The 82,031-nt window shown below is 54.6% G+C and carries 72 protein-coding genes and 1 riboswitch (1 of these 73 only partly in view); of the genes, 15 read left to right on the plus strand and 57 right to left on the minus strand.

From position 1 onward, the window contains the following. The 11 genes from NLX71_RS12185 to NLX71_RS12235 all read right to left on the minus strand — a co-directional run. Positions 1 to 162, minus strand: partial view of a non-ribosomal peptide synthetase gene (locus tag NLX71_RS12185; protein WP_254363909.1) — the start only. 3,057 nt of this gene lie to the left of the window's left edge; the window shows 162 of its 3,219 coding nt (coding positions 1–162); the start codon lies at positions 160 to 162; the stop codon falls past the left edge of the window. Positions 163 to 189: 27 nt separating this feature from the next. Continuing rightward, the gene (locus tag NLX71_RS12190; RefSeq protein ID WP_254363910.1) at positions 190 to 1,350 is read right to left on the minus strand and encodes an acyl-CoA dehydrogenase family protein; all 1,161 of its coding nucleotides are present in this window, start codon (positions 1,348 to 1,350) and stop codon (positions 190 to 192) included. A gap of 4 nt (positions 1,351 to 1,354) precedes the next feature. After that, positions 1,355 to 3,130 carry an asparagine synthase (glutamine-hydrolyzing) gene (asnB, locus tag NLX71_RS12195; protein WP_254363911.1) on the minus strand — a complete coding sequence of 592 codons (1,776 nt, stop codon included), beginning with the start codon at positions 3,128 to 3,130 and terminating at the stop codon, positions 1,355 to 1,357. A 40-nt stretch (positions 3,131 to 3,170) separates the two neighbouring features. Then, the gene (locus tag NLX71_RS12200) at positions 3,171 to 4,997 is read right to left on the minus strand and encodes a KamA family radical SAM protein (RefSeq protein WP_254363912.1); all 1,827 of its coding nucleotides are present in this window, start codon (positions 4,995 to 4,997) and stop codon (positions 3,171 to 3,173) included. 36 nt (positions 4,998 to 5,033) lie between these two features. Then, on the minus strand, positions 5,034 to 6,035 hold the full coding sequence (locus NLX71_RS12205) for an adenine nucleotide alpha hydrolase family protein (RefSeq protein ID WP_254363913.1): 1,002 nt from the start codon (positions 6,033 to 6,035) through the stop codon (positions 5,034 to 5,036). A gap of 21 nt (positions 6,036 to 6,056) precedes the next feature. After that, positions 6,057 to 7,595, minus strand: coding sequence for a class I adenylate-forming enzyme family protein (locus tag NLX71_RS12210; protein WP_254363914.1), 1,539 nt, complete (start codon positions 7,593 to 7,595; stop codon positions 6,057 to 6,059). Between the two features lie 10 nt (positions 7,596 to 7,605). Continuing rightward, positions 7,606 to 7,839, minus strand: coding sequence for a phosphopantetheine-binding protein (locus NLX71_RS12215; RefSeq protein WP_010494739.1), 234 nt, complete (start codon positions 7,837 to 7,839; stop codon positions 7,606 to 7,608). A 58-nt stretch (positions 7,840 to 7,897) separates the two neighbouring features. Continuing rightward, positions 7,898 to 9,175, minus strand: coding sequence for an FAD-binding protein (locus NLX71_RS12220; protein WP_254363915.1), 1,278 nt, complete (start codon positions 9,173 to 9,175; stop codon positions 7,898 to 7,900). Continuing rightward, positions 9,172 to 9,990 carry an electron transfer flavoprotein subunit beta/FixA family protein gene (locus NLX71_RS12225; protein WP_254363916.1) on the minus strand — a complete coding sequence of 273 codons (819 nt, stop codon included), beginning with the start codon at positions 9,988 to 9,990 and terminating at the stop codon, positions 9,172 to 9,174. Before NLX71_RS12225 ends, NLX71_RS12220 begins: the two co-directional genes overlap by 4 nt. A gap of 187 nt (positions 9,991 to 10,177) precedes the next feature. Continuing rightward, positions 10,178 to 10,732, minus strand: coding sequence for a ferritin family protein (locus tag NLX71_RS12230; RefSeq protein WP_254363917.1), 555 nt, complete (start codon positions 10,730 to 10,732; stop codon positions 10,178 to 10,180). Positions 10,733 to 10,882: 150 nt separating this feature from the next. After that, positions 10,883 to 11,470: a hypothetical protein gene (locus NLX71_RS12235; protein ID WP_254363918.1), complete on the minus strand. Its 588-nt coding sequence runs from the start codon at positions 11,468 to 11,470 to the stop codon at positions 10,883 to 10,885. 201 nt (positions 11,471 to 11,671) lie between these two features. Here NLX71_RS12235 and NLX71_RS12240 point away from each other — a divergent pair, with 201 nt between their 5' ends. Both NLX71_RS12240 and NLX71_RS12245 read left to right on the plus strand, forming a co-directional pair. After that, positions 11,672 to 11,878 carry a hypothetical protein gene (locus NLX71_RS12240; protein WP_254363919.1) on the plus strand — a complete coding sequence of 69 codons (207 nt, stop codon included), beginning with the start codon at positions 11,672 to 11,674 and terminating at the stop codon, positions 11,876 to 11,878. 59 nt (positions 11,879 to 11,937) lie between these two features. Beyond that, complete coding sequence (locus NLX71_RS12245) at positions 11,938 to 12,246, plus strand: hypothetical protein (protein ID WP_254363920.1); 309 nt, start codon at positions 11,938 to 11,940, stop codon at positions 12,244 to 12,246. Positions 12,247 to 12,322: 76 nt separating this feature from the next. On the opposite strand, the gene NLX71_RS12250 is transcribed toward NLX71_RS12245, so the two are convergent. The 11 genes from NLX71_RS12250 to NLX71_RS12300 all read right to left on the minus strand — a co-directional run bounded on the left by NLX71_RS12250 (position 12,323) and on the right by NLX71_RS12300 (position 23,629). Then, positions 12,323 to 13,141 (minus strand): thioesterase domain-containing protein, encoded by an 819-nt coding sequence (locus tag NLX71_RS12250; RefSeq protein WP_254363921.1) that lies wholly within the window; start codon positions 13,139 to 13,141, stop codon positions 12,323 to 12,325. 501 nt (positions 13,142 to 13,642) lie between these two features. Then, a complete protein-coding gene (locus NLX71_RS12255; protein ID WP_254363922.1) occupies positions 13,643 to 14,665 on the minus strand; it encodes a cytochrome c class I in 1,023 nt (340 codons plus the stop codon). Next, positions 14,662 to 15,981 carry a c-type cytochrome gene (locus NLX71_RS12260; RefSeq protein WP_254363923.1) on the minus strand — a complete coding sequence of 440 codons (1,320 nt, stop codon included), beginning with the start codon at positions 15,979 to 15,981 and terminating at the stop codon, positions 14,662 to 14,664. Before NLX71_RS12260 ends, NLX71_RS12255 begins: the two co-directional genes overlap by 4 nt. A gap of 138 nt (positions 15,982 to 16,119) precedes the next feature. Beyond that, positions 16,120 to 16,458, minus strand: coding sequence for a DUF6262 family protein (locus NLX71_RS12265; protein ID WP_254363924.1), 339 nt, complete (start codon positions 16,456 to 16,458; stop codon positions 16,120 to 16,122). Between the two features lie 131 nt (positions 16,459 to 16,589). Then, positions 16,590 to 17,465 carry a sensor histidine kinase gene (locus tag NLX71_RS12270; RefSeq protein ID WP_254363925.1) on the minus strand — a complete coding sequence of 292 codons (876 nt, stop codon included), beginning with the start codon at positions 17,463 to 17,465 and terminating at the stop codon, positions 16,590 to 16,592. 171 nt (positions 17,466 to 17,636) lie between these two features. Beyond that, positions 17,637 to 18,728, minus strand: a complete 1,092-nt coding sequence (locus NLX71_RS12275; protein WP_254363926.1) for a methyltransferase domain-containing protein — start codon at positions 18,726 to 18,728, stop codon at positions 17,637 to 17,639. Positions 18,729 to 18,749: 21 nt separating this feature from the next. Continuing rightward, positions 18,750 to 19,757 carry an ABC transporter substrate-binding protein gene (locus NLX71_RS12280; RefSeq protein ID WP_254363927.1) on the minus strand — a complete coding sequence of 336 codons (1,008 nt, stop codon included), beginning with the start codon at positions 19,755 to 19,757 and terminating at the stop codon, positions 18,750 to 18,752. Beyond that, entirely contained in the window at positions 19,754 to 20,563 is an 810-nt protein-coding gene (locus tag NLX71_RS12285; protein WP_254363928.1) for an ABC transporter ATP-binding protein, read from the minus strand. The genes NLX71_RS12280 and NLX71_RS12285 overlap by 4 nt, the downstream gene beginning before the upstream one ends. Before the next feature lie 19 nt (positions 20,564 to 20,582). Then, a complete protein-coding gene (locus NLX71_RS12290; RefSeq protein WP_254363929.1) occupies positions 20,583 to 21,665 on the minus strand; it encodes a FecCD family ABC transporter permease in 1,083 nt (360 codons plus the stop codon). Between the two features lie 161 nt (positions 21,666 to 21,826). Then, positions 21,827 to 22,029: riboswitch (cobalamin riboswitch) on the minus strand. 315 nt (positions 22,030 to 22,344) lie between these two features. Further along, the gene (locus tag NLX71_RS12295) at positions 22,345 to 23,133 is read right to left on the minus strand and encodes a cytochrome c oxidase assembly protein (RefSeq protein WP_254363930.1); all 789 of its coding nucleotides are present in this window, start codon (positions 23,131 to 23,133) and stop codon (positions 22,345 to 22,347) included. Continuing rightward, complete coding sequence (locus NLX71_RS12300; protein ID WP_254363931.1) at positions 23,123 to 23,629, minus strand: DUF2243 domain-containing protein; 507 nt, start codon at positions 23,627 to 23,629, stop codon at positions 23,123 to 23,125. The genes NLX71_RS12295 and NLX71_RS12300 overlap by 11 nt, the downstream gene beginning before the upstream one ends. A 708-nt stretch (positions 23,630 to 24,337) precedes the next feature. Between NLX71_RS12300 and NLX71_RS12305 the strand changes: the two genes are divergently transcribed. Beyond that, positions 24,338 to 24,841: a fascin domain-containing protein gene (locus NLX71_RS12305; RefSeq protein ID WP_254363932.1), complete on the plus strand. Its 504-nt coding sequence runs from the start codon at positions 24,338 to 24,340 to the stop codon at positions 24,839 to 24,841. Positions 24,842 to 24,963: 122 nt separating this feature from the next. Here NLX71_RS12305 and NLX71_RS12310 read toward each other — a convergent pair whose 3' ends face one another. After that, positions 24,964 to 26,079 carry an FtsW/RodA/SpoVE family cell cycle protein gene (locus NLX71_RS12310; protein ID WP_254363933.1) on the minus strand — a complete coding sequence of 372 codons (1,116 nt, stop codon included), beginning with the start codon at positions 26,077 to 26,079 and terminating at the stop codon, positions 24,964 to 24,966. A gap of 252 nt (positions 26,080 to 26,331) precedes the next feature. Between NLX71_RS12310 and NLX71_RS12315 the strand changes: the two genes are divergently transcribed. Further along, positions 26,332 to 28,047 carry an alkaline phosphatase gene (locus tag NLX71_RS12315; RefSeq protein WP_254363934.1) on the plus strand — a complete coding sequence of 572 codons (1,716 nt, stop codon included), beginning with the start codon at positions 26,332 to 26,334 and terminating at the stop codon, positions 28,045 to 28,047. Between the two features lie 29 nt (positions 28,048 to 28,076). Here the strand turns inward: NLX71_RS12315 and NLX71_RS12320 are convergent, their stop codons facing one another. Further along, entirely contained in the window at positions 28,077 to 28,862 is a 786-nt protein-coding gene (locus NLX71_RS12320) for a DUF817 domain-containing protein (protein ID WP_254363935.1), read from the minus strand. A 251-nt stretch (positions 28,863 to 29,113) separates the two neighbouring features. Here NLX71_RS12320 and NLX71_RS12325 point away from each other — a divergent pair, with 251 nt between their 5' ends. From NLX71_RS12325 to NLX71_RS12335, 3 genes are all read left to right on the plus strand, one after another. Continuing rightward, positions 29,114 to 29,524 (plus strand): VOC family protein, encoded by a 411-nt coding sequence (locus NLX71_RS12325; RefSeq protein WP_254363936.1) that lies wholly within the window; start codon positions 29,114 to 29,116, stop codon positions 29,522 to 29,524. Positions 29,525 to 29,812: 288 nt separating this feature from the next. Further along, complete coding sequence (locus tag NLX71_RS12330; protein ID WP_254363937.1) at positions 29,813 to 30,100, plus strand: hypothetical protein; 288 nt, start codon at positions 29,813 to 29,815, stop codon at positions 30,098 to 30,100. Between the two features lie 147 nt (positions 30,101 to 30,247). Next, positions 30,248 to 30,535 (plus strand): hypothetical protein, encoded by a 288-nt coding sequence (locus tag NLX71_RS12335; RefSeq protein WP_254363938.1) that lies wholly within the window; start codon positions 30,248 to 30,250, stop codon positions 30,533 to 30,535. A 112-nt stretch (positions 30,536 to 30,647) separates the two neighbouring features. On the opposite strand, the gene NLX71_RS12340 is transcribed toward NLX71_RS12335, so the two are convergent. Then, positions 30,648 to 30,878, minus strand: a complete 231-nt coding sequence (locus NLX71_RS12340; RefSeq protein WP_254363939.1) for a hypothetical protein — start codon at positions 30,876 to 30,878, stop codon at positions 30,648 to 30,650. 22 nt (positions 30,879 to 30,900) lie between these two features. Continuing rightward, the gene (locus tag NLX71_RS12345; RefSeq protein WP_254363940.1) at positions 30,901 to 31,710 is read right to left on the minus strand and encodes an alpha/beta fold hydrolase; all 810 of its coding nucleotides are present in this window, start codon (positions 31,708 to 31,710) and stop codon (positions 30,901 to 30,903) included. 335 nt (positions 31,711 to 32,045) lie between these two features. Here NLX71_RS12345 and NLX71_RS12350 point away from each other — a divergent pair, with 335 nt between their 5' ends. Beyond that, positions 32,046 to 33,563, plus strand: coding sequence for a M36 family metallopeptidase (locus NLX71_RS12350; protein ID WP_254363941.1), 1,518 nt, complete (start codon positions 32,046 to 32,048; stop codon positions 33,561 to 33,563). Between the two features lie 223 nt (positions 33,564 to 33,786). On the opposite strand, the gene NLX71_RS12355 is transcribed toward NLX71_RS12350, so the two are convergent. The 3 genes from NLX71_RS12355 to NLX71_RS12365 form a co-directional block, all read right to left on the minus strand. Then, positions 33,787 to 36,657 (minus strand): endo-beta-N-acetylglucosaminidase, encoded by a 2,871-nt coding sequence (locus NLX71_RS12355; protein ID WP_254363942.1) that lies wholly within the window; start codon positions 36,655 to 36,657, stop codon positions 33,787 to 33,789. Between the two features lie 360 nt (positions 36,658 to 37,017). Next, positions 37,018 to 40,323 carry a DEAD/DEAH box helicase gene (locus NLX71_RS12360; RefSeq protein WP_254363943.1) on the minus strand — a complete coding sequence of 1,102 codons (3,306 nt, stop codon included), beginning with the start codon at positions 40,321 to 40,323 and terminating at the stop codon, positions 37,018 to 37,020. Positions 40,324 to 40,347: 24 nt separating this feature from the next. After that, complete coding sequence (locus NLX71_RS12365) at positions 40,348 to 41,034, minus strand: serine/threonine-protein kinase (protein WP_254363944.1); 687 nt, start codon at positions 41,032 to 41,034, stop codon at positions 40,348 to 40,350. A 430-nt stretch (positions 41,035 to 41,464) separates the two neighbouring features. Between NLX71_RS12365 and NLX71_RS12370 the strand changes: the two genes are divergently transcribed. After that, on the plus strand, positions 41,465 to 41,707 hold the full coding sequence (locus NLX71_RS12370; protein ID WP_254363945.1) for a hypothetical protein: 243 nt from the start codon (positions 41,465 to 41,467) through the stop codon (positions 41,705 to 41,707). Between the two features lie 304 nt (positions 41,708 to 42,011). On the opposite strand, the gene NLX71_RS12375 is transcribed toward NLX71_RS12370, so the two are convergent. From NLX71_RS12375 to NLX71_RS12400, 6 genes are all read right to left on the minus strand, one after another. Continuing rightward, positions 42,012 to 42,458, minus strand: a complete 447-nt coding sequence (locus NLX71_RS12375; protein WP_254363946.1) for a DUF6376 family protein — start codon at positions 42,456 to 42,458, stop codon at positions 42,012 to 42,014. Between the two features lie 179 nt (positions 42,459 to 42,637). Continuing rightward, the gene (locus NLX71_RS12380) at positions 42,638 to 42,784 is read right to left on the minus strand and encodes a hypothetical protein (RefSeq protein WP_254363947.1); all 147 of its coding nucleotides are present in this window, start codon (positions 42,782 to 42,784) and stop codon (positions 42,638 to 42,640) included. Positions 42,785 to 42,790: 6 nt separating this feature from the next. After that, a complete protein-coding gene (locus tag NLX71_RS12385; protein ID WP_254363948.1) occupies positions 42,791 to 43,018 on the minus strand; it encodes a hypothetical protein in 228 nt (75 codons plus the stop codon). A gap of 14 nt (positions 43,019 to 43,032) precedes the next feature. Further along, positions 43,033 to 44,196 (minus strand): bis-aminopropyl spermidine synthase family protein, encoded by a 1,164-nt coding sequence (locus NLX71_RS12390; protein ID WP_254363949.1) that lies wholly within the window; start codon positions 44,194 to 44,196, stop codon positions 43,033 to 43,035. A gap of 4 nt (positions 44,197 to 44,200) precedes the next feature. Further along, positions 44,201 to 46,186 (minus strand): endonuclease MutS2, encoded by a 1,986-nt coding sequence (locus NLX71_RS12395; RefSeq protein ID WP_254363950.1) that lies wholly within the window; start codon positions 46,184 to 46,186, stop codon positions 44,201 to 44,203. 437 nt (positions 46,187 to 46,623) lie between these two features. After that, positions 46,624 to 48,339 carry an ABC transporter ATP-binding protein gene (locus tag NLX71_RS12400; RefSeq protein WP_254363951.1) on the minus strand — a complete coding sequence of 572 codons (1,716 nt, stop codon included), beginning with the start codon at positions 48,337 to 48,339 and terminating at the stop codon, positions 46,624 to 46,626. Positions 48,340 to 48,619: 280 nt separating this feature from the next. Between NLX71_RS12400 and NLX71_RS12405 the strand changes: the two genes are divergently transcribed. Then, complete coding sequence (locus NLX71_RS12405) at positions 48,620 to 49,603, plus strand: ABC transporter substrate-binding protein (protein ID WP_254363952.1); 984 nt, start codon at positions 48,620 to 48,622, stop codon at positions 49,601 to 49,603. Positions 49,604 to 49,726: 123 nt separating this feature from the next. Next, positions 49,727 to 51,388, plus strand: a complete 1,662-nt coding sequence (locus NLX71_RS12410) for an ABC transporter substrate-binding protein (protein WP_254363953.1) — start codon at positions 49,727 to 49,729, stop codon at positions 51,386 to 51,388. 208 nt (positions 51,389 to 51,596) lie between these two features. Here NLX71_RS12410 and NLX71_RS12415 read toward each other — a convergent pair whose 3' ends face one another. The 13 genes from NLX71_RS12415 to NLX71_RS12475 all read right to left on the minus strand — a co-directional run bounded on the left by NLX71_RS12415 (position 51,597) and on the right by NLX71_RS12475 (position 67,043). Beyond that, positions 51,597 to 52,562: a helix-turn-helix transcriptional regulator gene (locus tag NLX71_RS12415; protein ID WP_254363954.1), complete on the minus strand. Its 966-nt coding sequence runs from the start codon at positions 52,560 to 52,562 to the stop codon at positions 51,597 to 51,599. A 187-nt stretch (positions 52,563 to 52,749) separates the two neighbouring features. Beyond that, positions 52,750 to 53,148 carry an IS200/IS605 family transposase gene (gene tnpA / locus NLX71_RS12420; protein ID WP_254363955.1) on the minus strand — a complete coding sequence of 133 codons (399 nt, stop codon included), beginning with the start codon at positions 53,146 to 53,148 and terminating at the stop codon, positions 52,750 to 52,752. An 88-nt stretch (positions 53,149 to 53,236) separates the two neighbouring features. Then, positions 53,237 to 54,973 (minus strand): ABC transporter ATP-binding protein, encoded by a 1,737-nt coding sequence (locus tag NLX71_RS12425; RefSeq protein ID WP_254363956.1) that lies wholly within the window; start codon positions 54,971 to 54,973, stop codon positions 53,237 to 53,239. Then, entirely contained in the window at positions 54,970 to 56,775 is a 1,806-nt protein-coding gene (locus NLX71_RS12430; protein ID WP_254363957.1) for an ABC transporter ATP-binding protein, read from the minus strand. Before NLX71_RS12430 ends, NLX71_RS12425 begins: the two co-directional genes overlap by 4 nt. Positions 56,776 to 56,969: 194 nt before the next feature. Beyond that, positions 56,970 to 58,130, minus strand: coding sequence for a cation:proton antiporter (locus NLX71_RS12435; RefSeq protein WP_254363958.1), 1,161 nt, complete (start codon positions 58,128 to 58,130; stop codon positions 56,970 to 56,972). Positions 58,131 to 58,392: 262 nt separating this feature from the next. Beyond that, a complete protein-coding gene (locus NLX71_RS12440; protein ID WP_254363959.1) occupies positions 58,393 to 59,295 on the minus strand; it encodes a Gfo/Idh/MocA family protein in 903 nt (300 codons plus the stop codon). A gap of 4 nt (positions 59,296 to 59,299) precedes the next feature. Beyond that, complete coding sequence (locus NLX71_RS12445; RefSeq protein WP_254363960.1) at positions 59,300 to 60,184, minus strand: sugar phosphate isomerase/epimerase family protein; 885 nt, start codon at positions 60,182 to 60,184, stop codon at positions 59,300 to 59,302. A 15-nt stretch (positions 60,185 to 60,199) separates the two neighbouring features. Then, entirely contained in the window at positions 60,200 to 61,258 is a 1,059-nt protein-coding gene (locus tag NLX71_RS12450; protein ID WP_254363961.1) for a Gfo/Idh/MocA family protein, read from the minus strand. A gap of 39 nt (positions 61,259 to 61,297) precedes the next feature. Continuing rightward, positions 61,298 to 62,167 carry a sugar phosphate isomerase/epimerase family protein gene (locus NLX71_RS12455; RefSeq protein WP_254363962.1) on the minus strand — a complete coding sequence of 290 codons (870 nt, stop codon included), beginning with the start codon at positions 62,165 to 62,167 and terminating at the stop codon, positions 61,298 to 61,300. Between the two features lie 48 nt (positions 62,168 to 62,215). Beyond that, positions 62,216 to 63,565 carry a hypothetical protein gene (locus NLX71_RS12460; RefSeq protein WP_254363963.1) on the minus strand — a complete coding sequence of 450 codons (1,350 nt, stop codon included), beginning with the start codon at positions 63,563 to 63,565 and terminating at the stop codon, positions 62,216 to 62,218. Positions 63,566 to 63,672: 107 nt separating this feature from the next. Then, the gene (locus tag NLX71_RS12465) at positions 63,673 to 64,875 is read right to left on the minus strand and encodes a M20 metallopeptidase family protein (RefSeq protein ID WP_254363964.1); all 1,203 of its coding nucleotides are present in this window, start codon (positions 64,873 to 64,875) and stop codon (positions 63,673 to 63,675) included. Positions 64,876 to 64,955: 80 nt separating this feature from the next. Further along, entirely contained in the window at positions 64,956 to 66,023 is a 1,068-nt protein-coding gene (locus NLX71_RS12470; RefSeq protein WP_254363965.1) for a dihydrodipicolinate synthase family protein, read from the minus strand. 3 nt (positions 66,024 to 66,026) lie between these two features. Then, positions 66,027 to 67,043 carry an NAD-dependent epimerase/dehydratase family protein gene (locus tag NLX71_RS12475; protein WP_254363966.1) on the minus strand — a complete coding sequence of 339 codons (1,017 nt, stop codon included), beginning with the start codon at positions 67,041 to 67,043 and terminating at the stop codon, positions 66,027 to 66,029. A 227-nt stretch (positions 67,044 to 67,270) separates the two neighbouring features. Here NLX71_RS12475 and NLX71_RS12480 point away from each other — a divergent pair, with 227 nt between their 5' ends. Next, the gene (locus NLX71_RS12480; RefSeq protein ID WP_254363967.1) at positions 67,271 to 67,912 is read left to right on the plus strand and encodes a hypothetical protein; all 642 of its coding nucleotides are present in this window, start codon (positions 67,271 to 67,273) and stop codon (positions 67,910 to 67,912) included. On the opposite strand, the gene NLX71_RS12485 is transcribed toward NLX71_RS12480, so the two are convergent. The 3 genes from NLX71_RS12485 to NLX71_RS12500 form a co-directional block, all read right to left on the minus strand. Continuing rightward, positions 67,859 to 68,251, minus strand: coding sequence for a hypothetical protein (locus NLX71_RS12485; RefSeq protein ID WP_254363968.1), 393 nt, complete (start codon positions 68,249 to 68,251; stop codon positions 67,859 to 67,861). The genes NLX71_RS12480 and NLX71_RS12485 overlap by 54 nt on opposite strands. A 206-nt stretch (positions 68,252 to 68,457) precedes the next feature. Continuing rightward, positions 68,458 to 69,330, minus strand: a complete 873-nt coding sequence (locus NLX71_RS12490; RefSeq protein ID WP_254363969.1) for an MBL fold metallo-hydrolase — start codon at positions 69,328 to 69,330, stop codon at positions 68,458 to 68,460. A gap of 283 nt (positions 69,331 to 69,613) precedes the next feature. Continuing rightward, positions 69,614 to 70,933, minus strand: coding sequence for a Na+/H+ antiporter NhaC family protein (locus NLX71_RS12500; RefSeq protein WP_254363970.1), 1,320 nt, complete (start codon positions 70,931 to 70,933; stop codon positions 69,614 to 69,616). Between the two features lie 160 nt (positions 70,934 to 71,093). On the opposite strand from NLX71_RS12500, the gene NLX71_RS12505 reads away from it, so the two are divergent. Then, positions 71,094 to 72,326 carry a PucR family transcriptional regulator gene (locus NLX71_RS12505; RefSeq protein ID WP_254363971.1) on the plus strand — a complete coding sequence of 411 codons (1,233 nt, stop codon included), beginning with the start codon at positions 71,094 to 71,096 and terminating at the stop codon, positions 72,324 to 72,326. Between the two features lie 19 nt (positions 72,327 to 72,345). Here NLX71_RS12505 and NLX71_RS12510 read toward each other — a convergent pair whose 3' ends face one another. After that, entirely contained in the window at positions 72,346 to 73,758 is a 1,413-nt protein-coding gene (locus tag NLX71_RS12510) for an amino acid permease (protein WP_375377915.1), read from the minus strand. Between the two features lie 312 nt (positions 73,759 to 74,070). On the opposite strand from NLX71_RS12510, the gene ald reads away from it, so the two are divergent. Both ald and alr read left to right on the plus strand, forming a co-directional pair. After that, a complete protein-coding gene (ald, locus tag NLX71_RS12515) occupies positions 74,071 to 75,201 on the plus strand; it encodes an alanine dehydrogenase (protein WP_254363972.1) in 1,131 nt (376 codons plus the stop codon). Between the two features lie 73 nt (positions 75,202 to 75,274). Next, positions 75,275 to 76,519, plus strand: a complete 1,245-nt coding sequence (alr, locus tag NLX71_RS12520) for an alanine racemase (protein WP_254363973.1) — start codon at positions 75,275 to 75,277, stop codon at positions 76,517 to 76,519. Positions 76,520 to 76,616: 97 nt separating this feature from the next. Here alr and NLX71_RS12525 read toward each other — a convergent pair whose 3' ends face one another. From NLX71_RS12525 to NLX71_RS12545, 5 genes are all read right to left on the minus strand, one after another. Next, the gene (locus tag NLX71_RS12525; protein WP_254363974.1) at positions 76,617 to 77,825 is read right to left on the minus strand and encodes an MFS transporter; all 1,209 of its coding nucleotides are present in this window, start codon (positions 77,823 to 77,825) and stop codon (positions 76,617 to 76,619) included. Between the two features lie 18 nt (positions 77,826 to 77,843). Then, complete coding sequence (locus NLX71_RS12530; protein WP_254363975.1) at positions 77,844 to 79,013, minus strand: iron-containing alcohol dehydrogenase; 1,170 nt, start codon at positions 79,011 to 79,013, stop codon at positions 77,844 to 77,846. 197 nt (positions 79,014 to 79,210) lie between these two features. Continuing rightward, positions 79,211 to 79,666, minus strand: a complete 456-nt coding sequence (locus NLX71_RS12535) for a hypothetical protein (protein ID WP_254363976.1) — start codon at positions 79,664 to 79,666, stop codon at positions 79,211 to 79,213. 117 nt (positions 79,667 to 79,783) lie between these two features. Further along, a complete protein-coding gene (locus NLX71_RS12540; RefSeq protein ID WP_254363977.1) occupies positions 79,784 to 81,319 on the minus strand; it encodes a flotillin lipid rafts scaffold protein FloT in 1,536 nt (511 codons plus the stop codon). Positions 81,320 to 81,343: 24 nt separating this feature from the next. After that, complete coding sequence (locus tag NLX71_RS12545) at positions 81,344 to 81,877, minus strand: NfeD family membrane protein (protein ID WP_254363978.1); 534 nt, start codon at positions 81,875 to 81,877, stop codon at positions 81,344 to 81,346. Positions 81,878 to 82,031: the final 154 nt, after the last annotated feature.

Here is an 82,031-nt window from a genome sequence, read left to right on the forward strand (position 1 = left end):
GTGCCCCGTCACGCGCTTGCAGGAAATTTTGTTCCACAGCGTGCTGCCCGGCAGCAGCTCGGAGAGGTACAGCACCCGCTCCTGCTGGAAGGAAAGCGGATAGCTCGGCTGCTCGCTTTGACGCGAAATCGCCGGGTACTTGCGTTTTGCCCGTTTCGTCATGAGATTCATCCTTTCGTCCTGATTTCCTTAAGAGCTTCGGCTTCCTCGCTTAACGAGTTCGTCCGCAATGATCAACCGCTGAATTTCTGACGTTCCGTCTCCGATCTCCGTCAGCTTCGCATCCCGGAAAAATCGCTCCAGCGGCAGGTCTCTGGAATAGCCGTATCCGCCGAACAGTTGGATCGCGTCCTTCGTCACTTGGGTTGCCACCTCCGAGGCGAACAGCTTGGCCTCCGACGCCTCCTTCGCGTATTTCTCCCCGCTGTCCTTCATCCGGGCCGCTTTTTTTAGCAGCAGATCGGCGGCGTTGATATTCATCTCCATATTCGCCAGCATATTTTTCACCGACTGAAAATGGTAAAGATATTGATCGAACTGCTTTCTTTGCTTGACGTAGCCGATACAGTGCTGCTTGGCCTCCTCCGCGATGCCGACGGCAATCGCCGCCATCCCCAGCCGGGCGCTAACAAGCGTCTGGTGCAGGATGTCCAGACCGAAATTTTTTCGCCCAATGAGGCTGGTCTTCGGAACCTTGACGCCGTCCAGAATCAGCTCGCCCGTATCGGAGCTTCGCATCCCGAGCTTCCGCTCTTTTTTGCCGGACGTGGACAGGCCCTGCATTCCTTTTTCCAGCAAAAATACGCTGATGCCGAGCAGCTTCTTCTCGGGCGCCGTCTTGGCGGGCACGATGAAGTAGTCCGCATAGTTGCCGTTCGTCACAAAAATTTTCGCGCCGTCGAGCACATAATGATCGTCCGCTTCGACCGCCTTCGTCTGCATCGACGACATATCCGATCCACTGCCCGGCTCCGTCAGCGCGAAGGCGCCGATTTTGTCCCCGGAAAGCATGGGCTGCAAGTAGCTCGCTTTCTGCTCCTCCGTGCCGAAGGCGCTGACCGGGTTGCAGGTTAAGCTGGTGTGCGCGACGACGGTCATCGCGGTGGAGGCGCACGCCTTGGCCAGCTCCTTCACGAAGCCGGTATACGTCGCATAGTCCAGATCCAGGCCTCCGTACTCCTTCGGATACGGAATGCCCAGCAGGCCGAGGCGTCCCATTTCCTGAATATTTTCCAGCGGAAATTGCTCGCGCTCATCCGTTTCGCTTGCGATAGGCCGGACCTTTCGCTTAATGAAGGCCTCGGCCGTATCAAAAACCGCCTTCCGCACTTCCCCGTATTCCAGTTCCATATCCTCACACTCCAAACGTTTTGTGCCAGCATTCCAGCGCGATCAAAGCGTGCGACGTTCTGAAAATCGCCAGATTGTCCATATGCTCATACCCGTTCTTTTTGTTGAAAAAATCATTGGCCGCCCGTTTGTCGAAGTAAGCGGAAATTTTGGAATTGCCCGATTGAATCAGCTCATTGGCGATGTTTTTCTGGACGACGACCGATTTCGGATCGACCGGGAACGGGAACGGCCGTTTCTTCCGCTCGACGATCTCCTTCGGCAGCAGCTCTCTGGCGATTTCTTTCAGGATGATTTTCTCCTTGTCGTCCTTGAGCTTGTAGGCCGATGGAATATTCGCCACATAGTCGACGATACGGTAGTCGAGAAAAGGAACCCGCGCCTCGATGCCCCAAGCCATACTCGTTTTGTCCTGCCTCTCCAGCATTTCCAGCAAATACAGCTTGATGAACAAGTACAGCACTTTGTTAAGCTCGTCGTCGGTCTCGAACCGGGAAGTCATGTCGCGCAACGCCGAGGACACGTTTTCCTTGAACCGGGTTTGTCTGGCAACGTCGGGATTCAACAAGCCGGACACCTCTTGGAGATACGGCGCCCACGGAAATTCCGTCAGCTCGCTTGCGGGCTTTTGATTCAGGAAGAAGAAATATCCGCCGAACAGCTCATCCGACCCTTCGCCCGACAGGACGACGGTGACGTCGCTTTTTAATCTTTGATACAGCAGATACACGGAAGGGGTCGTCAGATCGACCGGCTTTTCCACGTGCCAGGTCGTCTTTTCCAGCATGTCGTGGTAGTCCTCCGGCCGGAAAATAAATTCCTTATGGTCGGTTTGCAAGGCGTCCGCCATCAGCCGGGCGTAGATCGTATCCGAGTTGGCCCCCGCAACCTCGCTGTTCTTGCCGTACTCCATCGAAAAAGTTTTCAGCCGGTGGGACGCATGCCCCGCAGCGAGGGCGGTAATTAAGCTGGAGTCCAGCCCTCCGCTGAGCAGGGAGCCGAACGGTACGTCGCTCATCAGCCGCATGCGCACCGACTCTTGAAGAAGCGCGAGCGTATGCTCTTTGTACTCGCCGAACGTCTGAGGCTCTTCCGCCGACTGCCGCAAAACGATATCCCAGTACGGAATAAGCCGCTTCGTCTTGTTGCGGAACAGCAGCGTATGGCCCGGCGGAACGGACTGAATATGCTTGAACATCGTGTGTTCGTTCAAAAGCGCGGTGCAGAACAAATACTCCGGAATGGCCGCCGGCTCCGCTTCCGCCCGGATATCCGGGTGCTGCAGGATCGCTTTGACCTCCGACGCGAACAACAGCGCTTGATCGGATAAGCTGTAGTAGAGCGGCTTGACCCCCAGCCGGTCGCGGGCCAGAAAGAGCGTCTCCGTCTTCTCATCCCAGATCGCAAAAGCAAACATGCCGTTGAACCTGCTCACACAGTCCGGGCCGTACTCCTCATAGCTGTGCACGATGACCTCGGTGTCGCAATCCGTCACGAAGCGGTGGCCTTTGTTCTCCAGATCGCGCTTCAGCTCGCGGAAATTGTAAATCTCGCCGTTGTAGGTGACCCAGACGGTATGATCCTCGTTCGTCATCGGCTGCTTGCCGTTCTGAAGATCGATGATCGACAGCCGCCGGTGCCCGAGCCCGATAAACGTATCGACGAACACGCCCTGGCCGTCCGGACCGCGATGCGCCAGCGCCTCGTTCATCCGGTTCAACACCGCTTCCGAGACGGGCGATTCCTTCCCATAGTGGTACGCTCCGCAAATGCCGCACATTGGGGTTCCCTCCTTTCGGTTCCGTGTGGCGGATCAGAAGTCAAAAATAATACCAGATCGTCTTGTAATCGTCCGGATTTTCCCCCAAGGCTTCCAATCGGCGCAGGAAATCGTATATCGGCGTATCCTTGTACACGTACGTATTGACCGGGGCCATATATTTTTCCCAAGGATAAAATTCGTAAATCCGGCTCCCGTCGTTCAAAATCATAATGATCTCATGGTCCTGCCAAGCGTTCAGCTCGTTCTTCCCAAGGGTAGGCACGTTAAACACCGGTTTGTCGGTCCGCACCAGCCCCGGCATTAACCGCGCCTCCTCCTTCTGCTCCTGAAGCAGCCGGGCTACGGGCACCTTGAAGTCCGCCGTCTCCTCTTTTCCCTTCAGATTGAACAAATAGTAGGGCGAAATGCCGATCCCCTTCAGCGATTCCCGCAAAAAGCACGTCTCGAACTTCCGGCAGTTTTGCATAGTGAACACCTGCTGGTTATACACGTCGATGCCAATCGTCTTGATGTTCCGCATCGCGTCCGCCATTTCTTGCGAAATCTCATACGGATGCTGCACATGAGTGACCAGCGTAATCGTCTGCTCCGGAGGCCGGTGATACGTTCGCAGGATCGACAGCAGTTCCTCGTCGAAGCGCATGGGAGCCGTGACAAGCGTCCGCGTGCCGATGCGGATGCGCTTGATGTGCTTCATGTCCGTAAGCGTCTGCAAAATGGACGCGAGCTTGTCGTTGCTAACGGCCAGCGGGTCCCCGCCTGTAATCAGCACCTCGCTAATGCCCGGGTTCGCCCGGAACCACTCGTACGCTTCCGCCAAATTATGAATCGCCGGATCGGCTTTGCCGCAGGAATCCTCCGCCAGCTCCCAGTTTCTTTGGCAGTAGATGCAAATTTGCGGACACCATAGGTATGGCTTGACAATCGCGATCTGCGAATATCTTCGGGTCACAAAGTCGGTAGGTGAAGTGTCCATCTCGTGCATGAAATCCAGCTCTTCCTTCGGGAGCAGCCTGGCTTCCAGCATTTTGTCCAGATAGATCCGGTTCGGAATGACCTGCGCCCGCAGACTCCGGTCGTGCCGATGCCGGTCCTCCTTAGGATCGGGGTCCATCATAGACAGGTAAAACGGTGTGATCTCGCAAGGAATCCCCTGCGCCATCGCCGCATCAATGCACGATTTCTCTTCGGCGGTCAGCTCGATGATTTCGCCGATTTTGCTGGCATCGCGGAAGCGGTGCTTGAACTGCCAGCGGTAATTCGCCCAGTCCTGCTCCGTGGCTCCCAATGCCTGCAAAATCCGCTGCCGATGCTCCTGCCTGCGCCGGACAACCTCGTCGTCCAGCCCGCTTCTATAACCGTTCTTGCGGATAAAACCGGCATACTGGTCCGCTTTGACGTTGAGCAGCTCCGACCGGACGACGGCCGCTTCGCGCCCTTCCAGATGCATGAAAGCGGGAACCTCGCGCTTGCAAATGCCCGATTTCGAATAAATTCCCGAAAGACCGATCACCCCCTTGAACAAGTGCTTCATTTCCATGAGAAACGCATCCGTCACCTCGGGCCACTCCTGCCGCCGCCAATGCTCGGCAGCCAGCTTCCATAAGGTATCCAGGCAGCTGTGCTTCGTTTTGTGCTCGTTGGTTTCCGAAATAATGCTTTTGAATACCGTGATGCAGTCGCGGGTATTTTTCTTTTCCAGCGGATGCAGCGGGCAGTCGGCTCGCCGCACCTTGTCCTCGCATTCGTTCAAGTAGCCGAACATCCGGCTGCGGGCGTCGCCTAACGTCTCGCTGTCGACGAGCAATCGCAAAATATCCGGATTGGCGTCCAGCAGCTCGGAAATTTTCTCATGAGTAGCCATAAGCAGCCTCCGCCCCATAACGTGAATTGGCCACGCTTAGCTCAGCAATTGCTCCTCCACCTGCTCGGCGAGCCGCAGCGCTTTTTCCTCCGGGTCTTCCACGCGCTTCAACGCCTCTTCCCGGGTAATGATGCCCTGCCGCACCAGCAAGCTCATTTCAAAATCGTACGGATGAAAACGATGAACCTGCTTGTGCTTGACGATCCCGAGCGAATTCAACCGGCAATTCGTCGAATTCGGATCGACATCCTCCGGCTTGGTCCATCCAAGCTCCCGGATCGTACGGTAAATTTCGTCCTCCTGGTACCCGATAATCGGGAAAGCGTTGATCGTATAAGGAAAGGGGTTCGTTTTGTACTCGTCCTTATCCAGCATGAGATACGTATACACGTCGTCCCCCACGCGCTCCGCGAGCGGCTTGAACAAATGTTTCCGCAGCTCGTACGGAATTTTGTTGTCCTGAAACAGGATTTCGTTCTCGGATTGGATCAACTGCCCCGGGCTGTTGCCCAGCATGACCATCGGAATTCCTTTTTCGATCGCGATCCGCAAACACATGTTCGTCACGATGCGGATGCACGAGATGCAGATACCGCTGCCGAACTGCGTCAGATGGGTCGGGTAAACCTCGGGCGCGGAGCTCTGCAAAAAAATTTGCTTCATCAGGTCGTACCGGGGCCGGACAATCGTATGATCCACATTCAAGCGGTTCAACACCTTGCGCATGTTTACAAACGAAGCTTCCGACATGAAGCCGTTATCGAGCGTCACAGCCAGCATGCGAAGCCCGTACTTTTCCTTGAGCGTATGAATCAGGAACGTGCTGTCCTTCCCTCCGCTGTAGGCGACCAGCGCATCGTACTTCCGGTTCTGCGCCTTGCATTCGCGGATGATTTCATCCAGCTTCGCCTGAAGCTTGGGGAGCGACGGAACGGGCTGTTTCCCGCTCTGCTTGCTGCAAAAGGAGCAGACGCCTTCGGAATCGAACGAGATTCCGGGGTAGGTTTCGGGCATCACGCATAAGGTGCACCGTTTCACGGTTGGGTTCCCCTTTCTGAATTAGCTTAATTCGGACCGGTTGATTTTGAGATTGGCGGTCTTGGGTAGCGGCTCGCGAAAATGAACGGTGTCGGGAATCATGTAATAGGGCAGAACCGATTTGCAGTAGCGGATGACCTCCTTCTCCGTCAGCGCGAGCCCCGGTTCCGTGACGACCAGCGCCTTCAAGCTGCTGCCTTTGTCCGGATCATGCCTGCCGATGACCGCAGCCTCGATCACGCCGGGCATCTGGCACAAGCGCTCCTCCACTTCCTCCGGACTGAACCGGAAGCCTTGCGATTTCAGCATCTTGTCTTTGCGTCCGACAAAATACAGGTAGCCATCCTCGTCGAGCTTTCCGAGATCGCCGGTATGCAGCGCTCCGCCCCGGAACATTTCATTCGTCTTCGACGGATCGTTCCAATAGCCCGGAGACACGAACGCGCCCCGGTGCACGATTTCGCCGGTTTCGCCCGGACCGCACAAGCGGCCGTCCTCGTCTTCGACGGTAATGTCCACGCCAGGTAAAGGCTTGCCCACCGACGGGATTTTGCGTTCGAACTCTTCGGGAAGCAGGCAGGTAGAACGAAACGCCTCCGTCATGCCGTACATCATATAAAATTTCGTCTGCGTCAGCAGGGCCTTTAATTTCATTAGCTCATCATGGGGAAAAGGTTCGCCGATCATCGAGATGTATCTGAGGTGAGGGTAGTGGTGCTTCGCCAATGGAGAGTGTTTTTGGAGGAGCATCCTCCAAAGCGACGGTACGCCGTGGAAGCCGGTAATCTGCTCGCGAAGCATCGTTTCCACGATATCATGAGGGAAAAGGGATTCTTGCAAAACCAAGGTTCCGCCTACATACAGCGATGTGAACAATTGACTGAGCGCCCCGTCGAACGAAAACGGGGTCACGCTGATCAGCCGGTCGGTGCGCCGGTTTTCCAAAACCTGCGCGGAAGTGATCGTCGCCTCGCTAAAAATACGGTGCGTCACCACAATGCCCTTCGGCTTTCCGGTAGAGCCGGAGGTGTACAGGATCGCCGCCGGATCGTCGGCTTGCACGGCTTCCGTCTGAAGGCTGCCCGCAAAATCCGCATACGCGCACTGTAAAATGTCTTCCAGCGCATAATCATGTTCATTTTCCAGCCGGTCTATGTGCTGCGCCTGCGCCTGAGATAATCTAACGATCAATTCGATGCTGCTTTCTTTCAAATCAGCTTGATTCAGAATGCTAATCTTGCTTTCATGAACGAACAGCGCCCGCATCCAGCAGTTCGCGACGATATGACGCAGCTGCTCGCTTTTGACATGGGGATTGATATGAACGAACAGCGCCCCCATCTTCATCGCCGCCAAGATGACGATAATTTCTTCGAGGCATTTGGCCGAAAAAATGCCTAACCGATCGCCTTTGCGAATGCCTTGAGAGAGCAAAAATTGCGCGAGCTTGGTCGAAGCCTCGTCGGCTTCACGAAAGGTCAACCGCCTGTGCTTCTCGATAAACGCTTCCTTCTGCGGATCGTCTGCCGCAGCCTTGGACAACATGTTGGGAATCAGCATACGGCTACCTTCATGCCCTTAACCGTTCGACCAGCGACACGACACCGTTCATCGTTCCGAGGCTTTCCATGTTCACGTCATCCTCGGAAATGCTCACCCGAAACGTTTCTTCCAGAAAAGAAATCAGATCCAGCACATCCAGCGAGGTCAGCAAGCCTGCTTCGAACAGATTCAGCGAAGGATCGGTTACTGGCTCGTGGGTCAGCTCGCGAATATAATCAGAAATTTGTTCTCGTACCGTCATCGGTCTGCGCCTCCCGCACTTTTCCATTTTCCATAAAGGTACAATCAGCTCTGCTTGGTTATATCATTGCTTGCTGCTTCTCCGCTTTCAACGTCTCCATAAATGCCGGGATCACTTCCAACAGATCGCCTACGATCCCATAAGTGGCGAGATCGAAAATTGGCGCATTCGGATCGGAATTGACCGCGATGATCGTTTCCGCCTCCTCCATCCCCACCGTATGCTGGAGCGCCCCGGAAATCCCGCAGGCAAAATAGACGCGGGGCTTCACAATACTTCCGGTTTGGCCGATCTGATGGGAAGGGTGAATCCAGCCCAGATCAACAGCGGCCCGGGTAGCTCCCACGCTGGCCCCTATCGCTTCGGCGAATTCGTAGATGAGCGGCAGATTTTCCGCCTTCTTGATCCCCCTCCCTACCGCGACAATCGTATCGGCCTGCAACAGATTGGCGGGGTCTGCTCTCCCCTTCACGATTTCCAAAATTTCAAGCACCGTCTTGGACACCCGAATCTGCGAGCTCATATCCCTCACGATGCCGTTAGGGGTGCTTACTTTCGCCGCCGGCCGGAATACGTGCTCCTTGATCGTCGCCATTTGCGGTCTTTGGTGCGGAATGACGATTTTTGCGACGATGCTTCCGCCGTAAGCGGGTCTCGTGACAACCAGGTGGCCCGTTTCCTTGTCAAGCGACAAGCTGATACAGTCGGCGCACAATCCGGTATTCAGCCGTGCGGCGACTCTCGGGAAGATCGATCGGCCGCGCCGAGTGCCGCTTCCGAGCACGATGTCCGGCTTCATCTCGGCCAGCAGCTCGCTCATGCAGCGGGCTTCCGCGTCCTCCGCGTAGGGCTGAAGATTCGGGCTGTCGACCAGCCATACCTCATCCACGCCGAGCTCCAGCAGCTCGCCGGTTAAATGGCCGATCTCGCTGCCGAGGAGTACAGCCGATACGGGCAGCCCGGTTCCTTCGACCAAGTGCCTCGCGGCTCCGATCACCTCCGGCACCGAAGGAACAAGCGCTCCGTCGGCATGCTCCGCATAGATGCAAATGCCGCTAAACGACGACGCTTCGTTACTCTTATCGATACTCTTAACATCCGATTCGTCGGGGATGGACCAGTCGACCATGGAATCCCCGGGCATAAAGTTATCCGGCAAGGAATCGTCGACGATCGCATCCGCCGGGCATACCGGCACGCAGGAGCCGCAAACGACGCACCGGGCTTGGTCGACATTCGCCTGGCCTTCCAGCAAACTCAAAGCTTCAAATGGACAAAGCTGCACACAGGTTCCGCATCCGATGCAATTCGATTGGAGAATGCGAATTTGGCTCATGTGAAAACTCCCGTTCCTTTGTCGTCGCAGGCCCCGATTTTGGACAAAATGCGGGCCGCGCATTGCCGGTTGTCCGCATAGCGGACGATTTCCCCGTTGGCCTTCCTCTCCTTTCCGGCTGGGTGGCAGACGCCGACGACCCGGGTAGGCGATCCACTTAGACCGATCCGTCCCGGCTCTATCCCCAAATCGTCCGGACCCCAAACCGTGATTTGCGCCGTCTTTGCCTTCATGAGGCCCATAACTGAAGGTATCCGCGGCTGATTGATATGCTTGCGGATGCACAACAGCGCGGGCAAGGGCAGCTTGATCGTAATTTCGCGATCCTCCAGCTCCCGTTTGACCACCATTTCCCGGTCGTCATGCGCGGAGCAGATTTCGCTTACGTTCGCCACATGAACGATGCCGAGCTGCTCCGCCAAGCTCGGGCCGACTTGGCCGGTCTCCCCGTCAAGCGACTGTTCGCCGGTCAGTACAAGCTGAAAGCCGTCTAGCTTGCGAATGCCTGCCGCCAGCGTATACGAAGTGGCCAACGTATCCGCCCCGGCAAAATCCCGTCCCGACAGCAGTACGATCCGATCGACGCCCAAGGCGGCGATTTCGCGAAGCTGCTCTTGGCATTTGTCCGGGCCCATCGACAGACACGTCACGCTGCCTCCGTACCGGTCCTTCCATTTCAGCGCTTCTTCCACGGCAAAATAATCGTTCGCATTGTTGACCAACCGGCTCGCTTCCCGGCTTGAATCGCCCGTTTCTTTACTTTCGTCCGCCATATCGTGCAGCATCACTTGTTTGACGCAGACTACAATGTTCACCGAAAGCCTCCTTCCCGCACACTTCAATTATCTGGGCCCTTGATACATATTATATATACATTGGGTAATTATGGTAGTGACGAACTTCACAAACTTTGTTAACATTTTGTAAACGCCATAACCATATAAAAAAAGAGACTGTCGCCCCGACGACAATCCCCTTGGTTTGTGTTGACTTTCATGATCGCTAAGCTTCTTCTCTTTTCACTTTTCGGCTCAAGTCCAGATTCAAAATATAGTTGTACTTGTCCGCATGCTTTAATTCATCTGTGAGAATTTCAAACACCATGTCACGATAGTAGCGGTTAGGCATGCCCGCCCGGATGATGCGGTATTTCTCCATTGCGCTCAATTCCCCGAAAAACGCCCGCTTCACCCCGTCTATGAACGACCGGGGCTTCTCAAAAGATACATTCTGCGGTGTTTCGATCACTTGGCCGGTCAAGTCCCGATAGATCGTTCGAAACATTTTGTTGTGCTTGCGTTCGTCGTCCCGAATGCTGGCGATGATGTTCTTTTCTTCTTGTGACGGGGCAACGGAAATTAAGTAGTCATAGAACAACTCGTCTTCCCGCTCGCCTTGGACAGCCTGTTTAATCAGTGGAAGCGCTTCTTGGAGGGTCTTATAGGTAGGCGGTTGGGTGTGGTAGCCCGTGCCGTGAGCATGAGACATCCGTCCAACAGCTGCAACGGGGTATGTGTAGCTTCGCGAAGGATAAGCATAATAAACCGATGGATACACGAGATAACCTCCGTGAAGAAAGAATGAAATCTGTGTTAGTGTATGTTGGCCTTCGCGGAAAAGCAACTTGTCATCTCTAAGGATCGCCCAGACCATTGAATCCTGTTCGTTGTCAGTGAAACTCCTTTTGTTTTTTGCCGCCGCTGGGTCTCAGTCGCGCGCTTCGCTTCCCTCTTCATTGTCCCAATTCATAATTCGGAGCAGCACCTGATCCTGATCGTGAAACCCGTAACCTACGAAAAACGGGGAGGCCATTTTCAAAACGGAAAAATGCTTCTCCCGGATCAGCCGGTCAATCACTTTCCAGAAGACAATGGACAGATTGCCTTCCAAATAATCCTGCATTTCCGTATATCCCTTCGGATAATCGTCGCTTTCTGCAAATTCCCTCCAGCCCTCAAAGTTGACTTGCGTGTAGCCCTGGTATTGAAAGTCGCCAGTATTATTGGTGAATGGCAATAAATTGGCGTTGGCCATGTACGAATGTGCAGATAACCAACTCATTTTCTTGATAGCTTTAGCAGTTTCGTTATACGCATACTCGGCAGAACGTTTCGCCTCCATAACCGAGTTCTCTGTCGTGTCAAAGCATAGAAGCACGTAGCCATAGTACGGCTCGGAATCAAAGGCGAAATAACAGATTTCTTCGTCTGCATGCTCAGCCGAAAATTGTTCTATGGCGGAAACGCTCTCCTGGTAAAGCCTTTCCTCTACTTCTTTCCAATCCGGTTCGTTCATGGGGTATCCGACTCCTTTTATGTTGTACTGGCACGGTTTGTCGCGGCCCGTTGCGTTTCGAACCTTCATTATAGAACATATGTTTCCAATCTTTCAAATTCACGGAAAAACGCTGTTCGCTGCAAGGAGTTTGTTCTGCCTAGTGCAACATAGGTTGATATGGTATGATCGGCAGGGATGAATCCATAAGAGAGTGGAGAAATGCTGGCCTCTGCATTCCGGAATGCCTATTTATCGGGCAGTGAATTCGATACGAAAGAAATACGGAGGTTTGAAGCGATTGCTTGTCTTCGGTGGCTGCTGCTCCATAGAATCGCCGATCTCCCCAGAACCGGGACGACGATCGAACGAGTGAATGACATCGTCGTCGGAAATAAATACTTGAATACGACGCTTATGTTGGTTTAACGATCGAGGCTGGTTGTTTGGAAGGAACCTTAGAAATTGAACGAAACGGGAGGATTTCAATGAGTAAACGTTATCGGATTACAAGAGAATTTAAGGAAAATGGAGCTTCGGTGCAAGGCATCTCGTTGGAAGAGTGCAAACGGTATTTTTCATCCAAACCCGACTTTGCTTATACCTCGGTGTTTACGGTGACAGGGGCTACCACCATGTCCATCGAGGGAGATTTTTTCATGTGGAGCTGCGGCGATAGCAAGATCCCTTTCCGGCATTACCAAGGGGATATTTACGTATCCGGCTCCAACGAAGCGGTAATCCCCAAAATGATGGAGATTGCAGGCGAATTGGGCGCGGACGTGCTGGAAGGGTAATCTGGCGGAAAACGATGCAGTCAAAAAAATCGCCCTCTTGTTTTCGCCAAAAAGGCTGAAACAAGAGGGCTTTCCATTAGCGTACGGAGTCCGCCGCGAGCGTTCCCCCCCGAAGGATGTCTTGCAAGACGAGCCGGATCGCATGGACATTATGCTCAATATTGGCCGGTTCAAAAATGTCAAGGTGACCGCCGGCCAGTTCGTAATCTACAGCCTGCTCCGTCGTTGCTTCCTTCCAATCCGCGGCTCTGGCGTTTTTCATTTCCGCAACGAAGGCGTGCAGATTAGCCCCCACCGTTCCTTCGTTGACCAGTTGAACGCTATAGGTGGCATAAGCCAAAATTTTCGTTCTGGCCTTTTCCCGGTCGGCCCGGTTTGCCAAAAAAGACGCATCCCGTTCGGCGACGATTCGGAGCATGTCATCGACTCCTCGTTCCAGCTCTTCGTCGGAAAGCTTTTTCATCGTCCTGTCCCGTCTGTCGGCATCGATCAGCAAAATATCCGATACCGCATATCCCCTGCGCTCCATCGCTTTGGCGACCTCGTGGGCCAAACTCCCGCCCAGCGAGTAGCCTAACAGCACATAAGGCGCTGCGCGCTGAACGCTCACAATCGCATCGACGTACCGGTTTAGCATCTCCTCGTAATCGCGCCAGCCTTCGATGAAATCGAACGCATAGACGACATATTGCGCTTCCAGCATTCTGGCCATTTCGGCATACACGAGACCGTAGCCTGCCGAAGGAGGGAAGCAGAAAACGTTCATTCGTCCCCGCTCGTTCAGCTTCATCGGCCCGTCACCCTCATTCTGGACAAGCCAGGAAGAGAGCAGCTCCGCCATTTCTTCAATCGTCGGGGAGGCCATGACGGCACGCAGAGACAGCGCTGCCCCCATGGCGACGTTGCGTCAGAGGCATCCAACCGAGGTAGCTGTCCTGCTCGTCCATGCGCCCCCCCCCGATGCGCCATCGCGAATATTGTGGACCATGACCTGGAAATAATAAGGCGATACGCTTCATGCCTAACCCCCTCCGAGCACCGACATATCAATATAATGGATGACGTTTGCACTGAAACGTTAACAAAATGGTATGATGAGAGATTTACAAATGGAAACAAATTAGGAAATGCGGTATGAGAAATCACGGAAGCCGAGGAGTAAGTTTTGGAGAATTCATGCTTTCAAATCAAAATCCAGTAAAAGGAATTATGACTCTATACATGAAATTATTAAATATATTACTTATTTTAATGCAGAGATGTCAATCCAATTAATTACAAATTAAGAATTAACTCATATTCAATTGAACTATATGGGTATCGACCTTATTGGCAGCCAGCTGCAAAGGAGCAGCGCAACGGAAAAAAGGCCGCCTCACGGCAGCCTTTCCCGGACTTACTTTTGCACGGTGCGCGGCGATTCCTCCATATACGGCTGCAAGTAAATCTCCCTCACCTCGTGCCGGACCCAGCTCATCAGCGTCAGCACGATCAGCAGCAAGCTAACGGTGGCGACGAACAGCCTGCGCCCGTCCTGCCTGACCAAGCGGATCAGCAGCCAGCACAAGCCGATAGCGAGCAGCACCGTGGACGCGAGCAGCGCGGTATGGAACGCAGACCCGCCCATAAACGCAAGGCGGACGCGACCGTCCATGCTAAACAGCAGCAGCGGTCCTGCAAGCAGCTGAAGCAGCGTGAAGCCCGCCGCCATCGTTTTGCCGTAGCGCTTGGCCGCCTCCGTGACCGGTCCGGCGCCGTTCCGCTCGGTGCGTCTCGCCCATCCGTACAGGAACAGGCCGAGCATCGTAAAGCTCGCCGCCATAAAGTGAAGGTAGCGCTGCCAGATGGTCGGATACGCGAACAGCGAGCGCCAGAAGCCGCGCTCCGGGTCCCACAGCTCGGGATGAAGCATCGAGGTCACGTTCGTGATGAACAGCAGCGGTACGAACAGCAGGATCAGCGTACCTAACAGGCCGAAGCTAAGGTGCAGCGCCTTGCGCTTCTGCCAGCGCTCCCATGTAAATTTATAGACGTACAGCGCCAGAAACGCGACGGTCAGCAGCGGGATGAGCATCAGCCACATTTTGCCGATCAGAATCGTCGACGGATAAAAAAACTGGGTGTAAATGGTGCTGATGATCAGCAGCGGCGCAATGCCGAGCACGACGGCGATGCTTTTGACAATCGATACGTGCGTCGCCATATGCTGCGCGAGGCGGTCCGAAACCGCGTCCTTGCGAACAATTCCTTTCAGCTCGTTGTACACCGCAGACACGGAACCGGCCACCAGAATATTGACGAAAATGATATGTAGAATAAATCCGACGACCATTAACACTTCGAAAAAAGGCAGGTCGCCCGGAATGGCCAGTCCCAGATCGTTGGGCACCGGCGATTTGGCGGTCAAATAGGCGTTCACTTTGCACCGTTCCTCTCCGAAACCATCTTGTGAATATAGGCGGCCAGCGCCTTAACCTCCTCATCTGTTCCCGCAAACGGCGGCATAACGGGGCGGACATTGTGCATCTGAGGGATGAAGGCCGCGAGCGCTTCCTCGCTCCAGCCCTTGGCCCTTTCCGTCATGACCCGGCTGCGCCGGGGGCCGTCGATGCTGTGACAGGCGATGCACTGCATGCGGAACATCTCTTTCCCGGCCTGGAGCTTGTTCTCCTCCGTCACCTCACGGACCGGAGAAAGCTTCGCTTGCGCCAGCGCGCCCTCCTTTTGAAACCGCTCGACATCCGTTTTCAGCACGCCGTTGGCGTACATATAATTGTAAATGACATACGGCTTGCGAATATTTTCCCGGATGATCTCGAATTCGGTAATCAGCAGCAGCGAGAAGGCCGCCGTGAATACGGTGAGCGCAACCGGATACTTCGTTCGGCCGTCCATCAGCATCACGCCGAGCACGAACATAAGCAGCAGTCCGAGCACGTTGATAAAAGCGAACGTGAAGTCGCTCATACCCGACGCCCAGACGACCAGCGTTTGCGCTTGATCGGGCAGCGTCTTTAAGTACCACCACCCGGACACGAGCATCAGCGGCACGGAAACGACGAGCCATCTGCCGTACAGCTTCAAGACGATGTGGCGGTCAAGCGCGTCTTTCACAAACCATCGGTTCAGCGGCGTCAATACCGCAACCCCCAGCGTGATGGCGGCGAAGGTGCGGAACAGCGTCGAAGGCACCCAAGTCGTATTCAGAAACGCGCTCCAGAACGACAACGTCTCAACCCAGTTGCCCGGATTGATCTGGGCGGCCAAAATGCCGGTAATGATCACCAGCGTGAACCAGGACATGATGCACAAGGCAAGGCCGGTCCACAAGTGCAGCTTTTTCTTCTCTCCCTTCCAGCGGTCCCATGTGTAAAAATACGTCAGCAGCAAGACGACTTCCGATACGAACACCAGCCATTCCGTAAACCAGGCCCAATGAAAAATACGCAGCAGCGAGCCGATCGCATTGGGCAGTATAACGGTCGTCGTGAACCAAATGCCTACTCCCGTCATCGCTCCCGCCGTCGTCGTGATGATCAGAACCCACTTGCTCAGCCATCTGGCGTAGGCCTCCAGCCTTTCGTTACCTCTCTTGAAAGCCACATACTCAATGGATACCATAAGAATGGACCCGCCGATGGCTACGGCATGATTGATCATGACGTGCAGCACCGCCATCATGCCAATCAGGTTGCCGTTGCCGACCCAACCGAAATCGATTGTCGGAAATTCCACCTTCCCACACTCCCTTTCCATAAAAAAAATAATCCTTGCCGCAAGCGACAAGAATTATTGTATAGAAATCGTTTTCGTTCAAAATGACTCCCTAGGGCTAATATATTGATAAAAAAATGAACAAACACGCTATTTACTTTAAACAATTATCGATATCTTCGACTTTCTCAGAATTTCTTGCAATCTACGTACTTCTTTTCGCAAATTGTTGTTCTCTTCCTCCAACTGGTGCGTAAGCCTGCATGTCCCGTCCGTTTCCGTCGGCTCTGGCCTGCGCAGCCGCTCGATTTTGTCGCGAAGCTCAGGATGGGTATACAGAAACGGCTTGGACACGCCAGCCTCGATCGATACGGTATTGAAATTAATCTTCAGCTTTTCCTTCCTCAACCGTTCAATAGCCGATACGGCCTTGCGGTACGCTTCAACCGTCTTTTGCTCGCTGAATTTTTTAATCCCTTCAACATTTCTACGCTGCATAAGGCTGCCTCCCTGCATTCTGTTCTTTTCGCAAAACCTCGTCTTTATTATAACGAATGATAAAAGGCGAAAAATGACCCCTTTGAGTCAATTTTCCGCCTTTTTTATGAACAAACGATGGATGACCGTCGTCATCGTCCTTCTGCCCGGCTTACTCCCTTAGGCTCGAATACTGCGTCATCCGGCTTGTTCACGGTCAGTACGGTGTGCCCGTTCTCTCTGCCGAGAGCGAACGTCCAGCCCATCTTGGCTGCGCGGTCTTGGATGATTTTCAAGCCGTAGCCGTTCTTCTTGGACAACGGATCGGATACGAAGCCTTGGCCGTCGTCCGTAATCTTGCACCCCCAGCCGGTACCCGGTTCGATGGCGTCCTTGCCTTGTATCCAGACATTTGACGCCGCCGCATGCTTGAAGACGTTGATCAACGCCTCGCGAAGCGTGGCGTACAGCTCCACCTTTTCTTTCACGGTCATCCGCTCCTCGGACAGCTCCCATTCCAAATGCACGGCTATGCCGGTATCTCTCCTATAATCCGCGATCAGATGCTGGATGGATTCCATCCACGGCTGCGCTTGCGGCACGACCGGATACCGCAAGCCGTCGATCGCCTGACGGACATAGTCGTTCACTTCGTGCACGGTTTTCCGCAGGCTTTGATACAGCTCTCCCATTGGAGCCGCATGGCTTTGCTCCATTCGGTCCACGCGGACGGATAATAGAAATAACGATTGGGCGATGCCGTCATGAAGCTCCGAAGCTACTTTCTCCCGCTCCTCCAAAGCCGCCTTCGCCGCCCGCTCCCGCTGCAGCTGCTCCTGCAATTGCTCCATCAGCGCGAACAGCTTCCGAAGCAGCGTCATCGTGACGAGATAAACCAGCAAAGGCGCCAGCCAATTACCCAAATCCATTGAAATGTAAGGAAGCAAAAACGCATGCCGGACATACTCCCATATCCCAATTGTTAGCGTAGGAATGATCAAAATCAAGCTTTTCAAATGTTTATACAATGACGAAAATCCTCCCGGATATGAACTCGGCGCAACCACGCCCCTTCATCTAAACATAATTAAGCATGCGTGCCTATGACTCGCCGGAGCTATCTTTTCGAACGAAAAACGTCTGCAAAAAAAATAATCCCTGCCGCCTTCGACAAGGATTATGGTATAGATACAGCCCGATCAGCGCTTCTTCGCCAGAATCGTGAAGGACGCAGCCGCCGCGTGCGCGTTCATTCCGGCGTCCGTTCCGACCGGAAAGCTTCCTGCGCGCCACGCTTCCGGCCTATAGGGCAGCGTCGTCGTGCCGAGACGTCCTTCGGACTCCAGCGTCTCCAAGGTTTCGTTCGGCTTCAGATCGGACACGACCCGGTCAAGCTCGCTCGGAAGCACGGTGCTCCACGGCTTGCTGCCGCCTTCGTTTTCCACGAGACCGACCGCCTCGAAGCCCTCCGACTCCAGCAGCAGCACGAGCTCCTTCGGCGTCATCAGGGCCAATTCCCGCTCCACCCGGTATCTGGGCTGCTCCAAGCCTTGCACGAACGTTTCGTAGGTGGCGGTCAACCGATAGATTTGACGCCGCAGCGACGATTCCCCTTCCACGTGCTTGTAGACGATTTTGTCCTTCGGCAGCACCTTGCGCTGCACCGTCTTCCAGCTTGCTTGCGCAGGCGGCAGCAGCAGCTCCACGGCAAGCAGCCCTTGGGGAACCAGATGGTTCCGGATGTTCCCAAGCACGGTCCGGTGCTCGCTCATCCGGGTCACATGCTGGATAATCCCCTCGGGGCATAGCACATGCGTGAACGTCTCCGCAAGCTCCAGCTCCAGCAAGTCCTGCTCCACCAGCTTCAACGAGTCCGCACGGTCCTTAAGCACGCGTTGACGCTTCGTTTCCGCGAGCTTCAGCATGTCTGGACTCCGGTCCACGCCGCATACCCGAATACCGTGCTGCGCCAGCTCGACCGCGATTCGGCCGGTGCCGGCGCCAAGCTCCAGCACGCTGGGCGGCTCGGAGAAAGCGGCGGCGGTGCCCATGATCCAGTCGCGGGCAAAGACGATGCCGGCTTTCCCGGCGAACTGGTCGTACAGCTCCGCTTCCAGCCCCGCATACGGCGCGTTGGCCCGCGGCTCGTGCCGCACGCCCTGGAGGCCGCACCGCGAACAGACCGTTCCGGCCAAGGCCCCGATCGCCACGCCCGCAGGCACGCCGTTGCGGCAATCGCCGAACCACTCGTCATAAATATAATGGCAAATTGAACATTCTGTTGTGGTCAACGCCGCTCCTCCAGACGCATTTTAGTTAAATTTCTCGGGATAAAAACCCTTCGCCATTTTTTCCAAAGCGGTCATGTTTCTTACCCCTTCGAACACATCGGAAAGCGGCATGATGACGAACTTGTTGTTCTTGATGGCCGTTACGTTCGCCAAGGCCGGGAGGCTCTGCAAAAACTTAATCTTCTCCGCAGCCGACGGCTTGTCGTAGTCGAAAATCAGAATAACCTCCGGGTCGCGCTTGACGACTTCCTCCCAGCTAACCTTCGCCCAGCCCTTTTCGACATCATCGAATATATTTTTGCCGCCCGCAAGCTGGATCAATTGCGTCGACAACGACTTGCCCGCCGTGTAGGCCGTGTCCTGCCCGCTGTCAAAAGCAAATACCCGCAGCGGCTTCTCAGGCTGACCGACCTTCGCTTGAATCTCCTTCACTTTCGCTTTCATCGACTCAATCAGCGCGTCGGATTTGGCCTGCACGTTGAAGATTCGCCCGATATTCGAGATATCCTCGTACACGTCCTCCAGCGTGCCGAACGGCACATACGTCCCTTTGGCCACATAGGCCTCGATTCCTTTTTCCTTCAACGCTTCGACGGTGCCGACGGCTTTTTCGGCAAAAGCGGTTTTGCGGCCGTAAACGAAATCCGGCTCTGCGCCCAGCAGTACCTCCTGCGAAGGATATTTGTCGGCCAACACCGGAATGGCGGCGTACTTCTCCTTTAGTTCCGGGAGAATCTCGTCATCCATATATGCGGTGCCGACCATCGACTTCTCCAGGCCGAGCGACAGCATAATTTCCGTCGTATGCTGGTTTAAGCTGACGGCCCGCTTGGGCGCTTCCTTGAAGGTGAGCGTGCGGCCCATATTTTCTATCGTCACGGGGCTGTAGGCCGCCGCCTTGGGCGCGCCGTTCTGCGGGTTGTCCCCACTTGCCGCCGGGCTTTTCGACGTCGTTTGACCGCAAGCGGCCAAGAGAAGCAGCGAGAAGACGAACAGCAGCGAGAAAGCAGTAGCTAAGATGCGTTTCATGAAATTAAGGCTCCTTTTGGTGGTGTCAAATGAGATAGCAGCGATTCAGGAAAATATGTAATGCTGAGCTTCCGGGTCACCGGATGCACGGCCAGCTGCGCGCTCACGCCGAACACCTGGCGCAGCAGCTCTGCTGACATCACTTCCTCGGGCGTGCCCGAAGCGTACACTTTGCCCGCATTCATCACAATAAGCCGGTCGCAGAAATAACAGGCCATGTTCAGATCGTGCAGCGCGGATAATGCGGTCATTCCGAGCGTTTTGACCAAGTCCAGCATTTGCAGCTGGTACCGGACGTCCAAGTGGTTCGTCGGCTCGTCCATGATCAACAATTGCGACTGCTGCGCCAGCGCCCGGGCGATCAGCACGCGCTGCTTCTCACCCCCGGATAGGCTGGAGAAGCTACGCCGCGCATACGACTCCATCCCCACGCGCTCGAGCGCTTCGCTGACTATGGCGTCGTCTTCCCGCGTATCTGCGGTGAACATCCGTTTGTGCGGATGGCGTCCCATGAGCACGATATCCCGTACCGTAAAATCAAACGCCGACGACGTCTCTTGACTGACGACGGCCATCCGCTGCGCCGTTTCCTTATGGGTTAGCTCGGACAACTGCTGTCCATCCAAGGAAATCCACCCCGCTTGGGGTTTCAGCACGCGGTATATATTTTTGAGCAGCGTCGATTTGCCGCTTCCGTTCGGACCGATAATGCCGACAAATTCGCCCGGCTGAATCCGCAGGTCCACGCCTTGAATGATAGGCACTCCCTTCACGCCGTAGGAGAGCCCTTGAACCTCCACCTTCATCTTCTTGGTCCCCTCCCCTCTAGAACGAGTATGAGCTGCGGCGCAGCAGCCAAATGAAGAACGGTCCGCCGCACAGCGCCGTCACGATCCCGACCGGAAGCTCCTCCGGCGCAATAACGAGCCGCGCGAACACGTCGGCCCAGATCATAAACGATGCACCCAGCAGTACGCTGACCGGTAAAACGCGGCGGTGATCGGAACCGACCATTAGCCGGACCAAGTGCGGGATCATCAAGCCGATAAACCCGATGGCTCCGCTCACGGCAACGATTACCCCCGTCAGCAAGGAGGTCAGAATAACCAGAACTTTGCGGAAGCGGTCCATGTTCACCCCCAAGGTCACGGCCGTCTCTTCCCCCATAAGCAGCGCGTTCAGCGAGCGGTATTGGAGCAGCAAATACAGCGTACCGGCGATCACAATACAGGACGGAACCGTCAAGTAGCTCCATTTGGCCCCGGTTAGGCTTCCCATCATCCAGAACATCGCCGTGCGGATGCCATCTTCCTTGGGAGCCATCGTGACGACGAAGTTGGTCAGGGCCGTCAGCATCATCGATACCGCAATACCGGCCAGCAGCAAGCGGGTATTGGACAGCGTGCCTCCTACGCGGGCCAGCATGTACACTAAAGCAATGGCAATTAACGCACCGATAAAAGCCGACACCGATAAAGCATACTGCCCGAACAGTTGAAAAGCTCCGAATAAAATGACGAGCGTGGCGGCAGCGGAAGCCCCCGAGGACACTCCCAGAATATACGGGTCCGACAGTGGGTTGCGGGTTAATGCCTGAATCGCGGTGCCCACCACAGCCAGTCCGCCTCCGACGACGGCGCCAAGCAGCACGCGCGGGAAGCGGATATCCCAGACGATGTTGCCCTGCGCCTTGGACCAATCCGGCTCCAGCCACCCGTCCAGTCCGGGGATATGCGAGAAGGCAATCTTCCAGACGGTTACCGGTTCGATGCGTACCGGTCCCAGCATGACCGCGAGCGTTACCGAACCGAGCAAAATTCCGAACAGCCCCAGCAGCACCAACGGGAAACGCCCTTCGGCTATGGTTCGTTCCGTCCGCGCAGACTTCTCTTGTATTTTGCTGCTCATCGGACTCCCCCTTTTTTTCTCAAGTACATACAAAAAGGAGCATCTCCAACCACGATCAGCGGTTAGAAATGCTCCTCCATAAGAGATGACGACCCGATTGATCCATCAAGGTCTCGAATTGCCCCAGCATCCTAACACCTCCCCATTCTCCGCAGGTTGTAGCAGTGTTGTCAAAACAGGCAGGTCTCCTGACTCAGGGTTTCTCCTTCGGCGTCTTCCCGGAAATATGCTCCAGTGACGCTATGCCGAAAAATAGCCGGACCTTCCGGCTCCCATTACAGTGGCGGGACCGCGACGGATTTGCACCGTACTTCCCTTTTAAGCTTCAGCTGGTCGCTGAGGCACCTGTTTCCACCTATTCGGTTGTCCACAGTAAGTCTATAGCAGTCTGGAAGCCGATGTCAACTATTATTCATTCAAATACAACCGTGACGCCATATGATACGCGTTATAAAATGTTCAAACAAAATAACCACAGTACGGCTTTTTTGCGCACTGTGGCTTCGATGAGATGCCATATTTTCAGCCATTATCACTTTTGCGAAAGCAGCCAATCCTCATAACAGGGACTGCAAAGAATTTCGAGACGTTCTTCAATGCCGCTGTCGTCATATATCGTAATGCTGTGTGCTGTTTCGGTGTTTTTTTCGCAATAATAGCTCCTTTTCGTATTCGGATGTTAAGCTTTTGCGGCCACCCTCATGCGGGGACGGGCTGCTTTAAACCATTGCAGGCAAAAAATAAAGATGAGAACCACGTCGATGGCATCGCCTCCGTAGTACATCAGCTTTCCTCCTTGCTCCGCTTGTATTCCGGAAACACCGGCGGGCGGATGACCATAAATGTACTTGGACAACATGCCGTGTCCCGCTAAGGCTAATACAAGAACAGCCGCGCGGTAAAGGAAGCTTTTCCGATGGGGCGCCGGGTCAACATAAATCATGGACGCCGTAGATAAATACCCCGCCAAAAAAACATGGACATGCATCAGGAGATGTATAATCAAACTTTGATGCATAAGCCTGAAAAGATCAGTCGCATAAAGAATCCATAAGCCTCCAATATTAAGAAAAGCGGTCGTCAACGGGTTGGTTAATATCGTCAACGGCCAACTTTTCAGCACATGCGAAAGCTTTCGTGACCTTGTTACAGGAAGAGCTTTTAGAAGAAGAGTCATTGGTGCCGCGAACGCCAGCAGGAGCGGCGCCAGCATGCCAAGAAGCAGATGCCCGGCCATATGTGCCGTAAAATCCATAAGAGATTGATGAGCCAAAGGTCCGATCAACGCGGCAGCCACGCTGCCAACACCGATAAACCAGCACACATATCGGTAAAACGGCCATGGCTTGGAACGACGTCCCGATACGACAGCGGCATAAACATAAAGAACTAAAGCCACTATGACCAACATAGCCAGTCCAAGCTCGACAAAATTCCTCGCTTCGTGATGAAAAGACTCATGATTCATTTCGAGACATCCTTCCAGGCTCGCTGAGAGCCTTTTTCGAACGAATGAGAAACATGCCTCCGGCCAAGATCATGGCTACTGCGATAAAGTTCCATATCAGGTCGTAGACGATGACATTTTCGACATAGCGGATTTGGTGGATGCGCATAAGCTTGTGCTGGATCGTTCCGTCATATAGCTGGAATGTGCCGCTGCCGAGTAAGCTGCCTCCCCACCACCTTTGCAGTTGCAGGGCGTTTCGCCGAAGAATATCGGCAAACATAAAGAGCCCGCCGATCGTTGCAAACCAGCTAAAAGCGTGAAACAAACCATCCGAGACCAAGCCGATGCCGGTTGTAGATTTATCGTAGAAATGGTGCCAATGCAGCAATTGATGAAATACGGCTTCATCAATAAAGGCTACCAAGCCAAGTCCGAACAGACAGCCTGCCCCCACATTGCGGTCCAAATACGGATTTCGTGTTTTATATGCCGGGTTTATCGTTTGCTTAGCCATAGATCCGCACAATTAGCCTGTAGCCTTTCCCTTTCCTCGATCCCTTGCCAGGTAACGATGATATACCCCGTTAAGCAAAAGCTTGAAATAAATTTCACGGTAAAAGCCCCCTTTTTTGGGATGGTAACTTTAATGTGCTCATTATTTTCTTTACCATTCATGGAGACATGAAGGAATGCAAAATAGACATCTCGTTTTTTGAGATGCCTTACATAAGACGCTTCAAACCGTTCAGGATCGACGTTTAATTCGAGCCCTTTGTTAGTTTGTATCTTTTCAATTCTCTATAATCCAGCTACCTATTATTTCTTTTACCTTTTCCAAGTTATGATTATTTAATGTGCAAATCATGACCAACTCATTCTGGTTGTGACTGCTGTCCATGAAGACTGTTTCTACTTTCCATGACAGCCACCTCCAACATCATCGATTATATCTACACCTTCCGATAAAGTCGGAGGATGGTTTTGAAGCAGGAATAATCGGTTTCCCCAGGCAATATTTTTCACTTCATAGTTCTAACCATTGGTTTTAATAACATATATTGTAACAATTTTCATCAAAAGGAGGTGTATGAGGTGGCACGGATTGTTCCGCGCAAGGACCGTCTGAGGACGACGGGTTTTTACCCTTAACTCCAAGAGCACGGCACTAAGCGCGAAGAAGTCAATAGAACAAATAAAAAAGTATCAAAAGGAGAGTAATCATATGAAAATGTTAATGAAAAAAGCTCCGCTTTTCCTGTTCGCTATCGTTATGGCGTTTTCCTTCTCGCTCGCTGCAAGCGCGGCCCCGTCCGCCGATCAAGCCGCTGCGGCGCCTGTCGTCAGCTTTCAGTCGGCCAATGGATCGTGGATTAAAGTCAATGGAGACGGCAGCGTAACGGCAGACGCCGGCTCGGCGGATCAAGCGGCCAAATTTGATCTGATTCCGGTGGACGCGCAGTATTTCGCCTTAAAATCCCGTAGCAACGGCAAATTTGCTTCCTTCAAGGCCGACGGCACCGTAGTCGCGAGCGCCGCTTCGGTCGGCACGACTGAAAAAGTAGCCATTACCTACGTGGTCAACACGCCTCAAGAAAAAGCGATTCAAGCCAAGGCTTTAAGCAACGGCAAATACGTCAGCGCCGTCAACGGCGGCGGCGGAAAAATCGTCGTAAACGTTGCTTCGCCGTCCAAATTCGAAACCTTCAAAGTGAAAAACTGGAAATAAGCCGCCGCAGTCCTTGAGCGTAGGGGTGACGATGAAATAAAGAAAGGCGCCAAATAGTCGTGAACGCGACCGCATTGGCGCCTTTTTCGGCTGAACATTTAGAGCCTTCTCGAAGTAACTTCTCATTCGAATGAGCCCTGATGAATTTTGACGTTTAAGACGAGGCCGAGCGCAACCATATTCGTGAGCAGCGAGCTTCCTCCATAGCTGATGAAAGGCAGAGAGATCCCGGTCAAAGGAACCAATCCGATATGCATCCCGATATTCACATAAATCTGAAAGACAAGCATGGCCGTCATTCCCGTAATGAGGTAAGAGCCTGCTAATTCCTTCGTCTCCAAAATAATGCCGACCATCCGGTATACCAACAATAAGTAGAGCATCAACAAAATCGCCGCGCCCAAAAACCCGTACTTTTCGCCAACAACAGCAAAGATCGAATCGGAGTATGCGTAAGGGACAGACCCCTGCGGCTGGTCAAGAGCATTTCCATTCAGTTGGCCCGAACCGATCGCCATCAGCGCTCGTTCATAATGCCACGATTTCTGGGGATCGCTTGCCGGCTCCAGGAACGTCTGAATTCTCGACATCTGGTGGGGCTTGATTATTTTGGCCAGCAATTCATTGTCGGCATAATACAGCCACAGCACCGTTCCGATCGCAACCCCGGCAGCGCCGACGGCGGTCAGCATATACGACAGTCGGATGTTGCCCATCCACAGCATCCCGAAAAAGATGCCGACAAATACAAGAGCCGTCCCCAAATCGGGCTGTTTCAGAATAAAAACGATGGGAATCGCAAACACGGCGCCGACGGGAAGGAGGTCTTGCACGAAACGCAGCTTCTCTCCCTGCCGCTTGTGCAGCAAATGCGCAGCAAGCAGAATCGTGAACAGTTTAACCGGTTCGGAGGGTTGAATTTCCACGGAACCGATGCTTAACCATCGGGCCGCGCCGTTCACGACCTCCCCCTTCCAATGGACGTAGGCCAGCATTCCGATGCCGAAGGCGTACAAGTAATACGCCAGCTTGCCCGTCAGCAATCGGTAATTGAACACCGTGACCAGCAGCATCGGAATGCAAAAGACACCGAAATACATCATGCCGTTGAAGTGCAGTCCATCCAATTTGGTCCCTGCGGTGGCCCGGTATACCGCCACCGTACCGGCGGCCACCAAGCACAACATAAGCACAACGATGCCGCGGTCTATTTTTTTCAGCTTATCCAGAAGTATCATACGGGTACCTCGACCTTCAATTCTTGGGGTTTGCGCAATCATTCCGCCAGTAAGCCCAATAATAGATAGACGATCACCATGGGAAAAAGTAACAAGGCGCGCTCCCGAAATTTCAGAATAGCCTTTTTCCTTCAGGAAGACAAGGACAAAAATTACTTATCCAGATGGTGCACCGCTTCCTCGTTTACAAATTTTATTTATTTACCTATAATACTATATGTTAGGATATTTATATACAAATTGGAGGAATCGATGATGAAGAAGAAAGCCACAGGTCTTTTTATTGCATCCTTTTTATTATGCAACCTGATCCCGGCCTCGCTACACGCTGGGAATGAGGCAGCGAAGCCGCTGTCCAAAAACCTGATCGTGCTGATCGGGGACGGGATGGGCCCTGCTCAAGTCACGGCCGCGCGGCTTTACTCCAAAACCATTCTGGGAGCGGAGAGCTTGCATCTGGACGGTTACTACGTCGGCCAGGCCAGTACGTTTTCGGAGCGCGGCGAAGTGGACGGCAGCGTTGAATCCGGCCTGATCACCGATTCGTCGGCGGCAGGAACCGCTTTGGCTACCGGACACAAAACGTACAATTCCGCAGTCAGTGTCTCCAATCATGAGGTGGCCAAGCCGTACGCCTCCGTGATTGAAGCGGCGGAAGCGAAAGGAAAAGCGACCGGACTCGTCACGACGGCAAGAATCACGCACGCGACTCCGGCGGTATTCGCCTCTCACGTACGCAGCCGCGGGAACGAAACAGCCATCGCTTCGCAAATGCTGGAAAGCGGCGTCGATGTTTTGCTCGGCGGAGGCGCAGATTATTTTACCGGAAAGGATGCCGGCGGGAAACGTCCGGACAAAACGATTCTTCCCGATTTCGAGGCCAAAGGCTACTCCGTCGTGAAAGACCTTGCTGGTCTTCAAGCGCTGACCGTAAAGCACGATAAAGTGCTTGGCCTGTTCAGCCGGTCGCACCTCGACTATGCCATTGACCGCGATAGCTCTTCCCCGAGTCTGGCCGCGCTAACAGGAAAAGCCATCGAGCTGCTTTCGGCAAAGCCCGAAGGCTTCGTGCTCATGATCGAAGGCGGCCGGATCGACCACGCTGCGCATGCCAACGATTTTCCGACCATGGTTAAGGAAATGCTGGACTTCGACGCGGCCGTGAAAACGGCGATGGATTTCGCCAAGAAAGACGGCAGCACCTCCGTCGTTGTAACCGCAGACCATGAGACAGGCGGTCTGTCTCTGGGCCGCGATAATAGGTACGAGTTAAATATCGACCTCTGGAACCGGCAAAAGTCATCTTCCCAGGTACTAAATGCAGCACTTGAGCAAGCCCGAACGCCGGAGGAAATCCGGAAGCTCGTTCAAACGAACACGACGATTACGGATCTGAGCGACGAGGAGGCCCGTTTCATTCTGAAAGGCGACGGTTCGGACTACGAGCGGGAAGGCGCTTATAACGCCGTCATCTCCAAGCGGCTGCTGGTCGGATGGTCCGGCCACGCGCATTCCGGGGTGGACGTGGGCGTCTGGGCCTTTGGGCCAATTGCCGAGCTGGTGAAGGGAAAAATCGACAATACAGATATCGCCAAAGCGGGCGCCAATACGATCGGCGTCGATCTCGATGCCGTAACCGCCGGGCTGCAGGCTAAGTACTGGTACCCCAAGTTCAAGACCATGCCCGGCCGATCGGTCGTCTATCCGGCCAAGGCGCTCGCCGCGAAGCTGGGCGCATCGGCAGACTGGGACGAGGCTTCCGGCACCGTGCGGATTGCCAAAGGCGGCACAACGATTCTTGTGAACCTGAAAGACGGCAGCGCGACGCTGAACGGCCAAGCGGCAGCCTATGCCGTCCATGTCGAGAAGGGCACGCTGTATTTATCCCTGAACGCCTTCAACGATCTCAGCAGGCAAAGCATGACATGGGACCCGCTTTCCGAGCGACTGGTGCTGCAAGCTGGCTGACCCTCTACCCTTTATGCCGCTTGCTCGTATCAACAGTGTTCTTTTTTGGGGCGAAGCTCCTTTACATGCTTCAATTGGGCGACAATGATAAAGCTGACGATCACCAGCAGAAACCAGGAGCTGAATTTGCCCCACGACACCATGCTCCAGCCGTTTTGTTGATGGGGATAACGCCATGCCCCCAGCCAAGTTCCGATATTTTCGGCGATCCAGATAAAGAAGCCGACAAGCGCAAAACTAAGCGTGAGCGGCATCCGGTACACGCTATCTCCCACCTTGAAATACAGCGTCGTGCGGAAAAACACCACAAAAAACAGAGCCGCAAGCAGCCAGCGCAAATCGGGGATGAAGTGGTGGGTCATAAAATTCAAGTAGATCGCCGCCCCTAGCGTTACTGTCCAGACGGAAGAAGGCCACCGGTCCAGTCGAATGTGAAGCCTGCGCCAGGCTTGACATATATAGCTGGCCACACTTGCGTACATGAAGCCGCTGTACAGCGGAACGCCGCCGATTTTGGTCCAGCCCGGCTGCGGATAATCCCAAGAGCCCATATGTACTTTATACAATTCCAGCGCCAGACCGATGAGATGAAACACGCAGATCACCTTCAACTCGTCGATCGTTTCCAGCCCTGCCCGCACCATGATAATTTGCACGGCGATACAGATGACAAGCATCCAGTCGTAAGTCGGCATTCCGGGAAGCGGCGCAACTTTCAACAAGGCCAACGAAAGAAAAATGCAAGCGGGAAATACACAGGACATCGCTTCCTCGTAGCCAAAAAGCAGCAGTTGTTTGCCCCATTTCCAACTCATTCCAATCCCCCTCCGTTTGTATCGATTGGCAGCATTGCATCGATTGCCGCCTCTGCATTTATTGTAATTTGAAAAACAAGAACAAAAAGAGAAATGTAGAAATAAAAAACTTCATATTTTCAAACAGGGTATGCATAGTTTTCGGACATCACAACGAAGGAACCCCCCCAATTTAAGGGAGGTTCTTCGATGCTTAGACGGTTGTGCTTCGCAATTTATGTCAATACTTCCGATAAAGGAGTTGGATTAGGATGGGAAGCACGAAGCAAAAAATCACCACGTTCTTCATGTTCGAAGGCAAAGCCGAAGAGGCCATGAACTTCTACATCAGTTTATTTGACCGATCGGAAATCGTCCGCATGCAGCATTACGGACCGAACGAAGCCGGTGCCGAAGGAACCGTGGTGCAAGCTTTATTTTCGCTGAACGGACAAGTGTTTATGTGTATCGATAGCAGCGTGAAGCACAATTTTACGTTCACCCCTTCCATGTCATTATATGTAACATGCGAAACAGAGGCAGAGATTGAGAGGCTATTCGGGAGGCTGTCTGACGGGGGATTCGTTTTAATGCCGCTAGGAGCTTACCCATTCAGCGAAAAGTTCGGTTGGGTTCAAGATAAGTTCGGCGTCTCCTGGCAGCTGAATCTTGAGAAAAAATAATGCAGCCGGACGGCTCTCGAACGTTAACAAATGTTTATGAATCAAGGTCGAAAGCGCCAAGAATTGCCACCGGAGGGCAATAATTCTTGGCTTTTTTTCTCCAAAACTAACGCTTGAACATCGACACAAAGTAACGCTAAACAACATTTTACAAAAAATATCTTGAAATTATACGTAATCTCGCATATTATTTTCTACATGAGCAATATGTTAGGTAAAATATTCGTTTTTTGGACACACACCTTGAATGTCTGTTGCTCATGAAAATATTTTAGGGGGAACTTCCAAGTGAACACAAATGTAAATCCCGGGGCGAACGCGAACTACAATAATCAGCCTCAATCCGCGCCGATCTTGACGGTGAAAGATTGGCTCATTACGATGCTGATAATGATCATCCCGCTGGTAAATCTTATTATGCTGTTTGTATGGGCCTTTGGCGGCGGAGAAAATCCGAGCAAATCGAATTATGCGAAAGCCACACTGATTTGGATGGTCATCGGAGTTGCCTTATCCATCGTATTCATGATTCTATTCGCGGGCGCCTTAACTGGTGCAGTGGTTAATAATCGATAAGTTTATTCGATCAAGCACGCCTGTGCTAAATCTCAAGAAGATTTAGCACGGGCTTTTTATTTTGTCAATTCTCCGCATAGGACAAAATCCGACTTCCATACGTTATATCGTAGGCCGGCTATATCCGACGAGCAGGAGGACAAACAATTGCAACCCTCAAAAACAAAGCCTAACCCCTATCTGTTCCTTGCCATATACGCATCGGATCTCAAAAAGGATGTTGTGATTGACTTTATCTCCGGCATCGGGATCTACACGATCGTCCGAAAAATAACCGCTTCGGAACTGCTCGCCATTGCAGCCAGTATGGTCGCGAGCACCGCGCTGCAGAAATGGTCGGAGCGGCATCGGAAGAAAAAATTGCCGAATATGCGGCTAGCCAAAACCATCCCTTGGCCCAGCCCTGAGAACGCAAGGCGGACCCGCCTAACCTAACTGCTATATCGGCAGGTTCGGTCCAATTCTTAAGTTTTTTCCGGTTTTTGATTTGATAATTTGATATGTACGAGCGAGCTGTCAACGTAAAAATGCAATTTGATTATAAAATTTAGTTGACATTTTCATACTTTGTCATTGTATCTTTACGGTTAATATATTCTGTTAATCCGGTATCGGTTTGATACAAATATACATAGTGGGCAGGATATCCCACAGGGTTATAATCAAAGAAGCCTTTGGGCAAATCATATGCTTTTGGCATTTCATTGCGAACTGTAGTATAGGGTGCGCCACGGAACTTTTTATTCCAATGCACCTTGATATGTTGAGTTAATAGCATAAACATTCCTCGCATTCAGTGATCAATTTCCGGCTTCTGTCGCGGATATGAGTTCATCTAAAAACGATTTCACCGTGTCGATATACTTTTGCGGCTCATCCATCAGAACCGCGTGGCTGCTCTGATCAAATACAACATACTTCGTATTTTTTCTTTTGGCAGCCATTTCTTCGATATGTTCTTGCGAGATGACCCATGACAGCTTGCCATGAACCAATAACGCCGGACATGAGGAATGCAGAAAATCGTCCCACCAGTTGCCGTTTAGCTTCATCTGGACTTCATCTAAATGATTTTTGTCAAACCGAAAGCGCCAGCCCGCTTCCGTCTCCACTGCGCTTTCCAGAAAATATCCAGCGCTCTGAATCCCCAATTGTATCAAGCTGTCACCCAGTTCTTTTAAGGTTAAGGCATGATCGATAATGTGCGGTGCAAAGGACGCATCCTCTTTTTCAATTGCACTGGCTTCTTCAATAATCAACCCTTTCACCAAATGACCGTATTTGGATGCGAACTGATAAGCATTAAATCCGCCAAGAGAATGTCCCAATATGATGACCGGCTCATTGTTTAACACTTGTTGAATAAATGCAGCAATATCTTCCACAAATTCCTCGCGGTCATATTGCCCTGCCGACGCATGTCCGCTCCAGCCATGCCCTCTCTGATCAATGCTGTACACGTGCCAATCCGTTAATTGTTCCATCAGCCCCGCAAAATACCTCGCACTGCCAAAAAGCCCGTGCAAACAAATGAGAACAGGCTTGCCTTCTTGTTCATTGTCCAAATAAGACAAAGTAAGATATTGTGAAGTAAAATATTTTCTTATCATCCCTGAATCCCTTCCTCTTCTATAATCGATGTTGAGCAATCTGCTTCATGCTCAGAGTAACACATTATTGTTGACAACATTATGTCAAGAATTCATATAAAAATATTTGATTCTACAGTTAACTCAGGAATGATGCGGAGAATTCAAAATATGAAAGAGCGGTATGAGCGGCAAATTCGTTGAAAATCATACCACCGTATTCCTATTCCGGGACATGCCTGTTGACACCTACCCCGCAATTGGTCAAACCATGCTGTCTTATGACTGTCATATATCTCAAATAAAGCAATACAATGAAATTCGTAACGCATTCCCATCCTGATGGAGGTGTTTTTATGTTCAAGCGTCAAAAGCTTTGGAGTACAATCGCAGCTGCCATCGTACTTACCCTGGCGGTCCCTACGGCTATGGCGGAAACGGAAACCCCGGTCAGTGCGGAGCAGAAGCTGCCTGCCGATGCCAAAGCTGCCGCAGAGCGGTATCTTAAGGAGCATGCCAAGCAGTATCAGCTCAAGGCCGATTTGTCCGACTTGAAGTATGTGACCACGATCCAAACCGACGCAGGCCATTATGTCCGTTATCAGCAAATGGTGAACAACGCTCCGGTCTTTAACCGGCAGGTGACGGTCACCTTGGACCGTTCTTACCACAACACACTGGTCATCTCCGGTTACGAGCCTTACACCTCGGTTCAACAGGTTTCACAGCTGCTGCCGGACGGCGATCTGAAGGCCAAAGCGCTCCAGTTCGTCGAAGACCAGGCACAAGGAGAATGGGCGCCATCCTCCGAGGAGTACGGCTATACGATACAGAACGGCGTCGCTACGCCTACCTACCGTGTCGTCGTCCATTCCAAATCCCCGTACGGCGCATGGGAAACCTATATTCATGCAGGCAGTGGAGAACTGCTGCGCAAACGGAATTTGAACCAGAACGTGAACGGTACCGGCAAAGTTTTCCTCCCCAACCCTGTCGAATCCCAAGGCTCCGTCGGCAACCTGAAAGATAACAACGACCAAGATTCCCCCGAATTGACCAAGCAGCTGAAATCCGTTACCCTCCTTGGCTTGGACGGCTCCGGTTATCTGCGCGGACAATACGTCAACATTAACTCCGCCGCCAAGACGTATTCGGCCTCCAACCAGTTCAATTATACCCGTTCCAACGACAGCTTCGAGGATGTCATGGCCTATTACCATATCGATATAGTGCAGCGGTATTTGCAGCAGCTTGGCTTCAAAAATGTGAACAACCGTGCCATCAAAGTAAACGTCAACGCATCTCTGGACGACAACTCGTACTATAACTCGTCGACAAAAGAATTAACCTTCGGTACCGGCGGGGTAGACGATGCGGAAGACGCCGGCGTCATTGCCCACGAATACGGACATGCGATTCAAGACAATCAGGTGCCGAGCTTCGGCGATTCCCATGAAGGCGGCTCGATGGGCGAAGGCTTCGGCGATTTTCTCGGCGCTACGTATGAAGATGCTGCCTCCTCCCCCGGCTTCGGCAAAGCGTGCGTGGCCGAATGGGACGGCACATCGTATTCCAGAGGAAACCCGCCTTGCCTGCGGCGTTTGGACAAAAACAAAGTGTATCCGCGCGACCTCCAAAATGAAGTGCATGCGGACGGCGAAATTTGGTCCCAAGGACTGTACGATATGGCACAAGCCTTCGGGCGCGACATAGCCACCAAAATCATCATCCAATCCCACTTCTCTCTCACTCCGACAGCCACCTTCAAGGACGGCGCCAAAGCGATCAAACAAGCCGATATCCAACTTTACGGCGGCAAGCACTCAGCAGAAATCGACCGGATCTGGAAAGCCCGCGGCATTCCCACCAGCTAACGCTTCATTGCGGCAGGCCGGAGGCAAGCTGCTTTAACTTCTCTTCCTTCCGCTCTCCTACCCGAAAAAAACTAGAGCCTGCTGTCGGCCCTATGCGGCAGATTGCAGGCTTTTTTCGGTATTATGGTTTGACAATGATTCCGCCCGCCAAAAGGCCCCTCGTCACATGGGACGAGAGGCCTTATCGTACCGCACGCTTGAACGAAACGCGCTTTGCCTTGGATTATTGGAACTGGAACCAGTCTACATCTGCGATACCGTTATCGCGGACGCTCCACTTCGTATAGTTTGGATTCTTAAAAGTCACATTAACAGTCTGTTTGCCGGTAACGGGCTTTTTCAGATCGACGGTATAGTTCTTGTAGAACGGCGCCAACTGCTTCGCGTCCACCGGGAGCGCCACATCTGCGATGAGCTCGCCCTGCGGGCCGCCCAAGCGCACTTCCACCCGGGTGTCCTTCGCCAGAACGGCCGCCCGGACCGTCAGCTTCGACGCTGCTTTTGCCCCGAAATCGACATCTTTAAACGACAGCCAATCGGCAAAGTTTAAGTCACGGACGTTCACGTAAGTGCCCGGCACGAACAGGCCGTTGGATTGATCATATTTTTCCGCCTGCAGGACGACGCCGTTCTGAGGAATTTCCGGCGCCACGACCTTGACGCGGATTTCCCTCTTCATGCCGGGCTGGCCGTTGACCGGACCCGTCTGTGCCGTCAGTACCGCATCGCCCGGGCCCATTGCAGTCACTTTGCCCCGCGCATCCACTTTGGCGACAGCCTCGTTATTCGATGTCCAGGTGACGTTTACATTTGCTGCCGTGGAAGGCATGACGCGAATATTGACATAGTTCGTCCATCCGGTTTCCATCATCAGCTTGTTGTCCTGCAAGTGCATCGCATGAATGGAAGCTGCGGCAACCGGACCTTTGTTGAATTGAACCTTGTCCCCGGTCCCCCATTTCCAAGTCAGCGCTTGCGGCTCGCTCGCCGTACCGTCTTTGCCGACGGCATACAACTCCAGCTTCACTTCATTCTCGCCGAGACGAGGAAGCGACTTGAGGTAATACACTTCGTCGTAAATCCGTCCGACCCATTCGCGCTTGCCGTTTACCACACGCATGAGGTCATAATACCAAACATCCTGCTGCTTCTCGTTGAAGTCCCACTTCACGAACATCGCAGCTTGATTGTCGTCGAACATCGCCTTTTCGACCCGGAAGCCCGTCGGAGCGGCAGGCGCCTGCGGTTTCTTGCCGTCCGTCAGCTTCAACTCGCCGATGTTGGCCTTAAAGGCCACGTCATCCGCCGATTGCGAACCTACGCGGAGACTGATCGCAGCGATTGTGCGTCCCTCGAACGGCTTCAGCTTGGCCGTAGCTGTGGTCCAATCGTCGCTCGGCCCGGCTTTCAAATCGACGGCGGCCGGATGCTGCGGATCGTCCTTGAACGTAAGCAGCGCCTGAATGTCGGCCGCCTTCTTCAGATGCCCTTGCGCCCGGCCGTTGCCCTTTTTGTCTGACAGTTGGACCTCCGATTTGTACGTCAGCGACAGCTCCACGTCTTTGGTCACCGGCAGCTCGGTCTTGTACAGATGAATGTCCGCAGCATGGCTCGAATTCAGCGTGCCTTCCACCTTCAAGGAAGAGCCGCCGTTCCATGCGGTTTCGTAGTCGTAGCCGACCGTAAGCGGCTTGCCTGCGGACTGCGTCCACCACTGCCATGTCGGCAGGATGTCCTGCGCCGCCATGTTGTTCCACTCCGTATCGCTGGACTTTCGCCCGTTCACGAAGAAGTCGAGCCCATGCCCGTTGTTGAACCGGGTCACGAACGGATAGGAGCCGATGACGGAACGCTCCGGTATGTAATGCGCAATGCCCGGCCAGCTCTCATATTCGGTGCCGACCGCCCGGCCGCTTTCCGCAGGATTGCCCTTCGGCCCGGACCAATAGGCCTGCTCGCGCTTCTCGATTTCCGGCTGCATGCGGATGTCGAACGGATTCGGGCCTTTGTTCCAGACCATGTCCGTGCCGAAAAGAGCTACGCTTGTTCGTGGCGTACGGGAGGCGTCGTTTTTGAAAATCGCATCCAGCTCCAAGCCGCGGTCGAAGCGGAATTTGTCGTTTTCGATACCCGCGAAGAGCGAGGCATACGGATCAAGACCAAGCTTGCGCGCATGTTCGGCGCTGCTCTCCAAGCCTTGCGGCGTATACGCATAGTTCATGAAAATGCTGTCGCTGGCGCGCTTTTCGTCACGCTCGTCCAACAGCCACGGCGAGTTTTCCTTATTGAATCCGTTTACATAGGATACCTTGCCGTCTACAGTCAAGCTGTCGTACCAGCTCATATACAGGCCTTGGCTGCGCATATATTTCAGCATTTCCATCAGCAGAACCGCATGCTCCTTGCTGATCGTCGCTTCTTGGTTGATGAAGTATCCGTCGAAGCCGAAATACTTCGCCATTTCGATCATTTTATCGGCCACCGGGAATTTGCCGTCCGGCGTCTTCTCTACGAGCTCCGCGAAATTGATGTTGCGAGGCCAGAACCAGCCGCACAGACTGATAACCCCATTGCGGTGGGCCGCATCCGTATAGGCCGGATTGGGCAGATTCACGACGCCGTAATCCCGCTTGCCCTCTTCGGTCGGAGAGCCGTACACCGGCAAGCCGTGCCAGGAGGCATAAATGTCCTGATACTGCCAATATTTCAGCACGTTGCGACTGAAGCTGTCGTTATAGCGGTACCCCTCGAACCATTCCTCCTTATCGTAGTCGGCGGAAAGATTCATGACTTGGGCCGTGCTCGTTAATTCCGGGTGCGCCTGCGTCGGCTGGAAGGCTCCGATCCGCTTCGCTAGCGGAACGCGGGAGCGAAAATACTTCGCATACGGGTCGCTCTCCGGGGTCCATTCCTTCATCTGCTTGGCGTTATAGCCATACAAATAAGGCTGATCCGGTCCTTTCGGCGTTTCCATCGCCGAAGCCGCTTTCGGCCCTAGCATCAGAGTGGACGCCATAACGGCCGTCAGCCCTAATGATACCGCTTTCGTAACGGTCCGAGAATAAGACTTTTTTCGCAGTTTGCGGTCTGACATAATACACCTCTCTTCATTTGTTCCGGCCTGGTACCATCCTAGCAATTACTGCAGCTGCCAATCCAAGGAAAAGAAACGACTCGTCTATTCCACCCTAACACCCGTTCACAGCGGCCGTAAAGTGGACAAACAAAAGATTTCATGGACATATTAAATGCTTGTAAGCGCCTACAGTTTCACCCATTCGGTACCGCTGAACGTCTTAATGTGGTACCAGACCGCCCCTTATGGTCTGCCTCCCGCTTCATTCGTCACTAGAAGTTTCACCGAATCATAGTTGTGTGTAACAGGACCCTTCGCTTCACCAGCGTTGGGTCCCTTTCTTGTGTCTTCCATCCCGGTTCCGTCGCGGAACACTGCTCATTCAAGCATCAGCAGTTCCCGGACGTCCCGTTCCGTCAGAGCGGACAGCCCTTCCTCGCCCGGCTGAATAACTTCGTCGATCAAATGTTTCTTTCGCTGCTGAATCTCGTACATCTTGTCTTCTACCGAGCCTTGGGTGACGAGGCGGATCACTTGGACCACCTTCTTCTGCCCGATCCGGTGGGCGCGGTCCATAGCTTGCTGCTCCACGGCGGGATTCCACCACAGATCGTACAGGATCACGGTGTCCGCTCCGGTCAGATTCAGCCCGGTTCCCCCGGCCTTCAAGGAGATCAGGAACAAGTCCCGCTCGCCTTCGTTAAACCGGCGGCAGCGCTCGAAGCGCTCGGCGGACGGAGTTTTTCCGTCCAAATAAAAATACGGTACACCCCGATAGCCCAGCTCCCGCCCGATCAGCCCCAGCATCTCGGTAAACTGCGAGAACACCAGCATCCGCCGCCCGGCGCTCCGGCATTCCTCCACCAGCTCCAGCAACTGCTCGAATTTCGCCGAGCTTCCGGTATACCCTTCGACGAACAGCGCAGGATGACAGCATAGCTGACGCAGCCGGGTAATGCCCGCTAAAATTTTGATCCGGTTTTGCTGAAACGTATCCGCGTCCAGATGCTTCAGCGCTTCCTTTTGCAGCTTGGCCAAGTAGGCCACGTACAGCTTTTTCTGCTCCGGCAGCAGCTCCGAGGCTTGCAGCGATTCGATCTTCTCCGGCAGCTCCTTCAGCACATCGCTCTTGACCCGCCGCAGCAGAAACGGACGGGCGCGCTTGGCCACGGTCTCGCGGGACAGCTCGCCGAAGGCTTTGCGATCCGGGAACAGCTCGGGGAACACCGCGTCGAAGATGGACCACAGCTCCTCCAGCGAGTTCTCGACCGGCGTTCCGGTCAGCGCGAACCGGTATCTGGCCCGAATCGCTTTCACCGCTTGCGCCGTTTGCGTCGCGTAATTTTTGAACGCTTGGGCCTCGTCCAAAATAAGCGTATGAAACGCCTGCCCGGCATAACGCCCAATATCCCTGCGCAGCAACGGATACGAGGTGATGACGACGTCCGCATGGGACAGCTCCTTCAATACGCGGCCGCGAACCGCGCTGCTGCCGTCGGCAATAACGGCCCGAAGCTCCGGTGCAAACCGGCTCAGCTCGTTCCTCCAATTATACAGGAGAGACGCGGGAGCGACGACCAGCGCAGGCTGCCGCTGATCTCGAATCTCCGGCAGAACGGATACGAGAAAGGCGATGCTCTGCAGCGTCTTGCCAAGCCCCATATCGTCGGCAAGAATGCCACCAAAGCGATAGTGGGCCAGCGTCTTGAGCCAGCCATACCCATATTTTTGGTAATCCCGCAGCACTGGAATCAGCCGGTCCGGCAACGGGAAATCCAGATTGTCTGGATTCCGTATGTTTTCCAAGAGGCGGCGCAGCGACTTGCCCAGGCTGACGGCACGGCCGCCCTGCTCCCGCGCATCGATCAGGTGCAGTCCGCGGACAGCCGACAGGCGTAGCTCCGTTCCTTTCACATCCGCTTGGCGGATGCCCATCTCGTTCATAAAGCGGACGATCTCCTGAAACTCGTCGCTTTCCAACGGCAGGAGCGCGCCGTGCGGCAGCCGGTGGTATCTGCGCTTCTCTTCCAAAGATTTCAGCACTTTACGGATTTCCGCTTCCGGAATTCCGTCGATGTCGAACTTAATTTCCAGCCAGTCGATCCGCTCATCCACATCCACCCGGATCTTCGGCGGAACGTGGCCGGTATGAAGCCTTACTTTTACGGCGGAGGTGGCATATACGTCAACCAGCTTTTCCAGCTGGGGCAGGATGCGGTACATAAACTCGTATTCCTCGTCTTCGCCATCCAAGAAATAGCCGCCTTCCGTCCTAACGAAGGCGCTTTGCTCCATGAGCTCCAGAATCGCCCGTTCCTTCTCCCCGTCCCGCACCAGGATTCGTCCTTCGCCGCGTTGGGTTTTTCCCTCTTCCAATGGATTAAGGACGATGTCGCCGTAATGAAACTCTAGCCCGGCGAGCAGCCGGTCCCTCACCCGGTCCAAATACAGCTTGGCCTTCAGCGATATGCGCATGATCCGGTCGGACACGGCTTGGGCGACATGGACAGTTCCCAGCTTCATCAGACCGGGAATCGCCTTCTCGATAAAAGGCTCGATCTGATCCGCCGAAATCTGAAGCTGGCGCGTACGGGCCGAATCCAGCATTTGTTTCAGCTCCGAGAGGCGCTGACTGCTGTCGGGCGGCAGCTTCAGCAGCTTCCCCTCGGCAAGCACCAGCCCGTATGCTTCCATGACCCTGATCTCGTCCAGCCCTTGGACGTCCAATCGATAGCCTTCTCCCGGCGCTTGGTCGAAATCGAAACGAAGCGGGATCGGCTCGTCAGAGATGCAAACGCCCTCGTAGATGTAGCCATCCTGCTCAAGCTGCGCGGAAGGAGCAGCCGCCAACAAGGGAAGCAGCGTTTCCCATGAGAACGGAGGAATCAGCAGCATCCGCTCGCCACTCATACGGCCAGGTTGGACGGAAAACGTATTCGACGTTTCACGGTACATCTTCTCGTTGCGGCAGATTAGGAATAACTGGCGAAGGATGGCGTCATCCTCGATTTTAAAGCTGTGAAGCTCCGGGTCGTAAGTGAAATGCTTGGTAAATACATAGGCTTGTCTCCGTTCGACCCGCTCCAGAAACTCTCTTATGTTCTGTACGATGTACAGCCGTTTGGGCCCTACCTTAAGCCCGATTCCGAACATGTACTTCCGGTAACTGTAAGCAAAGGGCGTGCAAGTAAACTCCACCTCAAGCTGCATTCTTGTATCGAAGCGCGGCCGGGAACCGGTCGGGATCAACGGCTTGCCGACGAACAGTCCTAATACGCTGTTCGTCAGCCGGAGATTTCCCGCCGCAATCGCGGAGTCGCTTGCTGCCGCTCGGCCTGACGAAGTCGTCGCAGAGAATCCGTCCTCCGATTGAAGCCGCCCAACAGGCAAGCTGCCGGGCTGCTCCGTATCGTGAATATACAACAGCACCGCAGCGACATGCTTACAGTATTTGTCGAAGGAGCTCAAGGTGGGGCAGGCACACGTTGCTTTCACCTCCCCTTCATGCCCGATTTCGACGGTCACCCGGCAGTTGACGGCGCCGACCGTCGCTTCGTAGCTCGCTGCTTCGGGATCGCAATGCGTGAAGGACACTTTTCCGGCGCGGCAGTAGGCTTCTCCCTTTTTGTAGGAGAGCTCGCCGCACAACGATTTAATGATCCGTGGTGTCAACGGTGCGTTCATCGCTTGAAACCTACCTTACTTCATCTATTTCAAAAACTTGAAAAACAACTGGCTGACTCTCCGGGCGAAATCGTCAAGGCTCAGATTCGCCTGATCCAGTCTGGCATAGCCGTTCTTGATCGCATCCAGCACCCAGGCGGGAATTTTGATCCCCTCAATGCCGGGATAAACGACGCGATACGCCCAGACCAAGTGTTCCCACCGTTTGTCGTCTCCCTCCAGCGCATATTCGGATACGTCCAGCACTTTACCCCGGCCCGATTGCAGGATGACATTTTTCAGATGAATGTCTCGCGGATTCAAACCGCGGCTGCGCACCAGCGCGCGCGCTTCTTCAACGTCGAGGATCGCCTGCTCCGGTACGGGAATGCCCTCCAGCAGGCAATCGAGCAGCGTGACTCCGGATTCGTGGCTCATGACCAGATAACGCTCTCCGCACCCATAATATACCGGAAAATAAGGAATCCCTTCCAGCCGTTCGTACACTTGCTTCTCCATCTCCCGTTTCCCGAGCGCCAGCGCAAGATCCGAGTAGATTTTAAACGCATAGCCCGGCGTCCGATCATAGGTGAACACGGCCGCATCCGTTCCGATGCCGATACAGCGAAGCTCTTCCGAATAGTCGGAAACGATCACAGGCTCATTCCGTTCGCTGCCGGTTACCGTGATGCTGCGCAGCGCCTCGTCGGCCATAGTCCAATGCACGTTCATCCTGGGGCCCCCTTGTATTGTCTACTGGCAGGTTAACTCATGTAAGATATTTACTCGAACCAAGCATCCAGGGTACAAAATGGGTTAAGGTCATTAGAGCGATTATACCATAGAACAATCGTTCGCCAAAATAAACCGCGTTTCTCCTGCTTCAAAAATTATCCATATGGGTAACTATGGTTAGCTGGCTCCGTTACCGGAAACATGAAGGCACTTGTACAAAGAAAAGGAATGTTCATGTATGATAAGCACCTTTTTCTGTAAGTTCGAATTGCACGAGGGACTGGAATAAGATAGACTGTTTCGTGAGCTGAGCTTGTCTCGTTTTCGGAGTTTATTTGCGGCGTGCTGACGACGGGCATCGGATGGGGCTCGGCACTATATGAGGCGAGCATCTAATATACTACAAAGATGGGGAGTGAGTATCATTTTGAATCATGTCAAACAAATGGTACATGAAGCAAAAACACTTTATGGTATCAGCCTGAAACACAGTTTAAAGGAAGACCAGACAGAGCATCTTGTGGATGCCATGAAGGCATATGTTAAGCAGTATGCAGAACCGAACTATCTCATTCAAATTTACATCTCGGATGATTTTACCGAAAACACAGATTTCATTACGTTTGTGGGAAGTGATCAAAGTGGACATTCCGACTTGAATGTGTATTGAATATTCCAAAAGGGGAGTATCTGGTTTTTGAGCATCTTGGCGACGAGTCGGAAATTGATCTGACTCATGCCGAGATCCAGCGATATCTGAAATCTCAACCGATAACCGTGACTTCCAATTTCGATTTTGAACAATGGGAACCATCGACAGGCAAAATATTTGTATTTATTCCTTTAGAAACTGCCGTGATCGAAGCTCCAGATACTATCGATAAAGTACAGCTATTGGCAATACCGTAAAACCCATTCCCCGCTTATACAAAAAAGGATGCCTTCACCTCATGTGAACGGCATCCTTTATTTCTCTATGGAGTTAAGCTCTGGACTTTATCCAAGATTTGAGTAACCTGATTCAACTTGTCGACGAATTGGGAATCTTGGATCGCCTTCCAGTCGATAGCGCCGTTATTGATCTGCTCCAGATAACCGTTAACCTCCTTCGTCAACGTCTCGTTATAGCCGACCAACTGCTTATGAACGTCCTTGGCAAAATCGGGGGCTTGAAGCGCGTTGAATTTTGTAATCCGCTCCTTCATACCGGTTAATTCGTTCTTCAACGTCGTTCTGGCTTCGGGATCGGTGACCGCCTGCCCGGCAAGCGTCGGTAATTGCTCGGCAAACCGCGTCGTATCATTGATAAAGTTGGTTGCTTCTTCCACATAGTTTAACGAATTGCTTACCTTGTCGACAATCCCGCAGCCTGACAACAGACCGACCGCAAGCACAAGCAAAAGCATAATTTTGAGTTTCATTACCGGACCTCCGACTTTTTTACAAGGTAATACTGCTCCAAGCCGGCTCCGGTTTCAAAAAACTATAAACTAGCCAAAAGCACGAACGAAAACTGGCCTCAAGCCCGTTGAGACAGTCACGCCAAAAAGCCGACCATCCGTATGGGACGTCGGCTCTTCGATGTTTCAATGAGTTCTGCCTAACTAAGCCCGCGCGGCAAGTTTGCACGCTCCTCGATAAACGAGACGATATGGTCTACGCTAGATAACGATTCGATCATCAGGTCCTCCTCATCGCATGCTACTTGAAACTCCTGCTCCAGCCAGGTGATCAACCGGACCACCATTGAGCGTCATCCATAGCCAGCCGGCCACCTGGCCTTCCAGCTCCAGAACGAGCATGCCTTCCCTTCACGAGGAATCGCTTTTTCCAGCTTGCGCTGGTGGAATTCCAGAACCGTTACCGCCTCGCCGCCAAACGAAATGACGGATATTTCCTTCTCAAATTCAGCTACCTGTGCCAAATCCTCCCGCTTGATCGGCCGGATATTCATCTTGTCTTCTTCTCCTTTTTGAGCCATGATTCACCTCATGCTTATACGTTCTTCTTTTCGATCAATTGAAACGTATCGTTCCTACAATGGGGACACCCTTGATTTTTAAGCTGCCCAATCGTAGGCACGTCGCCTTGGAAGCCGACGTAGACCGTTTCCCCGCACTGCTGGCAGCGGTAAGTACGCAGCGTCCGCTTGACTTCGCCCGTATACAGCGCATCCTCGAAAGCACCGGCGTATTCGGAACGCGTCTGCTCCGTCGTCTTCAGCACGATCATCTGGCTCCGGTTCGCGATCATTTCCGCGCCTTCGTACTCGTTAAAGCGCGGGTACGTCGCGCTGACCATGAGCCCCATCTGCACGAACTCCCGCTGCATCGCCAGCATGAACTCCGGCGACTTATGGGCAAAAGACAAGAAGATCGGCGCCCCTTTCCGCTTCTTCAAGCCGCTGATGCCGCGGGAAAGAAACAGCGTCATGCCCTGCAGCGTATAGGGGGGATCGGTGAAGAAGCAATCGTATTGTCCCTGCCATGCCTCGGCCAGCGGCTCCCGCAAATCCCAGTGGCGGCATTGGATGGGCAGCCCCTCCCTGGCCGCGGTCTCGCCGATATAGCTCAGGAATCGCTCGTCAACATCGACAACGTCGATCCTCGTCTTCGAATGTCCCGCCAGGAAAAGCTTCCGAAGCAGAAAGCCGATCGACACGCTAACCAGATCGTCGTCGCCGATGCAGAGCACACGCTTTCCAATCAGCGCCTGCTGCTTCAAACACAGGACGGCCCGGCGCAAACTCGTTTCCACGGTGCATTTCGATTGGTCGATCTGGACGTCCACCTGCGGCCGCATGCGAAATAGTTCCTGAAGCTCGCTTAGCACGTCGGCCAGCTCAGCCTTCCAATCCGCATCGCTCGCCGTCAACTTCAGGTACAGGCTCTTGTTTATTCCGCCGTATCCCAGCTCTTGCTCAATCCATGTCGTTCCCGCCCTGCTGCAGCGCGTCCCGTTCTCTTGCGTCAGCGCGCCTGCTTTGACGAGCTCTTTCTTGATGGCCGCGGCTACGGGAACGGGCAGCAGCGTCTTGCGCGCCAGCTCCTTGGTCGAGATGCCCGGGCTGAAATAGCATTCCAGCAAAAGCTGCTCGATGACGACGGTGCCTTCTTCCAAACGGACATTCGCGCTGATTTCATCCAAATAATTTTTCATCCAATCACTCCTCCGATTTGGTCTCGATGGTAACGCCCGGTGCGTGCTTGCGGCCCATCAGCGTGCGTTTTTTGCGGTTTTCTTTCGTCTCGAACACGATGTCCAGATCGTAATTGTCCGGGTACAGCTCCTTGCTCTCGATGTGCAGCTTCAGCCGCTTCTGGTTGATTTTGAACTTCTGGTTCTGGACCATCACCCCGACATTGCCCCGGGCATCCCCGGTTTCGAACACAATGCCGGTACGGCCCAAATAAGCGATGTATACGCAATCGCCGAGTTGGAGGCTTCTAGGGGCCTCCTCAGGGAACGGCTGAGCGGTATCCTCCGCCTCCTTCTCCGAATGTGACAGAGACTCAGGCACCGTTGTCGTTTCTTCCTGCGGATCGTCCGTATCCGCCGCGGAGGCTTCATCCGGCTCCGGCTCAGATCCGGCGTCCTGTGTCCCCTGCGGCAAGCTTTCCAGCAAGCCGCGCGCGGTAATTTCGCGGGACCGCTCAATAAGGCCGACAGGCAGACCCAGCTTCAACGCGATCAGGAAGGCGTAGCTCTGGCCCGCTTCCCCGATCCGCAGCCGATACAGCGGCTGAAGAGTGTCCGTATCGAACTCCATGCGGGCATTCTCGAACCCCGGCGTCACGTCGGCGAAGTTTTTGATTTCCGTAAAATGAGTCGTTGCCACAACGGTCGCCCCTCTTCGGTGCAGCTCCTCCAAAATGGCTACGGACAAGCCGACGCCTTCCCCCGGATCGGTCCCGGAAGCCATCTCGTCGATCAGGATGAGCGTCGAACGGTCGGCAAACTGCAGCATGTCATTGACATTCCGGATATGCGCGGAAAAGGTGCTGAGCGCATGCTCAATGCTTTGCCCATCCCCGATATCGACGGCGAGATGATTGAATACGGAAAGCAAGCTTCCTTCTTGTACCGGAACCAATAAGCCCGACTGCGCCATGACGGTCAACAGGCCGACCGTTTTCAGCGAAAGGGTCTTGCCTCCCGTATTCGGTCCCGTAATAATCAGTGATTTGTACCGCCGTCCGATAACGAAGTTCAAGGGAACCATCGGCCGGTTCAGCAGCGGATGCTTCGCTTCGCGCAGGTCGATGATCCCTTGGTCGTTCAGCTCCACATTGGAGCCTCGGATGGCCAGAGCGTATTTGGCCTTGGCAAATATGAAATCGTAGGTGCCTACCGTCTCGACGTTCGTCAGAAGCTGCTGATCGCAGCTTTCCGCCAGTGCGGTCAAATCGCTCAATACTTTCAGCTCCTCCCGCGCTTCCTCCGCTTTCAGCCCCGTAAGCTCGAATTGAATCGTCATGATCTCGGCCGGCTCGATATAGACCGTTTGGCCGCTTGCCGACTCGTCAAGCACCGTCCCCTTCACCAGCTTGCGGTGTTCTTTCTTGACCGGCAGCACATACCGTCCGTTGCGCGTGCTGAGAACATGCTCCTGCAAAATGGAGCGATGGCGGCTCATCAAGGTGTCCAGCTTGCTCTTCAGACGTTCCTCGAATACGGCCAGCCGCTTGCGGACTTTCATGAGCTCTTTGCTGGCAGAGTCGGCGATCTGCCCGTGACGGATGCACCGTTCGATCTCCGATTTCAACGCATCCATCGCATACATAGAAGCCGCATAAGAGCTAATCTGAGGGGCTATCCCGCTTTTCGCTGCCATATACCTCATGAGCTGTGCGCAGCTGGTCAGGTATTGGTGGATGTGCATGAAGTCCTTTTCACTGAACACGTAGCCCGTTCCCAGCAGCTCCAAAATATGTTCCGTGCCTTCCAGCGAAGGAATCGGAACGCTGGCTCCCTGCTGGAGCAAGGACTTCGCTTCCGCCGTCTCGTCCAGCTTCGCCCGTACGACGGACATCGCCGATAAAGGAAGCAGCTCGGCGATCTGCCGCTTTCCGAGATACGATACGGCATATTCCGCCAAAGCTTCTTTGATTTTGCCGTATTCCAAACGTTGCAGTGCTTTTTCATTCATGGGTGATCTCTCCTTGTAAGAAAATATAAAAAAGGCAGAGAATGAACGTACGTCATTCTCTGCCTTTTATGTCATGCCTAAATAAAAGCGCCCGATAAAATAGAAAATCCGCGCTGAACTCAGCACGGATGATAGGCGCAATGAATAGGCATGTACCTATGGCATTGTATGATATCCGTTGTTCTTAACTAATTCCAAGGCGACCGTAAACCCATGAAAAAATAAACCTTGCTTATCAGCAAAATTTTACCCACGAATTTCCAGAAACCTCATTATGGAATTGATTTAGTTAAGAACGACCGCCGACATCAACATCTCTCCCTAGGCAATAATTAAATTTACTGTAACTTACTTCCCTAGTGAATGTCAAGTGCTGTAAAATTCCCAGTGCATCCCGGATCATTCAAGCCGGTCGATGCCGGTCGTCACCTCAACCCTCACGCCCCGAACTGCGCCCGGTGCAGGCGGCTGTAAGCGCCCTCCGCAGCGAGCAGTTGCTCGTGATTGCCCTGCTCGGCAATGCCTTGGTCCGCAACCACCACGATCCGGTCGGCGTTCTTTATCGTCGCCAGCCGATGGGCAATAATCAGTGTCGTTCGTCCTTCCGACAGCTCGGCCAGCGCCTGCTGAATCGCCGCTTCCGTCTCCGTATCGAGCGCCGACGTCGCCTCGTCGAGTATGAGGATCGGCGGATTTTTCAGGAACATGCGGGCTATCGAGAGCCGCTGCTTTTGCCCGCCGGACAGCTTCACCCCGCGCTCGCCGATCAGCGTAGCAAGCCCCTCGGGCTGGGACAAGATCAGCTCTTCCAGCTGCGCCCGGCGCGCGGCCTCCCAGATTTCCTCATCCGTCGCTCCCAGCTTGCCGTACGCAATATTTTCGCGGATCGTCCCGTCGAACAGGAATACGTCCTGCTGCACGATGCCGATGTGCGAACGCAGCGATTGCAGCGTCATCTGCCGGATATCGATGCCGTCGATCGTGATGCTTCCATCGTCGACCTCGTAGAACCGGGGCAGCAAGCTGCACAGGGTCGTCTTGCCTGCGCCGGACGGTCCGACGAGCGCTACGGTTTCCCCCGCACGAACCGTAAGATGAACGTCCTTCAGCACCTTCTCCTTGTTCTCATAGCCGAACTTCACGCCGTTGAAGCGAATATCCCCCTTCAGTTGCTCAACATGACGCGCATTCGGCGCATCGTCCACATCGGGGGCGGTCTCCAGCAGCTCCAGATACCGTTTGAAGCCCGCAATGCCTTTCGGATACGTCTCGATCACTGAATTGATCTTATGGATTGGCCCGAGGAAGACGTTGGACAGCATGACGAAAGCGATGAACTCCCCGTACGACATTTTTTTCTGGAGCACGAACCACGTTCCGCAGACGAGCACGAACAACGAAACGAGCTTCATCAAAATATAGCTGAACGACGAATTCCACGCCATGATCCGGTAGGTCAGCAGCTTGGTCATCCGAAACCGGCTGTTGTTTTCCTCGAAGCGGGCGATTTCATGCTTCTCGTTGGAAAACGCCTGCACGACGCGAATACCGCTGATATTGTTTTCGACCCGTGCGTTGTAGTCGGCGATGTCGGCGAACATGCGCTTGAAGGCGCGCGACATTTTTTGGCTGAAGTACAGAGACAAGTAAATCATCAGCGGGATAATAATAAAGGTTAGCACCGCGAGCTGCCAGTTGATGTTCAGCATAATCCCGAAGGCTCCGGCCAGTGTCATGACGGCAATGAACAAGTCTTCGGGGCCATGGTGGGCGATCTCCCCAATGTCCATCAGGTCGTTGGTCATCCGGGAGACGAGATGCCCGGTCTTGTTGTTGTCGAAGAAGCGGAACGACAGCTTCTGCACATGGTCGAACAGCTTCTTGCGCATATCCGTTTCGATATTGATACCCAGCATATGCCCCCAATACGTCACCACGTAGTGCAGCGCAGCGCTGACCACATAAATGCCGAGCAGGCCGACGCAGCCCCACAAAATCCACTCCCATTTGCCGCTCGGCAGCAGATCGTCCACCACCCGGTTGACGGCGATCGGGAAGGCCAGCTCCAGCAGCGCCGCAATAATCGCGCAGGAGAAATCCAGCAGAAACAACCCTTTGTAGGGTTGATAATAAGCAAAAAAACGCCGAAGCATAGGTACCCCTCTCTCTTGATACTTTCTTAGCGATGTAAATGAGACTCATTCTCATTGCCATACCTCATTGTAGGCGGCGTACCGAGAGATGGCAATGGACAAACACGACGGTTTTTTTGCACAAAATTTAAAGGGGCTTGTCCGAAGTTTTGTACAAAATGAAGCGGCCGTTTTTCGTTTGTCCATTGAGTGCCGGACAGGTTCCTTATATGATGGTTTCTGAACGATAATGAGAATCATTATCTATAACTCTTACATCCTGTCGAAGGAAGGTAACCTCATGAAAGCGGCAAAAAAAGTCATCCATCTGTTCGTCATCGTCCTAAGCTTGGGAGCGATGCTGGCTATGGCGGCATGCGGCGCACAAACCGCAGCTCCTCCCGCTTCCGCTGGACAAACCGCAGACTCGGCCGAAGCCAAAGCGCCCGCTACGCGCAAGTATACGGATTACAAAGGCAATGAAGTGCAAATTCCCGTGCAGCCGCAGCGCGTCATTTTTGCGGGAGAGACGTTCGGCGATTTGATGGTTCTCGGTGTCGACGCCGTCGGCGCGCAGTTGACTTCGATCAAAGATCACGTCTTCGAAAACCGGGTGAAGACTGTCGAAGATGTCGGCTTCCCGATCAATCTGGAAAAGGTGCTGGAGCTGAAGCCCGATTTGATCCTTGTGGCCAGCACCGACACGAAGCAGTACGAGCAGCTTTCCAAAGTCACTCCTACCGTCATGTTCGATACGTTCGCCCCGTTGGACGAGCGTATTGCGGTGCTGGGGGATTTGCTCGGAAAGCAGAAGCAGGCCAAGCAGTGGCTTGCCGATTTCAACGCGAAGGCGGAGGCCATGTGGAAGCAGCTCCGGGCAGACGGCATGAAGGACGGAGAAACCGCCTCGGTGTTTACGTATTATCCCGGCGACCGGCTGTTTGTCATGGCGCGCGCCGGACTTCCGCAAATGCTGTATCATCCAAACGGGTTCAAGCCTACCCCGATGATTCAGGACGTGCTGAACGGCAGCAAAGGGTTCGTGCATATCTCGCCGGAGCTTCTGCCGCAGTATGCCGGCGACCGGATTTTCATTCTCATTCCGGCCGCCGGTCTGGAGGAGGCGCGCAAATCGACGGACGAATTGATGAAAAGCCGCATTTGGCTCGATCTGCCTGCCGTCAAGAATGGCCGCGTCTATTCGATTGATATTTTAAAATCAGACAGCGACGCCTCGACGAGAGAATGGATGCTAGAGGAACTTCCTAGAATGCTTCGCAAATAATTTACCGATGTATGCGGGAAGTTCCCGGAAGCTTTTCAAGCTGTTATTGAAAAGCTTCTTTGTTTTTTATACAATAGTTTTTAGTTGATAATCATTCTCAATAACTGAAGGAGGAATGTGCGATTGGGCTGCGAATCGGCGAACGCCTCTCCCCTGCGCTCTCTGCTGTTTCATCTGTCGGATATCGAGCGAATCCATCGGCCGGTCGGATGGAAATCCGGGAAACAAACGGCCGCTCACCATACGATGCTGATCTTTACCACCGGACAGGGCCGCTTGGATGCGGACGACAGCCGCTATCACTTCACTCCCGACAGGTGCTTCTTATTCGCTCCTGGGGCTTCGTATCGACTGGAGAACGAATATGACGACGCGCTCCATTTCTACAAGATCACGTTTACGGCCGTTCGGATTGGGAGCTCTTCGCACGAAACGTTTGCCGGGGAGCTTTTTCCGGAGCGCCGCGAGCTGACCGCGTATCCGTTCTCCCGGCTGGTCCGGTTAACGGAAGAGCTGTACGCCGGCCGGCCCGACCCGTGCGATATTGCTTGGTTCAAGCAGCAGCTCCGGTTTCAGGAGCTGCTGGGCTTTGTCATCGAGCACAATCTCCATTCGGAGCGACCGCTCAGTCCGACGCAGGCGGTCGAAAGCACGGTCCGTTACATACAGAACCATTACATGGATAACATTACCGTCAAGCAGCTAGCCAGTCAGGCGCAAGTGCCTCACTGGCAGTACACCCCGATTTTCCAGGAGCTGACCGGCAGGAAGCCGCTCGATTATTTGACCGAGCTGCGGATTAACCGCTCCAAGCAATTGCTGCTGGCTTCCACTGCCCCCCTAAGGGAAATTGCCCAGCAAGTCGGCTTTCGGGACGAGTACTACTTTAACCGCCGCTTTCGTCAAACGACGGGCATCGCGCCGAAGCAGTATGCCCGTCTGGCAAGCCGTACCGTTCTGGTCAGGGATTGGACGGGGCACGAGGTCGAAATTCCCGAGCGGCCGGAGCGGATCATTTTTTACGGAGAAACGTTCGGGGATCTGCTGGCGCTAGGCGTTAAAGCGATTGGCGGCGGCATTTCATTTTATAAGCAATCCTTATTCAAGAGCAAGCTGCGGGACGTGCATGACATTGGCTTCCCAATGAGGACGGAGGTCCTTGCGGCGCTGAAGCCGGATTTGATCATCTTGGCCAGCTCCGACGAAGCGCAGTATAGCCGCATTTCCAAAATCGCTCCCACGCTGACGTTTAATTCGTTTGCGCCGCTCGATCATCGTTTGCGCACGCTTGGCCGTTGGCTCGGGAAAACGCGCGAGGCGGAGCGGTGGCTGCAAGTCTACAACGCCAAAGCGGCCGCTATGTGGCAGCAGCTTCGCTCCACGATCGAACCGGGGGAAACGGCCTCCGTGTTTATCTTCGATCATGGCAAGCGCTTGTTCGTCATGGGAGCCGTCGGTCTTTCGTCGGCGCTTTATCACCCTTACGGCTTTCGGCCTGTAGGGAACATTCAGGAAGTGCTGAATGCGGGACAAGGATTTACGGAAATATCCGAGGCCAGCCTGCCCGCGTATGCCGGGGACCGTATTTTCATGCTGCTTCCCACAAGCCCGGAGTCGGTACAAGCAGCGGAGAAGCTGATGAGCAGCCCGCCTTGGCGCAGCCTGCCCGCCGTTCGGAACGGCCGCGTCCATCTGGTGGATGCGGCGCAATGGAACTTCGGCGACGCCTTCACCAGAGCGAAGCTGCTTGAGGCGCTGCCTCGCTGGCTTACCAAAACCTCCTAGAATCCGGCCGACGTAAGCGGAGTGCGAGTCTCCGGGTATTCAAAACAAAAAAAGCGGCGGTCGGGAGCGAAACTCAAGCTCCAAACTGCCGCTTCCTCATTATAATGCTCCCGCCGTGTGCTTGATGACCGCGTCGATCATACGCTCCCAATCGTCGTTTCTGTTTACATCATAAATGATGTGAACCGAACACCACCGCCAAGGTGCGTTAATGTGCGGCATCTCTGACATAGTCGCTTGGATTCACGCCATACGTCTTCTTGAATAAGGCCGCAAAATGGCTGAAATTATTATAGCCTACCAGAGACGCGGCCTGACTGACGTTCAGCGAACCTTTTTCCAGCATCATCCTGGCTTTCTCCATCCGCTGCTGGCGGACGAATTCGAAGACGGTCATCCCGAACACTTCTTTAAAGCCGATCTTCAGTTTGAAGTCGTTGAGGCTGATTTTGCGCGACAAGGCAAGCAGGCTGGGCGGTTGGGCCAACGTCTGCAGCAAAATATCTCTGGCGCTGTAAATCTTGTCAATGTCTTCCGTTTTCAAGCTGGAGCCTTTCCTTGCCCGGCCGTCGTTCGCTTCGTGAATAAACGACGCCAGCAGTTCGAGGCACTTTCCTTCCAGAAAAAGCCGCTTGGCCGTGCCGCTGTACGGGCAGCTCTGCAGCTGCTGCACCAGAACTTGAAGCTTGGGACCGATCAAGTCTTCAAAGCAGAAGAAGGACTTCTCCATCCTGACACCCAGCTCTTGAAAAAGGGGCTGCCAGAGCCGGGCGTCCATGCGCAGCTCTGCTTGCATGATCCGTTTATTTTTTCTGTGTTCCATATGGATACGAACATCGTTAAAATAAACAAGCTGCGCGGAGCCGGACTCGTTCGCTATTTCCCTCCGCTGCCCTTCTGCGGACCAGCAGCCGCTGCCCTCGATATTCAGCGCAAGTTCCAGATGCGGATACCGAACGCCCATATCGAAGGTAACGTCCTCCCGCCAGATCATATCGCTCAACTGCAGCTCCATGCCGTCCCGAAGCTGGATGAAGCTAAACTGCCCTTCGCCGTATTCCGGCGGAAGCGTACCCGTCTGCTCGTACGGCTCCTTCTGCGGAGCGGCGTTCAAATAGCCGCATACGTTCGTTGTCATATCGTGAAGCTCGGCAAACTCGGCCTTAATGTTCATCGGTTCCCCCTGGCGAATCTCTACAATGACACAGAATCAAACTTGCGTATGTGACATTGATAATCATTTTCACTAAAATTCAGTATATCATAACCCACATACGGTTCAACAAAAAAAAAAATCCAGCACAAGGCTGGATTATACTTTTTCTTCAATCGCCATGTTCACGATCTTACGGTTTGCATCTTTACCCCCTTGTCTTCTGTTCTTCAACATAACGTTTGATGGTTTCGCTCGAAACATTCCCTGCCGTGCTGACAAAATACGAACGTGTCCAAAGGCTTGGCAGATGCTCCAAGTGCTTAAATTCTTGACGCAAACATCGCGAGGTCGTACCTTTCAGTTTTGCCATAACGTCCGCCGGAGAATCCGTTGGCAGCACGTTTAAGAATAGATACGCATGATCCGGCATGACTTCCATCGCAGCAATCAGCCAATCGTTTTTCTGGCACACCTCTTGCACAAGCTCTTTAAAACGCGCTTCGACTTGACTCACAAGTACCTTTCTTCGGTATCGTGGGCAAAACACAAAATGATAGTTGATGAGTGATACGGTTGTGGTCGTTCTTCTATATTCTTGTCCCATACACTGATTGTATCAGTTTAAATATATAACCACAACAACATAAAACAATGTTGCGGCCAGGCACCGACTGCGGATGCTACGTTGCCGATCAAGAAGAAATACTCCAGCCTCCGGTTTGCTGCTGCAAATTCCAGAGCCGGGCGTATAAACCTTCACGCTGCAGCAGGTCGTTATGCCGCCCCTGCTCGACCACGCGGCCGCTGTCCAACACGATGATGTTGTCGGCGTTCTTTATCGTTTTCAGACGATGCGCGATGACAATCACCGTCCTTCCTTGAACCAGATGATCGATCGCGCGCTGAATCTCCACTTCGTTTTCCGGGTCCAAGGAAGCCGTCGCCTCGTCCAGCAGAACGATCGGCGCGTTCTTCAGAATCGCCCGCGCGATAGAAATCCGCTGCTTTTCTCCGCCCGATAACGTGCTGCCCCCCTCGCCCACCATCGTATCGTAGCCTTGCGGCAGCTTCATGATAAACTCGTGGCAGCAGGCCTGCCGGGCCGCTTCCTTCACCTCCTGCTGCGTCGCTCCGCTCCGCCCGAAGCGGATATTGTTGCCGATCGTATCCTGGAACAGATAGACGTCCTGAAACACCATTGACACCTTGCGGAGCAGCGCTTCCGGGTCCATGCTCCGCATATCCTGCCCTCCGAGCAGCACCGTTCCTTCGACGGGATCGTAGAAGCGTGCGGCCAGCCGAAGAAGCGTGCTCTTTCCGCTTCCCGACGGGCCGACCAGCGCGGTGAACGAACCGGCAGGCATCCGAACGCTGATGTTTTTGAGCGTGGATTGCTCGTTGTAACCGAAGGTGACCTGCCGCAGCTCGACGTCGTGCTCTTCGGGAGGAAGCTCGCTGCCAGTCATGCCGGATTCTTTCAGCAATTGGACGATACGTTCGCCGGCCTGCTCGTGATAGCGGAACTCTGCATAGTTCACGAGCGCGGTCGTGAGAGGATCGAAAATCCGCGTTCCGATGAGCAAAAACGTCACAAGCGTTATCACGTCAAGCTTGCCGCCCAGCAGCAGATGAACCCCTACAATCACCATCAGGGTCAGCCCGGCGCGAACAAGAGCAATGGCGCTCAGCACGATCGGTCCAAGCAGCCCTTCGATCCGGATGCTGTGCCGCATCAGCTCCTTGAACGATTTTTCCAGCCGGACGAAGCGCTCGCCCGTGATATTGTAAGCTTTAATGACTCGGATGCCGTTCAAATATTCCTGAAGACGGTTTGCGGCGTCAATCTTGGCCCGCATATGGTTCGCCCCCAGCTTCCGCTGAATGCGGGAGGTGAGCAGAACCAGAATGACCGCCACCGGAAGAGCGGCAAACATGGCGGCCGCCATGCGCCAGTCCAGCATGGAGAGCCCGGCAAGAGCCAGCACCGGCATGACCAAGGCGCCGAGCATCTGCGGTACGAGATGCGAGAGGCCATGCTCCACCAGCGTAAAATCGCCCATCATCATATTCGCCAAATCGCCGGGGTCGCGTCGGTTCAAATAGCCGAGGGATAGCTTCCGCAAATGCTCGGCCAGCTGAGCGCGCCCTTCGGCCGCCGTCTCGTAAGCTCCCCGAAACTGGGTGCGGTATGCCGGCATTTCGCTGAAGAACAAAACAATCAGCGCAGCCGCCATGCCTCCGCACACCCACCAAAGCCCCGTTACATCCAGCGGCGCGCCCGGATGAACGAACGGCTCGAAGATCAGTCTCGCGCCTACGACCAGCAGGGCAAAAGGCGCGATTGCTATCAGGTTGGCGAGCGTCGTATACATTACCGGCTTGATCAGCTTTTTCGGCTGGCCCGCCGTAATGTTATGAAGCATACTCATGCTCTCACTCCTCCCGTCTCGATATGCCATTGCCCCGCATCCGTGTACGCCTTCCACATTCTGGCATACAAGCCGTTCGCGGCAACGAGTCCGTCATGCGTTCCCCGCTCTTCGAGCCGCCCGGCGTTCAGCACGATAATTTGATCGGCATCCCGGATCGAAGAAAGCCGATGCGCGATCACGATAACCGTTTTTCCCTTCATCAGCTGCTTAAGCGCCAGCTGCATCTCGTACTCGTTCTCGGGATCGGCGAAGGCGGTCGCCTCATCCAGCACCAGAATGGGGGCGTCCTTCAAAATCGCCCGGGCCACCGCAATCCGCTGCTCCTCGCCGCCCGACAAATACACGCCGCCTTCCCCGATCAATGTATCGTAGCCTTGGGGCAGCTTGCCGATAAATACATGGCACTGGGCCGCCTTCGCTGCGGCGTACACTTCCTCCGGTGACGCTCCGGGCCGGCCGACGACGATATTGTTATAAAGCGTGTCGTAGAACAAGAACGTTTCCTGAAAAACAAAAGCAACGGTGTCCATCAGATCGGCCGAAGCCATCTCGCGGATGTCTACGCCGCCGATGCGGATGCTTCCTTGGCTTACGTCCCAGAACCGGGGAATGAGATTGGCGACAGTGGACTTGCCGGAGCCTGACGGGCCGACCAGCGCTGTTACCTTGCCCTGCCGCGCGTTGAACGAAATTTCGGACAGCGCTTCGATCCGGGAGGATCTGCCTTCCGCCCCGTAGGAGAAGGAGACGTTATGGAACGTCAAATCGTACGCGTCCGGCTTTTTCGGAGCTTCCGGCTCCCGTACCGGCTCCTCCGCCAAAATACGGTCGATCCGCTTGACCCCCTCGTCAATATTGCGGAGCGAGGAGCTGATATTCATAATTTTGAACATGGGGGCGGAGATGCCCGGGGCCATGATCAGAAAGAACAGCAGAACCGAGGCGAACGCCACGCTCCCTGGGTCCCGGGCCAGCAGATAGACGCCGACCGGCAGTATAAACGCCGCAAACGAGCTGAGAATGACTTTAAAAATGAGATACCCGTTCTGAAATTGGTCCGTATATTTGACGCAATAATCGCGGTAGCGGATCATGTCGTCGTAAAACCTGCGAAACGAATGGACCGTCTGCCCGAACACCTTCACCGCCGGCATCCCGCGCACATATTGAACCGCCGAGCCGCTCATCCGTTCCAAAGAATCGTGGTACATTTTGACGTGCTCCTTGCCATTTTCTCCCGTCGAGAACAGAATCTGCGCGATGAAAGCAGCTGCAATAGGAACGAGGCAAGCCAGTGCCAGCCATACGTTCAAGGCAAACATGGCGACGATCATCACAAGGGTCGTCACCGCCACATGAATCAGATCCGGGAGCTGATGCGCCACAAAGGTCTCTACTTTTTCCACGTTTTGCTCCAGCGTCTTCTTCACGGCGCCGGTCGAGGTGCCGTTCAGCCAGCCAAGCGGCAGCCGTCCGATATGGTTGGACAGCTTGACGCGCAGACCGTACAAAATCCGGAATGCCGCCATGTGGGAAAGCATCCCTCCACCATACATCAGCAGCGTGCTTCCCAGCATCCCTAGCAGCGCAACGATCCCCCAGCGGATCATCCAAGACCCGTCGGCGGAAGCCGGATTCGTCGCATGCTCCAACAGCTCGCGGATAATAAAATATACCGATACGTAAGGAATCAGCATGCAGACCGCGCTCAGAGCCGACAAAATGCCGGAAACGATCAGCAGACCGCGCTTCTCGCCCGCAATCTCGAGCAGTCTTGCGATTCCGTTTTTTTGGTTCACATGTAACCCTCCTCTTCGTAAAACCCGCTCATTGATAAACATTATCATCGGAGCTTTTCTTTGTCTCCCGGAGGACGGATTATTTATGCGGTTCTACGGATAACTCGCAAGGAAATGAGACGAGGTGTTTTTCTGAATACGCATTTAATGGAAAAAGTGAATTACTGAAAATCCATCAAGCCCCCTTCATCGCCTCAAGCGGATTGATCCAGGTTTTCGCCAGCCGCCTTGGATTCCCTGAAAAACCATTTCATCATCGGAGGCGTCACGAGGGTCGTCACCAAGACAACGACAATGAGGATGGCGAACATCTCTTTGCTCAGCAAACCGGCGTTCAGCCCCATGGCGGCGATGATCAGCGCGACTTCGCCCCGCGATACCATGGCTGCCCCGATCCCCAAGGAAGGTCTCCAAGCAAAGCCGGCGAATTTCGCTCCCAGCGCCGAGCCGACCAGCTTGGTGAGGATCGCCAGAATGCTTAATACGACGATCAAGCCAAGATTGCCGGCAATTCCCGTGAACTCCGCCGTCACGCCGATGGAAGTAAAGAACACCGGAACGAAGATCGAGTAGCCGATCGTTTCGACCTTCTCAAACACCTCGTGCTTGTATTTCGTGACGCTGATCGCCACACCGGCGATATAAGCTCCGATAATGGCGGCAACCCCTGCATATTCAGCCAAGTAGGCGTAAGCAAAGCAGATGATGAGTGCGGCCGATATGACCGCTTCGGTCACACGAAGGGGTGCGAACTTTTTCAGCACCCATGGAACGACCTTCCAAGCCATGAGAATCGCCCCGGCGAAAAAGATTACTTTCTTCAGGACAACGACACCCAGATTCACGTCTCCCCCTGCAAAGCTCATCACAAACGCCAGCGCAATGATAACCAGCACGTCATCGATGACCGCGGCGCCCAGAATCGTCGCCCCTGCCCGGGACTTCAGCTTTCCCATTTCCTTCAGCGCCTGCACTGAAATGCTGACGCTGGTGGCCGACAGCAGCAATCCGAGGAATATGGCCTGGATCGTCGGCAGCCCCATGACTTGCCCGGCCAAAAACCCTGCGACCAGCGGCACGATAATCCCCGCGATTCCCACATAAGCGGACGGCTTCCCTGTATGCTTGAATTCCTCGACATCGGTTTCCAGTCCGGCAATAAACATCAGCAGTATCACGCCGATTTGACTGATTTCCGTTAAAATGTCGGTATTCGTGACGAGTCCGAGCACCGTCGGTCCCAAGACGATCCCGATCAGCAGCTTCCCGAGCACGGAAGGCTGTCCTAATTTAACGCTGAGGTCTCCTGCAATTTTGGAAGCAAGTAAAATGATAGCCAGTTGAAAAATAAGCATGATGACCGACCGCCCCTTCTGTTTGTTCGTCGTGCTTATCCTGTGGATATTCAGGTAAAAACATACAAAAAGAAGCCTATCAACCATAGCTGCTAGAATAAACATAGCAAAGCTAAGGTGACAGGCTCCTCCAGGTATGGCGTATTTGATTTTCCACAGGATAGCTAACGTTACGATACTTACTACGTAAGGATGCGATCCCGGTTTCAAAAATGGTGCAAGAAAAATCTGGCGTGGGGCGATAACGCCCCGCCCCCTGCGGCTACAGCTTGACCCGCTGCCCTGTCGCCCGGCTTTCGTTGGCTGCTTCGAGGAAACGGACGATCTCCAGCGTCTCCGTCAGCGGAAGGCCCGGTTCTCCCGTTCTGAACATCTTCATGACCTCGACCAGCAAGCTGGCGTAAAACGGTCTGCTGTCCTTGGACACGTCGACCAGACGCGGTCCACCGCCGGTGTGCAGAGTCGCGCCGAAGCCTTGATCAGGCCGCCGACTACCCCGTACCGTGCCAATCCGCCCGTCCTGCCAGACGCCCGTAATGACGTCGAAATCGTCGTTCGCCGCCACGGTCACTTCCCGGCAGCCTGCGCCCATGGCGCGGTACAGCAGCTCGACCGTATGAATCCCGTACCAGTAGTACCCCGGCTGCGTCGGTTCGAGAACCATCGGTCCGAAGGCATCGGCTCCCGTAATGACTCCGTCCGCTTCCGCGAGAGCGCTGACTAACCCTTCGGAATACCGCAGCGCCGAAGCGCTCATGACCGGAATATCGTATTGCTGCACGAGCTCGGCGATTTCGTACGCCTCCCGCGAGCTCAATGCGAGCGGCTTGTCGATAAATACCGGCTTGCCGTATGGCGCGATGGCGCGAAACTGCTCCAAGTGCACCCGTCCGTCAGCCGATTCGAGCAGCAGCGCATCGGCCGATTCCGCTACCGCTTCCGGCGTTTCCATAATGGACACGCCGTATTGCCCGCGCAGCTCTTGCGTAAAGCCGCCGACCCGGTCGATGCTGAGCGGGAAGTCGGCGGAACCGCCCGGATAAGCGGCAATCACCCGTCCTCCCGGCACATGGTTGGCATCCGACGGGTCGTTCAGCAGCCTCGTAAACGCCGTTACGTGCGACGTATCGAGCCCGATGATGCCTATGCGCAGCGTCGCATCCATGCGTCTAGCCCCGCTTCCGGTAAGCTTCGATGAATTGAATCGCTTTGCGGATATCTTCTTCCGGCTGCTCGCCGACCTCGCGTTCGATCGTCAGATAGCCCGTATACCCGATGTCTTGCAGAGCTTGGAAGTACGCGTCGAAATCGACGGTCCCCTCGCCGGGAGGCAGCTCCCGGAAAAACTCTCCCGCAGTCACCATCCGCGCGATCTCCTCATGATCCATCGGCTTGAACCCGAGAGAGCCGTAGATGACACGAGGGTCCGCTTCGCGCACCCGGAGCCCGTCCTTCACGTGCGTATGGACGATGTAGTCCTTCAGCGTGTGCACGCCTTTAGCCGGGTCGTCGCCGGTCACCATGACCATGTTCGCCGGGTCGAAGTTGACCGACATTCCTTTGGAGCCAAGACTGTCCAGAAAGCTTTTCAAGTGTGCGGCTGTCTCGGGACCCGTCTCGATGGCAAAATAACCGCCGACGGACGAAGCATAACGGGCCAGTTGGCCGCAAGCGTCCTGCATCTCGGCATAGATCGGATCGGCCGGGTCGGCCGGCACCAGCCCGATATGCGTCGTCACGATATTCGTGCCCAAGTCAAGCGCCAGGTCGAGAATCCGCTTCGACTTTTCGATTTTGGCCGGGTTCGCTTCCTTGTCTTGGAAGCCGTGTCCGCCCAAATCGCCGCACAAAGCGGAAATTTCCAGCCCGATCGAATCCAGGTAAGCCTTGAGATCTTTCCGAGCGGCCGCGTCCAGGTTCGCCGGGTCCATTTCCCCTTTGGTGGCCCAAATCTGCACGCCGTCGGCGCCGAGCTCCTTGGACTTTTGCAGCCCCTCACGCAGCGGCAGCTTGAAGCTGTCCGAGATGACTCCGATTTTGTTCGTCAATGCCATGATCGTCTCTCCTCCTTATAGTTCGATTTCGCGCCCTTGAGCGGCCGATTCGTAAATGGCGCACAATATTTTCATCACTTCGACGCCGTCCTCCACCGGACTCCGGGTTTCCGTTCGTCCGAGGGAGCTGTCGATAAAATAATTGATCTCCTGTTGAAACCCGGCGACAAAATCGAACGAAGGATGGTCTACCTGCGGCGCGACATTTAAAATCGTATCATGCTTCTCAGCGATGATCGCAAGCTCCGGCTCCAGCTCCGCTCCGCCCTTGTCCCCGTACAGCTTGACGGACAGCTCATCTTTCTTCGCGTGCAGCGTGAAGCTGACATCGACCATAAGGCTCGCCCCGTTCTCGAAGCGAATGAGCGCATTGGCCATGTCCTCCACCGTGTTGAGCGCCCCGTTGTAATCCGCTGCTTTGTAGTATGTGAGATGCTCCACGTTTGAGCGATTGCCGAGGCGGTTATACGTATTGGCCGAAACCGATTTGACCTTCGGCTTGCCCATCAGGTACCAGCAAATATCGATAATATGCACGCCAAGGTCGATGAGCGGCCCGCCGCCGGAGCGCTTGATATCCGAGAACCAGCCGCCCGGATTGCCGAGACGGCGCAGATAAGAGGCTTTGGCGTAATAAATCTCGCCCAGATCGCCCGCATCGATAAATTTTTTCAAAATTTCCGTACTGCTGCCGTACCGGCGCACGAAGCCGACCTGCAGCAGCTTGCCCGTCCGCCGTACCGTTTCTTCGACCTTCAAAGCTTCGGCCACCGTCTGGCACAGCGGCTTCTCCACCAGCACGTGCTTGCCCGCTTCGAGCGCCGCGATGCTGATCTCGGCATGGGAGTTGTTCCAAGTGCAGATGCTAACGCCGTGAATGTCCGGCAGCGCCAACAGCTCGCGGTAATCGGTGAACACTTTGGAGGCGCCGTACGCTTCGGCCTTCGCTTGTGCCCGTTCCTCGTTCAAATCGCAAACGGCATAAATCTCCACTTCAGGATGATGGCTGTAGGCTGTAAAATGCTGCTCCGAAATGGAGCCCGCTCCGATTATTCCGATTTTGATTTTGCTCATTGTCGCCCTGTTCCTCCTGCTTCTCCTGTTATTTTCGGTTTATACTACGGCTTCCTGCCACAATCGCCGGACGTTATCCATCGCGATTCTCGAACCGATCTTCGGGTCCTCCATGCCTTCGAATTCGACGGATAAATAGCCGTCGTACCCCGAAGCCTTCAACACCCGGATCACCTCCGGCATATCGATGTCGCCTTGTCCGACGATGGCGCCCCGCAGGAAGTTGCCGTGGGTCGACTTAAACCAGCCTTCGCCCGGATTGCGGTACGACGGACGGCGGTAAAAGTCTTTCAAATGCACCATGGACGCAAACGGAATGTTATTCAAAACGGCGCTGGCCGGATCTTCGTCCACACACAGGAAATTGCCGATATCCAGCGTCGTCTTGAAGTTGGCGCGATCCACCTCATGCACGAGCCGGAGCACCCGGTCGCTCGCTTGCAAGTAGAAGCCGTGGTTTTCCACGCTTGTAACGATATCGAACTGCGCTGCGTAGTCGGCGATGCGGCGGCACGCTTCGACGAGCCGGGGCAAGTCCGCTTCGAACTGGCGGATCGACGTTTCAGGGATCGGGCGCGACGCAACGTCGTGGCGCATCCGCTTCACTCCTAGATCGCGGGCGATGTCGACCTGACGCATCGTCTTCTCAATCTCCAGCTCGTAGGCTTCCGGCGTGTCCTGCACGAAATTCGCGCCGACCGCGTAGCCGGAAATATCAAGTCCCGCTTGGTCTGCCGTCTTGCGGATATCTTCAATCAGCCCTGGATTGTTCGTCAAGTCGTACCCGATCGGCACGATCTCCACATGCTCGCCGCCATTGTCGGCAATCCAGCGGATAGCTTCCGTTACGGTCAATTCTTTCTTATCGATAGCCCGGAATAAACTGTAGGTGCTTAATCCCAATTTCATGCGTACATCCTCCTAAGCCAAGTCCGATATAAACGACAAGCATGCTTTTTAACGGCGCAGCAGGTCGTCCAGGAAGGAAAACCGGTAAATTTGCTTCGGCCTGCCCTTCGCTCTGCCCCGTTCCTCTCCGGCCACCTCGACCAGTTCAGCGTCCATCCACTGCGTCAGCAGCCGATGGGTGCTGCGGACGGTCACGCCGAGAACCGACGCCAGCTCGTGTACGTTGTAGTCCGTCTTGCCCGTACGGGTGAGCTGAGCGACTACCCGGCTCAAATACGTCTGGGTGAAGCCCGCTTCCTCCGCCTTTCGGATCAAGGCGGCGTCCAGCAGCGTTAGCTCGGCGCCGAGCGGCTCGGCCATTTCCAGCGGACCGATGACGCTCTCGTCTTCGCGGACGATGAAGCTGATGCAGCCGCCCGCGTCTTTAGCCCGTCGCAGCGCCATCCGGGCATGCGAGCCCGCTTCGTGGGCGGACCGGCCGAAGCCGATGCCGATGCTCAGCGAAAGCGAGAAGGCGTCCTGCGCCATTTTGGCCAGCGGGATATATTTATATCCGCCCGTATGGCGCTCGAACGTCCCCCGCGTCGTGACGAACAAATATTCGTCGCCCCCTAGCGGGGTCAAGTGCCCTTCGAGCGTTTCGGCATACTCAAGCATCATCCGGTGAATATCCAGCTTCAACCGCTGCACGTCATGCTCCGACTTCCGGAGATCGGCCGCTTTGCGGAACCCGTCCACGTCGATCAAGCCCACCACAATTTGCGACTCCTTGCTGCGGCGGGATTCCGTCGACAACAGCGCCCGCTCGAGCGCAACGATGATATCCTGCTCGGTCGGCAGCACCCATTCGTTCGGCACGCCGAGCTCGCTCAGCTTCACCGATACGGAACGGAGCGCGGTCAAGGCAATCGCCGTGTTCCCCTGAGCATGTTGCTCCGCATGAAAACGAACCATCGCCTCCGTATCCGCAGGATCGCCGCTATAGAACGTCAGTTCAGGCAGCGATTGGCCCAGCTCTCGGAACGTCTTTACGAACGGTTGGTGGGTCAACGTATCGACCGACATGGCGCCGAGCCGCCCCATCCGCTCCGCCCGAAACAACGACCGGTACAGTCCCGAGCCGTTCAGCGGAACGAAATGAGCAGGTACGCGCAGCTGGACGCGCTCGAGGCATACCTGGTATGGATGCGGTCCCGAATATAAGATCACTTCGACGCGGTCCATTAGGTCCTGGGTCCATTGAACCGCTTCCTCCAGATTCGCGTACGCCCCGGTGACGGGGACGAAGGACGGAAACGATTTCATCGCTTGCAGCATGATGGGAATCATCGGCTCCGGTCCGATCAGCGCTATCGGAATTCCTTTTTCTACGGTGGACGGACGATAAGTCCCGAACATGACAACACCGCCTTACCCATGCTTGTGTTCAATCTATCTCCATTATACTTGACAAGAGGAATCTGCCAATTGCAAAAAGGTGACGTTTTCAGCGTATCGCTTCTTCGCTATGCCTTCTTCGCCGCCAGACGGTCCAAAGCAATGGCGGCGAGCGCCGCCGCCCCGACCGGGAGACACGCTTCGTTAAGCGTAAACCGGGGATGGTGCAGCCCGAAAGCCTGCTCCGCTCCCGTCTCGGGACCTGAGCCGAGCCAAAAAAAGCAGCCCGGCACCTGCTGCAAATAGACGGAAAAGTCCTCGCCCGCCATCGTCGGCTCCGCCTGTACCCGCCGCTCGCGCCCCAGAAGCCTGTCCATGGCTCGCTCAGCGTGGGCCAGACAATCGTCGTGGCTGACAAGAACCGGATTCTGCGGAATGTAACGGAGCTCGGCCTGGCAGCGATAGCCTTCGGCGATCCGCGTCACGAGCCGTTCCAGCCGCTCCCGCATCCCTATTTGCACTTCCGGCGCAAACGTCCGTACCGTCCCGGTCAGACGAGCCCGGTGCGGGATGACGTTGTTCGCTTCCCCGGCCTGCAGGCTGCCGATGGTCACCACGGCGGGGGCGAACGGCGAAAGCTCGCGGCTTACTGCGGTTTGCAGCGCTAGAACGATGGCCGAAGCCGCCACGATCGGATCGATGCACTGATCAGGGATCGCGCCGTGCCCCCCTTTGCCCTCAATGTCGATCTCGATGCGGTCGACGGAGCCCATAAGCGCCCCGGCGCGAGTCGCCAGCTTGCCCGCCGAAAGGGTCGGCAAATTGTGCAGCCCGTAAATTTCCGAGACGCCGTCCAGCGCGCCGTCCGCGATCATCGCTTTGGCGCCTGCGTTGATCTCCTCCGCCGCTTGAAACAGAAACCGCACGCTACCGTTCAACTGTTCCCGGCGCTCCGTGAGCAGTCGGGCCGCGCCGAGCAAAATCGCCGTATGCCCATCGTGGCCGCAGGCGTGCATGACGCCCGGGCGGCGCGAGGCGAACGGCAGGCCGGTCTCTTCCGTCACCGGCAGCGCGTCCATGTCGGCGCGCAGCGCAATGACGGGCCCCGGTCCGATGCCGTGAAGCTCGCCCGTCACGCCGTAGCCGCCGACGCCGGTCCGCACCTCAAGCCCGAGCCCGGTCAACTGCTCCGCCACCTTGCGGGACGTTTCCCGCTCGTCCAAACTCAGCTCGGGCTCGGCGTGAAGGTCGCGGCGAAACGCTACCAGCGAGTCCGCAAGCCGTTCCGCCGATGCCAACAGCCCATGGCTGTCCTCAACGTTCGATTTCATTCGTTCATCCTCTTCCCTTGGAAACGATATCTTTTGAAGCGCCTCATGCGCGGCTCCAGCTTAAGCGCGGGCCTGGGAACTCAAGCCATCCAGGATGCCAAATGCTCGCGGACGAACGCGTCGTCGTTCAATTCCGGGTAGTCCCGGTACATGCGGTCGATCTCCTCCGCCTGTCCCGGCGACAGCGTTTCGTGAGGATTCAGGCACCAGATGCCTTTCATCAGACCTTGACGGCGAAGCACCTCGTGGATGCCCGGGATGCATCCGGCAAACCCGTGCGCCGGATCGAAAAACGCCGCGTTCGTATCCGTAACGGCCACGTTCCGGGTCAGCCACTCGCTGCCGATCGTCCCCGATTGCCGCACTTGCTTGATCTCCTCCAGTAGCTCGACCGCTTTGTGCGTCCACACCGCCCAATGCCCGAGCAGCCCGCCGACGATCCGTTTTTCCACAGGCTTGCCATCCACCATAAAGCGGTAGACGGTCAGCAGATCGTTCACGATGTTATCGTCGTTGCCTGTGTACAGCGCAATCTCGTCGCGCCGCGGCGAGTAGCAGACGGCCCGCGCCACGTCGATCGTTTGGTATCGGTTGAACGGCGCCATTTTGATCGCCACGATGCCGGGGATGGTGGCGAACTCCTTCCAGAAGTCGAAGCTAAATACCTTTCCGCCTACGGACGGTTGCAAATAAAAGCCAATAACCGGCATCTTTTCGGCGACCCGCGCCGTACGTTCGAGGATTTGCGCCTCGCTCAAGCTTTGCAGTCCGCCCATGCTCAGCAGCCCTGCGTCATATCCGAGTCCGACCGCGGTGTCCGTTTCGTTCAGCGCCTGCTCGGTCGGGCCGCATATTCCGGCGATTTTCAGGAACGGACGCGTGATGTTGGCCCGGTCGACCTCCTCGGAGGCCATCCGCAGCACCTTCTCGAACAGATTGAATTGCGGCTCGCGGATTTCAAACTGCGTCGAGTGTACGCCCACCGCGACGCCTCCGGCGCCGGAGGCGGCATAGTAGCGGGTTAAAGCGCGCTGACTGCGCTCGTCAAGCCGTCGCTGTTCGTCCAGCGCCAGCGGATGAGCCGGAATGACCAGCCCTTCGTGCAGCGCGCGGGATTGTTCCGGTGATAACTGTTTTCTGCCGCCCATACGTTAAAATTTCCCCTCTCTTTCCTGAAAATGCGTCGGCTTGTTAATCGTCTTGCCTTCGTGCATCACCCATTCGGCCACCCAATCGATCATTTGCAAAAGCGATACCCGCGGATACCCGAACAGCTGCATGCATTTCGACGCATTGCTAAGCAGCGCCGTTTCCGCCTCCTGTCCGGTGAACACCGCTTCCGTTCCGAGCCGCTTGGCGAGCTCTGTAGCCGCATAGCGGATCGACACCGTCTCCGGACCGGTCACGTTCAACAGCTCCGCCCCCGGCTTGCAGACCAGCAGCGAACGCATCGCAATTTCGTTGGCGTCGCCCTGCCAAATGCAGTTGAAATGCCCCATGGACACGTCGATCGGACGGCCTTCCTTCACCGATTTTGCAATTTCCAGCAGCACCCCGTATCGCAGATCGATCGCATAATTGAGACGGTAGATGGAGATCGGCGTTCCGTATTGGTGGGAAAAATGCTCGAACACCCGCTCCCGCCCGAGACACGACTGCCCGTACTCGCCGACCGGCGACGGAGCCATCGATTCGCTCGCTCCGCCCTGTAAGACAGAAGTCAACGGATAGACGTTGCCGGTGGAGAATACCACGATCCGTGAATGACGGAACTTCTCCGCCACGCGGCCCGGCAAATAAGTATTCATCGCCCATGTAAAATACTCTTTTCCTGTGGTGCCGAATTTCGTTCCAGCCATATAAATGACGTTTTTCACGTCAGGCAGCTTTTGAAGCTGTTCATCGTTCAGCAGATCGCACGCAATCGTTTCGACGCCGAAGCCCTCCAGCTCTTCCTTCAGCCCTTTTTCTGAAAATCTCGACACGCCGTATACTTTGCGGTCGACCCCCGATTCCCGGATCGCGTTGATCGCCAGCTTGGCCAGACTCGGCCCCATTTTGCCGCCCACCCCAAGCAGCATGATGTCTCCCTCCAGCGACTTCATCTCCTGCACCAAAGCAGACGACGGCTCGGCAAGCTTATGCTCCAGTTCCTCCACAGTTCTCATCGTTCAAGACAGCTCCCTTCGTCACGTTTGATAACGTTTTCAAATATCATCATAGCGCCATCGAGTATTTAGAGACAAGTCTATATATTGTCTTTAAATCAACCTGGAAAACCCAAACGTTGGCGCGCAGATGGACGGATATAGGGTTGGGTCAATTCCCATGATATGGTATATTGGTTATGGCAAAGAAAGCTTGCCGTATAAACGTTTTTGGAGGTCTTATCCGGATGAAAATAAAAGTAGTTCTCGCCTGTTTGTTTGCGCTTGCCTTTGCGGCCGCGATCTGGAATGACGCACAGAAGAAACAGCCTGCGATGCCGGTCAATACAACCGCGGATTCAAATGTTTCTCCAGATGATAAAGCAAACACGATAAGCTATGTTCCAATAACAGATGACGAATACGCGTCAATCCGAAGCGCAGCGGGCACGGACAGTTTACTCATCTATAAGTTTCAAACGGATGACGAGAGGATCACCAAGATCGATTGCTGGATGGAGCGTTACGTGAACGGAGCATTTAAGGAGACGCTGGCATCGATGGGGACGAGTATTAGGCCCAACAAGCACGAAAATAAGCTGTACTGGAGCCTGACCAGTGTAAACGATAAGGAGCAGATGTGGATTGTTTCGGTGCGAGACGAAAGCGGCTCCTCCTCCGTTAAGGGCTCCATAGCTAAAGGAGCTTATCTTTCGTCAACGTGGGGCCCGATTATCGGCAGCGAAGGGATCATACCAGAGGAGCCTATTACATTAGGCGCGATCGTATGGAAGAAGGGGCAGGGCCTGACGAGTTTCATGCGAGACCCTGGCAAACTAATCCAAGCGTTCGACGAAGTTTATTTGCTGAAATGCCGTTTTAAAACTTAAACCAATTGTGTCTCCGTCTCCCAAGCCCGAGCCGCGCTCTTCCATTTGCAGAAATTGCGCCTCGGGCAAGCCCTCCGGATGAACGCCCCACGCCCGGCTTAAGTGGCACATCCCCCATACGGCGGCGACAAGCTCCCGATCCAGATGCGGAGTCTCCGGCCCCAGCTTCTTTTGCAGAATGGACAGAGCATACATGACCTCGTGAAAGTTCTCTTCGATCAAGCCGCGGTACGGGCGCAGCGACATCAGGAATCCGGTTTGACCCTTCGGATGGTCGATCGCCTCATCCATTGAGAAACTGTGCAGCATCAGCAGCCGCTGTGCCTCTTCTTCCGTCATGGTTTCCCTCCCACTATTCCTTTCTTTTCAGCGAACCCGTTACTTCACTTCTTCATAGAGAGACAAAATTCCTTGTACGACAGCCCGCGAATATGACAATCCTTTCATTTGCGTCCAATTTAATGGAAGCCAAAAAGACCGCGGCCCCGGGATTTCGCAGGTTCAACGCGGTCTTTGCAGCTACAACTCCAACTATATGCATATGCTCAATGCTTACGATCGACATAGCGTCCGTAATCCGGAACAGCCACATTCTCAAATTGCCTGACCAGCTTCGCGAGCCCCTGAGCGAGCTCGTCACCGAATACCGGTACCCCGTGCCCTGTTACGGCGGCCGCGGGCTTCAACGCTTCCAGTCTCTGAACGGATTCCTTGGCCGCCTTCCAATCCGTCGTATAATAGCGAGGCGGGCCGCAAATCTCTTCATATTGCAAAATGACCTTAAACAGGGAATCCTGACGTACTGTGAGGAAAGCGTCGCCGGCGATCAGCGTGCGGTCGGCCTCCCGGAACAGCGATACATGGCCCGGCGAATGACCGGGCGTTGGTATCCAGCGCCATTCCGGCAGTCCGGGAATGGTACTATCGGAGGGAAGCGCCCGGACATGCTGGCCCAAGTTGATCGGCTCGTTCGGAAATAAGGGGGACAGCTTGGCGAGCAGCCCGCCTTCGACGGACGCGTCGGGGTCCGGGTAGCTTTGCCGCCCGGTTACATACGGCAGCTCCAGCTCGTGGGCGTATACCGGAACCTGCCAAACCTCCGCCAGCTCGACAACGGCGCCCACATGGTCGAAATGACCATGGGTCAGCACAATGGCCTTCGGTTTGCTGTGTTCTCCGAACTGCTCCCGAACCGCCTGTAGGATCGTATCGGCCGAATCCGGCATTCCGGCGTCTACCAGTACCCATCCGTCGGCCGGTTCGCGATTCCCGATAAAGCAGACGTTAACCACTTGGATGGTCAGACATGAGACCCGCTCCGCCGCCGTCTGCAACGCTCCGCTTTTGACGGAAGTGATTGGAATATACTTGTGGTCCAATGTATTTTCAATGTCTCGATCCGTATTCGGTTTCGTCATAGATTCTCCTTTGCTTTCTGAGCAGTTTATTGGTTAGTATGCGGATGCTTTCCACCAATTATGAGCAAAAAGAAGGAACCGGGCGGAGGCTCAACGAATCTTATGTAAAGAAACTGTTATTTTTCAACTTTCTAGGAGTGAGCGTATGAAAATTGTAAAAGTGGCATCCCATGAGCAGCCTCCAATAGATTTACTGCTATTAGCCGATCCTTCCCCTAGTCTGGTTGAACAATATATTCAAAGAGGCCAGAAATCGGCACCGGCAATTCAAGCATCGGTCAGCTCAGGCTTGAACGCGGACTTTCGCACGATCCAGATAAACGGAGTATAAATAAGTGCAGAGCGGCAGGCTCCATAAAAAAATCGCAAAGGGTAAATACTGTTCCACCGGCACGCCGACGAACGTGCTGCACAGCACGGCCAGCAAATTCCACGGTACGACCGCGGCCAGAACGGCGCTCGTATCGGCGATGACGCGCGAGAGGTGCGCGGAGCTGAACCGGCGGTTCCATAGCGGCAAAATGTTGCGACCGGACATGATGATCGGCAGCGTCTGCGTGCAGGAGATCAGACAGAGGACGAAGCCGAACGTTCCCGTGCGCCATGTGGCGGAAGCGAGCGAAGGCATGGCCCCCATCATCCGCTCGATGTATGCGCCGATCATGTTCGACCGTTCCAGAATGCCGTTGAACGCCCCGGCCAGCACAATAAGCGAGACGAGGCTGATCATGCTCAGCAATCCCTTGCCTTCGACAATCGAATGCTCCGCCCCGCTCCACATCGCTTTCAGCCATGCGGCCGGCCCGATCCCTTTTTGCAGGCTTCCTATTATAATAGCGGCGGCAATGGATAACAGAAATCCGTATTTCGTCTTCAGCCGCAGCACGATCGAGCCGAGAAGCACAAAAATCGGGATCAGGAGTACGAGCGATTCGCCGAGATTGGAAGGAATGAGGCTGGCCGGTTGCTCCACCGGACCGTGCGCCGTCCGCAGATCGAGCCACCCGTAAAAGGCCAGCGAGGCAAGCACGGCTAGCGCCGAAGTTGGAGCCATCGCCCGCCATTGCCGCGGGACGGACGTCTCGGTCGAAGCTGCGATTAACTGGTGGGCGCTGGAAAACGGCGACGTCCGGTCGCCGACAAAGATGCCGGAGACGACGGCCCCGGCGGCGTATGGCAGCGGAACACCCACATGGATCGCCATCCCGATGAGCGGAACGCCGACCGCGCTGAGCGTCCCGGTCGAGGTCCCGAGAATCATTGACACGAACGCGCAGATCAGAAACGAAAAAGTCAGCGCATACTGCGGCTGCACGACAGCAAGCGCCCATTGAATCAGCTCGTCCATCGTCCCGCTGACCGCCCAGCAAGGAAGAATCATGCCGACGAGCAGCAGCAGCCAGACGACCTCCTTCGTACGGCGAACGCCTTCCAGTATCCCGGCGCCAAGCTCCTTGCCTCCTATTCCGCTGCGGAGCGAAATCAGAATAAGGGCCAGCAGCCCTGCGGAAAAGCCGAAGACAACCGGAATTTGGGCCATATAGGCCGATGCGATGCCAAGCACGGTAATTCCTACAATGATTACAAGCTGACGAAACGACATCGAAAATCCCTTTCCATTTCTATGAGAATGTTTGTTCGTCCATTATATCACGACGCAGCTAAATTTTGATCCCCTTCGGGGGATTCCCATGACAAAAAAATTTGTTTGTAGTTAAAATGGTACCGCTGCCACCCGAAACTTTAAAAAGGAGAAATGAAGCATGACCGCCGAAAAAGGGCCCTTCGATCAGCATTTCGACAGTCTGGAAACGTTAGCCGAAACCATCAGCGAGGTGCTTCGCTGCCCGGTTACGATTGAAGACGCCAATCATCGGCTTGTCGCCTACAGCGCGCACGATCGTCAGACGGACGAAGCCCGCATCGCGACCATCATCGGCCGGCGGGTACCTGAGAAGGTGGTGCAAAGCTTGTGGAGGCAAGGGGCTATTCCGCAGCTTATGAAGTCCGACGAGCCGGTCAGAATCGCCTCAATTACGGATGTCGGTCTTGGGGACCGCGTTGCCGTCGCCATTCGCAAAGACGAGGAAGTTCTTGGATATATTTGGGCGCTTGAGGTGCAGCAGCCCATCGACCATAACGGCATGCAGCAATTAAAAAAGGCCGCGCAAACGGCCAAACAAAAGCTGCTGCAGATTCAAACGCGCAAACGCAAGCAGGAGGTAGGTTATCAGGAGTTTTTCTGGCAGCTGCTTACGGGACATCTGACCGCCGAAGAAGCCGTCCGGGACAAAGCGGCTCAAATCCATTTGACGCTGCCTCCCGCTTTTTACGTCATGGTGTTCGAATTTCCCGAATCGATCGATGATCATCGGCTCCAGCAAATCCGCTATCTGATGTCGGTGACGCAGCGCATCTCCGTCGTATGCCATGCGTCGGATCACCATCATTTCATTCTGCTCGCTTCCCCTTCCGAATCGACGTCTTGGAAAGAGCATGCCAGCGGCTTTATCAATCATTTTGCCAAGCAGATGCAGGACCGGTTTCGCGTGTCCGCGATGGCCTCCGCCTGCGGCTCTCTGTACGAAGATTACGGCATGGTCGAGACGAGCTACCGCGAAGCGCTCACGCTGCTGCGCCTGAAGAAGCTGTTCCCGAATCAAACGAAAATTCACCACTACGAAGAGCTGGGCTTTTACCGGTTCCTGCCCCCCATTTACGAATACAAGCAGTCCCACCGGATGGTGAACCGCCACTTGCAGCGGCTTAAAGAATACGACCGGGACCATCATACGAATCTGCTGGATACGCTGGAGACGTTTCTGATGCACGACAGCAATGCCAAGGAGGCTGCTGCCGCGCTTCATATCCATACGAATACGATGAACTATCGTCTGTCCCGGATTGCCGAAATCGGCGAGATCGACTTAAAAAGCATGGACCAGAAGGTAGCGCTTTACATCGATCTGAAGACCAATAAGCTCATGTCCTCCTGATCCATGCCGTTCGATTTGCCTATACCTGCGTCGCGCTGTCGTCTACGCGTCTTTCCACGCCGTTCGTTCCGGCAGAGGGGGCGCTTTTTTTCTTTTTCACGAAATAAACCACGAGCAGGATCGCATACCATACCGGGCCGACCAGCAGCGCAATCCGGGTATCCGGGGAGTAAGCCATAATCCCGACCACGAACACGAGGAATGCCAGCACGACGTAAGAGCTGTAAGGCGCAAGCGGCATTTTGTAAATCAACTTGGCGGCTTGATCAGCTGAAAGTTTCTTGCGGAAACGGAGTTGCGAGATCAGAATGACCGCCCATACCCAAATGACCGCAAACGTAGCGATACTGGTAACCATGGTAAACGCTTTTTCCGGAACGATGTAATTGAGCACGACGCCGATCAACAGGAAGAAAGCCGATACAATAATAGCACGGGATGGAACGCCGGAACGAGATACCTTCTCAAAGCTTGCAGGCGCTTCTCCTTGCTGCGCCAAGTTGTACAGCATGCGGCCATTGCTGAAAATGCCGCTGTTGCAGGACGAAAGCGCGGCAGTCAGCACGACAAAGTTGATGATACCTGCGGCGTAAGGAATGCCCAGCTTCTCGAAGGTCATCACGAACGGGCTGCCCTTGAGGCCGATTTCCGTCCACGGATAGATCGACATGATGACGAACAGCGCGCCGACATAGAAGATAAGAATGCGCCAGAACACGTTGTCGATTGCTCTTGTGAGCGCTTTCGCAGGGTCCTTGACTTCACCGGCCGTAACCCCGATCATTTCGATTCCGAGATAGGCGAACATGATCATCTGCATCGCTAGCAGCACGCCCGACCAGCCGTTCGCAAAAAAGCCTCCGTGACTCCACAGGTTGCTGATTCCGATGGCGATGCCGCCGTTCCCCAGACCGAATACGATCATGCCTACGCCGACGACGATCATGAAGATGATCGTGACGATTTTAATGAGCGCGAACCAAAACTCCAGCTCGCCGTAAACTTTAACGGCAATCAGATTGACCAGGCTCATGATGACCAGCGCCGCCAGCGCCCAAATCCACCTCGGCACCCCCGGATACCAATACTCCATATAAATCCCGACGGCGGTAATTTCGGCCATACACGTAACGACCCAAATAAACCAATAGTTCCATCCCGTCAAAAAGCCGAACACCGGACTCATATATTCCCGGGCATAACGGCTGAACGAACCGGCCACCGGCTGCTGAACGGCCATCTCCCCCAGCGCCCGCATAATGAAAAATATCGCCAGCCCGCCGATCATGTAGCCGATCAGTATCGCAGGCCCGGCTACCTTAATTGCCGATGCGGACCCCAGAAACAAGCCGACGCCGATTGCCGCGCCAAGCGACATTAGAGTAATATGCTTTTGCTCCAGTCCCCGCTTTAATTCATTGTTGTTTTTCACAAAAAATCTCCTCCGATAGTTAATTTCCGGAACTTCAGTATGCGCTTACATTCGCTTTTGTGACGAATTGATGTCTAAATCGTAGCACACTCGTTCCCGTCTGCATTTGTCTTGTTACTCAAAAATGATCCAACCCATTTGTGATATTCCACAAAAAGGCCCATCCCGCCTGCGGAAACGCTTTCGTTTTGTGAAAAAACACAAAAGCATCCAATTCTTTTCAGCTCGTTTCACGAAGAAAAACGCCGGATTTGTTCGATATACTCAGCTTACCGAAACAATCCAACAACATTTTCAAGGGAGATGGCAATCATGATTATCGGTGTGCCAAAAGAAATTAAAAACAATGAAAACCGCGTGGCCATTACGCCTGCCGGCGTGTCCACAGTTGTACAGTCGGGCCATGGCGTGTATATTGAAAAAGGAGCAGGCCTTGGCAGCGGCTTCACGGACGAGCAATATGCGGCAGCCGGAGCCTTGATCGCCGATGCCGCGCAAGAGGTTTGGGAAAAATCCCAAATGATCATGAAAGTCAAAGAACCGCTTCCTTCCGAATACGGTTATTTCCGGGAAGGTCTGATTTTGTTCACCTACCTGCACCTGGCTGCCGATGCGGAATTGGCCGCGGCCTTGACCAAATCGGGTGTCGTTTCCATTGCGTACGAAACGGTTGAAGTCAACCGCACGCTCCCGCTTTTGACTCCGATGAGCGAGGTCGCAGGCCGGATGGCGACGCAAATCGGAGCGCAGTTTCTGGAGAAGCCGTATGGCGGAAAAGGCGTGCTGCTCGCCGGCGTGCCCGGAGTACAGCGGGCCAAAGTCACGGTCATCGGCGGCGGCGTAGTCGGCACGAACGCAGCGAAAATCGCTGTCGGTTTAGGCGCGGATGTGACAGTCATCGATTTGAGCGCAGACCGGCTCCGTCAGCTTGACGATCAGTTCGGAGCGCAAATTCAAACGCTCATGTCCAATCCTTATAACATCGCTCAAGCGGTCCGTCAATCCGATCTCGTCATCGGAGCGGTGCTCATTCCAGGAGCCAAAGCGCCTAAGCTGGTTAGCGAAGATATGGTACGCAGCATGTCGCCAGGCTCCGTTGTTGTCGATGTTGCCATTGATCAGGGCGGAATCTTCGCCACGGTTGACCGCATCACGACCCACGATGCGCCTACGTATGTTAAGCACGGCGTGGTCCACTATGCGGTAGCCAATATGCCGGGGGCGGTTCCGAACACCTCCACCATCGCACTGACGAACGTGACGATTCCGTACGCGCTGCAAATCGCGAACAAAGGCGTGAAGCAAGCGATCGCCGACAGCCCGGCCTTGGCCAAAGGTCTCACCACGGCAGGCGGCGCCATCACATACGAAGCGGTTGCAAAAGATCTGAATTACGACTATGTACCCGCGGACAAAGCGCTGGAAACCGTATCTAGTCGATAACTAAACAAAACTCCCCCGTCATTGGGGGAGATTATTGTTTATTCCGCAAATCATCATTAAGGAGCAGCACAACATGCACACAAGGAACGATAGGAATGTGAAACCGCACGAAGAGCTTCCCTGTTCGATTATGACCGAACCAGACTACGCGGATTGGGACGGCAGCCTCAGCCACCGACCGACGCTGGCCGAAATCTCGCTGGATGCCATCGCCTCGAACGCGGCGTACTTTAAGTCGCTGCTCCAGCCCGGCTGCCAGTGGATGGCAGTGGTCAAAGCGAACGGGTACGGCCACGGCGCGGTGGAAACCGCTAGGGCGGCACTGAGCGCCGGTGCGGACCATCTCGGAGTCGCTTTTCTGGATGAGGCGCTCCGCCTGCGGTCGGCCGGCATTGCCGCCCCGATCCTTGTGCTCGGCTACACGCCCCCGGAAGCGATCCGGGAGGCCGTGGCCGCCGACGTGACGCTGACGGTGTTTACCGGCGAGACAGTTGAAACGGTGATGCGTGAAGCGGAGAGCTTAGGCCGGACAGCCCGGATTCATCTCAAGATCGAAACCGGGATGAACCGGCTCGGGGTGACGTCCGCGGATGCCGCGCTGCGGCTTGCCCGTCGTGTAAATGAGAGCCCCTATGTGACGCTGGAGGGCGTATTTACTCATTTTGCCAATGCAGATCATCCGAGTCAAGCTTACACGGAGCTGCAATTTGCCCGGCTGCTCGAATTTCGCAGCGCTTTTGAGGAAGCCGGTATCTCCGTTCCTGTCTGGCATTGCTGCAACACCGCCGCAACCATTGCTTCTCCCCATATGCACTTGGATATGGTTCGTGTCGGGATCGGCCTTTACGGCTTGAAGCCGTCGGTAAGAGGCGCTATCGCAGGCGCTCCCCTCATACCGGCCATGCGGCTCAAATCGCAAATCATATCGCTCAAGGACGTCCCGGCGTTGGAGCCGGTCAGCTACGGGTGTACGTTTGCCTCCGACAAAGATACCAGAATTGCCACCGTGCCGCTCGGATACGCGGACGGTATGCCGCGGGCGCTCTCCAATAAGGGAACTGCGACAGTGGGCGGGCAGTCTGTGCCGATCGCCGGAACGATCTGTATGGATCAGTTGATGCTCGACGTTACCGCCATTCCGGACGCGAAGCCCGGCGATGAAGTATTGCTTTTCGGCACGCCGGAAGACAAAGTGACCGCCGCCGATGTGGCAAGCCATGCGTATACAATCCACTATGAGATCGTATGCGGCATCGGCGCCCGGGTTCCCCGGGTTTATGTGAAGGAGGGCCGGACAATGTCCACGCGTTTTATATGATAGGACGGCACGACAAACGGGCAGGGTCTCCCCTGCCCGTTTCGTTGTATGCTCAAGCACGTTCTAGGTCAGGCAAAAACCGTCGACCCGTTGTCCGTTAATGATATCTGCTAAGCGACGGCCGCGAAGCGTCGGATCGCTGCCTGCGGGACTTGAACCAGAACAAGGTCAAACCCACGGCGCTCAACCCGAATACCCCCGCCAAATAAAATCCGCTCTTGAGTCCCGCCCACTCGTTCAAGCCACCGGCCAAGAACGGCCCCGCAAACATGCCGATCGCATAGACTGCCTGGTACAGCCCCATCGCTGTAGCCCTCTTTTGTTCCGGGATGTGCTGTATCGAGAGTCCCAAGAGCAGCGGGAAATGCAGTCCTTGGAAAAATCCGTTAACCGCCTGCGTCAGCAGCAGCAGCCCGAAGCCGGGCACCAGTGAAGTTGCCGCCGAGCACACGGCGCTGACCGCAAAGCCGAGCAGTACAACGTTCCACGCTCCGAAGCGCGGGGCAAATACTTTGCCGGTCATAAACGAGCTGACGGCGTGCGGAATCATGAAAGCAAATACAAGCAGTGTCAGCCCAGCCTCGTCCGCCCCCAGCGATAAGGCGTACGAGGGCGTAAAACCGAACATCGTAATAAACAAGACACTGTGCGCCAAAATGGACAACGAAGAAACCTTGAGCAGCAGCTTATCCTTCATTACCGGCGCGAGATCGGCGAAACGCATCGGTGACCGGTCGCCGCTTTCCTTCGGTTCCTTCAGCAGGAAGGCAAGCGCGAGTCCGGCCAGTCCGATGACCGACCCGGTCCAGAATGCGGCGTTCCACCCGCCCCATTTGACCAAGTAGCCGCTCATGCTCATGCCGAAAAGCTGCCCGGCGACGGTGAGCAGGCTGATTGTGCCCATCGCTCGGGTCGCTTGTTCGCCGCGATATAATCCGGCATACATGACGGTAAACGCAACCCAGGTCGAGGCGCCTACCCCCGACAGCACGCGGCCGGCGAACGCCCAGCCAAGCTGCTCGCCCAAGGCGAAGCATAGGCAGCTGGCCGCGGTACACAGCATGCCGAGCAGAATGAACGGCTTCCGGCTCTTGAAACGGTCGGACGTGATCCCGAGCGGCAGACGCAGCACGATCTGCGTCAACCCGTAGCTGCCGAGCACGATCCCGGCCATCGTGTAGGAGGCGCCCAGATGATCAAGGTATGGCGAGAGGATCGGCACGTAGACATAGAGCGAGCACCAATATAGCAAAGTGACCAGCACAAAGATCGTATGATTCATTCGCTCTGCGGTTGTCGATTTCATGATGAGTTTTCTTCCCTCTTATAAGCTTAGCTGCAGAATAGCCTTGACATCGTCCTCATGCAGTACCTTGAACGATCCGATCGGGCCGAACTTAACGGCTTCCTTCGCCATTCGGCCGATTTCGCTGTCCCCGATACCGAGATCGGCCAAACGGGCAGGCGCGCCGATGCGCGTAAAATAATCTCTCGTCGCCTGAATGCCGGCCAACGCGATTTCTTCTTCGCTTTTGCCTGCGGGATCGATGTTCCACACCCGGACGGCAAACTGCACGAACCGGTTCGGACGGCTGCGGTATACATACTTCATCCAGTTCGGAAACAAAATGGAAAGTCCCGCCGCATGCGCAATATCATAGATCGCACTCACTTCATGCTCGATAGCGTGCGTCGCCCAGTCGGTCTGCACGCCGACGCTGATCATGCCGCCGTTCAGCGCATAGGTGCCGCACAGCATCAGGTTCGCGCGAGCCTCGTATTGCTCGGGCTCGGCCAGAGCCCGTTCACCGTTCTCGATAATCGTTTGCAGGATCGACTCGCAAAGCCGTTCTTGCAGAGGCGTGTCCGGCGTGAGGCTGAAATATTGCTCGAAGACGTGCGACATCATGTCCACGACCCCATTCACCGTTTGATCCGCAGGCACCGTGTACGTCAGTGTCGGATCCAGAATGGAAAATTGGGGATAAGCGTAAAGGCTGGCGAACGATTTCTTCAGCTTTTCTTCCCAGTTGGTGATGACGGCGTTGCCGTTCATTTCGGAGCCCGTTGCGGATAAGGTCAACACCGTGCCGAGCGGCAGCGCCGCCGTAATATTCGCTTTGCGCATCAGAAAATCCCAGACGTCTCCCTCATACGGGACGCCGACGGCGACGGCTTTGGCTGCGTCGATTACGCTGCCTCCACCTACGGCCAGAATCAAATCGACGCCTTCCGCGCGGCACAGTTCGATTCCTTTGCGCACTGTCGTAACCCGGGGATTCGGCTCAACTCCGGGCAGTTCGACAGTTCGGACACCTACGTTGGCAAGCTGCGTGAGGACGCGATCGTACAAGCCGGTCTTTTTGATGCTTCCTCCGCCATAAACAAGCAGTACCGTTTTGCTGCCGCAGGCTGCTACTTGCTCGCCCAGTTGCTCCAGCTTGCCCGCACCGAACAAGATTTTAGTAGGATTATGAAAATCAAATGAATTCATCGTCTTTCCTCCTTCGATACTCATGCATTCTATATATTATACTAGTTCGTTTGTTTGTCCGAAACCCGCTTTTAGCTATAACGCAAAAGCAAGCAGAAATCGTCTGGTGTAGACGACAATCTGCTTGCTTCTTAGGGATGGAAAACTTTTCACTGTTTCTTTTCATATACCTTGATTTTTTTAATGTGCGTTCGTATTTAGTTATTAACGGTCAAAAGTATATTCCCCTCAAAAATATAAAGTATTTCTTTAAATTTTTCCTTCTTGAGATCATACGTTCCGATTACATCCACTTTTTCAGATGCATAGGTTTTGTTTGCATCCAGCTTTTTTAGCTTTTGAAGGACCTGCTTCTGATGATTTTCATTGATTTCATTGATTGGGAGCGTTGCGCGAGCCCCATGTACTATACCTGTTTTAGTCTCATAGTGGGCTTTATATTTTCCGTCTACCGATTTAGCCGCTACAAGCTGTCCAAATTCCACCTCGCCAACATCCTGCAACTTTATCTCTTTCCCCGCAAATTGCTTCATCACTTTCTGTAGCTTTGAGGCTATCTTTTTGTCAATCTTAACCTTCTTAGCCTCCGGCTGCTTCTGCTCTTGTGCAGCCGCAACTCCTGCAGGAAGCGGTCGTAGCAAAGGAATTGGCAAATGGTCAAATCCACAACTGTGTGTGTAGATTCCCCTGAGTAAATTCGCTGCTTGCTCTAACGTAATCGCACAATTTTGGACTTGACCGATTACACTTCTTCCGAAAAGAAATATGCCTTACGCTTCCGGCTTTGCATTCGAATCGGCGGGAGGGGCCGGGACTAGAGCCGATTGATTCGCCACAGAATTTTGCTGACTCGAGCGATTCGTCAAGCTTTTCACCAGCTTCTCCACGTCCAGTCCGCTGACGCTCTTCAGCATTTCCGGCGCTGTCGCCATCAGCTGCGTCACATAGTTGCTGACCCGCGCCGCGCCTTCGCCATGACCGGTATCGACAATCGTAAGCTTGTCGATCGATTTGATCGGCTCGGCCACCTTGCCTGCCAGCTCAGGCAGCATCTTGACGATGATGTCGAGGACAGCCGCTTCGCCGAACTTCTCGAACGCCTCCGCGAGTTTCTGCTTCGCTTCCGCTTCGGCCAAGCCGCGCAGCCGGATCACTTCCGCCTCCGCCGTTCCTTTGGCCCGCTCGGCATCCGCGATCGCCAGACCCTCCAGCCGCTTCTGCTCCGCCTGCGCTCTCGCCTCCGCTTCGATGCGGTACTGCATGGCGTCCGCTTGCGTGATCTGCTTCGCCTTCTCCGCTTCCGCCGCCTGAACGACCGCATACCGATCAGCGTCCGCCTTCTTCTTCACCTCGGCGTCATACTGCTTCTCGCGGCGTAAAATCTCCTTCGCTTCGAGGTCGATTTCACGCTCCTTCCGCACAAGCTCCACGCGCATTTGCTCCTCGACGACGCTTTGCTTCGAACGCGCCTCCTGAACGTGGTAAGCCTGGTCCGCTTCCGCACGGGCCATATCCTGATCCTTCTTGAAGGCAGCTACCTTCAGCTCCTTCTCCTTCGAAGCCTCGGCGATGTTCGTGTCCCGCAGCAGCTCGGCCTTCTGCCCTTCCTCCTCGGCGCGCGCCTTCTGAATCCGCGCATCGCGGAGCGCTTCCGCTTCAGCGATTTCCGCATCGCGCTTCACCGCGGCGATCCGCGGCTTACCAAGCGCATCCAGGTAGCCCTGCTTGTCGCGAACGTCCTTGATGGTGAAGGAAACGATCTGCAGCCCCATTTTTTTCAAATCCTTAGCTGCGACGCCCTGAACCTCCTGCGCAAAACGGTCCCGGTTCCGGTATACTTCCTCCACCGTCATCGAACCGAGAATAGCCCGCAAATGGCCTTCCAGCACTTCCTGCGCCTCTCCTTTAAGCGCTTCCGTAGGCTTGCCCATAAACTGCTCCGCCGCCGTAGCGATATCCTCGACGGCCCCGCCGATCTTGATGATCGCCACGCCGTCGGCAAGCACCGGCACCCCTTGCTCCGTATATACTTCGGGAGTCGAGACATCGAGCTTATGCGACAGCAGCGACAAAAACTCGGCCCGCTGGAATACGGGAAGAATGAACGAACCACCGCCGCGTACGATTTTGATTTTGCGTCCGTTGTCGTCCGTCAATACGTTTTTGCTGCCTAGAAACGAACCTGTCACGATCATCGCTTCGTCCGGGCTGACCGTTTTGTACCGCGCCCAGAACGCCAGGCCCAACACTACGATAACGGCAACGACAATCACGGGAACCAACAAGGCATCGCTTATTCCATCCATCTGCACCGCTCCTTCGATAAGTAATTAATGATTGGAGTCCAGACAAGACACAAGCAGTGCGCCGTCCTTCACTTCCACCGTCACAACCTTAAGACCTGCCGCAATCTCCGTCCCGTCGAAGCTTTCCGCGATTTGATTCGTCACGCCGCCGCCGATCCGCATCACAACCTCGCCGCTGCCTCGCGCGGGAATCGGCACGGTCACTTCGCCGATGCCGCCGATCAAATCCTGCATTGAGAAGGCGACCGAATTTTCGGTTTTTTCCATCGGCTTCACGTAGACAAAATAAATCAGAACGGCAGATGCGGCAGCAACCAGCAAGGATAGGACAAAGACCACCCCCGCTACCAAAGACGTATAGCCCGTCAGCAGCACTCCGGCCCCGCCAAGCACCGTAATCGCAGTGAAGAGCACCATCGGCTGCAGCCAGTGAAGCGCGTCGGCGGACATGAAATCGAACATCCCGTCCAGCGCGTTGCTGAGCAAGTCGCCGAGCAGCACCGTCACCAAGGCGAATAGGACGCCGGTAATCAGCAGCCCCCAATACACTCCAAGCATGTCCTTCCCTCCTGACCGTCTAGGGTTATGCACTCATGACGTAATACGCATAATACGAGTAAAAGTTTCTCTTTAATCCCACATTTCGCAGGTGAAACTGCGCGAAAATCAAATTTATTGAAGGGAAATCACCAACTTCCAGAGAATGTAAGGG

The sequence above is a fragment of the Paenibacillus sp. MZ04-78.2 genome (assembly GCF_024213375.1).
In the GTDB taxonomy this organism is placed as follows: domain Bacteria; phylum Bacillota; class Bacilli; order Paenibacillales; family NBRC-103111; genus Paenibacillus_G.

Excerpts from the sequence above, each read along its gene's own strand:
- ald (WP_254363972.1), top strand. The coding sequence starts at position 74,071 with ATGATTATCGGTGTGCCAAAAGAAATTAAAAACAATGAAAACCGCGTG.
- NLX71_RS12470 (WP_254363965.1), bottom strand. The coding sequence starts at position 66,023 with ATGGGCGGCAGAAAACAGTTATCACCGGAACAATCCCGCGCGCTGCAC.
- NLX71_RS12305 (WP_254363932.1), top strand. The coding sequence starts at position 24,338 with ATGAAAATGTTAATGAAAAAAGCTCCGCTTTTCCTGTTCGCTATCGTT.
- NLX71_RS12445 (WP_254363960.1), bottom strand. The coding sequence starts at position 60,184 with ATGGCATTGACGAACAAAATCGGAGTCATCTCGGACAGCTTCAAGCTG.
- NLX71_RS12220 (WP_254363915.1), bottom strand. The coding sequence starts at position 9,175 with ATGAGCCAAATTCGCATTCTCCAATCGAATTGCATCGGATGCGGAACC.
- NLX71_RS12310 (WP_254363933.1), bottom strand. The coding sequence starts at position 26,079 with ATGATACTTCTGGATAAGCTGAAAAAAATAGACCGCGGCATCGTTGTG.
- NLX71_RS12455 (WP_254363962.1), bottom strand. The coding sequence starts at position 62,167 with ATGAAATTGGGATTAAGCACCTACAGTTTATTCCGGGCTATCGATAAG.
- NLX71_RS12500 (WP_254363970.1), bottom strand. The coding sequence starts at position 70,933 with ATGTCGTTTCGTCAGCTTGTAATCATTGTAGGAATTACCGTGCTTGGC.
- NLX71_RS12545 (WP_254363978.1), bottom strand. The coding sequence starts at position 81,877 with ATGCTTGGAGTGTATTGGGGGCTGCTGATTACCGGCGTCCTATTCGCC.
- NLX71_RS12360 (WP_254363943.1), bottom strand. The coding sequence starts at position 40,323 with ATGAACGCACCGTTGACACCACGGATCATTAAATCGTTGTGCGGCGAG.
- tnpA (WP_254363955.1), bottom strand. The coding sequence starts at position 53,148 with ATGGGACAAGAATATAGAAGAACGACCACAACCGTATCACTCATCAAC.
- NLX71_RS12325 (WP_254363936.1), top strand. The coding sequence starts at position 29,114 with ATGGGAAGCACGAAGCAAAAAATCACCACGTTCTTCATGTTCGAAGGC.
- NLX71_RS12355 (WP_254363942.1), bottom strand. The coding sequence starts at position 36,657 with ATGTCAGACCGCAAACTGCGAAAAAAGTCTTATTCTCGGACCGTTACG.
- NLX71_RS12475 (WP_254363966.1), bottom strand. The coding sequence starts at position 67,043 with ATGAGAACTGTGGAGGAACTGGAGCATAAGCTTGCCGAGCCGTCGTCT.
- NLX71_RS12365 (WP_254363944.1), bottom strand. The coding sequence starts at position 41,034 with ATGAACGTGCATTGGACTATGGCCGACGAGGCGCTGCGCAGCATCACG.
- NLX71_RS12315 (WP_254363934.1), top strand. The coding sequence starts at position 26,332 with ATGATGAAGAAGAAAGCCACAGGTCTTTTTATTGCATCCTTTTTATTA.
- NLX71_RS12395 (WP_254363950.1), bottom strand. The coding sequence starts at position 46,186 with ATGAATGAAAAAGCACTGCAACGTTTGGAATACGGCAAAATCAAAGAA.
- NLX71_RS12415 (WP_254363954.1), bottom strand. The coding sequence starts at position 52,562 with ATGAACATTAAGGCCGAGTTTGCCGAGCTTCACGATATGACAACGAAC.
- NLX71_RS12440 (WP_254363959.1), bottom strand. The coding sequence starts at position 59,295 with ATGGATGCGACGCTGCGCATAGGCATCATCGGGCTCGATACGTCGCAC.
- NLX71_RS12450 (WP_254363961.1), bottom strand. The coding sequence starts at position 61,258 with ATGAGCAAAATCAAAATCGGAATAATCGGAGCGGGCTCCATTTCGGAG.
- NLX71_RS12385 (WP_254363948.1), bottom strand. The coding sequence starts at position 43,018 with ATGGCTCAAAAAGGAGAAGAAGACAAGATGAATATCCGGCCGATCAAG.
- NLX71_RS12525 (WP_254363974.1), bottom strand. The coding sequence starts at position 77,825 with ATGAAATCGACAACCGCAGAGCGAATGAATCATACGATCTTTGTGCTG.
- NLX71_RS12300 (WP_254363931.1), bottom strand. The coding sequence starts at position 23,629 with ATGGCTAAGCAAACGATAAACCCGGCATATAAAACACGAAATCCGTAT.
- NLX71_RS12245 (WP_254363920.1), top strand. The coding sequence starts at position 11,938 with ATGAGTAAACGTTATCGGATTACAAGAGAATTTAAGGAAAATGGAGCT.
- NLX71_RS12210 (WP_254363914.1), bottom strand. The coding sequence starts at position 7,595 with ATGCTGATTCCCAACATGTTGTCCAAGGCTGCGGCAGACGATCCGCAG.
- NLX71_RS12380 (WP_254363947.1), bottom strand. The coding sequence starts at position 42,784 with ATGGTGGTCCGGTTGATCACCTGGCTGGAGCAGGAGTTTCAAGTAGCA.
- NLX71_RS12215 (WP_010494739.1), bottom strand. The coding sequence starts at position 7,839 with ATGACGGTACGAGAACAAATTTCTGATTATATTCGCGAGCTGACCCAC.
- NLX71_RS12295 (WP_254363930.1), bottom strand. The coding sequence starts at position 23,133 with ATGAATCATGAGTCTTTTCATCACGAAGCGAGGAATTTTGTCGAGCTT.
- alr (WP_254363973.1), top strand. The coding sequence starts at position 75,275 with ATGCACACAAGGAACGATAGGAATGTGAAACCGCACGAAGAGCTTCCC.
- asnB (WP_254363911.1), bottom strand. The coding sequence starts at position 3,130 with ATGTGCGGCATTTGCGGAGCGTACCACTATGGGAAGGAATCGCCCGTC.
- NLX71_RS12480 (WP_254363967.1), top strand. The coding sequence starts at position 67,271 with ATGAAAATAAAAGTAGTTCTCGCCTGTTTGTTTGCGCTTGCCTTTGCG.
- NLX71_RS12375 (WP_254363946.1), bottom strand. The coding sequence starts at position 42,458 with ATGAAACTCAAAATTATGCTTTTGCTTGTGCTTGCGGTCGGTCTGTTG.
- NLX71_RS12400 (WP_254363951.1), bottom strand. The coding sequence starts at position 48,339 with ATGCTTCGGCGTTTTTTTGCTTATTATCAACCCTACAAAGGGTTGTTT.
- NLX71_RS12285 (WP_254363928.1), bottom strand. The coding sequence starts at position 20,563 with ATGAAGGTGGAGGTTCAAGGGCTCTCCTACGGCGTGAAGGGAGTGCCT.
- NLX71_RS12540 (WP_254363977.1), bottom strand. The coding sequence starts at position 81,319 with ATGGATGGAATAAGCGATGCCTTGTTGGTTCCCGTGATTGTCGTTGCC.
- NLX71_RS12405 (WP_254363952.1), top strand. The coding sequence starts at position 48,620 with ATGAAAGCGGCAAAAAAAGTCATCCATCTGTTCGTCATCGTCCTAAGC.
- NLX71_RS12465 (WP_254363964.1), bottom strand. The coding sequence starts at position 64,875 with ATGAAATCGAACGTTGAGGACAGCCATGGGCTGTTGGCATCGGCGGAA.
- NLX71_RS12490 (WP_254363969.1), bottom strand. The coding sequence starts at position 69,330 with ATGACGAAACCGAATACGGATCGAGACATTGAAAATACATTGGACCAC.
- NLX71_RS12390 (WP_254363949.1), bottom strand. The coding sequence starts at position 44,196 with ATGAAAAATTATTTGGATGAAATCAGCGCGAATGTCCGTTTGGAAGAA.
- NLX71_RS12235 (WP_254363918.1), bottom strand. The coding sequence starts at position 11,470 with ATGAACGAACCGGATTGGAAAGAAGTAGAGGAAAGGCTTTACCAGGAG.
- NLX71_RS12190 (WP_254363910.1), bottom strand. The coding sequence starts at position 1,350 with ATGGAACTGGAATACGGGGAAGTGCGGAAGGCGGTTTTTGATACGGCC.
- NLX71_RS12460 (WP_254363963.1), bottom strand. The coding sequence starts at position 63,565 with ATGTTCGGGACTTATCGTCCGTCCACCGTAGAAAAAGGAATTCCGATA.
- NLX71_RS12345 (WP_254363940.1), bottom strand. The coding sequence starts at position 31,710 with ATGATAAGAAAATATTTTACTTCACAATATCTTACTTTGTCTTATTTG.
- NLX71_RS12425 (WP_254363956.1), bottom strand. The coding sequence starts at position 54,973 with ATGAGTATGCTTCATAACATTACGGCGGGCCAGCCGAAAAAGCTGATC.
- NLX71_RS12340 (WP_254363939.1), bottom strand. The coding sequence starts at position 30,878 with ATGCTATTAACTCAACATATCAAGGTGCATTGGAATAAAAAGTTCCGT.
- NLX71_RS12320 (WP_254363935.1), bottom strand. The coding sequence starts at position 28,862 with ATGAGTTGGAAATGGGGCAAACAACTGCTGCTTTTTGGCTACGAGGAA.
- NLX71_RS12240 (WP_254363919.1), top strand. The coding sequence starts at position 11,672 with ATGCTGGCCTCTGCATTCCGGAATGCCTATTTATCGGGCAGTGAATTC.
- NLX71_RS12485 (WP_254363968.1), bottom strand. The coding sequence starts at position 68,251 with ATGACGGAAGAAGAGGCACAGCGGCTGCTGATGCTGCACAGTTTCTCA.
- NLX71_RS12435 (WP_254363958.1), bottom strand. The coding sequence starts at position 58,130 with ATGCTTATTTTTCAACTGGCTATCATTTTACTTGCTTCCAAAATTGCA.
- NLX71_RS12290 (WP_254363929.1), bottom strand. The coding sequence starts at position 21,665 with ATGAGCAGCAAAATACAAGAGAAGTCTGCGCGGACGGAACGAACCATA.
- NLX71_RS12200 (WP_254363912.1), bottom strand. The coding sequence starts at position 4,997 with ATGGCTACTCATGAGAAAATTTCCGAGCTGCTGGACGCCAATCCGGAT.
- NLX71_RS12505 (WP_254363971.1), top strand. The coding sequence starts at position 71,094 with ATGACCGCCGAAAAAGGGCCCTTCGATCAGCATTTCGACAGTCTGGAA.
- NLX71_RS12530 (WP_254363975.1), bottom strand. The coding sequence starts at position 79,013 with ATGAATTCATTTGATTTTCATAATCCTACTAAAATCTTGTTCGGTGCG.
- NLX71_RS12280 (WP_254363927.1), bottom strand. The coding sequence starts at position 19,757 with ATGAAACGCATCTTAGCTACTGCTTTCTCGCTGCTGTTCGTCTTCTCG.
- NLX71_RS12350 (WP_254363941.1), top strand. The coding sequence starts at position 32,046 with ATGTTCAAGCGTCAAAAGCTTTGGAGTACAATCGCAGCTGCCATCGTA.
- NLX71_RS12265 (WP_254363924.1), bottom strand. The coding sequence starts at position 16,458 with ATGCAGCGTAGAAATGTTGAAGGGATTAAAAAATTCAGCGAGCAAAAG.
- NLX71_RS12250 (WP_254363921.1), bottom strand. The coding sequence starts at position 13,141 with ATGGGGGCAGCGCTGTCTCTGCGTGCCGTCATGGCCTCCCCGACGATT.